Source organism: Pseudoalteromonas xiamenensis (assembly GCF_030994125.1).
GTDB classification, from domain to species: Bacteria; Pseudomonadota; Gammaproteobacteria; order Enterobacterales; family Alteromonadaceae; genus Pseudoalteromonas; species Pseudoalteromonas xiamenensis_B.
This window is the reverse complement of the sequence record NZ_CP099917.1, coordinates 1,901,512-2,007,500: the sequence shown is the minus strand read 5'-3', so window position 1 is coordinate 2,007,500 and position 105,989 is coordinate 1,901,512. Positions and strand designations below refer to the sequence as shown.

Annotated in this window: 108 protein-coding genes, 1 tRNA gene, 2 rRNA genes and 1 riboswitch (2 of these 112 only partly in view); of the genes, 51 read left to right on the top strand and 60 right to left on the bottom strand. The window is 44.4% G+C overall.

Annotated features, from left to right (window positions below; genetic code table 11):
- From NI389_RS09360 to NI389_RS09350, 3 genes are all read left to right on the top strand, one after another.
- Positions 1 to 1,298: ribosomal RNA gene (locus NI389_RS09360) — 23S ribosomal RNA — on the top strand; it begins 1,586 nt to the left of the window's first position.
- 130 nt (positions 1,299 to 1,428) lie between these two features.
- Positions 1,429 to 1,543, top strand: a 5S ribosomal RNA gene (gene rrf, locus NI389_RS09355).
- A gap of 384 nt (positions 1,544 to 1,927) precedes the next feature.
- Positions 1,928 to 2,894, top strand: a protein-coding gene (locus NI389_RS09350) for an IS630 family transposase (RefSeq protein ID WP_372588627.1) whose coding sequence is annotated in 2 segments (ribosomal slippage) — positions 1,928 to 2,326 and positions 2,328 to 2,894 — 966 coding nt in all. Because the reading frame shifts where the segments join, the coding sequence is not laid out codon by codon here.
- A gap of 69 nt (positions 2,895 to 2,963) precedes the next feature.
- On the opposite strand, the gene NI389_RS09345 is transcribed toward NI389_RS09350, so the two are convergent.
- The 3 genes from NI389_RS09345 to NI389_RS09335 form a co-directional block, all read right to left on the bottom strand.
- Positions 2,964 to 3,269 carry a hypothetical protein gene (locus tag NI389_RS09345; protein ID WP_308359494.1) on the bottom strand — a complete coding sequence of 102 codons (306 nt, stop codon included), beginning with the start codon at positions 3,267 to 3,269 and terminating at the stop codon, positions 2,964 to 2,966.
- Between the two features lie 50 nt (positions 3,270 to 3,319).
- Positions 3,320 to 3,634, bottom strand: a complete 315-nt coding sequence (locus NI389_RS09340) for a hypothetical protein (protein WP_308359493.1) — start codon at positions 3,632 to 3,634, stop codon at positions 3,320 to 3,322.
- Positions 3,635 to 3,920: 286 nt separating this feature from the next.
- On the bottom strand, positions 3,921 to 4,709 hold the full coding sequence (locus tag NI389_RS09335) for a YggN family protein (RefSeq protein ID WP_308359491.1): 789 nt from the start codon (positions 4,707 to 4,709) through the stop codon (positions 3,921 to 3,923).
- Positions 4,710 to 5,024: 315 nt separating this feature from the next.
- Here NI389_RS09335 and NI389_RS09330 point away from each other — a divergent pair, with 315 nt between their 5' ends.
- A complete protein-coding gene (locus tag NI389_RS09330) occupies positions 5,025 to 5,219 on the top strand; it encodes a PA3496 family putative envelope integrity protein (protein WP_208841803.1) in 195 nt (64 codons plus the stop codon).
- Positions 5,220 to 5,260: 41 nt separating this feature from the next.
- On the opposite strand, the gene NI389_RS09325 is transcribed toward NI389_RS09330, so the two are convergent.
- From NI389_RS09325 to NI389_RS09310, 4 genes are all read right to left on the bottom strand, one after another.
- A complete protein-coding gene (locus tag NI389_RS09325) occupies positions 5,261 to 5,701 on the bottom strand; it encodes a MarR family winged helix-turn-helix transcriptional regulator (protein ID WP_308359489.1) in 441 nt (146 codons plus the stop codon).
- Positions 5,698 to 6,180 carry a glutathione peroxidase gene (locus NI389_RS09320; protein ID WP_308359487.1) on the bottom strand — a complete coding sequence of 161 codons (483 nt, stop codon included), beginning with the start codon at positions 6,178 to 6,180 and terminating at the stop codon, positions 5,698 to 5,700. The genes NI389_RS09325 and NI389_RS09320 overlap by 4 nt, the downstream gene beginning before the upstream one ends.
- A 76-nt stretch (positions 6,181 to 6,256) precedes the next feature.
- Positions 6,257 to 7,120 carry a hypothetical protein gene (locus tag NI389_RS09315; RefSeq protein ID WP_308359485.1) on the bottom strand — a complete coding sequence of 288 codons (864 nt, stop codon included), beginning with the start codon at positions 7,118 to 7,120 and terminating at the stop codon, positions 6,257 to 6,259.
- Between the two features lie 47 nt (positions 7,121 to 7,167).
- Positions 7,168 to 8,037 carry a LysR family transcriptional regulator gene (locus NI389_RS09310; protein ID WP_308359483.1) on the bottom strand — a complete coding sequence of 290 codons (870 nt, stop codon included), beginning with the start codon at positions 8,035 to 8,037 and terminating at the stop codon, positions 7,168 to 7,170.
- A gap of 151 nt (positions 8,038 to 8,188) precedes the next feature.
- Here NI389_RS09310 and NI389_RS09305 point away from each other — a divergent pair, with 151 nt between their 5' ends.
- The gene (locus NI389_RS09305) at positions 8,189 to 9,343 is read left to right on the top strand and encodes an iron-containing alcohol dehydrogenase (RefSeq protein WP_308359481.1); all 1,155 of its coding nucleotides are present in this window, start codon (positions 8,189 to 8,191) and stop codon (positions 9,341 to 9,343) included.
- Position 9,344: 1 nt separating this feature from the next.
- Here the strand turns inward: NI389_RS09305 and NI389_RS09300 are convergent, their stop codons facing one another.
- Positions 9,345 to 9,644 (bottom strand): AzlD domain-containing protein, encoded by a 300-nt coding sequence (locus tag NI389_RS09300; RefSeq protein ID WP_208841797.1) that lies wholly within the window; start codon positions 9,642 to 9,644, stop codon positions 9,345 to 9,347.
- Positions 9,641 to 10,387, bottom strand: coding sequence for an AzlC family ABC transporter permease (locus NI389_RS09295; RefSeq protein WP_308359479.1), 747 nt, complete (start codon positions 10,385 to 10,387; stop codon positions 9,641 to 9,643). The genes NI389_RS09300 and NI389_RS09295 overlap by 4 nt, the downstream gene beginning before the upstream one ends.
- Before the next feature lie 86 nt (positions 10,388 to 10,473).
- Between NI389_RS09295 and NI389_RS09290 the strand changes: the two genes are divergently transcribed.
- A complete protein-coding gene (locus tag NI389_RS09290; protein ID WP_308359477.1) occupies positions 10,474 to 11,124 on the top strand; it encodes a cytochrome b/b6 domain-containing protein in 651 nt (216 codons plus the stop codon).
- 69 nt (positions 11,125 to 11,193) lie between these two features.
- Here the strand turns inward: NI389_RS09290 and hemB are convergent, their stop codons facing one another.
- The 10 genes from hemB to NI389_RS09240 all read right to left on the bottom strand — a co-directional run bounded on the left by hemB (position 11,194) and on the right by NI389_RS09240 (position 20,362).
- Positions 11,194 to 12,204 carry a porphobilinogen synthase gene (gene hemB / locus NI389_RS09285; protein ID WP_308362536.1) on the bottom strand — a complete coding sequence of 337 codons (1,011 nt, stop codon included), beginning with the start codon at positions 12,202 to 12,204 and terminating at the stop codon, positions 11,194 to 11,196.
- Positions 12,204 to 14,054 (bottom strand): sensor domain-containing diguanylate cyclase, encoded by a 1,851-nt coding sequence (locus tag NI389_RS09280; protein WP_308359476.1) that lies wholly within the window; start codon positions 14,052 to 14,054, stop codon positions 12,204 to 12,206. Before NI389_RS09280 ends, hemB begins: the two co-directional genes overlap by 1 nt.
- 1 nt (position 14,055) lies before the next feature.
- A complete protein-coding gene (locus NI389_RS09275) occupies positions 14,056 to 14,835 on the bottom strand; it encodes a TatD family hydrolase (RefSeq protein ID WP_308359475.1) in 780 nt (259 codons plus the stop codon).
- Positions 14,836 to 14,889: 54 nt separating this feature from the next.
- Positions 14,890 to 15,624, bottom strand: coding sequence for a twin-arginine translocase subunit TatC (gene tatC, locus NI389_RS09270; protein WP_308359474.1), 735 nt, complete (start codon positions 15,622 to 15,624; stop codon positions 14,890 to 14,892).
- A 17-nt stretch (positions 15,625 to 15,641) separates the two neighbouring features.
- A complete protein-coding gene (gene tatB, locus NI389_RS09265; RefSeq protein ID WP_308359473.1) occupies positions 15,642 to 15,950 on the bottom strand; it encodes a Sec-independent protein translocase protein TatB in 309 nt (102 codons plus the stop codon).
- 6 nt (positions 15,951 to 15,956) lie between these two features.
- Positions 15,957 to 16,193, bottom strand: coding sequence for a Sec-independent protein translocase subunit TatA (gene tatA / locus NI389_RS09260; RefSeq protein WP_308359472.1), 237 nt, complete (start codon positions 16,191 to 16,193; stop codon positions 15,957 to 15,959).
- 76 nt (positions 16,194 to 16,269) lie between these two features.
- Positions 16,270 to 17,874, bottom strand: coding sequence for a ubiquinone biosynthesis regulatory protein kinase UbiB (ubiB, locus tag NI389_RS09255; protein WP_308359470.1), 1,605 nt, complete (start codon positions 17,872 to 17,874; stop codon positions 16,270 to 16,272).
- A gap of 3 nt (positions 17,875 to 17,877) precedes the next feature.
- The gene (locus NI389_RS09250; protein ID WP_308359468.1) at positions 17,878 to 18,486 is read right to left on the bottom strand and encodes a ubiquinone biosynthesis accessory factor UbiJ; all 609 of its coding nucleotides are present in this window, start codon (positions 18,484 to 18,486) and stop codon (positions 17,878 to 17,880) included.
- A gap of 7 nt (positions 18,487 to 18,493) precedes the next feature.
- Positions 18,494 to 19,249 (bottom strand): bifunctional demethylmenaquinone methyltransferase/2-methoxy-6-polyprenyl-1,4-benzoquinol methylase UbiE, encoded by a 756-nt coding sequence (gene ubiE, locus NI389_RS09245; protein WP_308359466.1) that lies wholly within the window; start codon positions 19,247 to 19,249, stop codon positions 18,494 to 18,496.
- 111 nt (positions 19,250 to 19,360) lie between these two features.
- The gene (locus NI389_RS09240; protein WP_308359465.1) at positions 19,361 to 20,362 is read right to left on the bottom strand and encodes a GGDEF domain-containing protein; all 1,002 of its coding nucleotides are present in this window, start codon (positions 20,360 to 20,362) and stop codon (positions 19,361 to 19,363) included.
- Between the two features lie 347 nt (positions 20,363 to 20,709).
- Between NI389_RS09240 and NI389_RS09235 the strand changes: the two genes are divergently transcribed.
- On the top strand, positions 20,710 to 22,482 hold the full coding sequence (locus NI389_RS09235) for a DUF885 domain-containing protein (RefSeq protein WP_308359464.1): 1,773 nt from the start codon (positions 20,710 to 20,712) through the stop codon (positions 22,480 to 22,482).
- Positions 22,483 to 22,551: 69 nt separating this feature from the next.
- On the opposite strand, the gene mtnK is transcribed toward NI389_RS09235, so the two are convergent.
- Positions 22,552 to 23,754 (bottom strand): S-methyl-5-thioribose kinase, encoded by a 1,203-nt coding sequence (gene mtnK, locus NI389_RS09230; protein WP_308359462.1) that lies wholly within the window; start codon positions 23,752 to 23,754, stop codon positions 22,552 to 22,554.
- Between the two features lie 121 nt (positions 23,755 to 23,875).
- Between mtnK and mtnA the strand changes: the two genes are divergently transcribed.
- Positions 23,876 to 24,901, top strand: coding sequence for an S-methyl-5-thioribose-1-phosphate isomerase (gene mtnA / locus NI389_RS09225; protein WP_308359461.1), 1,026 nt, complete (start codon positions 23,876 to 23,878; stop codon positions 24,899 to 24,901).
- Positions 24,902 to 24,958: 57 nt separating this feature from the next.
- Here mtnA and NI389_RS09220 read toward each other — a convergent pair whose 3' ends face one another.
- The 3 genes from NI389_RS09220 to NI389_RS09210 are packed head-to-tail and all read right to left on the bottom strand — an operon-like array spanning position 24,959 to position 26,795.
- Entirely contained in the window at positions 24,959 to 25,501 is a 543-nt protein-coding gene (locus NI389_RS09220; RefSeq protein ID WP_308359459.1) for a 1,2-dihydroxy-3-keto-5-methylthiopentene dioxygenase, read from the bottom strand.
- Complete coding sequence (gene mtnC / locus NI389_RS09215) at positions 25,498 to 26,184, bottom strand: acireductone synthase (RefSeq protein WP_308359457.1); 687 nt, start codon at positions 26,182 to 26,184, stop codon at positions 25,498 to 25,500. The genes NI389_RS09220 and mtnC overlap by 4 nt, the downstream gene beginning before the upstream one ends.
- On the bottom strand, positions 26,181 to 26,795 hold the full coding sequence (locus tag NI389_RS09210) for a methylthioribulose 1-phosphate dehydratase (RefSeq protein WP_308359455.1): 615 nt from the start codon (positions 26,793 to 26,795) through the stop codon (positions 26,181 to 26,183). The genes mtnC and NI389_RS09210 overlap by 4 nt, the downstream gene beginning before the upstream one ends.
- Positions 26,796 to 26,952: 157 nt before the next feature.
- Here NI389_RS09210 and NI389_RS09205 point away from each other — a divergent pair, with 157 nt between their 5' ends.
- Both NI389_RS09205 and NI389_RS09200 read left to right on the top strand, forming a co-directional pair.
- The gene (locus tag NI389_RS09205) at positions 26,953 to 28,047 is read left to right on the top strand and encodes a methionine aminotransferase (protein WP_308362535.1); all 1,095 of its coding nucleotides are present in this window, start codon (positions 26,953 to 26,955) and stop codon (positions 28,045 to 28,047) included.
- Entirely contained in the window at positions 28,035 to 28,820 is a 786-nt protein-coding gene (locus NI389_RS09200; RefSeq protein WP_308359453.1) for an amidohydrolase, read from the top strand. The genes NI389_RS09205 and NI389_RS09200 overlap by 13 nt, the downstream gene beginning before the upstream one ends.
- Here the strand turns inward: NI389_RS09200 and NI389_RS09195 are convergent.
- The 4 genes from NI389_RS09195 to NI389_RS09180 form a co-directional block, all read right to left on the bottom strand.
- Complete coding sequence (locus NI389_RS09195) at positions 28,797 to 29,474, bottom strand: 4'-phosphopantetheinyl transferase family protein (RefSeq protein WP_308359452.1); 678 nt, start codon at positions 29,472 to 29,474, stop codon at positions 28,797 to 28,799. The genes NI389_RS09200 and NI389_RS09195 overlap by 24 nt on opposite strands.
- Before the next feature lie 57 nt (positions 29,475 to 29,531).
- On the bottom strand, positions 29,532 to 30,425 hold the full coding sequence (locus tag NI389_RS09190; RefSeq protein ID WP_308359450.1) for a S41 family peptidase: 894 nt from the start codon (positions 30,423 to 30,425) through the stop codon (positions 29,532 to 29,534).
- 752 nt (positions 30,426 to 31,177) lie between these two features.
- Positions 31,178 to 31,813: an endonuclease gene (locus NI389_RS09185; RefSeq protein ID WP_308359448.1), complete on the bottom strand. Its 636-nt coding sequence runs from the start codon at positions 31,811 to 31,813 to the stop codon at positions 31,178 to 31,180.
- A gap of 70 nt (positions 31,814 to 31,883) precedes the next feature.
- Positions 31,884 to 32,594: a hypothetical protein gene (locus tag NI389_RS09180; protein WP_308359446.1), complete on the bottom strand. Its 711-nt coding sequence runs from the start codon at positions 32,592 to 32,594 to the stop codon at positions 31,884 to 31,886.
- 160 nt (positions 32,595 to 32,754) lie between these two features.
- Between NI389_RS09180 and NI389_RS09175 the strand changes: the two genes are divergently transcribed.
- From NI389_RS09175 to NI389_RS09165, 3 genes are all read left to right on the top strand, one after another.
- Complete coding sequence (locus NI389_RS09175) at positions 32,755 to 33,153, top strand: hypothetical protein (RefSeq protein WP_308362534.1); 399 nt, start codon at positions 32,755 to 32,757, stop codon at positions 33,151 to 33,153.
- Positions 33,154 to 33,581: 428 nt separating this feature from the next.
- Positions 33,582 to 34,721 (top strand): DUF3103 family protein, encoded by a 1,140-nt coding sequence (locus NI389_RS09170; protein ID WP_308359444.1) that lies wholly within the window; start codon positions 33,582 to 33,584, stop codon positions 34,719 to 34,721.
- Between the two features lie 516 nt (positions 34,722 to 35,237).
- Positions 35,238 to 36,269: a GGDEF domain-containing protein gene (locus tag NI389_RS09165; protein WP_308359443.1), complete on the top strand. Its 1,032-nt coding sequence runs from the start codon at positions 35,238 to 35,240 to the stop codon at positions 36,267 to 36,269.
- Between the two features lie 66 nt (positions 36,270 to 36,335).
- Here the strand turns inward: NI389_RS09165 and NI389_RS09160 are convergent, their stop codons facing one another.
- Positions 36,336 to 37,973 carry an endonuclease gene (locus tag NI389_RS09160; protein ID WP_308359440.1) on the bottom strand — a complete coding sequence of 546 codons (1,638 nt, stop codon included), beginning with the start codon at positions 37,971 to 37,973 and terminating at the stop codon, positions 36,336 to 36,338.
- Positions 37,974 to 38,238: 265 nt separating this feature from the next.
- Between NI389_RS09160 and NI389_RS09155 the strand changes: the two genes are divergently transcribed.
- From NI389_RS09155 to NI389_RS09135, 5 genes are all read left to right on the top strand, one after another.
- Positions 38,239 to 40,044, top strand: a complete 1,806-nt coding sequence (locus NI389_RS09155; protein WP_308359438.1) for an assimilatory sulfite reductase (NADPH) flavoprotein subunit — start codon at positions 38,239 to 38,241, stop codon at positions 40,042 to 40,044.
- Between the two features lie 90 nt (positions 40,045 to 40,134).
- The gene (gene cysI, locus NI389_RS09150) at positions 40,135 to 41,856 is read left to right on the top strand and encodes an assimilatory sulfite reductase (NADPH) hemoprotein subunit (protein ID WP_308359436.1); all 1,722 of its coding nucleotides are present in this window, start codon (positions 40,135 to 40,137) and stop codon (positions 41,854 to 41,856) included.
- 38 nt (positions 41,857 to 41,894) lie between these two features.
- Positions 41,895 to 42,635, top strand: coding sequence for a phosphoadenylyl-sulfate reductase (locus NI389_RS09145; protein WP_308359434.1), 741 nt, complete (start codon positions 41,895 to 41,897; stop codon positions 42,633 to 42,635).
- A 138-nt stretch (positions 42,636 to 42,773) separates the two neighbouring features.
- Positions 42,774 to 43,520, top strand: a complete 747-nt coding sequence (locus NI389_RS09140) for a transporter substrate-binding domain-containing protein (RefSeq protein ID WP_308359432.1) — start codon at positions 42,774 to 42,776, stop codon at positions 43,518 to 43,520.
- 10 nt (positions 43,521 to 43,530) lie between these two features.
- Positions 43,531 to 44,052, top strand: a complete 522-nt coding sequence (locus tag NI389_RS09135; RefSeq protein ID WP_308359430.1) for a DUF4124 domain-containing protein — start codon at positions 43,531 to 43,533, stop codon at positions 44,050 to 44,052.
- 71 nt (positions 44,053 to 44,123) lie between these two features.
- On the opposite strand, the gene NI389_RS09130 is transcribed toward NI389_RS09135, so the two are convergent.
- The 3 genes from NI389_RS09130 to NI389_RS09120 all read right to left on the bottom strand — a co-directional run bounded on the left by NI389_RS09130 (position 44,124) and on the right by NI389_RS09120 (position 46,106).
- The gene (locus NI389_RS09130) at positions 44,124 to 45,221 is read right to left on the bottom strand and encodes an NAD(P)/FAD-dependent oxidoreductase (protein ID WP_308359428.1); all 1,098 of its coding nucleotides are present in this window, start codon (positions 45,219 to 45,221) and stop codon (positions 44,124 to 44,126) included.
- Positions 45,222 to 45,303: 82 nt separating this feature from the next.
- Positions 45,304 to 45,546, bottom strand: coding sequence for a hypothetical protein (locus tag NI389_RS09125; protein ID WP_308359426.1), 243 nt, complete (start codon positions 45,544 to 45,546; stop codon positions 45,304 to 45,306).
- Between the two features lie 107 nt (positions 45,547 to 45,653).
- A complete protein-coding gene (locus NI389_RS09120) occupies positions 45,654 to 46,106 on the bottom strand; it encodes a PaaI family thioesterase (RefSeq protein ID WP_308359424.1) in 453 nt (150 codons plus the stop codon).
- Positions 46,107 to 46,284: 178 nt separating this feature from the next.
- Here NI389_RS09120 and NI389_RS09115 point away from each other — a divergent pair, with 178 nt between their 5' ends.
- A complete protein-coding gene (locus NI389_RS09115; protein ID WP_308359423.1) occupies positions 46,285 to 46,947 on the top strand; it encodes a hypothetical protein in 663 nt (220 codons plus the stop codon).
- Here NI389_RS09115 and NI389_RS09110 read toward each other — a convergent pair.
- The gene (locus NI389_RS09110; RefSeq protein WP_308362533.1) at positions 46,944 to 47,315 is read right to left on the bottom strand and encodes an RNA-binding S4 domain-containing protein; all 372 of its coding nucleotides are present in this window, start codon (positions 47,313 to 47,315) and stop codon (positions 46,944 to 46,946) included. The two genes, NI389_RS09115 and NI389_RS09110, sit on opposite strands and share 4 nt — an antisense overlap.
- A gap of 171 nt (positions 47,316 to 47,486) precedes the next feature.
- On the opposite strand from NI389_RS09110, the gene NI389_RS09105 reads away from it, so the two are divergent.
- Positions 47,487 to 47,768, top strand: a complete 282-nt coding sequence (locus tag NI389_RS09105) for a hypothetical protein (RefSeq protein ID WP_308359421.1) — start codon at positions 47,487 to 47,489, stop codon at positions 47,766 to 47,768.
- 48 nt (positions 47,769 to 47,816) lie between these two features.
- On the opposite strand, the gene NI389_RS09100 is transcribed toward NI389_RS09105, so the two are convergent.
- The 9 genes from NI389_RS09100 to cutA all read right to left on the bottom strand — a co-directional run bounded on the left by NI389_RS09100 (position 47,817) and on the right by cutA (position 57,066).
- The gene (locus tag NI389_RS09100; protein WP_308359420.1) at positions 47,817 to 48,914 is read right to left on the bottom strand and encodes an ABC transporter substrate-binding protein; all 1,098 of its coding nucleotides are present in this window, start codon (positions 48,912 to 48,914) and stop codon (positions 47,817 to 47,819) included.
- A gap of 208 nt (positions 48,915 to 49,122) precedes the next feature.
- Positions 49,123 to 50,739 carry an FMN-binding glutamate synthase family protein gene (locus NI389_RS09095; RefSeq protein ID WP_372588594.1) on the bottom strand — a complete coding sequence of 539 codons (1,617 nt, stop codon included), beginning with the start codon at positions 50,737 to 50,739 and terminating at the stop codon, positions 49,123 to 49,125.
- Positions 50,740 to 50,868: 129 nt separating this feature from the next.
- Positions 50,869 to 51,987 carry a substrate-binding domain-containing protein gene (locus NI389_RS09090; protein WP_308359417.1) on the bottom strand — a complete coding sequence of 373 codons (1,119 nt, stop codon included), beginning with the start codon at positions 51,985 to 51,987 and terminating at the stop codon, positions 50,869 to 50,871.
- A gap of 106 nt (positions 51,988 to 52,093) precedes the next feature.
- Positions 52,094 to 52,170: transfer RNA gene (locus NI389_RS09085), tRNA-Ile, on the bottom strand.
- A 177-nt stretch (positions 52,171 to 52,347) separates the two neighbouring features.
- The gene (gene accC, locus NI389_RS09080) at positions 52,348 to 53,688 is read right to left on the bottom strand and encodes an acetyl-CoA carboxylase biotin carboxylase subunit (protein WP_308359416.1); all 1,341 of its coding nucleotides are present in this window, start codon (positions 53,686 to 53,688) and stop codon (positions 52,348 to 52,350) included.
- A gap of 20 nt (positions 53,689 to 53,708) precedes the next feature.
- Positions 53,709 to 54,164 carry an acetyl-CoA carboxylase biotin carboxyl carrier protein gene (accB, locus tag NI389_RS09075; RefSeq protein WP_308359415.1) on the bottom strand — a complete coding sequence of 152 codons (456 nt, stop codon included), beginning with the start codon at positions 54,162 to 54,164 and terminating at the stop codon, positions 53,709 to 53,711.
- A gap of 30 nt (positions 54,165 to 54,194) precedes the next feature.
- Positions 54,195 to 54,647 (bottom strand): type II 3-dehydroquinate dehydratase, encoded by a 453-nt coding sequence (gene aroQ, locus NI389_RS09070; RefSeq protein ID WP_308359413.1) that lies wholly within the window; start codon positions 54,645 to 54,647, stop codon positions 54,195 to 54,197.
- Positions 54,648 to 54,835: 188 nt separating this feature from the next.
- The gene (locus NI389_RS09065) at positions 54,836 to 56,680 is read right to left on the bottom strand and encodes a protein-disulfide reductase DsbD (protein ID WP_308359411.1); all 1,845 of its coding nucleotides are present in this window, start codon (positions 56,678 to 56,680) and stop codon (positions 54,836 to 54,838) included.
- Entirely contained in the window at positions 56,680 to 57,066 is a 387-nt protein-coding gene (cutA, locus tag NI389_RS09060; RefSeq protein ID WP_308359409.1) for a divalent-cation tolerance protein CutA, read from the bottom strand. Before cutA ends, NI389_RS09065 begins: the two co-directional genes overlap by 1 nt.
- 91 nt (positions 57,067 to 57,157) lie before the next feature.
- Here cutA and NI389_RS09055 point away from each other — a divergent pair, with 91 nt between their 5' ends.
- From NI389_RS09055 to NI389_RS09040, 4 genes are all read left to right on the top strand, one after another.
- Entirely contained in the window at positions 57,158 to 57,637 is a 480-nt protein-coding gene (locus NI389_RS09055) for an FxsA family protein (protein ID WP_308359407.1), read from the top strand.
- 114 nt (positions 57,638 to 57,751) lie between these two features.
- On the top strand, positions 57,752 to 58,039 hold the full coding sequence (locus tag NI389_RS09050) for a co-chaperone GroES (protein WP_308359405.1): 288 nt from the start codon (positions 57,752 to 57,754) through the stop codon (positions 58,037 to 58,039).
- 46 nt (positions 58,040 to 58,085) lie between these two features.
- On the top strand, positions 58,086 to 59,729 hold the full coding sequence (gene groL / locus NI389_RS09045) for a chaperonin GroEL (RefSeq protein ID WP_308359403.1): 1,644 nt from the start codon (positions 58,086 to 58,088) through the stop codon (positions 59,727 to 59,729).
- A 283-nt stretch (positions 59,730 to 60,012) separates the two neighbouring features.
- Positions 60,013 to 60,513, top strand: coding sequence for a DUF3016 domain-containing protein (locus tag NI389_RS09040; protein WP_308359402.1), 501 nt, complete (start codon positions 60,013 to 60,015; stop codon positions 60,511 to 60,513).
- A gap of 58 nt (positions 60,514 to 60,571) precedes the next feature.
- On the opposite strand, the gene NI389_RS09035 is transcribed toward NI389_RS09040, so the two are convergent.
- Positions 60,572 to 60,865 (bottom strand): prephenate dehydrogenase, encoded by a 294-nt coding sequence (locus NI389_RS09035; protein WP_308359401.1) that lies wholly within the window; start codon positions 60,863 to 60,865, stop codon positions 60,572 to 60,574.
- Between the two features lie 72 nt (positions 60,866 to 60,937).
- Here NI389_RS09035 and NI389_RS09030 point away from each other — a divergent pair, with 72 nt between their 5' ends.
- Positions 60,938 to 61,147, top strand: a complete 210-nt coding sequence (locus NI389_RS09030) for a hypothetical protein (RefSeq protein ID WP_308359400.1) — start codon at positions 60,938 to 60,940, stop codon at positions 61,145 to 61,147.
- Between the two features lie 7 nt (positions 61,148 to 61,154).
- Here the strand turns inward: NI389_RS09030 and epmB are convergent, their stop codons facing one another.
- Entirely contained in the window at positions 61,155 to 62,168 is a 1,014-nt protein-coding gene (epmB, locus tag NI389_RS09025) for an EF-P beta-lysylation protein EpmB (RefSeq protein ID WP_308359398.1), read from the bottom strand.
- Between the two features lie 43 nt (positions 62,169 to 62,211).
- On the opposite strand from epmB, the gene efp reads away from it, so the two are divergent.
- Both efp and epmA read left to right on the top strand, forming a co-directional pair.
- A complete protein-coding gene (gene efp / locus NI389_RS09020) occupies positions 62,212 to 62,781 on the top strand; it encodes an elongation factor P (protein WP_308359396.1) in 570 nt (189 codons plus the stop codon).
- A 68-nt stretch (positions 62,782 to 62,849) separates the two neighbouring features.
- Entirely contained in the window at positions 62,850 to 63,812 is a 963-nt protein-coding gene (gene epmA, locus NI389_RS09015) for an elongation factor P--(R)-beta-lysine ligase (protein WP_308359394.1), read from the top strand.
- A gap of 7 nt (positions 63,813 to 63,819) precedes the next feature.
- On the opposite strand, the gene NI389_RS09010 is transcribed toward epmA, so the two are convergent.
- The 3 genes from NI389_RS09010 to NI389_RS09000 all read right to left on the bottom strand — a co-directional run bounded on the left by NI389_RS09010 (position 63,820) and on the right by NI389_RS09000 (position 66,658).
- Positions 63,820 to 65,028 (bottom strand): methyl-accepting chemotaxis protein, encoded by a 1,209-nt coding sequence (locus tag NI389_RS09010; protein WP_308359392.1) that lies wholly within the window; start codon positions 65,026 to 65,028, stop codon positions 63,820 to 63,822.
- Between the two features lie 68 nt (positions 65,029 to 65,096).
- Positions 65,097 to 65,789: a glycerophosphodiester phosphodiesterase gene (locus NI389_RS09005; protein ID WP_308359390.1), complete on the bottom strand. Its 693-nt coding sequence runs from the start codon at positions 65,787 to 65,789 to the stop codon at positions 65,097 to 65,099.
- The gene (locus NI389_RS09000) at positions 65,786 to 66,658 is read right to left on the bottom strand and encodes a DMT family transporter (protein WP_308359388.1); all 873 of its coding nucleotides are present in this window, start codon (positions 66,656 to 66,658) and stop codon (positions 65,786 to 65,788) included. Before NI389_RS09000 ends, NI389_RS09005 begins: the two co-directional genes overlap by 4 nt.
- Positions 66,659 to 66,868: 210 nt before the next feature.
- Here NI389_RS09000 and NI389_RS08995 point away from each other — a divergent pair, with 210 nt between their 5' ends.
- From NI389_RS08995 to rlmB, 6 genes are all read left to right on the top strand, one after another.
- Positions 66,869 to 67,960, top strand: coding sequence for a sensor histidine kinase (locus NI389_RS08995; RefSeq protein WP_308359386.1), 1,092 nt, complete (start codon positions 66,869 to 66,871; stop codon positions 67,958 to 67,960).
- Between the two features lie 277 nt (positions 67,961 to 68,237).
- Positions 68,238 to 68,420 (top strand): hypothetical protein, encoded by a 183-nt coding sequence (locus NI389_RS08990; protein ID WP_308359384.1) that lies wholly within the window; start codon positions 68,238 to 68,240, stop codon positions 68,418 to 68,420.
- Positions 68,421 to 68,661: 241 nt separating this feature from the next.
- On the top strand, positions 68,662 to 69,264 hold the full coding sequence (locus NI389_RS08985; protein WP_308359382.1) for a response regulator transcription factor: 603 nt from the start codon (positions 68,662 to 68,664) through the stop codon (positions 69,262 to 69,264).
- Between the two features lie 119 nt (positions 69,265 to 69,383).
- Complete coding sequence (locus NI389_RS08980; RefSeq protein ID WP_308359381.1) at positions 69,384 to 71,555, top strand: ATP-binding protein; 2,172 nt, start codon at positions 69,384 to 69,386, stop codon at positions 71,553 to 71,555.
- 140 nt (positions 71,556 to 71,695) lie between these two features.
- Positions 71,696 to 74,110 (top strand): ribonuclease R, encoded by a 2,415-nt coding sequence (gene rnr, locus NI389_RS08975; protein ID WP_308359380.1) that lies wholly within the window; start codon positions 71,696 to 71,698, stop codon positions 74,108 to 74,110.
- 18 nt (positions 74,111 to 74,128) lie between these two features.
- Positions 74,129 to 74,875, top strand: coding sequence for a 23S rRNA (guanosine(2251)-2'-O)-methyltransferase RlmB (gene rlmB, locus NI389_RS08970; RefSeq protein WP_208841744.1), 747 nt, complete (start codon positions 74,129 to 74,131; stop codon positions 74,873 to 74,875).
- 67 nt (positions 74,876 to 74,942) lie between these two features.
- Here the strand turns inward: rlmB and yjjG are convergent, their stop codons facing one another.
- The 3 genes from yjjG to NI389_RS08955 all read right to left on the bottom strand — a co-directional run bounded on the left by yjjG (position 74,943) and on the right by NI389_RS08955 (position 77,171).
- Entirely contained in the window at positions 74,943 to 75,626 is a 684-nt protein-coding gene (gene yjjG / locus NI389_RS08965) for a pyrimidine 5'-nucleotidase (RefSeq protein ID WP_308359377.1), read from the bottom strand.
- A 2-nt stretch (positions 75,627 to 75,628) separates the two neighbouring features.
- On the bottom strand, positions 75,629 to 76,168 hold the full coding sequence (gene yjjX, locus NI389_RS08960) for an inosine/xanthosine triphosphatase (RefSeq protein ID WP_372588593.1): 540 nt from the start codon (positions 76,166 to 76,168) through the stop codon (positions 75,629 to 75,631).
- A 103-nt stretch (positions 76,169 to 76,271) separates the two neighbouring features.
- Positions 76,272 to 77,171, bottom strand: a complete 900-nt coding sequence (locus NI389_RS08955; RefSeq protein ID WP_308359373.1) for a phosphoribulokinase — start codon at positions 77,169 to 77,171, stop codon at positions 76,272 to 76,274.
- A gap of 139 nt (positions 77,172 to 77,310) precedes the next feature.
- On the opposite strand from NI389_RS08955, the gene NI389_RS08950 reads away from it, so the two are divergent.
- Complete coding sequence (locus NI389_RS08950; RefSeq protein WP_308359371.1) at positions 77,311 to 78,165, top strand: hypothetical protein; 855 nt, start codon at positions 77,311 to 77,313, stop codon at positions 78,163 to 78,165.
- Between the two features lie 147 nt (positions 78,166 to 78,312).
- Positions 78,313 to 79,329: a UDP-glucose 4-epimerase GalE gene (gene galE, locus NI389_RS08945; protein WP_308359369.1), complete on the top strand. Its 1,017-nt coding sequence runs from the start codon at positions 78,313 to 78,315 to the stop codon at positions 79,327 to 79,329.
- A 298-nt stretch (positions 79,330 to 79,627) separates the two neighbouring features.
- On the opposite strand, the gene NI389_RS08940 is transcribed toward galE, so the two are convergent.
- Together NI389_RS08940 and NI389_RS08935 are read right to left on the bottom strand one after the other, a co-directional pair.
- Positions 79,628 to 79,759: a hypothetical protein gene (locus NI389_RS08940; RefSeq protein ID WP_280117625.1), complete on the bottom strand. Its 132-nt coding sequence runs from the start codon at positions 79,757 to 79,759 to the stop codon at positions 79,628 to 79,630.
- Between the two features lie 11 nt (positions 79,760 to 79,770).
- On the bottom strand, positions 79,771 to 80,217 hold the full coding sequence (locus tag NI389_RS08935) for a hypothetical protein (protein ID WP_308359367.1): 447 nt from the start codon (positions 80,215 to 80,217) through the stop codon (positions 79,771 to 79,773).
- A gap of 385 nt (positions 80,218 to 80,602) precedes the next feature.
- On the opposite strand from NI389_RS08935, the gene dusA reads away from it, so the two are divergent.
- The 7 genes from dusA to NI389_RS08900 all read left to right on the top strand — a co-directional run bounded on the left by dusA (position 80,603) and on the right by NI389_RS08900 (position 85,616).
- Positions 80,603 to 81,595 (top strand): tRNA dihydrouridine(20/20a) synthase DusA, encoded by a 993-nt coding sequence (gene dusA, locus NI389_RS08930; RefSeq protein WP_308359365.1) that lies wholly within the window; start codon positions 80,603 to 80,605, stop codon positions 81,593 to 81,595.
- A gap of 307 nt (positions 81,596 to 81,902) precedes the next feature.
- Positions 81,903 to 82,574: a PspA/IM30 family protein gene (locus tag NI389_RS08925; protein ID WP_308359364.1), complete on the top strand. Its 672-nt coding sequence runs from the start codon at positions 81,903 to 81,905 to the stop codon at positions 82,572 to 82,574.
- Positions 82,575 to 82,622: 48 nt separating this feature from the next.
- Positions 82,623 to 82,841 carry a PspC domain-containing protein gene (locus tag NI389_RS08920; RefSeq protein WP_308359362.1) on the top strand — a complete coding sequence of 73 codons (219 nt, stop codon included), beginning with the start codon at positions 82,623 to 82,625 and terminating at the stop codon, positions 82,839 to 82,841.
- Positions 82,842 to 82,850: 9 nt separating this feature from the next.
- Positions 82,851 to 83,180: a hypothetical protein gene (locus NI389_RS08915; RefSeq protein WP_308359360.1), complete on the top strand. Its 330-nt coding sequence runs from the start codon at positions 82,851 to 82,853 to the stop codon at positions 83,178 to 83,180.
- A gap of 173 nt (positions 83,181 to 83,353) precedes the next feature.
- Entirely contained in the window at positions 83,354 to 83,848 is a 495-nt protein-coding gene (locus NI389_RS08910; RefSeq protein WP_308359358.1) for a copper chaperone PCu(A)C, read from the top strand.
- Positions 83,849 to 83,856: 8 nt separating this feature from the next.
- Positions 83,857 to 84,843 (top strand): DUF2333 family protein, encoded by a 987-nt coding sequence (locus NI389_RS08905; protein WP_308359356.1) that lies wholly within the window; start codon positions 83,857 to 83,859, stop codon positions 84,841 to 84,843.
- 5 nt (positions 84,844 to 84,848) lie between these two features.
- Positions 84,849 to 85,616: a TIGR04219 family outer membrane beta-barrel protein gene (locus tag NI389_RS08900; RefSeq protein ID WP_208841731.1), complete on the top strand. Its 768-nt coding sequence runs from the start codon at positions 84,849 to 84,851 to the stop codon at positions 85,614 to 85,616.
- 80 nt (positions 85,617 to 85,696) lie between these two features.
- Here NI389_RS08900 and NI389_RS08895 read toward each other — a convergent pair whose 3' ends face one another.
- Positions 85,697 to 86,578, bottom strand: a complete 882-nt coding sequence (locus NI389_RS08895) for a TIGR03899 family protein (RefSeq protein ID WP_308359355.1) — start codon at positions 86,576 to 86,578, stop codon at positions 85,697 to 85,699.
- A 438-nt stretch (positions 86,579 to 87,016) separates the two neighbouring features.
- Here NI389_RS08895 and NI389_RS08890 point away from each other — a divergent pair, with 438 nt between their 5' ends.
- Positions 87,017 to 89,221 (top strand): bifunctional diguanylate cyclase/phosphodiesterase, encoded by a 2,205-nt coding sequence (locus NI389_RS08890; RefSeq protein WP_308359353.1) that lies wholly within the window; start codon positions 87,017 to 87,019, stop codon positions 89,219 to 89,221.
- Positions 89,222 to 89,307: 86 nt separating this feature from the next.
- Entirely contained in the window at positions 89,308 to 91,509 is a 2,202-nt protein-coding gene (locus tag NI389_RS08885; protein WP_308359352.1) for a YgiQ family radical SAM protein, read from the top strand.
- A gap of 41 nt (positions 91,510 to 91,550) precedes the next feature.
- Here the strand turns inward: NI389_RS08885 and NI389_RS08880 are convergent, their stop codons facing one another.
- Positions 91,551 to 92,921, bottom strand: coding sequence for a capsule assembly Wzi family protein (locus NI389_RS08880; RefSeq protein WP_308359350.1), 1,371 nt, complete (start codon positions 92,919 to 92,921; stop codon positions 91,551 to 91,553).
- Positions 92,918 to 93,400, bottom strand: coding sequence for a pantetheine-phosphate adenylyltransferase (gene coaD, locus NI389_RS08875; protein WP_208841726.1), 483 nt, complete (start codon positions 93,398 to 93,400; stop codon positions 92,918 to 92,920). Before coaD ends, NI389_RS08880 begins: the two co-directional genes overlap by 4 nt.
- A gap of 174 nt (positions 93,401 to 93,574) precedes the next feature.
- Here coaD and NI389_RS08870 point away from each other — a divergent pair, with 174 nt between their 5' ends.
- The 3 genes from NI389_RS08870 to thiI all read left to right on the top strand — a co-directional run bounded on the left by NI389_RS08870 (position 93,575) and on the right by thiI (position 96,123).
- Entirely contained in the window at positions 93,575 to 93,784 is a 210-nt protein-coding gene (locus NI389_RS08870; protein ID WP_308359348.1) for a hypothetical protein, read from the top strand.
- A gap of 61 nt (positions 93,785 to 93,845) precedes the next feature.
- The gene (locus NI389_RS08865) at positions 93,846 to 94,502 is read left to right on the top strand and encodes a TetR/AcrR family transcriptional regulator (RefSeq protein ID WP_208841724.1); all 657 of its coding nucleotides are present in this window, start codon (positions 93,846 to 93,848) and stop codon (positions 94,500 to 94,502) included.
- Positions 94,503 to 94,659: 157 nt separating this feature from the next.
- Positions 94,660 to 96,123, top strand: a complete 1,464-nt coding sequence (thiI, locus tag NI389_RS08860; RefSeq protein ID WP_308359345.1) for a tRNA uracil 4-sulfurtransferase ThiI — start codon at positions 94,660 to 94,662, stop codon at positions 96,121 to 96,123.
- 12 nt (positions 96,124 to 96,135) lie between these two features.
- Here thiI and NI389_RS08855 read toward each other — a convergent pair whose 3' ends face one another.
- Genes NI389_RS08855 through NI389_RS08845 form a run of 3 tightly spaced genes read right to left on the bottom strand, consistent with a single transcriptional unit; the run spans position 96,136 to position 97,371 of the window.
- Positions 96,136 to 96,549 (bottom strand): ketopantoate reductase family protein, encoded by a 414-nt coding sequence (locus NI389_RS08855; RefSeq protein WP_308359343.1) that lies wholly within the window; start codon positions 96,547 to 96,549, stop codon positions 96,136 to 96,138.
- Between the two features lie 38 nt (positions 96,550 to 96,587).
- Entirely contained in the window at positions 96,588 to 97,058 is a 471-nt protein-coding gene (locus NI389_RS08850; protein ID WP_308359342.1) for a ketopantoate reductase family protein, read from the bottom strand.
- On the bottom strand, positions 97,024 to 97,371 hold the full coding sequence (locus NI389_RS08845; RefSeq protein ID WP_308359340.1) for a VanZ family protein: 348 nt from the start codon (positions 97,369 to 97,371) through the stop codon (positions 97,024 to 97,026). The genes NI389_RS08850 and NI389_RS08845 overlap by 35 nt, the downstream gene beginning before the upstream one ends.
- A 192-nt stretch (positions 97,372 to 97,563) precedes the next feature.
- On the opposite strand from NI389_RS08845, the gene NI389_RS08840 reads away from it, so the two are divergent.
- On the top strand, positions 97,564 to 98,046 hold the full coding sequence (locus NI389_RS08840) for a YajQ family cyclic di-GMP-binding protein (RefSeq protein ID WP_208841720.1): 483 nt from the start codon (positions 97,564 to 97,566) through the stop codon (positions 98,044 to 98,046).
- 104 nt (positions 98,047 to 98,150) lie between these two features.
- Positions 98,151 to 98,321, top strand: a riboswitch (cobalamin riboswitch).
- A 35-nt stretch (positions 98,322 to 98,356) separates the two neighbouring features.
- Positions 98,357 to 100,177, top strand: coding sequence for a TonB-dependent receptor domain-containing protein (locus NI389_RS08835; RefSeq protein ID WP_308359337.1), 1,821 nt, complete (start codon positions 98,357 to 98,359; stop codon positions 100,175 to 100,177).
- Positions 100,178 to 100,237: 60 nt separating this feature from the next.
- Here NI389_RS08835 and msrA read toward each other — a convergent pair whose 3' ends face one another.
- The 3 genes from msrA to NI389_RS08820 are packed head-to-tail and all read right to left on the bottom strand — an operon-like array spanning position 100,238 to position 104,925.
- Entirely contained in the window at positions 100,238 to 100,762 is a 525-nt protein-coding gene (gene msrA, locus NI389_RS08830) for a peptide-methionine (S)-S-oxide reductase MsrA (RefSeq protein WP_308359335.1), read from the bottom strand.
- 13 nt (positions 100,763 to 100,775) lie between these two features.
- A complete protein-coding gene (locus NI389_RS08825; protein WP_308359334.1) occupies positions 100,776 to 103,868 on the bottom strand; it encodes an efflux RND transporter permease subunit in 3,093 nt (1,030 codons plus the stop codon).
- A gap of 4 nt (positions 103,869 to 103,872) precedes the next feature.
- Entirely contained in the window at positions 103,873 to 104,925 is a 1,053-nt protein-coding gene (locus tag NI389_RS08820) for an efflux RND transporter periplasmic adaptor subunit (RefSeq protein WP_308359333.1), read from the bottom strand.
- A gap of 259 nt (positions 104,926 to 105,184) precedes the next feature.
- Here NI389_RS08820 and NI389_RS08815 point away from each other — a divergent pair, with 259 nt between their 5' ends.
- A complete protein-coding gene (locus NI389_RS08815) occupies positions 105,185 to 105,910 on the top strand; it encodes a DUF2982 domain-containing protein (RefSeq protein WP_308359331.1) in 726 nt (241 codons plus the stop codon).
- Between the two features lie 9 nt (positions 105,911 to 105,919).
- Positions 105,920 to 105,989, top strand: the start of a protein-coding gene (locus NI389_RS08810) for a hypothetical protein (RefSeq protein WP_208844428.1). Its footprint extends 263 nt past the window's final position; the window shows 70 of its 333 coding nt (coding positions 1-70); its start codon is at positions 105,920 to 105,922; the stop codon falls past the right edge of the window.

Genomic DNA, 105,989 nt, shown 5'->3' with positions numbered 1-105,989 from the left:
CGAAACCGACACAGGTGGTCAGGTAGAGAATACTAAGGCGCTTGAGAGAACTCGGGTGAAGGAACTAGGCAAAATGGTACCGTAACTTCGGGAGAAGGTACGCTCTTGTCTGTTAAGCCCTTGCGGTGTAAGCAGACGGGAGTCGCAGAGAATAGGTAGCTGGAACTGTTTATTAAAAACACAGCACTGTGCAAAATCGTAAGATGACGTATACGGTGTGACGCCTGCCCGGTGCCGGAAGGTTAATTGATGGGGTTAGTCTTTGGACGAAGCTCTTGATCGAAGCCCCGGTAAACGGCGGCCGTAACTATAACGGTCCTAAGGTAGCGAAATTCCTTGTCGGGTAAGTTCCGACCTGCACGAATGGCGTAATCATGGCTACGCTGTCTCCACCCGAGACTCAGTGAAATTGAAATCGCAGTGAAGATGCTGTGTACCCGCGGCTAGACGGAAAGACCCCGTGAACCTTTACTATAGCTTGGCACTGAACATTGAACCTACATGTGTAGGATAGGTGGGAGGCTTTGAAGCAAGAACGCTAGTTCTTGTGGAGCCGTCCTTGAAATACCACCCTTGTATGTTTGATGTTCTAACGTTGGCCCCTAATCGGGGTTACGGACAGTGCCTGGTGGGTAGTTTGACTGGGGCGGTCTCCTCCCAAAGAGTAACGGAGGAGCACGAAGGTTTGCTAAGAGCGGTCGGACATCGCTCGGTTAGTGTAATGGTAGAAGCAAGCTTAACTGCGAGACAGACACGTCGAGCAGGTACGAAAGTAGGTCATAGTGATCCGGTGGTTCTGAATGGAAGGGCCATCGCTCAACGGATAAAAGGTACTCCGGGGATAACAGGCTGATACCGCCCAAGAGTTCATATCGACGGCGGTGTTTGGCACCTCGATGTCGGCTCATCACATCCTGGGGCTGAAGTCGGTCCCAAGGGTATGGCTGTTCGCCATTTAAAGTGGTACGCGAGCTGGGTTTAGAACGTCGTGAGACAGTTCGGTCCCTATCTGCCGTGGGCGTTTGAGAATTGAGAGGGGCTGCTCCTAGTACGAGAGGACCGGAGTGGACGAACCGCTGGTGTTCGGGTTGTCATGCCAATGGCATTGCCCGGTAGCTACGTTCGGAATCGATAACCGCTGAAAGCATCTAAGCGGGAAGCGAGCCTCGAGATGAGTTCTCACTTGGAGTTTAACTCCACTAAAGGGCCGTTGGAGACTACAACGTTGATAGGCAGGGTGTGGAAGCGCTGTGAGGCGTGAAGCTAACCTGTACTAATTACCCGTGAGGCTTAACCATACAACGCCAAAGTGGTTTAGTTGTTAGAAGTTAAGTATTGACTAAAGTAGACAACGACGAAGTAAAAGACATTAATATTAGCGTTCCAGATTTAGTTTACTTGCGGTAGCGAGTAGACGACCAGCTTATGCTTGGTGACAATAGCGTTGTGGACCCACCTGACCCCATGCCGAACTCAGAAGTGAAACGCAACAGCGCCGATGATAGTGTGGCAGCTGCCATGTGAAAGTAGGACATCGCCAGGCTCTAATTAAATAAAAAGGCCTCTTCGAAAGAAGAGGCCTTTTTATTTATTACGTGTTTAGGGATGTGCTACGTGAAAGTAGGGTAAAAAGTCGATTAGGGAAGCAAACAGTTTTGCTTCACCGGCTTTGAACGTCGAAGGCCTCTGGCCGCAGACCGGACATCGCGAGGCTGGGCGCCCCCGACTCTTAATTAAAGAAAGCCCGATCCGAAAGAGTCGGGCTTTTTTGTTTTATTTTTTCTAGAAAATTCAGACTAATACCATTCCGCTTAAATATCTGATCTAATATAGACCATAGAAAATCACCGACTCAATAACGTTGAACCCTAACCTATCTAAATAGCTTTTAGCGCTTGCACGGAAAGAACCAAACGCACGAAAACGCATTCGATTACTTGCGGTGTCATTATTTTATGAGGGTAATAGCAGAACCGAAATTGCAAAACGCCTTAATACAGCACGAAGTAGCGTGAATAAATGGGTTTCCAGCTTCTTAGACCATGGGCTCGAAGGCTTAGACAATAAGCCTATTCAAGGACGTCCTCCTAGATTGCAACAGTCACAACTTGAGCAACTGTCTGAATTTATTATGCGCTCAAACACCGAGCTTAAAGGTGGCCGCCTTACCGGTGAAGACATCGTGCATTACATTGACGCTGAATTTGGTGTGCATTACCACTTAAATCATGTCTATAAAATACTAAAGCAGCTTGGTTTTAGTTGGATAACAAGCCGTTCGAGGCATCCTAAACAGTCACAAGAGAACCAAGAAACTTTTAAAAAACTTCCAATTGGAAACGGTCCTTCACACACCAGGACACCTACCTCTTGAGCGTATCGACGTATGGTTTCAGGATGGAGCTCGATTTGGCCAGCAAAATCCGACTACGCGCATTTGGGCTGAAACAGGCACTCGGCCAAGGATTATAAAACAGCAACAGTTTGAGTATGGGTATTTGTTTGGTGCAGTATGTCCAGCCACAGGCCAAACGGAAGCATTAGTAAGTCCATTCGTAAACAAAGAAGCAATGACACAGCACATGCGTCAGATATCGCAAGCGACAGAAGTTGGTAGGCACGCAGTCATGATAATAGATGGTGCAGGCTGGCACACCTATGACACTGCGGCAGAATTTAGCAACCTCACGCTCATAAAGCTTCCACCTTATTCACCCGAGCTCAATCCTGCAGAACAAATATGGAGTTGGATGCGACAACACGGTTTATCCAATAGAGTGTTTTCGGGCTATGACGAGATCGTTGATGAAGTTTCAAAAGCTTGGAATCAATTTATTTCAATACCGGATCGAGTGAAGAACATGTGTAGTCGTGAATGGATAAAGTTGATTTAATCTTTATGCGGAATGGTATAAGTTAAAGCGTTTAAAAGCTGCTCTGAATAATTGTAAATATCATCAATATTATCGATAGCATACATTCAAAAATTGCTTCATAGCTTTTTTGGTAATTTCCAAAAACTGGGCCTTAACCTTTGCGGTTTGAACACCATCATAAACTTTGGATGTTAGTAGTTTAACGATATCTTCTTCAGGATCTTGAAATTGTTCATGAAGAACACGCTTTATTTGGTTTAAATACTTTAGCTCTCCAGCAGCACCGACTATAGATTCTACATCAAATGATGTTTTTGTAAGTTTCTTTACCTCAGGTACTAAATGCTCATCGATATTCTCGAGATCTAGAGTTAGGAACGGTTTTTCATCCATCTTATTGGGGGCATCTAAATCAGTGTAAAACTGGTACTGGATGCCGTTGGTTAAAATAGCAATCCGTGCATTTGTAACAGAAAAATATCTAAACAGTTGAGCAGCATGTTCACCGAGAGACTTTCTTTATATTTTTTACATTCGATAAGAATCTGGATTTCGCTATTCTTCATGAGTGCATAATCAACCTTTTCCCCTTTTTTGGTTCCGACATCAGCTGTAAACTCTGGTATAACTTCATTCGGGTCAAATACGTCATAGCCTAAAACAGTATGGAGAAATGGCATAACAAGAGCATTTTTTGTAGCTTCTTCAGTTTGTAAGCTTGTAGAAACCTGTTTTGCTTTTTGTGATAGTGCGTGCAAACGTTCAATAAAATCCGTTAGTAATCCTTATATAGCAATGTTTATTTTGAGAAAACAGCTTAATTGTTGGTGGATATTCATCCCTAATAACTAACTTATACTAGTAATTTGAATAAATCGAATTAGTCGGAGTTTTAGAAGTCGCATCAAAACTGTAGAAAAAATTCACTATACAGTTGGCTATCGACTTCACAAGCAGGAGGGCATTGACGGGATTTTTTGCAACCTAAAAATAAAAAAGCCAGCGTTAGCTGGCCCAATGGGATAAATAAATTGGTTTGAAGAGTTAGATCTTCGTTTTGTACGTAAATAGTTTATAGTCTGCAAGCGCTGGAACTTCCGCCGTTAACGTGTTTTCCTGCTCTGCTAACGCCGCAAAATTACCACATAACTTATCAGCTCGTGCTTCGATGACTTTGGCCTGTTTCTCCACTTTCTCATCAATGTTTTTGCCCATACGGTCCATTCGTTCACCAAATTCATCCATGTTTCCACCAGAGCTAATCATTTCACTACCAAGCGTAACTAAAAGGCTGCCTACAGATTGGAACATCGTACTTTGAATGGCATCCTCTAAACGTGATTCAAATTTGTCACTAAACTGATCGCCAAATTCATTAAACGTTTTTTCGCCCATAACAAAGTCATTTTGTTGATAAAAAGTGTTTTTTACTTCAACAGATAGCTCGTCCATGATTTCGTGCATGTCTTTAAGTGAATCCATATCTAACGCAGTACCCACTTCTTCCAGTGCAACCCCCGCTATTTTTACAGCATCTAGCGCTATCTCTGCCACTTTAGGTAATTCAGCTCTTAGGTTATCACTATAGCGGCTAGCAGCTTGTCGCTGAGCTGCGGTTAAATCCACTCGTTCACCTTGAACATAAACCTCACCTTTGCGAGAAATAGAGATCTTGTTGTTTGCTTTATTCTCTATCGTAATATTTTGATCTGAAATTCTGACGTCATTTTGAAATTCAACTTCACAGTTATCGCTACTGATGTTGAAGCTGTTCTCATGTGCGACAGTACTAGCGCTGATTAATAATGTTCCGATTAAAGCAATTTTTTTCATTTTTGAGTCTTCCTGTCTTTTCAGTTATGGAAGATTAATCAAATTCAATGCCAATATTTAAATTTCAATAAAAACAAATGGATAGCGTTAAATTTATAAAAGACAAGAGAGAGTTGAATACATAAATTGACTAAAAATTAGTGAAAATGGCGATTTGCTCACCATCAATAAAAATAATTTTTTAAAACGATAAAAAAGACTCACTTTTCAGAATTCAAATTAGCAGCTATTTAGACATCTGTAGACCGTTGATGTGCATGTGTGTGTTTATTGACGGGCTTCGAGCAGATATTTAACACCTATTTGGAGTGGATTGTGGGTAAAACATTTTCTTATGATGCGCTTGAAGATGAAGGTTTTGTCAGTGACGATTTAGGCGATAGTGGCCGTAATCAACAGGACAAACATAAGCGAAAAATCAAGAAAAGACTCGATGATTATCTAGAGCAAAAGCGTTTACGCAAGAACTTAGGCGAAGATGACTTTGACTATTTAGATGACGATTACTAGTTTTTAACGTGAATTTTGAAAAAGAGGCAGAAGCCTCTTTTTCACTCTTGAGATGTAATCTCAAGAAATTCATCGAGCAAGTCTTTCAGCTGTAGAGCCTTTTCGAGTGAAAAGCGGCTTTGCGCCAATAACTGTGTAGGCAAGCACTGACACTGCTCTTTGAGTGCAAATCCTTCGTCCGTTAACTGAATAATACAGCGTCGTTCGTCAGTTTGAAGGCGTTGACGCGTAATCAAACCATTCGCTTCAAGCCGCTTTAGCAGCGGTGTGAGTGTATTTGTGTTTAACTGAGCCGCTTTGCCAATTTCACCTACTAATTGCTGATCTTTTTCCCACAAAATGAGCATCACAATGTATTGTGGGTACGTCAACCCCAACGCGCTGAGAGATGGCTGATATAACCTCGTTACCGCGCGAGACGCTGCATAAAGACTAAAACATAATTGGTTTTTTAACAGCAACTTGTCTTCTTCATTGCTCACGACAATAATTTCTCGATTTCTTTTTCAATTGCATCTGGCTTCGTAGTTGGTGCAAATCGTTTTACCGGATTGCCCGAGCGGTTAACGAGAAATTTAGTAAAGTTCCACTTTATTGCACTACCAAATAGTCCAGATTGTTTTGTTTTTAAATATTGATAGAGCGGGTGTGCATCTTTACCATTTACATCTATTTTCTCCATCATAGGAAAGCTTACGCCGTAATTGATCAAACATCCTTGCTGAATGCTTTCTGGGCTACCTGGTTCTTGCTGTCCAAATTGATTGCAGGGAAAACCTAAAATCACTAAGCCTTTGTCGTGATATTTTTCATGCAGTTGTTGCAAGCCCTCATACTGTGGCGTTAAGCCGCATTTACTCGCCGTGTTGACGATGAGCACGACTTTACCTTCAAGTTGTGACAGCGGATAAGGCTGACCTTGAAGCGTGTTTGTTTGAAATTTATAAATAGATTCTGACATAGAAATAACCAAATAAATCGTGTGCGATATAATCTTGTTCGATTTTATAACTGAGGCTGATGCTTTTTCAACCTGTTTATGCGTTGTTTTGACGATTTAAATAAAGGTCAGAAATCCGGCGGCGAAGTATTTCATGCTCGCTCGGCGGGACGTGGTTGAGGTGAAGATTCAAAAATTCATGGCTTGGATAAAGTTGAAGCAGAGTTTCATTGATTAACTTAATGATTTCTTCAGATTGGGGAGTTTGTGAACAGGCGATATGTCCCGCAATGAAACTAGGGTGATTGGCAATACTGACCGATCGGATGTCCTCGTTTTTTGGCGCATGCGCGTACTGTTTAAATACGGTTGGGTAGGAAACAAGAAAATCAACACGATGTTTTTCAAACATGGCGACCATCGCTGCGTATGCATCCCCGCCTGCTCGCGTGATTAATTGCTCATCACTGAGTAACTGAAACTGGGCGTCTAATATAGGGCCATAGGATTTGCTCGCTTCTTTCGCTATTCGGGCATGAGGAAAGTGATTCATCAATCTTGGCAGGTTAATTAATTCATCTCGATGATTAAACAGTGACTCCGGGAGCACCGTTCGATTCTTAAAATAGTATAAGCGATGACTTGGATAAAGATGTATCGGGTAGCTATAGAGATGATACAAGGCGCGCTCAGTCGTCTTTATACGGTTTATTGCACAGACTGGCTCTGTGCCGCTTAAAATGGCATTAACACGCGCAATTGGCGCTATCTGTAAATCAAAATCAAGCTGTTTAAGGTGATCAAAAAGCAGCCTGTATGAATCGCTCGCGATGTCTTTAGGGCCTTCTTGGACAAATAAGAATTCATCCGCAGGATCGTCACTCAAAATGAGGATCTTGGCTTGCACAATAGAACATAAAAAGACGAATAGACTCAACAGCACGAAACGAAAATAACCCATACGACACACCTCAGCCATTTTGTTCAAGTATAGACAAACTTTCTGATTTAGCTGGGGTTAAAATGCGCGAGTAGAAAGTCAATTAAGCATTTTACCCGATAAGGCATAAAGTCTTTACGTGGATAAACAAGCCAAGAGGCATTGTCTTTAATTTGATACTCTTCAAGTAAGTAGTTGAGTTGTCCATTGGCCACATAACTACCAGCAATGTCTTGTGCCAAATGAGCAATGCCTACACTGTTCAAGCAGGCATGCAGAATAGCTTGTGGATGGTTACTTCGCCAGCGACCCGTGACTTTCACCTCAAAAGGTTCATTGTTTTCCACAAATCGCCATTTGGGGTTAATGGCGACCAAACATTCATGTTCCAACAGATCGTCAGGGTGGTTTAGCTTTGGGTGTGAGGCGATATATTCAGGAGTTGCGACAAGTGTCATCACCCGATCGGATAGCTTGCGTGCAATCAGCGAAGAATCTTGTAAACGCCCGAAGCGAATGGCCAAATCGAAGCCTTCTTCGATTAGGTCAACATTGCGATTATTAAAATCGAGCTCAATACTCACTTCTGGGTGCGCTTTCGCAAAGCGAGCTAAAACAGGACTCACCTGATTTGATACAAATTCGCCCGCTCCGGTGATGCGGATAGGCCCTTTAATTTCTTGTTGTGCACCTTGTAGCAAGGCTGTCGCGTTTTGTAGTTCAAGGGAAATCGCTTTTAATCGTTTGGCATATTCGGCTCCCGCCGCGGTGAGTTTAACGTTGCGCGTAGAGCGTTGGAATAACGCAGTCCCGAGTCTCGATTCCATTTGCTTGAGGTGGCGACTGATAAAGGATGTTGAGCAGTCTAACGCTTCCGCTGCTCGGCTTAATGTACCGTGCTCCACGATTGCGAGGAAGATTTCAATATCTTGCCACATAATACGCCTCCGATATAAAACGCCATTATAGCTGAAAAAAGCAGCCTATTATTGCACTATAGCAAAAGTGATTTATTTTATAGCTAGTGTTTAATTTATTATTGCACAGTAAACTTAATGCATCGTTTAGGATAATTGCTTTGGAGTTCACATGTTAAATTTCAGTTTTGTTAATCCGACTCAAATTCATTTCGGCAAAGATCAAATTGCTCATATCGCAAACGCGATTCCTGCAACTGCAAAAGTACTTGTGACGTACGGTGGGGGCAGTATCAAAAGTAATGGTGTGTACGATCAAGTTGTTGCAGCACTTAAAGACCATGCTTGGGGTGAGTTTTCAGGTATTGAGCCAAACCCTAGTTACCAAACCTGTATGAAAGCTGTTGAGCTTATTAAGCAAGAAGGTTATGACTTTATCTTAGCGGTTGGCGGTGGTTCGGTGATTGATGGCAGTAAGTTTATTGCCGCCGCGGCAAAATTTGCGGGAGAACCGTGGGATATTTTGGCTAAAGGTGCGCAAGTTTCAACTGCGCTGCCGCTTGGTGTTGTATTAACGTTACCAGCGACTGGCTCAGAGTCAAATAGCTTCAGTGTCGTTAGCAATTTAGACACGCACGACAAATTGCCATTTGCATCGCCTTTTGTTCAGCCGTTATTTGCCGTATTGGATCCAACCGTGATGGAATCCCTGCCAACACGCCAGTTAACGAATGGTGTTGTTGATGCGTTTGTGCACGTTATGGAGCAGTACTTAACTTACCCAGTACAAGGAAAAGTACAAGATCGTTTTGCAGAAGGCTTACTGCAAACATTGATTGAAGAAGGTCCAAAGCTGTTTGCCGATGACGTTAGCTATGAAACGCGTGCGAATGTAATGTGGGCCGCAACAATGGCACTGAATGGACTCATAGGCGCTGGAGTTCCACAAGACTGGTCAACACACATGTTGGGACATGAGATCACTGCGCTTTATGGGCTTGACCATGCACAAACGCTGGCTGTTGTACTCCCGCGCATGATGGCTGCACAAAAAGAGGCGAAGCGCGAAAAGCTGTTGCAGTATGCACAGCGTGTACTTGGTTTAGATGTCTCGAATGAAGATGTGGCTATTGAACAAGCCATTGCTGAGACAGAAAGCTTCTTCCATCGCGTACAAATGAAAACGCGCTTCGCTGATTATGGCGTAGGAGCAGAAGCGGTGGAGAAAATTACCGCGCAGCTTGAACGTCACGGCATGACGGCACTGGGTGAGCATCAAACCGTCACGTTAGATGTGAGCCAGGCTGTACTAAGTGCGTCTCTGTAACTTATAAGAAACAGTAAAACGCTGCCATTCCAAGGAGGGTGGTAGCGTAGATATTATGTGTTTTATACGCGACAGCTACCGCGACGATTGCACCGATTAAGTATGGATTCGAGTAGTGCACATTGAGTTCACCCTCAGGCAGCAACACAATAGGAACCCAAATGGCCGTTAATACCGCGGGTGCGCTAAAACTTAAAAAGCGCTGACCTTTCGGACCAATTTCAAAGGGTAAACGTTTGTGGAGAAACAGATAGCGGGTAAGAAAGGTCACCATTGCCATTAAACATAACGTATAAATCATTTCACGCTTCCTCTACTTAATCCATACCCTACACTCATGCTAAGGAGCGCAGCGAAAACCAGCCATAGCTCTAGCCCCAAAGACTTAAACCAGGTAGCACTGATGCCGGCCGTAACGACCGTTGCAAGAGTGGGCAAATTCTTGATACTTGGGATCACCAGCGCAATAAAGGTGGCGGCAATCGCGAAATCGAGGCCTAAATGGGTCAAGTCAGGTAACAGGCTTCCAGCGACAACACCGATAAAGGTCCAAATATTCCAAAAAACATAAAAGCTAAAACCAGCACTTAATGCGTATACTAATCGCGCTTTTGTTTGATACGCTCTCGGATGGTGCGAAAAAGCAAACAGCTCATCGGTGAGCACGAAGCTCCAGCGACAACACCGACAGGCAATCTCACTTTGAGTGGCTGGGCTATCGCGCTTTTGTTTGACCTTGTGGCGCACCGATAAGCCACTTTGAGTGGCTGGGCTATAGAGAAAATGACGCGCACTTATAATAAAGACCGTGATGAGCAGCGTCATAAGTGGCGTATTCTTCGCGATGAGTTCAATGGCAACCAGCTGTGCTGACCCGGCAAAAACAAGCAACGACATAAGCTGTGCTTCCCACGGCGAAAAGCCATTTTGCACTGCCAAAGAACCACATAAAATCCCCCAAGGCACAACCGCCAAATTGAGCGGTAACATATCCAATTGGCCTTTCCAAAAAGCCAAGTAATTTGCTTTACGCTGTCGACTCATTTTATACCCTCTTTATCCCAGTTATGGGAGAATGGCATAGTGCTTGTGATAGGCTCAAGCTGTTTAGGATAAAAATAGAGGTTCTAATGACAAAAGTATGGGATGGATTTATCCGTGGGTTTCATTGGTTGTTAGTCACGGGAATTGTGGTGCTTTACGTGAGCGGCGAACAAGAGTGGATGGATTTGCATTTTGTCACAGGTTATCTGCTTTTAGCATTATTCGTCGCGCGACTCATTTGGGGCGTGGTGGGGAGTGATACAGCAAAAATTGCGAATTTATTTCATGGTCCGAGTGCGGTTAAACAAGCCTTGAAACATGAGGATAAACGTTATGGTCACAATGCGGCGGGCAGTTACATGGTGCTGCTGTTTTTTGCTTTAATCGCTGTTCAGCTAATCACGGGTTTGATGTCGACAGACGACATTATGATGGAAGGGCCGCTGGTTGCAATGGTACCAAGTAGTTGGGTTGAATTCGCAAGTGATGTCCATCACCTTAACATCAATTTGCTTATTGCAGCGATTGCCCTACATGTTTTGGCAATTGTCGTTTATCGCTTGCGCGGCAAAAACTTAGTAAAAACGCTTGTGACAGGTAGAACAACCAAAGAGCAAACCATTGCAGCGGAACCCAAGATGCGAGCGGGCATCGTTGGTTACGTCATTTTTGGTGTGTTAAGTGCTGTGTTGATGGCGACTTGGGGCAGTGCACCACTCAGCGCCCTGTTGAATTAGTTTAATATACGTGAATTAGAAAAGGCACCAATGGGTGCCTTTTCTAAATAGGATAACCACAAAAGCGGTTTATTTCTGCTTCAACCAAACTGCCGCTTGTTTCGCAAAATACGTCAAAATACCATCTGCGCCAGCGCGCTTGAATGCCAATAGAGATTCCATTACACAGGCTTCTTCGGCAAGCCAACCATTGTCGATAGCCGCTTTATGCATGGCGTATTCACCGCTAACTTGATACGCAAATGTTGGTACTCCGAATTCATCTTTAACACGGCGAACAATATCTAAATACGGCATACCCGGTTTGACCATCACCATGTCGGCACCTTCTTGGAGATCTAGCGCGACTTCACGAATGGCTTCATCTGAATTGGCCGGGTCCATTTGGTAGGTCTTTTTATCTGCGCCTTTGAGATTGCCCGCTGAGCCGACCGCATCACGGAATGGACCGTAGTAGCTAGACGCATACTTTGCCGAGTAAGCCATAATACGCGTGTGAATGTGGCCTTCAGCTTCAAGTGCTTCTCGGATTGCGCCAATTCGACCATCCATCATATCCGATGGAGCAACGACATCGGCACCTGCTTCAGCGTGAGAAAGCGCTTGCTTAACTAATATTTCAGTGGTGACGTCGTTGATGACATAACCAGTCTCGTCGATAATGCCGTCTTGTCCATGTACTGTAAATGGGTCAAGTGCCACGTCTGTGATCACCCCTAATGAGGGGCACGCTTGTTTTACAGCACGCACAGCACGCTGTGCTAACCCGTCCGGATTGTACGCTTCTTCCGCTAAAAGTGATTTTTTGTCAGCCGGAGTGACAGGGAAAAGTGCAATAGCGGGAATACCGAGCTCAACTAGTTCCTTCGCTTCTTCAACCAATAAGTCGATTGAAATACGTTCTACGCCAGGCATTGAGGCAACTGCTTCACGTTGATTTTCACCGTCAAGGATGAACATCGGATAAATTAGGTCATTCACGCTAAGTTGATTTTCACGCATTAAACGACGTGAAAAATCATCACGGCGCATACGGCGCATGCGAGTATATGGGAATAAATCTAGGCCTGATTGAGCCATCATCGCTTCTCCTCTTCGTTGCGATAAATAACAACCCGATTGCGACCTTGTTGCTTGGCTGAATACAAGGCTTTGTCTGCGAGGTCGGTAAATAGCGTCGGGTTGTGAATATCAGTTGCAATGGCGCTGTAAATCCCTGCACTGATGGTAAAGTCGATAGTGAGTTCGCCAATAGTTAATGCGAAGTTTGCTACATGAGATCGAATTTGTTCTGCCAGTTCATTTGCACCTTCCTCTGGCGTATTAGGAAGTAGTAACACGAATTCTTCACCGCCATAGCGAAACACTTCATCAAAAGGTCGCTGAAGTGCACCTTTTAGTAAATCGGCAATGGCGCATATTGCTTGGTCGCCAACCAAGTGACCGAATCGGTCGTTGATTGATTTAAAATGATCAATGTCGAGCATTACGACACTTAAAACCGATTGTTCACGTCGAGAGCGACGTACTTCCATCACAAGGCGTTTATCAAAATAACGACGGTTTTTCACTTTAGTGAGCGCATCTTCCATGTTTAATTTTTCGAGCTCTCGATTCTTTTCTTCCAGTTCACGTAGCGTCACTTGGAGCTCAAAGGTACGTTCATCTATGCGAGTCTCAAGTTCTTCACTGGCTTGTTCTTGCAGTTTCAAACGCTCTTTCAAAAGAGCGTCTTCTGCTTGGCTTGCTGCTATTCTTTGTTGTTGGGCTTGGATTGTGCTGTCTCGCATTGCCACGTATTGCTGAGTCAACATATAGCTGACAAACATACTAATAAACAGTGCACAAAGGTACACGATTGGGTGGTCCAGCCAAGCGTGAGTCATCACGCCAAGCGCTTGTAGAAACTGGTAGAGCAATGAGAATAGCAGTAATAAACAACTGCCACTGATTGCCACGCGGTAGCGAAAACCCAGATGGATGCCAACAGCGGTGAGTGCTAGGTAGCCACAGGTCAACACGAGACTGACAATATAGCTGCACATGACGGCAAGGCCAATAGGGAGTGTGCTTAGTAATAACAAGCAGATAGCACCAATAATTCCCATGATCTCTAAAGCACGTTTTGCGACGTGGATCATGTGTTGCTTGCCTATGGTATGCCATATCAAAGGGGTAAACAGTAGGGTGGACAACAAGACCAAATGCGCTTGCCCATACTGTTGTAACCACTGCCATTCAGAGTAGAGGTAGCGATAACTAAAGCCGTAAATATGGATGACCAACATCCAAAACGCGGCAATAAGTGCAGCACCTGTAATGAAATAGGGCTGACGTGAAAAGTAGTACAGCACGCAATTTGTGAAAACCATGGCGAGCATAAATCCTGCAAGCACGCCATACACTAAGTTAAAACGACTTTTGTACTTTAAGTATTCGATTTGAGTCCACAAACTGAGTGAAAACGTCAAGGGGCCATCATGGTCTAATTGAATGTAAATATTTTTATCGACATTGGGATCAAGATGCAGCGGGATTAGTTGCGACTCGTGGCGAATAGGCCTTTTGAACAGTGGGATCTTATCACCCAAAGCGAGGGTCTGTAGCGCGCTATTTTGTTGTTGAATATAAACGGTGATTTTGTCCAATAAGTTGTTGTTAACACTTAACAGTAAATCTTGCGCTGTCATACCGTGATTGGCAATGTTGACCCTCAACCACAAAGGTCTGGAGACGAGTCCAAGGTTAAGCAAGCCGCCCTCGTGACGTTGCCACGCAGCTTTATCCAGCAGGCGAATATCTGAGACGTCATCGAACGTATATTCAAAATCAATGCTTTGCAACTGCGTAAATTGTGTATCTAGGCTAACATCAGCTCGACTAGGTAGAGCACATAAACATAACCAAATCAGCAGTATCCATTTGTTCACGTTACACAACCCCAAACAATTTTATGAAGTTGTCGTAACAGTGCTTTTTGAGGTCATCAAGCGAGATGTTTTTGAGCAAAGCGACCTGTTTTGCGACTTCAATGAGATACGCAGGTTCATTACGACGACTTTTAGGTTTTGGCGTTAATGTGCGAGGTATTAAAAAAGGAGCATCTGTTTCCAGCAACATTCTATCATTTGGGATCAAGGGAACTTGAGCTTGTAGCGCTTGCCCACGACGTTCATCACACACCCAGCCAGTGATCCCGATGTATAAACCTAAATCCAAATAACGTTCCAAAGCGTGCTGATCGCCCGTAAAACAGTGTAAGACGCCACGTACATTGTGCTCTTTCAATATGGCCAATAACGTTTCGGATGCGTCGCGGTCATGCAGATAAACAGGAAGGTCTAGCTTCTCGGCTAACGCTAACTGTTCCGACAAGACCCGTTGTTGTATAGGACGAGGGGAAAAATCTCGATTAAAGTCGAGACCGCACTCGCCAACCGCCAAGCACTGTGGTGCTTTTAGCAAAGATTCAAGGACGTCGAGATAATGCGCTGATACGGATTTAGCATCATGAGGATGCACGCCCGCTGTGCAATGAAGTTGGTACTGCTGTGCAAACTCAAGCGCCGTTCTGCTTGAGTCTTCATCGCAGCCAACCAGTAGCATGTCGTGTACATCCGCCTGTTTTGCTCGGGCGATTACGTCCGCAACGTCATCAGCAAATTGATGGTTGCTAAGATTGACCGCAATATCGACCCAAGTTATTGGCATGGTATGCTCACTTATTCATTGTTGTCTGCAGGCTGATTGAAGCATTTCTCCAGCCTATTCTTCTTGTTGTGTCGGTTTAGTGTAAAACGCCGCCAAGATTAAACCAAGCTCAAAAAGTAATAACATAGGGACTGCGAGCAAGGTTTGTGACAAGACGTCAGGTGGCGTTAAAAACATTGCGACAACAAACGCACCGACGACGATGTACGGACGCTTTTCACGAAGGCTTTGTGCGGTTGTTGCACCAGACCAACACAGCAGCATAATGGCCACAGGGATTTCAAAAGCGAGACCAAACGCAAAAAACATTTTTAACGCGAAATCGAGATAACTGCTAATGTCTGGAGACAGCGTCATCATCTCCGGGCCAACGCTTGTGAAAAACCCAAGAATGATCGGTAAAACCATGAAGTAACAAAAGGCAATGCCACCATAAAATAACAACACACTTGCCGCCAAAATGGGCATCAACATGCGCTTTTCGTGCTGGTACAAGCCTGGCGCGATAAAGCTCCAAAGCTGATGCAAAATAAAGGGGATAGCCAAAAATAGAGAGACGAATAGCGTGAGTTTAAATGGTGCAAAGAATGGCGCGGTCACGTCGGTTGCGATCATCGTTGCATTGCTCGGCAGTTTAGCGACCAAAGGATCTGCCACAAAGGCATAGATATCATTGGCAAAGTAAGCAAGTGCTAAAAACACGACCAAAATACTAAAGAGCGCGCGCATAAGGCGATCGCGCAATTCGACAAGGTGGGCAATAAACCCAGATTGAGTTGTTTCTGACATGCTCACAGCTCGGTTAATTATTCTTTCGGGGCATCGGGGCTTTTTTGGTAGCTGTGTCGAACGGACTCGGCTGCTTTTTGAAGCTCCGCGACCGATTGCTGAATTTCAGGCGCTAGATTTTCCATACCCTGTTGTTCCGCTTTTTTCAGGTTGCTGTGCAATTCGTGAATACGAAGCTCTTCATTCACTTCAGCGGTCACCGCGTTAGCGTATGTCTTAACAGTGCGGACCCATTTCATTACTGTTCGAATGGCCACCGGTAAACGCTCTGGGCCCAGTACAACTAAGCCCACAACAAACACAACCACTAACTCCCAAAAACCCATTTCAGCTTAAGCCTTATCTTTTTCTTTTTGCGCTTCAGCCGATGTGGTCGCTTGGTTATCTTTGAGTTGAGCTGTTGGTTCATCTTTTGTCGGAGTTTCGTCTTCCGAAATGGCCTTTTTGAACCCTTTCACAGCACTACCTAAATCGTTGCCAATACCGCGTAATTTTTTCGTTCCGAACAACAATACAATTATTGCTAAAACGATAAGTAATTGCCAAATGCTGATTCCGCCGATACCCATAAAAACTCCAATTCGGTAAACGTTCTATTGAGGCGAATTATACGCCGCTTGTGTAAAATATCATCTTGTTTGTGGATTAGTGGCTTGATTTTCGCCACGCAACCCAAAAACTGACCATGCCTGCCAGCCCAAACGACCCTGCAAGTAGATTTGCCCCTTGAAAGTAACTCAATAATGACCCCATGAACCCTGTCATTGCTAGTAAACCAAGCAGAAGAGGTTTTACCGGTGTGATGGTGGTCATGTTTGCACTCGCTGGTGGACGTTTTAAGTTTTGATAAACCAGATCAGGCAATTCCGGCATTTTTTCGGCCCAGAATGGCAAATTAGCATATAATTTTTTTATGACAGCTAATGGACCAACTTGCTCTTGCACCCAATTTTCTAGAAATGGTTTCGCTGTTTTCCATAAATCCAATTGAGGATAGAGCTGTCTACCTAATCCTTCCACGTACAACAGCGTTTTTTGCAACAACACGAGTTGAGGTTGCACTTCCATATTGAAACGACGTGCGGTGTTAAACAAATTGACCAGAACGTGTCCAAACGAAATCTCCGCTAAGGGCTTGTTGAAAATTGGCTCACAGACAGTACGAATGGCAAATTCAAACTCTTCCACATTCGTGTCGTGTGGTACCCAGCCCGAGTCCACGTGAAGCTGCGCGACTTGGCGATAATCGCGATTAAAAAAGGCGATAAAGTTTTCCGCGAGATAGCGTTTATCTTCACGGTTCAATGTACCCACAATACCGCAATCAATGCCAATGTATTGGGGATTATGTGGATTCTCACGTGACACGAAAATGTTTCCAGGGTGCATATCTGCATGGAAAAAGCTGTCTCTAAATACCTGAGTAAAAAAGACTTCCACGCCGCGTTCCGCCAGCAATTTCATGTTTGTGCCTTGCTCAAGCAATGCATCGGTATCTGAGACAGGGATACCGTAAATTCGTTCCATGACCAACACATTTTTTCGTGAATAGTCACTGTAGACTTCCGGGATGTAGAGGGCTTCTGATTTTGTGAAATTACGGCGTAATTGCAGGGCATTTGCTGCTTCACGCATCAGGTCCAATTCATCGAGTAACGTTTTGCGGTACTCTTTGACGACTTCAACCGGTCTCAAGCGTTTGCCTTCACTGAACCAGCTAGCCAAATAGCGCGCGAAACGCTCCATAAGCGCCAAGTCAGCAAGGATTTGTGCTTCGATATTCGGGCGGATCACCTTAATGACCACATCCAAGGCTTGTCCATCGTGTTTTAATGTCGCGGTATGAACTTGTGCAATTGAGGCCGATGCCAATGGGGTGCTGTCAAAATTGTCAAATAGTTCGCTGACATCCTCAATCCCAAGCGCGTGTTCAATCAAGGCTTTTGCCGCATCACCCGGAAAGGGCTCGACTTTATCTTGTAAAAAAGCAAGCTCTCTGGCGATGTCGTCTGGCAATAAATCGCGGCGAGTTGACAGCATTTGCCCAAATTTAATCCAAACAGGCCCCAAGGTTTGAAGAGCAAGACGCAGACGCAGACCCAGAGATTTCTCGGTATGACGATTCGTTAGCCAAAATGCACTGCCACGAGCGCACTTTGCTAAAAACGGTTTCTTGTTGTCCGGAACGAATTCATCCAGCCCATATTGCAAAAACGTTTTCGTGATTTGATATAAGCGCGACGCAGACAAAGGTTACTCCTTGGTCGATAGCAGGGTATTAATACGTTGTTCTAAGCTATCTACTTGCTGTTTGAGCTGTCGAGTGTGTTCGGTAAATTGAACGAGTTCGAGAGGATGAATCGCTACTTTTAGTTCATCTTGGCACAGTTGGGTCAGGATTTGACGCAGTGATCCTGCCTGTTTTAGACCCTGATTTTTGGTGCTCACCATGAAATCATAAAGTTGCTGTGCAGGTGCATCACCCAAGTAGTTTGAGAAATGTTCAGCCCAGTCGATGTCCATGCTACCAAACGCTTTACTGAACGCCTGTGCAAGATGGATATCGCCGTCTAAATCTAGTTCATTCTGACGGATTAATTGCGTCAGTAGGCTGGGATCTTGGAGACGGGTTAAGGTGTTGAAGTCCGCACTAACCCAGCAATCACCTTTCTCTTCAATGCCCATAAAGACATGAAATTGAGTCCCGGTATAAACCAACCCAATTTGCTGTTGCCAGTCGCGGATGTGCACAACCAAGACTCGATGTTTCACCGCATTGAGCTGTTCGCCAATGGTCGGCGACAGCTTCAGAATTTGATTGAGGGCGCGTTCGGCAACCGCCCCAAAAAAGGTCGGTAGCATAACGTGATCAGTATTTGAAACCGCGGTGCAGTGCCACAATGCCGCCCGTCATGTTTTGGTAAGTGACTTGTTCAAAACCGGCATCGTTCATCATACTCTTCAGTGTTTCCTGGTCGGGATGCATGCGAATGGACTCTGCAAGATAACGATACGATTCACTGTCATTTGCAACCAATTGGCCCATTGTCGGCAAAATGTTGAAAGAGTAAAAATCGTATGCTTTAGATAATGCTTCGTGCTGTGGTTTTGAAAACTCAAGCACTAGTAAGCGACCGCCTGGTTTCAACACGCGGAACATGGAGCGCAATGCTTTGTCTTTATCTGTCACATTGCGAAGGCCAAAGGCGATAGTAATGACGTCGAAGGTGTTGTCAGGGAATGGCAGGGCTTCTGCATTCATTTGAACGTATTCGATGTTACTGACCAAGCCTCGGTTACGGAGCTTTTCGCGGCCAACTTTAAGCATTGAATCGTTGATGTCACCAAGTACAACTTTACCCGTGTCTCCGACCAGTTCACTAAACTTCGCCGTCAGATCGCCAGTGCCACCCGCTAAATCCAACACGGAATGACCTTGCCGCACTCCTGAGCAAGCAATCGTTTGACGCTTCCAGAGACGATGGATCCCCATCGACATCATGTCGTTCATAATGTCATATTTTGCAGCGACGGAATGGAATACGTTTGCAACCAATCCTGCTTTGTCGTTCGCGGCAACGGTTTGATATCCGAAGTGTGTCGTCTCTGTTTGCTTGTCTGTCATGGCAGTATCTTAACTATGTGACCGAGTTTGGTCATAGTGTACTTGATTGTAAGGCGCTGGTGCAATTGATGTTGTGTCTTGGTTTGATGGGTATCAAACCAAGACTAGGTGTTAGTCACTGATATAACAAGATTGTCCAAGTGAAACAGCTTTGTGTGCAGCGTAAGATGCCTGTTTTGCAAGCCCATTGAAATCTTGAGTTGCTTGGTGTTTGGCAATACCCAGTGACAACTTTATGGTTGGTAGGTTGATGGCATTTTTAGAGCTAACAAACTTGAGCTTTTCAACCCCATTACGGACTTTCTCTGCAATAATATTAGCCGTTTCTGGCTCGAGATCGGCAAGTAATACCGTGAACTCATTATTGCCAGTTCGACCAGGAAGGCCACTGTCTTTCACGTACTTATGTATTTGTTTAGCGACTTTGTTCAAAACCACTTCGCCGACAGTCTCCCCATAATGTTGGGTGAAGTCGTCCAAATTCTCAACGTGAATAGCGATTGCACAAAGCGCTTTTTCTTGGTTTATCCAAAGCTGAGTTTGTTGATTTAAGTAGTGGCGCTTATACAACCCCGTATGCGGGTCAATCATATGTTGCTTACGCAATTCATTGAGTTGACGCAGAGTTTTTTGGTGTAGCGCCTTTGCTTTGCCTAACTCTGTTTTAAACTGACGGTGCTCTTCAAGCAGCGAAGCGGTATGTTGATTGAGCTCAAACAGAGCACGTTTGGTTTTTTGGATATTGTGTTCATCTAAACTGTGCACACATTGACTGATTTGTTCTGCGAATTGTGCAACGTTTCGCTCAGAGCGATCGGCTTGATTGGAAAGAGAAGTAATTACCGAGTCCACGTTTTTTAACATGGCGGTTTCTTGTTTGTGCCCTGGATTCAAATGTTCAAAATAAAGATGCTCTAGATAGACACTATCGATTTTTTCATTTTTCACCAAAGCGCGGTCAATCACTTGATTGAGCTGCGGAATACTTTTACCAACATAGGTATAGGCGACATGATAATTCAATGGCGTAGGGGGCAACTGATGCTGTTCTAAAAACAGACATACCCGAGTCATTTTGTCTTGCGCAACGGCCATGGGATCATGGAACATCATTTGAATTACTGCAACCTATTTACAAAATATCAACAAATAAACATTGAAAACGACTTTGTAGCATCCTGCTTTGGATCAGAAAAAGTTTGTACCTTATTTCTTACACCCTCAGTAACTGTGCATTTCCGAGCACAGTGTTCGATACCATAATCGGTATTTTCGGTATTTAAAAGCAAAATAATTCTATTTGAAATAGAAAATTTACATATTCGCGATTATCCGCTGAAAAACTCAGCAATTTTTCGTAATTTGTCGTAAATTTAATCGCTAAACTAACGCGTCTGGTCGAATTTTCTTGCACCGTGGCTTTGCACTTAGCTATGGTGCATCTATTCCTTTTGAGTGAGATGTTTTCCGTGAAGTATATTCTGAAACCACTGAGTGCGGCGTTTTTCGCCTTATCATTGGGCGCTTGTCAATTAACTGGCTCTGATAATAACCAACAATTTACGCAAATAGCAGAGCAAGTTTTGCAATTTCGCACCCAGATTGATCCTTATCAACGAGATGATAAAAATGCCGAATACCTGCTACCAAATCTCAGTGCAGAGTATCTTGCGTCGGAAAATGCCAAGCGTGAAATGTTCATTGCACAACTTGATGCAATCGATCAGAAGCAGTTAAGTGAAGAGAATCAAATCAACCTGACGATTTTGCGAGATCAAATCCAAAATAATATAGATGAGTACCATTTTCACAGTCATTACATGCCATTGACCTCTGAATATGGCTTCCACTCATCGTTGTCTTTTATGATTAATTCACATGACTTTAGTAAAAAGTCGGGCTATGAGTTATATCTGAAACGATTAGCGCAAATTCCACGTTATTTCGAGCAAAACATAGGTTGGATGCGAGAAGGGATGAAAGTAGGATTAACACAACCTAAAGCGGTGCTAGAAGGTTATGAAGATTCTATTACGGCATATATCGTTGAAGACATAACAAAATCAGAATTTTATAAGCCGTTATTGAAAAATAACACGTCACTTTCGGAAGCGGAATTTGCAGAGTTACAGTCCCAAGCTCAAGCGATTTTGGCTAACCAAGTCATTCCCTCGTATCAGCACTATTTAACCTTTTTTACCGAGGAGTACCGTCCTGCCGCTCGTGACGAGATTGGCTTGTCCTCGACACCTAACGGTGAAGCGTATTACGCGAATCGCGCGCGCTACTACACCACGACAGCTATGACGCCAAAAGAAATTCATGAGTTGGGTCTGCAAGAAGTCGCGCGGATTCGTGCTGAAATGGAAGCCATCATCGATAAAGTGGGTTTTAAAGGCTCCTTTGCCGATTTTGTAACGTTCTTGCGTACAGACCCTCAATTTTACGCCAAGACACCAGAAGCGCTTTTGAAAGAGGCATCGTTTATTGCGAAGAAAATCGATGCTCAGCTGCCAAAGTTATTCCACACATTACCTCGACGCCCTTACGGTGTTGCGCCTGTGCCTGCGAGTATCGCGCCTAAATACACCACGGGACGTTACGCAGGCGCGAGCAAAGATACTGAGGCCGGTTACTATTGGGTTAACACGTATGCGTTGGACAAACGTCCACTTTATGTATTAGAAGCATTGACGTTACACGAAGCGGTGCCAGGCCACCATTTACAGATTTCTCTGAATGAAGAGTTAGACTATCTTCCTGAGTATCGCCGCAATTCTTATATTTCGGCCTTTGGGGAAGGTTGGGGACTCTACTCTGAATATTTAGGAACGGAAGTTGGATTCTATCAAGATCCTTACAGCCAGTTCGGTCGATTGACGTATGAAATGTGGCGTGCAGCACGTTTGGTTGTAGATACCGGAATGCACATGTATGGATGGAGTCGTGAGCGAGCGATGAATTTCATGAAAGACAACACCGCGTTGTCACTGCATAACATTAAAACGGAAACGGATCGTTATATTTCGTGGCCAGCCCAAGCGCTGTCGTACAAGATTGGAGAATTAACCATTAAACGTTTGCGTAAAGAAGCGGAAGAAGCATTAGGCGATTCGTTTGATATTCGTGAATTCCACCACCAGATATTACGCCATGGTTCCGTGCCTTTGTTTGTGCTTGAACAACAAGTGCGCGCATACATTCAAAAAGCGAAGGCAGCATCGAACGCTTAGTCGCGGTGAATGACACAAAATAGAAAGGCAGCGTTCGCTGCCTTTTTCATCTATTTTCTCGTTGCTAACTTACTGAATTAAACTTAACAACAATTGAGAGAAATCATCTTTATTCTGCACACTTGAGGCGTTAAGGATCAGTTGTTGGCCGACGAAGAGTGCTTGTGCTTGCGCAGCAAGACGTTTGTTTTCGTCTTCAATGCCGTCGATGTCCGAAACATGAGCCAGTCCGATGGTACGACGTACCAGCTCGGTACCACAATATCCAACCGCGTCTTGTAAAACCTTGACTAAGAAGCTTTCCACGTAGCCTTCCGTTTGTAAAGCCAGATCGCGCGTCTTTGTGTGAGCCAAATGCGTAAACTGTTGTTCAAAATCAGACAACGTTGTTTGGATTGTGGACAGCAAGTAAGTGTGCACATCGCGTCGTTTTGGCAAGGTGCTGATCCGGCCATTTTGAGCCACAAAATTCAGCAGTAAATTGCCAATAAACGATCCTAAGTCGAAGCCAATAGGACCGAAGAAACCAAATTCAGGATCGATCAGTTTCGTCGTATTTTCATCGACAAAAATGCTACCACTGTGCACGTCACCATGTAATAACGCCTGAGGTGACGAGAAAAACGTTGCTTTGAGTTTTGCTACGGCAAGTTTGAGTGCAAGATTCGCTTGCAGCTTAGTGACGTCGGGTGCAAGCGCTGGAGGGTAGTTATTGCGTTCGCATGGGCGATAGGGGTCATCAAAAAATAAGTCTTCTGTAATTGAGCACAATTCAGGATTGGTAAATTCCATCACCAGCGCTTTTTTTTCTGCGGGTGTTAAATAAAAATCTGAATAATAAAATGCCGTTGTTGCTAAGTAGGTAGCAACATCGTGACCAAGATTTGGAAAGGTTTTTCCTTGATTCAGTTCACCGCGCAAAATGGCCAAGTGGCCTAAATCTTCAAGAATCGTCACGGCTAACGTGTCGTTTTGATGTAGAACTTTAACGGTATGTGCTTCACACACCGCTCCGTGTTTTAACAACACGTTCGCTTCAATGCGCGCTCTATCAAGGGTAAGTGGCCAGCTTTCACCGACGCAGCGAGCGTAAGGAAGTGCTTGCTTCAAAATAATGCTGTTGTTTGAGTTATCAGCAATACGAAAGACAAGATTTAAATTTCCGTCCCCAAACTCATAGCAGTTTAAAACCGCATCATCAGCGAAGAACCCACCTAATTGTTGAACATATTCAAGCGCTTTTGCGCTATCGAAGGCGATGTATTCGTTCATGATTGCCACCTCAAGAAATAAACTGAATATAGCATTCTATATTTTTATACGTTTGGATGTCTACACATCTTGCTATCTTTAGGTAAAATGGCAATAAGCGAAACAGTATTGAGGAATTGTTATGAAAACATTGGTTGCGCGAAGCCTGAAATACCAAGCGGGTGTAGTGAGCGTTTTGGACCAGTATTTACTGCCACATCAAACGACTTGGCACATCTGTCAATCGGTTGAAGACATGGCCGAGCTAATCCTCACGTTAAAGGTGCGCGGTGCGCCACTAATCGGTTTGGCTGCAGCTTTGTTGGTCGCTTATTTGGCTGAGCAAGGTGCTGACAAAGAGACGTTGGCTAAAGCAATTGACGAGTTAGAAGCGACGCGACCTACAGCCGTTAATTTAATGCATTGCATGGCGAAGTTGCGCATTGCCTTACAACAACCCCAGTGGGTTGAAGCGGTTGTGAAAACTTCGGAATCGTTATTCGAAGAAGACATTGCGCTTTGCGAGCGTATGGCAAACTTTGGTGCAGAACTTGTCTCAGCGGGAGATAACCTTCTTACTCATTGCAACACCGGCGCATTGGCAACTGCTGGAATTGGCACGGCACTAGGTGTGATTCATCAAGCGCATGCTGCAGGGAAAAACATTCATGTATGGGTTGATGAAACCCGACCTTTGCTACAAGGAGGCCGGCTAACGGCGTATGAACTCTCTTGTTGGGATATTCCCTACACCCTGATCTGCGACAATATGGCCGCCAGTCTGATGTCCGCAGGTAAAGTCGACAAAATCTTTGTTGGGGCTGACCGTATTGCGGCAAATGGAGACTTTGCTAACAAAGTGGGTACCTATAATCTGGCGGTGCTTGCAAAACATCACAACATTCCATTTTACGTTGTTGCGCCAGTAACGACGCTAGATATTGCTTGCCCAAATGGTCAGGCAATTCCAATCGAAGAACGTAATCCGTTAGAAGTAACAGGAGTGAGTGGCAGTTTTGGTCAATGCCAATGGGCACCAACTAATGCTAAAGTGTTTAATCCGGCTTTTGATGTAACACCGGCTGAGCTGGTGACTGGCTGGGTGTTGGATTCGGGCGTATATGGCAAAGAGGCGGTATCACAAGGGGCTCTTTTGGCATTGAATTGATGTGATGAGTTCGGCAATGTCAGACGGGCGAACTCACCACAAAACGCGGCTTACAGCTTAGTCGAGCAACGGAAATTCACCGGCAATGGTGGACTCCGTTGCCTTCGCGACCCAGCCTTCTGGGTTGTTGAATAGACGAATAGCGGTAAATTCAGGATCAGAACCCATATCAAACCAATGTGGTGTGAGCGCAGGCACGGCAATTAAATCACCTTGTTGACATAAAACTTGAATCACTTCGTCTGCAATGTGCAAACAAAATAGCCCTTGGCCTTTTACAAAAAAGCGGACTTCATCTTCTCCATGGGTATGTTCAAACAAGAACTTTTGACGAAGTTGCGCAGCATCCGGGTTGCCTTTAGCAAGAGAGATCACATCGACCGTTTGGTATCCACCATCGGCCTGAAGACGAGCAATGTCATCGCGATATGCCGCTAAAATCTCAGCCTGCGCCATTTCAGGTGTGATAGCTGTTGTGGCTTGCCACTGTTCAAAACGTACGCCTTTCGTTGCAAGCGTGGTCGTAATGACGTGTGCGTCGTTGCTGCTCAATGTGTTATTTTTTGGGTCGATTGCGTTGAAGATAGTCAGTTTGTTCATGCCAATAACTCGCTATTAAATTGTTCAAAATGCGCTATTTTGGGGTGTGCAGGGCTGGTGGCTTGGTTATCGCGCCACAATTGCACCGTTCTCATGCCCGCTTTCTTGGCTGCGTCCAACTCTTCCACTACGTCGCTTAAAAAGAGAATCTCAGCTGCCTCAACAGGAAGGGCATCGATGATATTGCGGTAAGATTGCGGGTCTTTTTTCCCACCGACGTTTGTATCGAAGTAGTCGTTAAACAGCGGACGAATGTCGCCAAAATCTGAATGGGCAAAGAGCAAGTGTTGCGCTTTCACGGATCCAGACGAATAGACGTAGAGTGCGAGGCCAGCTTGATGTTGGGCGCTTAAAAACGCCATTGCATCGGGATAAAGATGACCTTTAAAGTCGCCTTGTTCGTAACCCGTTTGCCAAATTAGCCCCTGTAATTGCTTTAACGGCGTGATTTTCTTGTCTTCTTTAATCCATGTTAAGAGCGCTTGGATCACTTCATCAATGGATGCTTGAGGTGAGCTAATTTCTTCACGAACGGCACGAATTTGCTCTGCCACGAAGGTATCGTCTTGATGTGCTTCAACGAAAGACGGTAAATGAGCCGCCGCATACGGAAATAGGATGTCTTTGACAAAGGTTATGCGTGTTATCGTACCTTCGATGTCTGTTAAAATTGCTTTTATCATTTAATGCCCTCTAGTTTTAATCGCTCGAGTTCGCAGGCAAACAAAAATTCGAGCCCTTCAATGTGTCGGCGCGTTTCAAACACGCTATCACCCATTGCGTACAAGCCGTGTCCGCGGATCAGTACGCCATGCACAATAGGTGTTGTTTCATGGTGCTGAGCAATAAGCTCGGCCAAACGGGGAATATCTTGGTCATTATCAAAAATGGCAATATTCAGAGGTTCAAGATGAGTTGTTACGCCAGAAAGGGATTTTTGCATTTCATACCCGGAAACGGAAAAAGCATCACCTTGAAAAAATCGAGACAGTACCGTCGCCGCAACAGAATGTGTGTGTAAAATACATTGGGTGCTTGGTCTCAACGCATAAAGTTTCAAATGCAATGCCGTTTCAGCTGAGGGTTTTCCCTCACCGGTGACAATGTTTCCATTGTCGTCTAATTCCAAAAAATGGTGAGTGTCGAGCTTACCTTTATCATGGCCACTGGCGGTGACCACGAAACCGCTTTGTGTACGCATCGAAAAGTTTCCGCCCGTTGCCGGTACCCAACCTTTATCGGCGACCCAATGGCCCGCGTCAATCAGTTCCGCTTTTGCAGCATCGTTGTGCATCTTGTGTTACCTTTGCGTTAGGCCATCCATTAGTTTTAGACGGCTATACATCCAATTGATGCAATGATAGCATTCGACGCAGCGAAGTACCATATTGAAAGAGAGTCCAGCCGTGAACAGTAAATTACCTCAAGTCGGCACCAGTATTTTTAGCACCATGACTGGTTTGGCAAACCAGTATAAGGCCATCAATCTATCACAGGGTTTTCCTGAATTTGATGCACCTCTCAGATTGAAGACTCAACTGGCGTACTACAGTTCAGAGGGTTTTAATCAATATTCGCCTTCGTCAGGGTTACCGGTGTTGCAAACGCAAATTGCTGCGCTTATTGAGCGAAAATATGGCCAGACTATTGATCCGGGCGGCTGCGTGACGCTGACGTCGGGTGCAACAGAAGCCTTGTTTGTTGCAATCACTGCGCTGGTTCGGGAAGGTGACGAAGTCATCGTCTTTGACCCCGCCTATGACTCATACGAACCAGCCATTGAGTTAGCCGGTGGTAAGGCTGTACATATCGCGTTGTCTGCACCGGATTATGCGATTGATTGGGCGGTTGTAGAGCGAGCCATTACAGAAAAAACACGAGCGATTATTGTCAACACACCACACAATCCTACAGCACGTATTTTGTCAGAAACTGATTTTGCCGCTCTTAAACATTTGGTGCTTTGTCATGAATTGTATTTGATTAGTGATGAAGTATATGAACACATTACTTTTGACGGGCAAACCCATCTGAGTGTGCTGCGTGACGCTGAGTTGCTCGAACGCGCGTTTGTGGTATCTAGTTTTGGCAAGACCTTCCACTGCACAGGCTGGAAAATGGGTTATTGTGTTGCACCAAGCACACTGAGCCAAGAGTTTCGAAAAATTCACCAGTTTGTCACGTTCTCCAGTTTTACGCCTGCACAGTTGGCGTTGGCGGATATGCTTGAGCATGAACCGGAACACGTCGATACCTTGAACTCGTTTTATGAACATAAGCGAGACGTATTAATCAATGCGTTACAGAATAGTCGTTTTAAGCTGTTGCCAAGTCAGGGCACGTATTTCCTTTTGCTCGATTACAGTGCAATTTCAGAACTGGATGATTTCGCATTTTGCGAATATTTAGTCAGAGAAATCGGTGTCGCTGCCATACCGCTGAGTGTATTTTATCAAACCCCTACATCAGACAAAGTGATCCGGTTGTGCTTTGCTAAGGAAGATAGCACCTTAATTCGTGCTGCGGAGAAACTATGTCAACTTTAAATGTCGCTCTGGTTCAACATGATATTGAGTGGTTAAACCCAGTTGCAAATCATCAGCGTATTGAATCTCAGCTGGCGGCATTGTCCCGAGTGGATTTGATCTTGCTGTCCGAAACATTTGCTACGGGTTTTGCCATCAATTTGGCGTGTGGTGAAGCGCCGAATGGCCCATCCATGGCTTTTTTAATGTCTTTAGCACGCAAACATAATGCGGTGGTCGCGGGATCCGTGCTTGTCGATGTCGATGGTAAGAAAGCCAATCGCTTTTATTGGTGTTGGCCGGATGGTAACGTGGCTTACTACGACAAACGCCATCTTTTTTGTTTAGGTAAAGAAGGGGATTTTGTTGTGCCAGGTAACACTCGGCCAATATTTGAAATCAATGGGTTTCGAATTTTGCCTCAGGTTTGTTATGACCTTCGCTTTCCTGTGTTCCAGCGCAATCGCAACGATTATGATGTGATGGTGAATGTAGCAAATTGGCCTGCAGCCCGCCGCCGTATTTGGGATACGCTATTGCAAGCTCGAGCGATTGAAAATCAATGTTTCGTGCTTGGTGTTAATCGTGTTGGCGAGGATGGTAATGGTATTGCGCATAGTGGCGGAACGGCAGCATATGATTTTGTTGGTGAAGCGCTCGCCACCGCGAAAAACGAGGTGAGCGACGTGATCACCGTCACGCTCGAAAAAGCGCCACTTAGCGCTTTTAGAAACATTTTCCCAGCGCACCTTGATGCGGATGAGTTTGAGTTAAACGTAACACTCGGTCAGTAACCAATTCTCAAACTGCTGATAGTGAACAGTGACTTGAGTTCCTTTTGGGACTAAGTCACTGAGCGATTTGGTGATTTCAAATCGTAGCTGAGTATCGTTAAACTCGATTAGTGCTGCAGCCTCAAAGCCAAAAAACGCGTTAACCGACGGGTAAAGGGCTTTAAATATGCTCTCTTTGGCGGAGAAAACTAAGGTTAGGGGATGTGAAAATACGTGGCTAAGCAATTTGAATTGCGCTTGCTCCTGATCACACAATAGATGTTTTTGCAAATCATGCTCACGCTTGTCACTCATAAAATGCTCAATGTCCAGCCCAATCCCTTTATGTGCAGAAGCGCCAATGACCACGGCCATGGCAAGCCCTTTACTGTGTGTAATCGCACCGAGCACGTTTTTAGGCCAAATAGGCGCGCGATCTTGGCCTGCATGTACTTGAAAGTCGTTCACTCCGACCATCGAGAGTGCGTGTTGTGCGCAGATCCTTCCGGCTAAATACTCCGCTCTGCGCTTAGGCACAGCTTTGTCTAATTTCGCTGGAAAGCTGAGCCCATGCGTTTCAAAGTCCTGCTGTTCGAACGAATCCATGTCAAAACGTAGAGCAAAAGAGGCGTTAGACAGAGTACTTTGTACAGAGGGAAGTGGACTAAAATACATTAAGATCTCAAAACAAAAAGCGGAAAGTCGAGGAATGCCTCGACTTTCCTTTCATTTCTATTTAACTGGCAAATAAATCGCGTTGCTTTGTAGGATACTGACCGGCGCCCTAATTGGCAAACCATCACTGACAAGCGGTGGTGCTTGTCTTGATGATTTCGGTGCAACAGTTGGGCACTGCCCTGTCGAAATATGTGATAGAGCAGTACTCAATAACGCCTCGTCTTTTGAACCTAATAGGTGTTCAAAGTCATCGGCAACCATACAGCCTTGAACATCGGTAGCCGCAGTTGGCGATTGCGAGGGCGAAAAGCCGTCTGCATAGTCGCCAAACCCTTTTTCATTACTGCTCTTGAATTGGATGGTATAAAACACGTTACCGCAGTTCGGTGTTGGGAAGAAACCATATGGCTTTCCGCATGTTGTTTCGCCGATAAGCACCACATTGACATCAACACCACGTAAGCCATTAATTAAGGACTCGCTCGCAGAACACGTATCGCCTGTTGCCAAAATATAGACGGTATTTAGGTCCAAATTAGGCAGCGTGTTTGCTGTAAATTCATAGGTGCTGTAATTGATTTCACGGTTGTAAAACGGGGAAATGCGTTGATTATCATTTTGGTAGAGATTGCCTTTACCATTATCTATGGCTTGATTGAAGATGCGATTAGATGTGCGACCAGGTCCTGCAACCATATAACCGAGTTGAGACGATAGGGCGAGCGCACCACCGCCGTTGTAGCGCATATCGAGTACCAAAGCATCGATTTGGGCATTTGCAAACGTGTTAATGGCTTCAATCAGCTTTGGCTGAGCAATACTAATAAATTGATTGAATTGGACATAACCTACATTTTTGCCATTGAATGGGATCACCTTGGCATTCTGTACCGGCGTTTGCTGTACTTCTTGGGCAAGTAAGGTTACGTCGCGTTCTTCTCCAAGCATTGTCTTCACACGGAACGTATGAGTTTCATTTAGCTTTGGTGCTAAGCCCGCATTCAACGCTGCAACCCCCTCGTCTGTATCGACATTAATATCAAAGCCATCAACGGCTAAAATAGTATCGCCACGGATAAGTCCCGCGTTTTCACCTACGGAATTAGTCTGTGTATAGGCTACGCGGACTTGGCGCGGCGGTAGGGCGCTGATGATTGCCCAACGAACACCATAACCAGACGCAAGTCCACTTTGTGCTTCTTTCGCGTAGTCTTCGTAAGGTTGAGAAAAATGGAATTGATCTTTTAGTTTGCCAGATTCTGTTGTGGCAAACGTTTTTAATTGGTTAAAGTAATCAATTACCGAGCTATAGGTTCTAGGATCGTTATCACGTAATTCATCAGCCCACAGGTACGTCTCATGGCTATAAGAACGGATCCAGAGTTTTTCTTGTAGTGCGGTACCTTGTTTATCTGGATAAGGCTTGTTCGCGTCAAATGGGTCGTTGCCTACGCGCGGAACTTCACAAAAGTTCTGAACTTTGGTGCTTTCAGCAAAACTGCCCTGTATCCAACTGGTGGTGTTGCCGGCGGTCGGTGGTGTGACAGGGCTTGTCGTTGTTGATGATCCCCCCCACCACAGCCGAATAAGGATAAGCTAAGGCCAAAGCCCACCAAGTATTTCGCGTAATACATTAATTTCTCTCCATGAATGCAGTTGCTGACCAAAATATCATTCTAGTACCCTTTCGGCAAACGCTATTAGTGCGCATCACCTACCCAAGTTTGGTAAAGTTTTCGTTGTTTATCCGAAATCTGCAAGCCGTATTTTTTTTCCATATAAAAATACGCGTCGGCAATTTTCTTACGGGCGCGCACTGGGGGTTCAACCAACTTGTTTTTAAAGTCAATTTTCATGTCACATTGCCCATATCGACCTTTTTCTTTGGGCAGCATCGCAAATTTATAGTTACTACGATCGCCATTCACTTCGCCTATGGCTGGCACGAGATTATGAATATCGGCTTCCATGAGACGAAATTGCTCGCTGACTTTGATGCAATTTTTTCGACCACCATCTTGCCAACATTGCAATTGATGTCCAAATTCCCATGCTGAGACAATGTGTTCCCATTCAATACGATGAACGCGAGGGTTCGGATTACCATTTTTTAAGGTTGGATTGCGCGCCTTGTATCCACAGGATTCGAGTTCCGGCACAAGCTTTTTACCTTTTTTCTTAATATCACAACCACAATAAAATGTTTGTGCATCTTTGGGTAAATGAGTGCGTAAATAGGTTTTTGCCTCTGAAAAGTGATCAATATCGGCAACGTTAGTTGGTTTTGCGAAAGACGCAAAAGATAGCGTCAAAAATAGTAGTGAAATGTAGCGCATACAGTTAATTTTCAGATTGTTATATGCGCTACTATTTTAAGGACTATTGATTACTATGCAATGAATGAGGTTACCTTACCGCACGGCGGCGACGCCATGGTGGCGCTTGGAACAGGAGAATAATACCTGAGAGACAGAATAATACGCTTGTTGCTGAAAAACTGATGAGCAGCGGATTGTTGAAATTCTCTCGCTCACTGTAATCCATGATATGTAACATCCAAAAAAAGTCGAAAATACGCCATAAGGTGCTGCGCACGGTTAATACTTGCCCTGACTTGGCGTCTAAATAGAGAGTCGTTGACCATGCATCGTCCATCTCCACTCGCCACAGATTGGAGCGATAGCCGACTTCTCTGGGACCTTTTTCGAGTTTTTCAATAACGGCGACGTTTGAATTGGCGTCCAGTAAATGGGCTTTTGCTTGCTCGGCTATCTCCGCTTGTGAGGGCGGCACAAATGGTTGACCTGTCAGTCCATTTAAGTAAAGGGTGCGCTTTTCGGTTCTAATTTTTATCAACGGGGTCTGTAAAAAGTGACTAAGTTCGGCAGCTTTGAAAGTGCCATAGCTACGCCAATCCACATGAGACCATCCTGTATAGTCGATAAACGAAAATGGGTTATCGAGTTGGCGTTTGGCTAGGTGTTTACCGTGCACTTTTTCGAGAGGAATAGCACTCATTATAAAGCCGCCAAGCAGCCAAGCGATTAGTTGGGCTGCAAGCAAGTAGCCTAGCCATTTATGAATTTTCCGTGCGGTTTTTAACCAGTGTGATGGCATCGTTAATGCTTCTTTTTATTGTGTCGAATCACACTAACACAGCTTGTAGATGTACCAAAAAAATTGTTTGTTAAACAAATTTTGGTCAAATTGGCTTTTCACATGGCAAGTCGTGCCGTACTTCGATAAACTGAGCGGTGTTATAGACAATTTTTTGTATATGGGGTTGTTTCGCTTGAAACCAGAAATTCAGTTTTTAAATGTCGATCTTGAGCTTGAATCTAAACAAGATATCAGTGTATTGGTTGCCGATTTAAGTAAGCAGGCGATCGTACTGCATTACGATAAAGATGAATTTCGTCAACTAGCTCGAATCGAAGCTGGAGAGGAAATCAGCAGTCCAGATAAAGCGATTAACCATTTGTGTGAGCTCATTGAATCGTGTTCGCGAGAAGGCTTGAAACAATGGTTATCTTGTTCAAAGCGTACGTTTGATCTCGGTTTTAGCTCTGGCGTATCGCCAAAATGCTACTCGCAAGCGCTGCACGTTGACACGCTGCTTCGTATTTCAGCGATTGGCGCCGGTATTGAGATCACACTTTACCCTGTTGAAGAATGATACAGGGTATAGCCGTTCTCAACGCAATCAATTTTCCTTTTATTAACCCTTTAGAATTTTTGCTCTAGTCATTGTTGAGTTAATAGCTGACACGCGTAATTCAATGCGCACCGCAGGAAAAATTCTCCATACAGAATTTCCCTTCTTGATAAATAAATCGCACAAACCAGTGGCTCAGCTTACGTTGAAAGTCACGTTTTCTGCTGTGTCCATTTAACAAAGCGTTGGTGGTTAGTGTCTTCGTGCAAGTTGAAAATCATTTATTTTTAAAGACTAAGCTCAATTCAAGCGGGCTATTTTTCGTTGTGAAATGAGCTCGAGGACAGATTCGTTTGCAGAAAAATTATATTTTACAGGTAAAGTTGTTGATCATTTGTTAAATAAAGTTTAATGTTTGTTTCGCACACGAGGATAGCAAGGAACAAACAATGAACGCATTATCGACCATCTTATTCGCAGGCCTAGCGGTGACCACAGCGGCAAACGTCAGTGCAGAGCCTGTTGAACAAACGTTAACAGTTGAACAACAGAGCATGTCTGTTTTTTCGCAAAAACAAATCATGGCGAAGCAGCTTGCAAAACAGTTACCGCAAAGTGCGGCGCTTTGGCAAAGTGCCTTTTCAAGTTACCAGTTAAATGTATCTGTAGATGAATTACGCGCGCCGAGTGCTCTAAAACAACAGCTTCGTTCGTTTAATTCGCAAACCCGAGCAATGCAGGGGCTTAACGAAGACGGCCAACAGTTATATCAACTACGTTTGGTTGATGGCGAGATGCTTGCACAGTGGCAGCAAGGTGAAACACCGTTGATTGCATACGCACCTCAAGGCGATGAAAAGCAATGGCAATACATTGAAGCATTTGATTCAAAAGGTAATGTGCACCTTCTAGATGTTTACGCACAACCTAACGTACCTGTTTTAGTGTTAGAGGTGAATGCAAAGCAGAGCCTACGTGAAGGTTTAGCCGTTATGCAAGCTGAGTTTGATAAAGCGCGCGGCGTGACGTTTGCAGCAAAAGATCAAAGTATCTCCGGTACGGATGCGCCAATTTCAACAAGTGTGATTAACCGAATTCGCTTAAATGATGACCAAGAACCGTGGATTTTAGGTGACGCGGAAATTTATGCTGTTGTGAATGGTGTGAATCCAAGTCGCGATGAGCCGGTCTTAGATGTGGTTGATATGCCATATCTGGATACGGATGGTCGTGATTATGCACCAAATCAGATTCTGATTTATTGGGATCGTTACCGTTGGCAGGCTGCGGATGTGCTGCTGATGGAACATGATGACAATACAAACTACAAAACGCTGGCAACGACGTTACTCGATATTGTTGCAGCAGCAATGCGTGCCATCCCTGATCCAACAGTGCAAGGGTATGCGCTTATCCCACAATTAACGAACCAACTAATTAAAGCGATGCCAGATCATTGGTTCAGCAATGATGATGACTATGTTGATGTATTTTATACCTTATTCGAAGGCCGTCAGTATGTTGGTCAGATGGGTGCAAGTGGTAACGCGAGAATGTCTTTATCTCCCTTGACCATCAATCCACGTTAACGAATTAAGGATTGACATGTTGGTATTGGCTTAAAGGACTAAGCCAGTTTTTTTCCAAGGATCGAAGAAACGATATCAGCATAAAATAGAGCTAAAGAGAGCTACAGAGTCTTAGCGCGGTAGACCGTGTTCGCAGGGAAGGTCGTGAGTTCTACTGCTTGAGCGTGTAAAGCAAATGCCACCGGTATTCGGTGGCATTTTTTTTGTTTTGGCCTTTTAGGTTGCCAGGGGAAAGGGCATCAATAGGTTGATTTTTGTATCGTTTACTTGCGTAGTTGTCGTTTTTGTTACCCAGAAAGTGAGCTTTATTGATGTTAGGGAAATAAATGGGTGACGGCGATTTGGCTTAAATTCACAAAATTGTTCAGTAAAAATACATTTAATACTGCGTTTTCAATTGATTATTATAAATTAGTGCTTTAGTATTATTTTTGCTGGAAAAGCAAGATTCACATTATTACAAAAACAATTTGGTCATTCTGAAATAAAGAACGGCCCTTTGATGGATCTTTACTGATGGAATTCGAGGCCTCGTTAGCACATTCTGCACAATGCTTAAAAAAAGCAGTACCTTTAATGGTGAAGTATGCGATTCCCGTCACACCAATGAATTACGCGATATGGTATTGCTATGTTTCAGGTACTCAGCCAGCGTTGAATCAAGAGCTTGATGCCACCATTGCTCATTTAGCGACATGCCCTCCTCATGTAGCCAGACGACTTTTTGATAGGTACTTGTCTGAGCGAGATTTAGCGCTTTTCCATGAACTTTCGGGCTCTTTTCATGGCGCCATTTCCACTGTGCAGGGTGATATTGCTAAAACACTTGAGACTGCACAAGATTATTCTGCCGTATTAGCGGAGTGTTACGCGGGTCTTTACAACATCAAACGTAATAATGTGGAATCGTTTGATGGGGTGCTGAACTACGTTGAACGCTTAACCGCAGAATCCATTACTATGCAACAAGAAGCGTTTTCGTTTCAGAAAAAGCTTGAATTTGCGTATCAAGAAATTACTGAATTGCGGGAAGCCTTACTCGATTCTCAGATTCAAGCAAGCATAGATAAACTGACTGGTTTGTACAATCGCGGCAAATTTGATGAGGATGTCGTGTATTTTTGCCAGTCTTTCACGGATCTTAAACAAGCGGCGTTGATATTTATCGATGTCGACCATTTCAAATCGTTAAATGACACGTTTGGGCATCAAACAGGCGATGAAACGCTGAAAAAAATAGCAGCCAAAATCTCTCGTCAGACAGAGGGTAAAGGTGCAGCCTATCGTTATGGTGGTGAAGAGTTTTGCATTCTAGCCTGCTTTAGCAGTGTTGGTGAAGCCGTGAATTTTGTCCAATTACTACGTCAAGACATCAGCAAATTATCCGTAAAAAACAAAGAACAGAATAAAGCGGTGCATCCAATCACTGCCAGCTTTGGCATGGCGTTTGTGAAAGTGGATATGGATAAAAGTGAGTTGATTGCAAAAGCAGATAAAGCACTCTACCTCGCGAAAACCCATGGCCGAGATCGGGTCGAAATCGCTTAGGTCGCGCTTTGAAAGTCGGATAAAAAAGAAGGGCGCAAGGCCCTTCGAAAACTCAGATAAGGTTTATTACCAAATCGCTTCTACATATTCTGGGTGGTCAATGTACGGATTGCGGTTACCTTGATGATTGAATGCTGCATCGTTGCGTGCACGCTCAATGGCATCAACCGGGTCATTTTGATGCCAACGTTTTAGCATATTGATAACCCAAGGCTCGAACACGACATCACTTGTACCGTTCAATACTGCGTCGCTGTACGTGGTGTTCTTTTCCCAAGTTGAGATTACATTCTGGTAGCGTGTTGCCATGTAGAAATACGCACGAGCGAAATCACCTTTAAAGGCGTCAATTGGTTCAAACACGGTTCCAGTATAACCAAGCGATGTTGCCGCGGAACCTAGCTTGCTGCCATTACTTGATACATAGCTTGCACTCGCCACTTCACCATAAGGGTAGTTGCTACGCTTAGAGTTAACGTAACCGTCCGTTGCGAAAATGTGATGAACATCTGAATGCATCGGTTCAACTGTGCCGCCAAACCAGCTTTTCGGGAAAGAATGTTCACGGTTGTAGCAACCACCTTCCGTGCTGTACGTGCCACATTGATCCGTAACCGCCGTGAAATGGATGCTGTCAGCGCCGCTTGGCTTTTCAGAGTAGCGGTCAAGAATTGAGTTATCTTTTTCGAAGTACGTATCACGCTCATATTGGTCGTAGAAGTTCCAAATCGCGCTATAGCCTTGGTTCTGATGGTTGTTAATGATGTTGTATAATGCTGTTTTCAACGCGAAACCATTCAGGCCTTGTGCTGATGCATAGTAGCCCGTGGTATCACCACCATTATTGCCACCTGTATCACCACCTCCGGTATCGCCTGAACCAAGGGTAAAATTGTGGCTTTGTTGAGATGTGAAGCTGCTACCAGAAGCGAGTTCTGTCGAGCCTTCTTTTAGGGCGTAATTGCCATTGCCGTAGCTACAACAGATACCGTCACCGTATGCATCAAAAATAGTGAACGTATAATCACCATCGTTTAAGCAGAAGTTTTCGGTGACAGTTGCATTGTTGTTGTAACCGTTGCCTGATGCAACTTGCGTACTTCCAGCCTTTAACGTCCAGCTCGTTTCGCTTGCATAACTATCTGTGGTCAACGTCAATGCAACGTTATGGGCGCTACAGCTTTGTGGTGGAGGCGTGGTGCTTGTCTCACTTGGCTGGAAATCATCTACATAGACAACTTCGCTACCATCAAAACCACTGACATCATAAAAACGAAGTCCAATTTGAATGGTCTTCGATGCAGATGCAGTGTAATTAAAACTAATTTGTTGCCATTGGTTTAGCGTAAAAGGGTCTGAATAGTTTTGGTAACCATCGGCAATTAAGCGTGCCTTGATACCACCCTCAGTGTGATATACCCAAGTGCTAAAGGTATAGCTTTTTCCAGCTTCGACCGCGATGTCTTGTAAAAAGTCAGTATCGCCTTGCGTACCTGTATTGACTGTTACTTTTGCCGCGGTTTGGCCGGCTTTGACGATTTGTGTCGTCGACGTAACGTTAATACCGCTGTCGATAATAGACCAATTACTCGGTACGCCATTTGACCACGTTTCAAAGCCGCCATTGGCTACATCAGCCGACGCCATAAACGCGCTGCTCAGAGCAGATAGCGCTAATAGTTTAGTTATATTCCCGTGTTTCATTGTTTTCTCTTTATTTAAGTTATAAAAAACAAAGGCTGAGCTTACGTTACCTTTGTTGCAGCAATGTTAACATGCTTTGTCCCGATTTATTAAATAATTCTTTAAAACTGTTTTTTAAGGATAAAAGTGTTTTCAATAACTAAATGGAATAACAAAGGCGATTCTATTCTTTTTTGTTGAGCGCAGATCTCAGTATCCTGCACGTATAGAAATCCATACTCCGGGAATCGGAGTGCCACCATTTCGGGTTACGGGGAATCATCAGATGTTGTTAAACCTACTCAGTGCCGCGGCAAGTCCGCTAACACAAGAGCAAATTCAGAAATTACAAGGGTTAGTGGCTGAGCTAAATCCAATCCAACAAGCGTGGGTGAGTGGTTATTTAGCGGCGAGTGCAAACAGTGCGTCTTTGGGCGGTATTGCACCAGTAGCTGCAGCAGGCGAAAGTGCGTCATTGACGATTTTATATGGTTCGCAAACAGGTAACGCGAAAGGCGTGGCAAACAAGTTAAAAGAACAAGCAGAATCGCGAGGTTTGGCTGTTCAACTTGTGAATATGGCCGATTACAAACCAGCCAACTTGAAGAAAGAAAAGTTTATTGCTATCGCTGTTTCGACATACGGCGAGGGTGAGCCACCTGAGCCTGCGGAGACACTGCATGCCTTTTTAGCGAGTAAAAAAGCACCTAAGCTTGAAGGGGTAAAAATCGCGGTATTGGGGTTGGGCGATACAAGCTATGAATTTTTCTGTCAAACCGCAAAAGATTTTGAAACGCGTCTAAGCGCACTGGGTGCTGAAGTACTGCATCCTCGTGCCGATCTGGATGTTGATTATGACGCGGAAGCCGCAACTTGGATTGCGGGTGCACTCGACGCATTCGAGCCGTTCATTAAAGCACAAGCGAGTGCGCAAACCGTTACCGCAAATCCATTTGCAGTGAGTGCATCAGTTGAATCTCAATACACGAAACAAAACCCATTTGCAGCAGAATTGTCTGTAGTACAAAAAATTACGGGTCGTGATTCAACAAAAGACGTTCGCCACATCGAAATTTCGTTGGAAGGGTCAGGTATCACCTATCAACCAGGTGACTCATTGGGCGTTTATTTCCTCAATGATGAAGCGCGAGTTGATGAGGTCATTGCGTTATTGAAATTGGACGCAGCAGCGCTTGTGAACGTCGGGGACGAACAAATCACGTTACGTGATGCACTAATCGAAAAACTCGAGCTTACGCAGTCTTACCCAGGCTTTGTGGAAAAATACGCACAAGCAATAAACAGTGCTGACTTGCAAGCGATTGCTGCAGATAAAGTCGCGCTTCGTGAATACCTCGCAGCACGTCAAATTTTCGATGTAATCAAACAAAATCAGGCAGCGATTGACGCACAAACGCTGGTGGACTGTTGTCGAAAAGTACAAGCACGCCTTTATTCTATTGCTTCTAGCCAAGCAGAAGTCGACGAAGAAGTTCACTTAACGGTTGGTTTAGTTGAATTTGATGCCTTTGGTGAAACTCACCACGGTGGTTGTTCGGGATACCTTGCTTTACGTGCGGAAGAAGGCGCAAAAGTGAAGGTTTTCTCTGAACACAATGATAATTTCCGTTTGCCGCAAAATGATGCGACGCCAGTCATTATGATTGGTCCGGGTACCGGTATTGCGCCATTCCGTGCGTTCTTACAAGAGCGCGATGCACGTGGTGCGGAAGGTGAGAACTGGTTGTTCTTTGGTAATCCTCACTTTACCCAAGATTTTTTGTACCAAGTTGAAATTCAGGGTTATGTGAAATCAGGTTTACTGACAAACGTCGATCTGGCGTTTAGCCGAGACCAAGCGCAAAAAGTGTATGTGCAAGATCGTATTCGTGAAAAAGGTGCAGACGTTGTTGCTTGGCTTGAAAAAGGCGCGCATGTTTATATCTGTGGTGATGCAAATCGCATGGCAAAAGACGTGCATCAAGCTCTTGTCGATGTACTCGTGTCGCACAGTGGCCGCGATGCAGAACAAGCGGAAGAATATTTAAAAGAGTTGCGCAGTGCGCATCGTTATCAAAAAGACGTGTACTAATTCTTGTGTGGACGTTTGCGGCGAGTAGCGACGCAAACGCCACCAAATTACACGTTTACTACCGTCAAAGAACAGAATTTAGGATTTAAAATGAGCAATTCAGAATTCAAGCCAAACAGTAAGCTCGACCCGAATGCAAAGTTGGCAGATAACGAGCGCTTAAAAACACAAAGCAACTTTTTACGTGGCACGATAGAAGCGGATTTATCGGATCAGCTAACGGGTGGTTTTAACGGCGATAACTTCCAGTTGATCCGTTTCCACGGTATGTATCAGCAAGATGACCGTGACATTCGTCCAGAGCGTACAAAACAGAAATTAGAACCATTGCATAACGTGATGCTTCGAGCACGTATGCCTGGCGGGATCATTACGCCAGCGCAGTGGTTAGCGATTGATACGTTCGCCGATGAAAAGACGATGTACGGCAGTATTCGTTTAACGACACGTCAAACATTTCAGTTCCATGGCGTATTAAAACCGAATATTAAAGACATGCACCAAATGCTCAATAGCGTCGGAATTGACTCCATTGCGACGGCAGGTGACGTGAACCGTAACGTACTGTGTACGACAAACCCGGTTGAGTCTGAGCTTCATCAGGAAGCGTATGAATGGGCGAAGAAAATTTCTGAGCATCTCCTGCCTCACACCAAAGCCTATGCAGAAATTTGGTTGAATGGTGAAAAAACAGAGACCACCGAAGAGCCTATCTTAGGGTCAACGTACTTACCGCGTAAATTTAAAACAACGGTTGTTATTCCGCCGAATAACGAAGTCGACGTGCATGCGAACGACTTAAACTTTGTTGCTATTGCCGACAACGGCAAGTTAGTTGGGTTTAACGTACTCGTTGGTGGTGGTCTTGCGATGACACACGGCGATGTGGAAACGTACCCACGTAAAGCGGATGATCTTGGTTTTATTCCACTTGAACATACGTTGAAGATTGCAGAGCACGTCGTGTCTGTGCAACGTGATTGGGGTAACCGTGTTAACCGTAAGAATGCGAAAACAAAGTACACCTTAGATACTTTCGGTACAGACGCATTCAAAGCGGAAGTGGAAAATCGCGCCGGTGTAAAATTCGAACAGAGCCGTCCTTATGAATTCACTCACCGTGGCGATCGCTTTGGTTGGGTAGAAGGTATTGACGGCAAGCACCACTTAACCGTGTTTATCCAAAACGGTCGTATTCTCGATTTCCCTAACAAGCCGCTTAAAACGGGTTGCCGCAAAATTGCAGAAATTCACCAAGGGGATTTCCGCATGACGGCAAACCAGAACTTGATAGTTGCTGGTGTACCTGCGGACCAAAAAGCAGTGATTGAGCAGCTAGCCCGCGAACATGGATTAATCGACGAGACACACACTGAGCAACGTAAAAACTCAATGGCGTGTGTGGCTTTACCAACGTGTCCTTTAGCCATGGCTGAAGCGGAGCGTTATTTACCAGAGTTAATCGACAAGGTTGAAGTGTTACTTGCGAAGCACAATGTGGCTGAAGACCACATAATTCTGCGTGTAGTGGGCTGTCCGAACGGCTGTGGTCGCGCCATGTTGGCAGAAGTGGGCTTAGTTGGAAAAGGTCCGGGTAAATACAACGTGTATTTAGGTGGTAACCGAGAAGGCACGCGTATTCCGAAACTTTATCTAGAGAACGTAGGTGAAAACGTTTACTTACCAGCCCTCGATGAATTGATTGGTCAATGGGTTGCAGAGCGTCAAAGCGAAGAAGGTTTTGGTGACTTTGTTATTCGTAAAGGCATCGTAGCCGAAGTCAAAGTCTCAAAGACAGACTTTCACGCTTAATTGAATGAGGCTTGGCAGCCAAGCTGCCAAGAAAGCATATGAGCGACTATAAACAGTTATTGCAGTTAGGTCCGGAAGAACAAGCTTCGTTGTTGGCACAAGCAAATACCTTGTTGTCATCAAAAACGGCGGAAGAGCGAGTGGCATGGGCACTTGAAAACTTGCCAGACACGGCATTTTTATCGTCTAGTTTTGGTATTCAAGCTGCCGTGATGCTGCATTTGGTCACGCAAGCACGTCCAGAGATTCCGGTCGTGTTAACTGATACTGGGTATTTGTTTCCAGAAACGTATCAGTTTGTAGATTACTTAACTGAGCGCCTTAAGCTGAATTTAAAAGTGTATCAGGCGCCGGTGAGCCCAGCTTGGCAAGAAGCACGCTTTGGCAAACTCTGGGAGCAGGGCGAAGCAGGGATTAAACAATATAATCAGCTAAATAAAGTTGAACCAATGACTCGTGCATTAAAGGACATTGGCGCAGGTACGTGGTTCAGTGGATTACGTCGTAGCCAATCGTCGACACGTGCGGAAAAGCCAATTCTGGAAATAAGCCGTGGTACAGTCAAAGTGTATCCGATCATTGAGTGGCACAACCGTGATATCTATCAATACCTCACTAAGCATGACCTGCCGTATCACCCTCTCTGGGAGCAAGGTTATGTTTCGATGGGCGATGTGCACACAACACGTAAATTAGAGCCGGGTATGACGGAAGAAGAAACGCGTTTCTTTGGATTAAATCGTGAATGTGGCTTGCATATTGACGGAGATGGTATTTAATTAGAGACGCGTAACGATTTTTTTCATTCTCCTTAAAAAAGGCGCAGCGGATGCGCCTTTTTACTTCGCGACTTACCGATTAAGACGGTGAGTAGAAGTCCCCAAGGAGCGGCATTGTCTCCCCAACACGGAGAGTTTATGCGTTTTTTAATCGTGATAGTGTCTTTTTTTTATGTGTGTCTTTCCTGGGCTGCCTCCGAGCGGCCATTATCTGTCGTATTGCTAAACTCTCCATACCCACCCTATGTATTGGCTCCCGAGCAAGGTACTGGCATTGTACTTGATATTCTTAATGTCTATTCAGCAAAAACCAAGCAGCTACTCAAAATTGAATACGCGCCCGAAGTGCGCACGCTTAAATTAATCGAAACTCAGCAAGTCGATGCACGGATAGAGTCCGAAGCGTGGTTTTTAGGTACTACAACGCATTGCTGGAGTCGGCCTTTAATTCAAGTGGATGATGTTGTTGTGGTCCGAAAAAATAGCGGTATCAGCGAGCATCGAGGATTTAATGGAATGGTGATGTTCGCGCGTTTTGGGTATACCTATCCCAAATTTGAAGATGCCGTTAATCATGGCGAAATAGAACGCCGTGACTTTTATTCCGAACTCGAGATTTTATTGGCGCTTGCAAAAAGTGAGGTCAGTAATGAGCAGTTTGGTGTGGTAGCGAAACCGACACTTGAGTGGTATCAACGGCACTATGCGCTGCTAAATGAGCGTTTGGACAATTTAACCGTAATAGATAGCGCACCATTGCAACTTCAGTTTGCAGCAAACGACGAAGCCACGAAAGCTTGCCTCCATCTAAACCAGTTTTTAGATGAGTTTCTTGGGTCGAAGGAGTACTATCAGATACTCAAGCAGTATCAACCTGAGCGTTAAAGGATTAATCATGAAGTCAGCGAGTTATTTCCTCATAATGATATTACTCATCGGTCTTGGCAGTTTGTTTGTATTGAAGCGTCCCGATGGCAAGCCTTGGTTGAGTTTTGAGCAAATTGAAGAAACCACCTCCCGTAAAGCAAATGCGATGAGTTATGAAGGAAAGCAACTCCTTCAAAAAGCGGCGCAAAAAGTACAAAGCGTGGCAGATAGTCTATCCGATAACAGCGGTAAAATTTACAAGTGGCAAGATGAACAAGGCGTTTGGCACTACTCGGATAGACCTAATGCACGTGGTGGTTCAGAAGAGGTCATCCTCGACCCAAATAAAATCACGGTTATGAGTGCCGAAGATACAAGTGTTCTCGGGGGATTGTCGACGCCAAAAAATGAACCCATGAAATCTCCGCTAGGCCTCACGACAATCAGTCCCGCTTCGGTAAAACAACTTGTGGATGATGCTAACAACGTGCAGAAATTGATGGATGAGCGACAAAAGAAGCTTGATGAGGCGCTCGAGAAAAACAACTAAACTGCATAAGCCGTATCGCTGAACAAAACAAAAAACGATACGGTTTGTGGCGTTACCCAAGCCATGCAGGGCTAATCTTCAAGAGCCCTTTCAACGTATTCAGCAATCGCCAAACTCGCCGTCAATCCCGGCGACTCAATCCCATATAAGCTAACAAGACCAGGTAGACCATGATCTTTTCGGCTTTGTATGACAAAATCTTGAAAGCCAGATTTACTGAGCTTAGGTCTTACTCCGGTATAATCGGGTAGCAGCTTACTGGCATCTAGGTTCGGCCAATATCGTCTAATTGCCTCGACAAAAGCGTACTGCCGAGTCTCGTCTAGTTGATAATCAAGCGCATCAATAAACTCCGTATCTGGGCCGAATTTCAACTGACCCTCGAGATCTAGCGTCGCATGTACTCCTAAACCATGTGCTTCAGGCATCGGGTATATTAAGTGCTTAAATGGGTGTTGACCATGGTATCGAAAATACACGCCTCGACAAAAAAACTGCTCGGGAATAGTGGCGGCGTTTAGCCCTACAATACTATGTGCCAAAGGCTGTGCGCCATGACCTGCGGCATTGATGAGTTGTCGACAGCGAAGCTGCATCGTTTCGGATTGGCTGTTGAGCGTCACAATAAATCCGTCGTTGGTGACGTCAATATGGGTAACTTGTGTTTGGCAGACGAGTGACCCTTGATGTTGTTCCAGTTGTGCAATAAGAGACAGCATGAACTGATGGCTGTCGATAATGCCTGTTGACGGAGATAACACGCCTTGATGTGTTTTTATCTCAGGTGCGTAGTGCGATAATTGTTGCCTGGATAAAAACGCCAAATCTTCCACACCGTTTAACGTTGCCTGCGCTACTAGGGCGTTGAGTGACGACGTTTCCGATGCATTTACGGCGACTAATACTTTACCGAGTTGGGCATAAGGGATTTTTCGACGTCGACAGTACTCATAGAGCAGCGCTTTGCCGCGAATACACAGTGTGGCTTTGAGACTGTCGGTCGGATAATAGATACCCGCATGAATGACTTCACTGTTACGACTACTGGTGTGCATAGCAAACTGTTTTTCGGTTTCGACCAGCAATACTTCGTGTTTTTCAGATAAACGAGCGGCAATAGCAAGCCCGATACAACCTGCACCCACGACTAAGGTGTCAATGTAATCCATCGTAATCTCAAACGTTCAACGAGACGATAGCATAGCAAACTTTGTTGAGTCTCACAGTGGGTAGCTGAGCGAATGGTGTTGTTTAAATACTTGGCTTTTCTTGTGTCGATGGTTTCTCTCGACGCATCAACAGAATCGTCAGATAGATTTTAGTTGGCAGGGACATAATCAGGCCTAAGGCAATACAACTTGCGCCGATAACAAAGCCAAGTGGGCCAAGGTGATTTAAGGTATCCGAAGTCACGAGATAGTGACCTGTAAAGATTAGCAACAGGCCAGACACAATAACTAAATGCAGAATCCGGATGAGTGTTTTTTGCGCCATTTGGAACTTCCAATCTCGTTGTCTATGTCCAGTATAGAGAGTGGTTGCCAGATGGCGAGAGCTAACGGCGCGAGTGTTGCGGCAGATCAAATTATCCGAAATCGCGATTAATCTTGTGCCTTCGCACGTTCAATGACGGCGGCAGTCATCCTTGATACACAGCATAACTCTCCACGTGAGTTTACGATTTTGACTTCCCATACAGAAGTGCGTTTGCCAAGATGTAACGGGCGTGCTGTCGCGGTCAATAAACCATTTCGTGAGGCTTTCAAATGGTTTGCATTAATCTCTTGGCCGACACAATAAAACTTCTCAAAATCAACAACAAAATTGGCAGCGTAGCTTGCGACCGTTTCCGCCAATGCTACATTCGCGCCGCCGTGCACCATACCAATAGGGTTGTGGTGGTCTGGTGTCGCGGGCATCGTTGCCACGATGTAGTCCTCGCCGATTTCGCTTACGGTGATACCCAATGTCTTCATTAAAGAGCCTTTGCCATGCATTCCCTCATCGAGTTGCTGACAGAATTCGAGGGTGATTGGACGAAACCAAATCGACATGTAACTTCCTTAAATTAAAAACCGCTGTTGTTCGCAGCTTACTCGATTGTGTTCAGTTTGCCCATCACCACAAAATGTCAAAAACAGAAAATGCCGTTGAGAAAATGGATTTTTCCACTTGTCAGGTACGGGAATGTTTTGTAGATTACGTTCGTAATCTTTAATAAAAGGACTTGCTATGCGTCATTCTGTACTTTGTGTTATTGCGTTAATTTTATTGGGCTGCCAGAGCCCAAAAGTACATGTATTTATGGAAACACTCTCTGAATCTCGACAAGCTCAGGTTGAGCAATCGCTCAACGAGCATCATATTGCCTATGAGATTGCGTCGAGCCGGACACCCAGCAGCTATTCGGGTGCTCGATTGAATAAATTCCCGGGGAATGAAAATCGTGCGCTCTATGATACGCTCAGGGAGTTAGTTCAACAGCTTGGATTTCAATCCTTGGATATTCAGGATTTCAACCAAGACAAACACTCGTTTAGCAATGGGCACGTGGGTTTATATTTGATTGACGAGTCAAAAGTGCGAACTGTGCCGGATTTAATGGTTGCCCAACACTGTGATCAATCCGAGCGCCCCATCGTGTTCAACGCAAATTACCGATGGAAAACACAAGATGGCCAATGGCGTGGGGACTGGCGATATTACCAACCCTACTTGACGCTTAGGTACGACAGTGATGATGGATATTTTGAAGAGCAATCATTCGAATTGCATGAGGGAATAGAATTAACGCCGTTTGGTGAAAAAGCTAAACTAACGTTTGTTGCAATGGGGCATCGTCGTAAAGCAATGCCCATCTTAAACTGTGACTTTGTCGCGGTGATTATGGATTAACCGAAGGAAATTGGTTTTCGACCGGTTTTCTTGTCACGTGATTTATCCGCACGTGATGTTTTAGCCGGCTTATTTTGTTTTGGTGCGGCTTGAGCTGTGTGACTTGCCGTGTGAGGCATAGGTGTTGACTGTGTGCGTTCAGCAGGGACGACACCTTCTGCTAGTGACACCACAAACTCTTCTTCATTAAAGCTAAACTGATCGCCCGCATAGATTTTTTTGCGCTTTTGCGTGCAAAGCTCACCATTTAGGTGCACATAACCTTCACTTATAAACAGTTTTGCTTGTCCACCCGTATCCGCAAGACCCATGAGTTTTAACAAATTACACAATTCGATGGGTTCTTCTTCTAATTCAATCTCGTACATCATCAAACCTTACAGGCGTTCAATCTGCTTTACGATAGTATACCGTTTTTGTGCGATAACGAACGCAACTTTTTTCGTTTTTGAAGGGTCTTTCATATAAATGCAGTAATTGGTGTGTATCTTGCAATCCGCCAAATGAAGCGTTGTATTTTGCACTAAATTGGAGAAAACATGGGCATTCGTTCTACTCTTAAAAAAGAACTAATGAATTTAGACGCGCAAGGGTTGATGACAGCAGATGATGTCAGAGATTTTTTGAAACGCCGTTTACAACCTAAGTCTCAAGATGATTTTACCCAGATTAGTTTAATTGGGCGATTTAATGAGCACCACAGTTTAGTTCAAGCGGGTTTACCAAGCCGAGAGCGAGAGTTGGCGTTTGAACGTCATCGTTTGTTTAAGGAAATTCTATACCCGAAGAAAGCGGTCGAATCTTGGTTAAGCCGAGTTTAATGGAATCGAGCCATAAACTCACCAAAATGAGACTCGTGCGTGGCGGTGTTATTTCAAGGAGTGGAGTAACTCGTCAAAGCGATGAATAAACTGGTATTCCTTTAACCCACTATGAGTCAGCGTGAGCGCTCGAAAATCGATTTTTTCCCATTCTTTGGGTTGTTGTAGTCCGTTAAATTGATCGATGTTTTCCTTTGTGATTGCTTCTAAATCAAATACCATTTTCTGATGTGTTGACCAATATGGGTTACCGTGGTGGTAGTCATATAACGATAACAGCGCCCATGCACCCATCATAAAATGCCCACCGACAGATGCACTAAGTTTGCCTTTCTTAATATAGATCAGCGCATCATCAAGCCAATCAAAGCCCCCAATCGCCACATTAGCGGTTGAAGCTGATTGTCGTAATGCGGTTTCGCTACCCAGAGCCATGAGGTCCGACGCACACCAAATCAAATTTGTGTCAGGGTAACGTTTCATTAATTTTTCTGTTTTCTCCATGGCTTGGTCTTTTGACCACGCGGCAAAAACGGTTTGGGCAACGTCGATACCTTGTTCTTTAAAGTAGGCTTTAGCACCGTCGCTACGCGCATCTGACTCACTACCGTAATGACCATTAATCAATATAGGCTTAACGTGTTCTTTGGGTTGTTGGAGTGTTTGTGTCAGGGTTTTGGCTAGCAGATAGCCCGCTTTAAAGTTGTCATGGTATATCTCACCTAACCAATTTTCGAAATGCTCCCCAGCATGACCTATTGCGGTTCTCTCTGCGCCTGAAATCGTTTGTTCTAATGTGACAAATTTGATGTTGTATTTGCTAAGCATCGACAAGGATTGCTCAGCACCGCCTGGGTAGTTAATGAGAATGAGGTAGTCAGGGGTTGCACGATATTCTAAGTAGCGCTTGAGCACATCGAGCTGAGCGAAGCGGTTACCTTCACCGTAAATCACTTCAAAATGAACACCCAATTGTGTCGCGGCCTCTTGCGTAAGCTGCTCTACTTTACGCCAAAAAGGGTCATCTTTAACGGATGGATTCACCATGACGACAGACATTGGGTGTTCTTTTTCGGGATTTGGTGCTGCGCTGACGGCACTAATAGATAGCGTGATTAAGAGTAAACACCAAAAATGACGCAGCATGATAGGCAGTACACTAACAGGGAAATTTGTATAAATAATAGCACAGCAATGACAACGCGTTGCTTGAGTAAAATTGAACTAAGTCTTTTTTATGACGAGAAAAGTGGTGAAATATGGACAAAATTACTCACACAAAGAGAATGATTTTGTCCATCTGGCCGATATGAAAAAGTATATTTCATCGGCGATAAATAGATCCGTACCAGTATTATTTTAAAAAGCTGTCGTCATAGACACTGAAACTTTCACTGGATGCCTTGTGCCACCAGTTTGTCCAATGATTGATTTCACTCGACATCAGCAGCTCGTCGGTCGATAAGGGTTTTACGAGACTCCCAATAGACATTTGTAAGCCGTGTGGAGTGCGACGTTTTACCATTTGCGGAAGGAGCTTGTCTGGGTCATCTAGGCCAATACTACCTAACAGCTCATAGAAGGTATGAAGCGTATTTTTGTGGAAGTTTTTAACACGCTCACTCTTATTTTCAACGTCGATGGCTTTAGCTCTTGCTGGATCTTGTGTTGCAATGCCAGTCGGGCAACGGTTGGTATTACAGTGTTTAGATTGGATACAGCCTAATGCGAACATCATAGTGCGGGCAGCATTCACCGTGTCTGCACCAAGGGCGAGCTTGGTGAGTAAATCAAATGCGGAGGCCGTTTTGCCAGACGCAATGACTTTAATGTGTTCACGAAGACCCGTTCCGACGAGGGCATTATGCACAACATAAACTCCTTCGAGGCAGGTCATACCAAGGTAATTGGCAAATTCAACCGGAGCGGCGCCTGTGCCACCCTCTGACCCATCGACGGTGATAAAGTCAGGATAGATTTTCTCTTCGAGCATGGCTTTGCAAATCGATAAAAACTCAGCCGGATTTCCAATACACAATTTGAACCCAACAGGTTTTCCCCCGCTAAGCGAGCGTAGCTTAGCAACAAAATGTAATAACTGTTTCGGGGTTTGGCATTCAGGATGCATTGCTGGTGAAACGCAATCTTGCCCTTGATCTATCAAACGGATCCGGGCAATTTCTTCCGTAATTTTGGCCTTAGGCAACACACCGCCATGGCCAGGTTTAGCGCCTTGACTGAGCTTGATTTCAATCATTTTAACTTGTGGCAGTTGCGCCTTTTCTTTGAAAGTCTCTTCATCGAATTGGCCATCCAAGGTACGGCAACCAAAAAGTCCGGACCCAATTTGCCATACAATGTCACCTCCATGCTTCAGATGATAGGGGCTCAAGCCGCCTTCCCCCGTATTGTGACTGAAATTACCTTTCTTGGCCCCTAAGTTCAGCGCTTCAATCGCAGTGTGACTTAATGCGCCAAAACTCATCGCGGAGATGTTTAAGCGGGAGGCACTGTAGGGTTGAGTACAATCCGGACCACCAAAAGTGATACGTTTTGTTTCATCTTTAACTTCAGTAGGCTTTAAGGAGTGCCACAAACTCAAGTAATTCTCTTCCAGTAAATCATGTTGCGTACCAAACGCGATGGTGTCTCTTACATTCTTCGCACGTTGATAAACCAGCGAACGTTCCTCGCGATTGAAGGGCCGTTCTTCGGTGTCGTTAGCAATAAAATATTGTTGAATTTCGACACGAAAAGATTCTAAAAAGTAACGAAAATACGCAACAACGGGGTAAAGTCGATTGAGGTTTCGTTTGGAGAAAAACAGATCGTGCAAGCCAAGAATGCTGTACAACCCGATAAAACAAACTAGAAAAAAGGTGAAATCGTCGGGGTGGTATTGCCAAAGCGCAATGCTGGTGGCATTACCAAAGAAAAAAATGGTCCAGAAGACCTTTTGCATGAGCGTCACGTCAACATCCGTTTAATCATTCTTGGTTGTTTTTATAGCATATTGTACGACGTGAACCAATTAACTTTGCGTAAAGATAGCGCGCTTAAGCCCCATACCATTTCATGTAACGCATTGACGTGTTTGCTATTAATCTAGCTGGTAGCGACTAGTTTCTTCTGTCGCTGCAAGAAGTGCCTCAAAGTTATCTACCGTACCGAGCAATTCTCGTTTTATGGCACGCCACTGCAAATTATGATGGCCGAATTGTTGATTCCAAACCGCACGCTCACTCTCGTTAGGATGATAAACTTGCACACCTCGTTGAATAAATTGATTTAGACATTGTTCATACGTTTGATGGACGGTTTTTAAATGCATTTTAAAAGTCGCATCAGAGGCTGCAGTTACTGCTTCTCGTAAAGAGCGAGGCAAATTGTTTAGCCATGTTTGGTTGACCACATTTACCCATGCATCTGGCACACTTTGCAAAGTACTGATAGCCCCGACCTGGTCACGCAGTTGATAAGGTCCAGCGTAAAGGCCGACGACTCCGGGGTCGAGTACATCAATGTGTCCAGTTCTGGCCATATCCGCGACTTTAGACCAAGGCACCTCAACCACATTAGCTGGCGTCATCTTGTAAAACTGCGCGAGTACTCGACTGGCTGGCACGCGCACAATGACATTATTTAATTCATTTGGTAGCCGAAAAACTCGACCGCACGATTTGGTCGCTGAAAGCGTTCGCGCGCCGACGACATAATGATAGAGCACTTCAAGTGGACTCTTGGCTTTGATGACATCAAGCACGTTTTGTTGCCAATACTTCGAGGTAATTAAATTTAAATATGCTTGGTCATTAGATGCCCAAAAGGGAATGTTGAGTATATCTAAAATAGGCAGGGCTCGAGATAAATTAGAAACGGAAATTAATGCACAGGCGACTTGCCCTCGAGTAACGGCGGCCATCAATTCAGTGCCGATGCCAACGTGTCCCGCATCGACAATTTCCACGAAAATACGACCTTGGGAAAACTGTTCAATATTCTCCTTAAATTCTCGGTGCATATGGGGAATGTAAAGGGCTTCAGCAGAGGAATACGGTGACGCAAATTGCATGACGTATTTAGCTGCACGTCGTTTGTCAGCTTCTACCTCTTGCGCATTACTCGTGAATAAAGGCACCATTCCACCCACTAACGCACCTACGCTAAGCAACGCGGAAGATTTTAAAAATTGTCGGCGATTGATTTTGACCTGAGTCACACTACAAAAGGCTTAATACGAACAATGGATTAGATAAGCATAGTTGAAAATAGGTGAACTGAACAAAATTGGGTTGATTAAGGAAAATCTAGAAAAGAAGATAAAATGGTGGCCCCACCTGGACTCGAACCAGGGACCTAACGATTATGAGTCGTGTGCTCTAACCAACTGAGCTATAGGGCCATTTGAGATGCAGAATAAATAAATGGTATTTCTTAAAAGCGCTGGCAGTATAAAAACTTTTGCTTGGCTTGTCACTAATGAATTGCCAAAATTTAGCTGTCTTTCAATCGATTGCTTAAAATGCAAGCAAGTTTAGGCGATGAAAAAAGCCGGCGTTGCCGGCTTGGAGAATGGTTTTTACAAACCTAATTTCTTTTCTAAATAGTGGATGTTCGTGCCACCATTTTTGAAGTTTTCATCCGCAAGGATTTTCTTGTGCAGTGGAGTATTGGTTTTGATGCCATCGATAACCAATTCATTCAATGCGTTACGCGCTCGAGCAATCGCGACATCACGGTTTTCACCGTACGTAATCAGCTTACCAATCATTGAATCGTAATGTGGAGGTACTGAATAATCCGCGTAAATGTGGCTATCCCAACGAATACCTAAACCGCCAGCAGGGTGGAATCGAGTGATTTTACCTGGAGATGGAATAAACGTTTCTGGGTCTTCCGCATTGATACGGCACTCAATTGCATGACCACGGATCACGACATCTTCTTGCGTGATAGACAATGGTTGGCCCGCAGCTATCTTCAATTGTTCTTTGATGAGATCGATGCCAGTAACCATTTCTGTTACCGGGTGCTCTACTTGAATACGTGTATTCATTTCGATGAAATAGAACTCACCGTTTTCGTATAAGAATTCAAAAGTACCTGCACCGCGGTAATTCAGTTCAATACACGCGCGTACACAACGATCACCAATGTATTTGCGCATTTCAGCCGTAATGCCTGGCGCAGGCGCTTCTTCCACAACTTTTTGGTGACGACGTTGCATTGAACAGTCGCGCTCACCTAGGTGGATTGCATTGCCTTGGCCATCTGCAAGTACTTGCACTTCAATGTGGCGAGGGTTTTCAAGGAATTTTTCCATGTAAACCATGCTGTTACCAAAGAATTGTTTTGCTTCAGATTGCGTTAACGCGATAGCATTTACCAACTCACCTTCATTGCGTACTACACGCATACCACGACCACCGCCACCGCCAGCCGCTTTGATGATGACTGGATAACCTATGCGTTTTGCAATTTGTAGATTACGATCATTATCGTTTGTCAGAGGACCGTCTGAGCCTGGTACACAAGGTACACCCGCTTTACGCATCGCGTCGATAGCAGAAACTTTATCACCCATCAAACGAATCGTGTCGCCGCGAGGACCGATAAAAATGAAGCCACTTCTTTCTACTTGATCCGCAAAATCGGCATTTTCAGATAGAAAACCATAACCTGGGTGGATAGCAACTGCGTCTGTTACTTCCGCTGCAGCGATGATACGAGGAATATCCAAGTAGCTCTCAGAAGCTGCAGGCTTACCAATACAAATGGTTTCATCAGCCAGAAGTACGTGTTTTAGATCGCGATCTGCTGTTGAATGCACAGCAACCGTTTTGATCCCTAATTCTTTACAAGCTCGCAATACACGTAGCGCAATTTCGCCACGGTTTGCGATGAGCACTTTATCTAACATGGAGTTGACCTCGTGCTCAATTATTCGATGATGAAGAGTGGTTGATCGAACTCTACTGGCTCGCCATTATCAACTAGGATAGCTTTTACAACGCCTGATTTGTCAGATGTGATTTGGTTCATCATCTTCATTGCTTCGATAATACAAAGCGTATCGCCTTCTTTCACGCTAGAACCAACTTGCACGTAGGCAGACGCTTCAGGAGATGGAGACGTGTAGAAAGTACCAACCATAGGTGATTTCACTTGGTGACCTGAAGGTTGTGCCGCTGCTGCTGGTGCTGCTTCTGCAACAGGAGCCGCTACAGGTGCTGCCATTGGAGCTGGTGCTGCTGCATATTGCATAGGCGCTTGCATAACCGGCGCATTGCTGTAACGATTGATGCGGACTGATTCTTCACCTTCAGTGATTTCCAATTCCGCGATACCTGATTCTTCGACTAATTCGATAAGCTTTTTAATCTTGCGAATATCCATTGCTTGACCCGCCTGTTAGTTAATTTTTGTTTAATCTTTATTTTGCAAAAGGTCGATTGCACCAAAAAGTGCGGCTTCATAACCTCTTGCACCTAATCCACAAATGACCGCTTGTGCTACATCCGAAAAATACGAGTGATGGCGAAACGGTTCGCGTGCATGCACATTAGTGAGATGCACTTCAAAAAACGGTATTGCAACACTGAGGAGCGCATCTCGTAACGCCACACTGGTGTGGGTAAAAGCTGCAGGGTTGATAATAATGGCGTCTATTTGCTGCCACGCAGCATGAATCGCATTTATCAATTCGGCTTCGCTGTTACTTTGGATGTCTGTCAGTACTACATTATGTTGTTGTGCGGTTGCGTGCAGCGCAGTCAAAATATCATTCAATGATTGCGTGCCGTAGCGTTCAGGTTCGCGTTTACCCAACATATTTAAGTTTGGGCCATTTACAACTAAAATCTTTAACTTTGCTGTCATAATTCGCGAAATCCCTGAGTTAAGTGAACAAACTAAAATTATTATCAGATTTGTTTGTTAACTTAAGCCGTTCAACAACAAATAGCAAACTTTTCTCACGTTCGTGCACTATTATAGAGCGTTCGAGGTAAATAGCAGCAAAATACTGGTCTAATGAGAGAGGGAGCTTGAAGGCTCCCTTGTTTACGTTAAGGATGGACTGCAGAATAAACACGGTTTAAATGGGCAGAAAATACCTCTTCACGAACAAATCCAGTGACGCGATATTGCGGGAGTTCGTCACCATTGGCATCAAAAAACAAAATGCTCGGGAGACCGAAGACTTGGAAGGTTTCCATGATCTTGATGGTGCGCTCGTCACTTTCGGTTAAGTCGAGTTTAAACAAAGCGTAGTTTTCGAAGGCCTTTTGGACTTTTGGTGTTGGGAATGTGTATTTCTCGAATTCTTTACACGCAACACACCAGTCTGCATACAAATCCACCATAGCTACTTTGCCTTCGGCATTGGCCTGTGCCACGGCTTTATGGAGTTCATCTAAGTTGGCGAGTAGCGTAAACTCGCCTTTTTGCGGCATTTGAGTTTGAGAGTCGGACGTTTGCGTTTTTCCAAAATAAACATGGTGAAGACTCAATCCGCCCCCCATTAACCCCACAACCGCAAGAGCCCAAAGTATGGTTTTACCTTTACTTTGTACAAGACCACTTTGCCAATGATGAAGATACAAAGCAAACGCAATACACCAAAGCGAAAACGCTGTCCATAACCACTGACTGTCAACGATACGTTCGAGCAGTACAAGTGGTACGACTAACATAACGAAACCAAATGCGGTTTTAACCTGTTCCATCCACGCTCCCGCTTTAGGTAGTAGCTTGCCGCCAGACGTACCAAGTAGCAGTAGCGGCACACCCATACCTAAACTGAGAGCATATAACGTAATTCCACCAACGAATAGGTCGCCACTTTGTGCGACATATAATAAAGCAGCAGAGAGAGGCGCAGTGGTGCAAGGTGATGCAATGAGGCCTGATAAAACGCCCATAATAAACACTCCAAGGATGTTGCCACCTTGTTGTTGATTACTGATATTGGTTAGCCTTTCTGTTAATTTGCTCGGTAAACTCAGCTCGTACCAGCCAAACATGGATAATGCGAGCAACACAAAGAGTAAACTAAAACTGATTAATACCACCGGTTGTTGTAAATAACCTTGAACTTGCCCACCAAAATGGGCAATCACTAAGCCCAACAGGGCGTATGTAATGGCCATGCCTTGAACATAGACCAAGGAAAGGCCAAATGCTTTGCGAGTTGATAGGCCTTGTTGCCCGGCGATTAAACTAGACAATATCGGGAACATTGGGAAAACGCAGGGTGTAAAGGCAAGACCGAGACCTGCGATAAAGAACAGCCCGATATTGGCTAAAAGCCCTTGGTTTGCGAGCTTTTCCGTAAACGTTTGGTTGCCAGCATTGGACGTGTTTTCTTTTTGAGTAATGGTTGTCTCTTTTGTCTCTTTTGTCTCTTTTGTCTCTTTTGTCGCTTCAGGCTCTTGACCTATGGCTGACAAAACAGATGCCGCAACAGATTGTGTTTGCGTTGGTGTTAACTGAATGGTGAAAATCTCTGGAGGGTAGCACAATCCTGCCTCAGCACAGCCCTGATAACGTACCTTGATCACGCCATCTTGTACAATATCGCTCAGCTTCGCTACCACGGAAAATTGATTGAAATACACTTCGGTTTTACCAAAAAACTCGTCGTCGATTTCAGTTCCGTGTTCAAATTCTGGTAAAGTGATGGATGCACCTTTGCCGATAAATTCAAGCTTCTTCTTATATAAGTAGTACCCTGGTGCAATGTCCCATCCAACAAACAAGGTATTACCTTGCTGATCAAAATCGAGCTTAAACGCTTCATGTACGGGTAAAAACGTTTGTTGTTTTGGGGCTAATAAATTGTCTAACACTGAAGTGGTTGCTTGTGCAGGGAGAAGCACCAAACTCAGCAATAAAAGCAGCAAAATCCGCATTAACCTAATACCTCGTCCATCCAATGAAAATAATCAGCATGACCATCGACAACCGGAATGACCTGAATTTCTGGTACATCGTAGCTGTGATGTTCAATTAAAAATTGTTTTAGTGCGTCCACTTTATCCGTACGCGTTTTAATAATGAGTTTACACTCAGTGTCTTCAACGACGTTGCCTTGCCATTCGTAAATAGAGTGCACGTTACTTAATAAGTTCACGCAACTCGCTAATTTGTTTTGCACGATTTGTTTTGCAAGCACTTTGGCTTGCTGCTCGTTGCCAGTTGTCGTAAACACGAGCCGATAATTGCATTGCTCCATGGACGTTCTCATGTCGTTGATGTCTATACAGTCTAACGAATGCAAAGTGAAAAGTGTACGCATTGGCGGCAAATCGCCCTAGCGAAAGATACTGACGTTGACTTGATTTAAGACCGCTTTGCCCATAGATCGCTTTCACGACACAGGAGAACTTATGTTTCGATTTTTATTTTTGTTGTTTATTGCAGTGCCCATCATTGAAATAGCATTGCTCATCCAAGTAAGTGAAGTAATCGGCGGTTTTTCAACTATTGCACTTGTGATTATCACCGCGATGTTGGGTGCAAGACTAGTAAAGCAACAAGGCGTTCACGCTCTTCGTTCAGTTCAAGGTGAAATGGCACGAGGACAAATGCCGGCAAAAGAATTATTTGACGGTCTGTGTGTGGTCATCGCTGGCGTATTGTTGTTAACGCCCGGGATCATGACGGATGCATTCGGCTTTTTATTGCTGACACCGATGGTGCGTGTTCACCTAGCAAGCCAAATTATGAAACATGCGACGGTGCACGTTGCAGGGTATTCTGCACAGACTCCTGGCTTTGAAAGTTATTCAGAGCCTAGCGTGACACGTCCTCACTCAAGCTCGTCAGGATCAAACACCATCGAAGGCGAATTTGAGCGAAAAGATTAAAAAATTTTTTAACTTGCCTCTTGGGTTTTTAACGAATACCCCCATAAAAGGAGGCAATTAATTTGAAAAGAATTTTCTGTAGTTGATCAGAAACTGTTAGGAGAACTTAATAAAATGAACATTCGTCCTTTACATGATCGCGTAATCATTAAGCGTCTTGAAGAAGAAACCAAGTCAGCTGGCGGTATTGTTTTAACTGGCTCTGCTGCTGAGAAGTCAACTCGTGGTGAAGTCATCGCTGTTGGCAATGGCCGCGTGCTAGACAATGGTGAAGTGAGAGCGCTTGAAGTTAAGGTAGGCGACACTGTGTTGTTCGGCTCGTACATTGAAAAAGCTGAGAAAATCGAAGGTCAAGAGTACTTGATCATGCGTGAAGACAACATCCTTGGGATTGTTGGTTAATTCATCTCAACCCATTTTCAAACAACCGAATTAGAGGAATTTAAACATGGCAGCAAAAGAAGTTCGTTTCGCAGGTGAAGCACGCAGCAAAATGCTAAATGGCGTGAACATTCTAGCAGATGCAGTAAAAGTAACATTAGGTCCAAAAGGCCGTAACGTTGTACTAGATAAGTCGTTTGGTTCACCAGTGATCACCAAAGACGGTGTGTCTGTTGCAAAAGAAATCGAGCTTGAAGATAAGTTCGAGAACATGGGCGCACAAATGGTAAAAGAAGTGGCGTCTAAAGCAAATGATGCAGCTGGTGACGGTACAACAACAGCGACAGTACTTGCTCAAGCTATCGTGAACGAAGGCTTGAAAGCGGTTGCAGCGGGTATGAATCCGATGGACCTTAAGCGCGGTATCGACAAAGCCGTTGCGGTAGCTGTTCAAGAACTTAAAGCGCTTTCAGTACCTTGTGCTGACGCAAAAGCAATTGCACAAGTCGGTACAATTTCGGCGAACTCGGATAGCGAGATCGGTGACATCATTGCAACTGCAATGGAAAAAGTAGGTCGTGAATCAGGTGTTATTACCGTTGAAGAAGGTCAATCACTAGAGAACGAACTTGATGTAGTTGAAGGTATGCAGTTTGACCGTGGTTACCTTTCTCCATACTTCATCAACAACGCTGAGAAAGGCGCGGTTGAACTGGATAATCCGTACATCCTTTTAGTGGATAAGAAAGTATCGAACATTCGTGAATTACTACCAACACTTGAAGCAGTTGCTAAAGCAAGCAAGCCACTTTTAATCATTGCGGAAGACCTTGAAGGTGAAGCGCTGGCAACACTTGTTGTAAACAACATGCGTGGCATTGTGAAAGTGGCTGCGGTTAAGGCGCCTGGTTTCGGTGACCGTCGTAAAGCGATGCTACAAGATATCGCTATCCTAACGGGCGGTACCGTGATCTCTGAAGAAGTAGGCCTTGAACTAGACAAAGCAACAGCAGAAGACTTAGGTACAGCGAAGCGCGTTGTGATCACGAAAGATGATACAACGATTATCGATGGTGCGGGTGACCAAGGCGCGATCGACGGTCGTGTATCACAAATCAAAGCACAAATCGAAGAAGCAACGTCAGATTACGACAAAGAAAAACTTCAAGAGCGTATGGCTAAATTAGCTGGCGGTGTAGCGGTAATCAAAGTAGGTGCTGCTACTGAAGTCGAAATGAAAGAGAAGAAAGACCGCGTTGAAGACGCGCTACACGCAACGCGTGCAGCGGTAGAAGAAGGCGTAGTCCCTGGTGGTGGTGTTGCGCTAGTGCGTGTCGCTGCAAAGATCACAGACCTAGTTGGTGACAACGAAGATCAAAACCACGGTATTAAAGTTGCTCTTCGTGCGATGGAAGCACCTCTTCGTCAAATCGTGACAAACGCGGGTGATGAAGCATCTGTGGTGGTAAACAACGTTAAAGCTGGCGAAGGTAACTATGGTTACAACGCAGCAACAGGCGTTTACGCTGACATGCTAGAAATGGGTATTCTTGACCCAACTAAAGTAACGCGCTCTGCACTGCAATACGCAGCGTCAGTTGCGGGTCTGATGATCACGACTGAAGCGATGGTTGCAGAAGTTCCGAAGAAAGACGCTCCGGCACCTGATATGGGTGGTATGGGTGGCATGGGCGGCATGGGCATGATGTAAGCCCTTACGTTCGACCGTATCAAAAGACCCGACTTTACGTCGGGTTTTTTGCTTTTAAGCAACCATTAAGTTTGGATAGTCTTTACTCATCGTATAAAGGGAATAGGCCGCTTCGGGCTTTCGATAAATGGATTACATTGTCTTAAAAATCGCCCAAAGTGATGTTACGTGGTATAAGTTGTTATCGAATGTTGTAGGGTGTCGGCGTTTGTCTTAGTTTGTGCCACAGTAAGTCAAATGCAGTCCTATTCTCATCTACTGATTCCTTATTATGGAGGCTCAAATGAAAGGTTCATTATTAACTTTGCTTGTTGCAGTTGGTTTGTGCCACGGTGCAGCACAAGCTGCTGAAGTTACCGTACAGTGGAAAGACTTCAAAGAATATCGCGATGTATATCCTTCAAACGAAGCGCGAGGCGGCTATCATAAGCGCATTGCAACTCAATTCGAAAAGCACTTGAATAAGCTCGCTGAACAGCTGCCAGCTGGCTATAACCTTGCGGTGAGCTTTGATGACATTGATTTAGCGGGTGATGTTCACTACGGACGCAACGATATTCGAGTAATAAAGCCGATTCACTTCCCAAGCCTAACAATCAGCTTTACGCTAAAAGATAACAGCGGCAAAGTGCTGTCTGAAGGGCAAGCCGTTCGCTTAAAAGACATGTCCTTCATGGACCGCTCAAGGCTCGGTGACAATGAGTCATTTCATTACGACAAACGTCTATTAAGTGAATGGTTTGAGCAGACAATATTGCCTGCGGCCACCAAGTCAGTAAGCTAACATAAGACCAATTGTCGCACGCATCTCTGCTGTTAGAGAATTGGTATTGAGATTCGGCTTATTTGAAGCTTGCAAGCAGACTGTGAAGTTGCTGCATTTTAGAGACGGTGTGCTTTAGTTTTTCTTGGTCCAAATTGTCCTCTTCGCTGAGCGCAGAAACGTCGGCAGCCACATCGAGGACGTAAGGTTTAAAGCGCTTTGATTCGACGTTGAATCCGGCGTCTTTTTGAAAAAGCGCGGCGAATTTGCCGTGACCTTGACGCTGGAGTTCATCCAGTTTTTGGTCCGCATCTAAAGCTTGGCGATACAAGACCTTAAGGTTTTCGTTCAAGTGTTCAATGACCGATTGCATAATTAACCTAAAGTTTCCGCTAAAACGGCCGATAGTCTACGTGGATTCAAACAAAATGTCAGGTACATGCTTATGAATATTTCCGGAAGTAACCTTCCTGCAATGTCTGGTATGGGTCAAAGTGGCGAAGTATACAGCGCTTCATTGGCTAAAAAACAGCAGCAAGCAGATGGTCGAGCAGCACTTGCATTGATTGAAGCCGCAGGGTCGACAGCATCAGCTCAAAGCCCCGCTAAATCAACCACTGCAAGTTTAGGGAACAACATTAACGTTTACGTTTAGTCGTTCCTTACTGTAGTTGTAAATCAATCGGTGTCTTACTTCGTTTGCCACCGATTTCTCTTACTAACTTCGGTACTAAAAAGCCCGGTAGCGTCTCGAGCAACTCTGCCATCAGTAGACGCGCCTCTTTTTCTTCCATATCAAAATGACTCGCCCCTTCAACCTTGTCGAGTAGATGCAAATAATAGGGCAGTATATCCGCGTCAAACAACGCCTCGCTAAGTTCAGCCAAACACCCAACGGAATCATTAATTCCTTTAAGTAACACCGCTTGGTTTAGTTGCGTTACCTGTGCTGCCTTCAAACGCTGTGCCGCAGCTTTAAAAATTTCGTCAACTTCGTTAGGGTGGTTGATGTGGTGAACAAACACGACCTTAAGTCGAGAGGTACTAAACCGTGCACAAAGCGTGTCTGTAATACGAGACGGAATCACCACCGGAAGGCGCGAATGAATGCGTAGCCGTTTAACGTGCGCTATTTGCTCTATCTGCGTCATAAACCAATCAATCAAGTCGTCTTTTGCCATAAGCGGATCTCCACCGCTTAAGATCACTTCGTTGATTTTGCTATCCGAATTGATGTACTTAAGCGCATTTTTCAACCCTTGTTTATTAATTTGATTGTCTTGGTATGGAAAATGGCGTCTAAAACAATAACGACAGTTAACTGCACAGCCTGTTTTTAATAACACCAATACGCGTGATTGGTACTTGTGCAAAAGCCCAGGAATGGCACTTTCTTGCTCAGCGAGCGGGTCTTTAACGTATCCCGCTTTTTGCAGAAATTCAACATGAAGGGGTAATACTTGACGGAGCAATGGATCATTTGGGTCACCTTTTCGCATTTTTGCGATAAAAGGCCTCGGTACTCTCATCGGAAATAGTTGTCTAGCAGTTGCATCCTTTTCGCCAAAAAAGCTATCTATTTCTAAGGCTTGCATCAACTCTTTAGGGTCAGTAACCACATTTGTTAATTCTTTTTGCCAGTTATTGTGCAAATGAACTTCATTTCTTTGTATCATTACGGGGATAGCAACTCAATATATAGAAGATTTAGAGGATACGATGGCGAATTATAGCACCAACGAATTCAAGGGCGGTTTAAAAATTATGATCGACGGCGAGCCTTGCTCGATCCTTGAAAACGAAATGGTTAAGCCAGGTAAAGGCCAAGCATTTAACCGCGTAAAAATCCGTAAGCTAATCTCTGGCAAAGTACTAGAAAAGACATTTAAGTCAGGTGACAGTGTTGAAGGCGCAGACGTAATGGATCTGGATTTAGCCTACTTATATACTGATGGTGAATTCTGGCACTTTATGAACAACGACACGTTTGAGCAAATCGCGGCAGATCAAAAAGCGGTTGGCGATAACGTGAAATGGTTAGTTGAAAACAACGTTTGTACTATCACACTTTGGAACGGCAATCCGATTGCGGTAACGCCACCAAACTTCGTAGAGCTTGAAATCACCGAAACAGATCCCGGCCTTAAGGGCGACACAGCTGGTACAGGTGGTAAGCCTGCAACACTCACAACTGGTGCAGTTGTACGTGTTCCATTGTTCGTGCAAATCGGCGAAGTGATCAAAGTTGACACGCGTAGCGGTGAATACGTGAGCCGCGTAAGCAAATAAATGATTTTGACTTACGACAATCCCGGTTTGCCGGGATTTTTTTGGGTGAAAGTTAGGAGTAAATCGTCATGTGGCAACCAAGTGCATCCATCGACACGCTCAAACAGCGCGCAAATATGCTGGCGCACGTGCGCGCCTTTTTTACGGAGCGCGGCGTATGGGAAGTCGAGACACCCATTTTAAGTCAAGCTGGCGTCAGTGATGTGCATTTACGTACGTTTGAGACGACGTTTGTTGGCCCAGGTTACGCAGCCGGTTTACCTTTGTTTCTTCATACATCGCCAGAGTACGCGATGAAGCGTTTGGTGACCGCGGGCAGTGGTGCGATTTTCCAAATTTGCAAAGTGTTCCGCAATGAAGAAGCGAGCAGTCGGCATAACCCTGAATTTACGATGTTGGAATGGTATCGACCGGGTTTTGACGCGTTTGCATTAATGGCAGAGCTTGAAGCGCTTATCATCGAGTTGCTGAAATGTGGCAAAGCAGAATACGTGTCCTATCAGTCTGCATTTAACAAGCACTTAGGGGTGTGTCCTTTGGCTGCGGACGTTGAAACATTAAAGCAACTGGCCTGCGATAGAGGCTATGCAGATATTGCTGAAAATGAAGAAGACAAGGACACGCTATTGCAGTTGCTTTTCTGTATGGAAGTCGAGACCCAAATAGGACAAGAAGTTCCTTGTTTTGTTTATGATTTTCCAGCTTCACAAGCGGCGCTTGCCCGTGTGAACCCTGAAGACACGCGTGTTGCAAGTCGGTTTGAATTGTATTTTCGTGGACTTGAGCTGGCCAATGGTTTCGATGAGTTGACGGATGCGGCTGAGCAAAAAGCACGTTTCGAAAGTGACAATGTGCAAAGACACGCTATGGGATTGCCCTCCGTCGATATCGACACTCGTTTTATTGCCGCTCTGGACGCCGGTATGCCAGATTGTGCCGGTGTTGCGGTTGGTTTGGATAGAGTCATGATGCTGGCGTTTAGCAAACCAACAATAGCAGATGTGCTTTCTTTTGATGTAACCCGAGCATAAGTTCGGGTTATTTAACAAATCGCTGTAGATCTTTTTGGGTATTCTCACTTAATCGCAACGCTTGCTTGCAGGCTGTGACGGCCGTGTCTACGTGCGTTTTGGCATCTTGTCCAAGTTGAACAATTTGCTCGACGGTTTGATGTGTACGAGCCTGTGTGTTTTCGAGCTGATGTACTGCACTGACAATGGCTTCGAGCTGCGATTGATTGTGCGCAAATTCTTTTGTCATTGCATCAAAGCCGTCTGACGTATCCCGAATGGCTTTCTCCGCACTGCTTGAGTGGGCTATCAACTGATCGGATTCTTGATTGGTTTCACTCACTAATACATTCATTTGATTGATAAACTCGCTGATCTGCCTCGTGGCGTTATTCACTTTGACTGACAAGTTACGCACTTCATCTGCCACCACGGCAAAACCTCGTCCTGCTTCACCCGCTCGGGCGGCTTCAATCGCGGCATTTAACGCCAATAGGTTGGTTTGGTCCGAAAACTCTTCCACCATTTTTAGAATACTACGAATGTTTTCACTGTTTTCACGAAGGCCTGACACGGTGGTCGAAAACTTGCCAAGCAACTCAGTGATTTTTTTCACTTCAGCCACAAGAGCACTTAATTCTTTTGCGGAATTACGCACAAATCCTAAGCTTTCTGTGTTGGCTTGATACACACCATCAGTATTGACCACGATGCTTTGCAAGCTCTGTGTGACTTCATCGCTGGCGGCAATGATAGTGTCACCTTCACGGATTTGCTTTGCACCGAGTTGTACGGTGGTTTGCATCGCATCCGTCACACTGTGTGTACTGGTAGCCGCCGCTTTTGCACTTTCATAGCTGTCGGCCAATAATTTACTCAAATTGCTCGTAAACGTGTTGTATTGCTCGGAAAGGTCACGAAACTCATCAAAAGTGAATTGCGGTAATTTGGCGTTAAGATTGCCATTTTGGTGATTGATTTGAATAAGTTGGTCGCGCATTGCTCGCACGGGACGGACGATAAGATAGCACATGTAAAACACGGTAAAAGCAAACGCAGTCAACGTCAGGAATACGAGTCCCCAAAACCAGCCAACGGTTTGATTTGCCTCACTTAGCGCCTGATAGAGCCAGTAAAAACTGACTAATTGGAAGAGCAACACAAAGGCTAAGTTACCAACAATCTTCCGTGTAAGCGTAAAGAAAAAGTGTTCTTCTATTAAGTTATAAATGCGCATGTACCAACTCATTGTAGGGCGGCCTCAATTATCCATTGCTCTAAAGTATTAGTTATTTATTTAAAATATCAAGTACTTAAGAGAATTTTCGCCTGACATGGATAATTACTAAAAATGCCATCAACGCCCAATGTTTTAAGGTGCTCGATGTCTTTTTGCTTATCGACCGTATAAGCGTAGACTTTAAGTCCACGCTGTTTTGCGTCGTTAACAAAATCAGTATTAATAAACTCTCGGTCGACATGCAAACTAAATGCGTTCAAGTCTTGCGCAAATTTTGCGTACTCAAGAGGAATACTTGCCGTTAATGCGCCAATTCGTGCGGCTGGGAGCAATTCTTTTACGCGTTTCAGTAGCGGGTGATTGAATGACGAAATAAGCAACTGTTCAATGCGGATAGTCTGATCATTAAGGTTACGCAAAATGAGATCAACAAAACTTTCGATATTTGGTACCGTTTTGAGTTCAAGATTAATTTCTAATCGCGTACCGACAAGGTCAAAGACTTGTTGGAGATTGGGGATCGCTTCACCTTGGCCCGCATCAAATTGGGCAAGCTCTGCTGCAGTGTAATCTGAGACTTTACCATCACCCGATGTCGTCCTATCCAGCCAAATGTCGTGTAAAACAACGAAATCGTCTTTGCAGCTTTGAATATCGATTTCAATACCGTCAGCTTGGCTTACGAGCGCACCTTGAATTGCACTCAAGGTGTTTTCGGGGAAGTTCCCACTGGCTCCGCGATGGGCAAAAACCTTCATTTTTTACCTCGTGCCTTTTTCGAAATAGACCAAGTTTCATAAAATGCGGCGCTTATTACCAATAAACCACCGATTAACGTGGTTAAGGTCGGACGCTCAGATAACAGCATAAATGCCAGCGCAGTTCCATACAAGGGTTGCAAGCAGGATATTAAACCTGCTGTAGTGGCGGATAAGTGTCGCAAGCTTTGCGCAAACATGGCATGAGGCAAAGCGGTAAAAACAACCCCTGCAAGTAGTAATAGGTATACACTGGGTTCAGTAAGTGCTTGAGGAGGAACTTCAACAAATGCACACAGCATTAGTGCTGCGACAAAGGTTTGATACAACATGGTATGCGGGCCGCTGTAGGCGGAAAAATACTTCTTTTGAAGAATGTTGCGAAGCGCAAAAAACGCGCCAGACACAATACCTGTGAGTATGCCTAGTGTTACGTCATTGCCTAAATTAGCCTCAGGAACTAGCAAATAGATACCAAAGAGAACAACCACCGCTATCAAAATGTCTTTAAGGTGTGGCTTTGTTTTAGCAAAAAGTGGTTCTAAAAAAACGGTCATCACAGGGTAGGTAAAAAACGCAATGATCCCGATGGTCACGCCAGCCAGTTGCATTCCAGCGAAATAGGTCACCCAATGCAGTCCAACTACAATCCCCAACATGATCGCAACAAAATAGTCTCTGTGACTATCGAGCTTAATCGTTTTACGCTGAATAAGTCGTAATGCTAACAACGTAAAGCCTGCGATGGCTGTTCGATAGACCGTAATGTCTAAGGCGCCGAGATCGATTAATTTAGAAAAAAGAGCTGTGCCACCAAAGAGTAAGACTGCTAGGTGTAATAAAAGTAAGCTTTGTTGTTCTACGCGCATGAGTGAGGGGGGATTATTTTTTGGGTCATGATAAAGGCTTTTTGTGTCGGTTTATAGTGCTGACTCAGTAGATGGGTGAGAATGTTGTGACAGTTGTCACTCGGATTCTGATATGGTTTCCCTATAATGGATAAATGTGATTGAAAAACGTTACGTCTTTTTCATTTCGCGAAAATCGAATGGTATTTTTGTTTCCGATGGAGCTTCACTATGCGTTGGCAATCTCATTCAATGCAATTAGCTACCCCAAGTAGACAATTTTGGAACTGGGGTCCTTTAATTTTTTCGGGCTTTTACTTTTTACCGTTGGTAAATACTTGGCATAAAGTTTCTACGTTTAACCTTATTATGCAGGTTCTTATCTACCTTGTGTTTGTTGGGTTATACGCGGTGGCGTTGTATCAGCGAGGGGCGCGAGTTTTCCCAATCCTCGTCTTGATGTTTTCGGTGTGTTCCGTTGGCTCGTTTTTTACTTATGGTACCCATAGTATGTTTGGGTTTATCGCTTACTTCTGTGGGTTCAGTTTTCTTTTTCCTTTCAATTTACTCATGTTGGCTCTGCTGCTGGCGGTGGTTGGGATTAATGCCGTGTTGATCCTACCGGAAATAAGTTACTTTTACTTGGGCCCTGCTGGCTTATTGAGTATAGGCTTGTTTGCATTTGGTTGGATGGAGCAGCGTGAGCGAGTCCATCGTAAGAAAGAAAAGCAATCGCAAGAACAACTTGAACAATTAGCTGCGATCGCTGAGCGAGAGCGCATTGCGCGGGATTTACATGATGTTTTAGGGCACTCATTAGCATCGATCGCACTAAAAGCCGAACTTGCGAACAAACTCTTGTTGTCCAATCAATTGGAACGTGGGCAGTCCGAAAGTGCGCAAGTGGCGCAATTAGCTCGGGAACTATTGAGTGAAGTGCGCGAGGCAGTCAGTGGATTAAAAGCGAAAGGGCTTCGAGCAGAAGTGGATAATACGGAATCGTTGTTAAAAAGTAAGGCGATTGACGTCGACATTGAATTGAAAGAGGTTACTTTAAATGCCAAACAGGAAACCACTTTGGCGATGGTGCTAAGAGAGGCAACGACCAACATAATTAAGCACAGTTGTGCCCAGCATGTGTCGTTAAAATTGTGGCAAGAACAAAGCAACGTGCATTTCCAAATTTCGGACAATGGTGCGTGTCAATTGCTCAAATTTGGTAACGGCTTGAATGGGATTAAGGAGCGCGTTGAAGCGCTAGCTGGAGACCTTAGCTTGTCGACAGGCAAAAATGTGACAATGACAGTGCGCTTACCTGTCTGAAATTAGACGTTAAGGTGGTGATGTTTTTATGCGTCTAAGTATCTCGAATTGGCTTGATTTGAATTTTTTCACTTTTTCAAATGTTTATTGATTCGAATAGCACTCTAGTTCGTTTAAGAAAATAACCTCATGCAAATTATTTTTGCTTGAAATATTGCGACAGAAATATGTCTAAAAATTTAGCTGATTGTTAAATTGTTGTTCTTTATACCTAAAGGTGGTACTTTGAGCTACTCTTTTGAAAAAGGGTACAAACGAACAATAAGGAAAATAAAAAGTGAAATTGAAATTACAAAAAAAACTACTTAAATCCCTATCTAATAACGCAGCACTAAACGCACAAGCAACTCCTCACGTTGCTGGTGGCGTTAAACAAACTGAATGGTGTAGCATGGGTCCAAAATGTCTAGTTACTAATACCTGCTACCCAACGGACAAAGTTGGCTGTACGGAAATGTAATATTGGTTCGTGATGCGAACCTAGTTCGTATCACGTTTGATCTTCAACCGCGGTTCATCCGATTCCATCTTTTAACAAATGCCAATCGCGCTATTTATTATGTAGCCTTAAATTAAGATAAATCTTTAAATCCTTGTTTATAAATGATAACTAGGCATTATCTCGAGATCTAATCGAGCTTTTCTGGGGCTAGCGCTACTGCGAGTGTTGGCGAGAGACGAATTTTGCGTAAGGGACGTGTATGATTAAAGTACTAGTGGTTGAAGACCAAGCGTTGGTTCGAGGGGCGATCAGTGCCTTGTTGGGCCTTGATCCACATATTGATGTGATTGCGGAAGCAAGCAACGGCAAAGAAGCACTGCAATCACTACAAGAACATACTCCAGATATCGTTTTGACCGACATTGAAATGCCGGAAGTCACCGGACTTGAATTGGCTGAACATCTAAAAAAAAGTGGCCATAAGGCAAAAGTCGTGATCATGACCACCTTCTCTAGAGCGGGTTATATTCGTCGAGCACTTAATCACGGAGTGCGGGGTTTTGTGCTAAAAGAAGCGCCAAGTGAGTACCTCGTTGATACCCTAAAAAAAGTCATGCAAGGCCAAAAAGTCATTGACCCAGAGCTCGCCATAAATGCGTTAGATGATGCCGATCCTTTGACTGAGAAGGAGCGTAAAGCACTGAGACTAGCTGGCGAAGGAATGACAACAGCACAAATTGCTAATAATTTGTATCTTGGGGAAGGGACCGTCAGAAACTACCTTTCCGAAGCAATATCAAAGCTTAATGCGACAAACCGAATTGATGCAGCACGAATTGCTAAGCAAAAAGGATGGCTCTAACGGATTTCTGGGTGCAGAATTTGCTTAAATTAAACGATACGGGTTTATCTGTTCCTCGATTAACGATAAAATTACGTCTTTCGTATTAGTTTTTATTATTGGTTTGTTGAATTTTCATCATGAAAGAACTGTTGCTATTACATGTAGTCATCACGTTATGCTCTTGTGTGAGTACGGTTTTCTTATGGTTAAATTGGCGTATTCATCGCAATCTGCACGGTACGAAAGAGTGGGCGCTTTATGGTGCTAGCCTCACTCTGGCCAATGCCGCGTTAACACTGCAAGACTATTTACCAACTCAGTGGATGGTGTTGCTAGCCAACTTATTCACCTTTGGTTGCAGTTACTTTTTTGCAAAAGGCACAGAAGCATTTTATGACAGGCCAATTTCGGCACGTTTGTGGCTGGGCCTCATGCTGGTTTGTATACCCACATTGTTTTGGTTTGCCCTTATTGACCCGAATATCCAAGTACGTTTATCGATAAATTATCTTGTGTCGTCTGTGAGCTTGTTTATTGCACTTCGAGCACTATTAATGTCGACGACAATTTCAAGACAAACCATCGCTGAGAATGGTTTGATGTTTTCTATCGTGGTGATCTGGTCGGCATTGACGGCTCGCGTGGTCATGCTGGCTGATTTTAAAGCCACAGACAGTGTACTTACCCCTAATCTTGCCAATGAAATCTTTGCGGTTGCCGTTGCGATTGTGCCTTTAGTGGTTGGTTTTTCGATGTGTTTACTGTGTAGTGCGAAACGAGAGCGTACGCTTTCAACACTGCAAGAGCAGGCAAGTTTAGATGCAGATAGAAAGAGTCGTTTTCTTGCGATGTTAAGTCATGAGCTACGCACACCTCTAAACGCGATTGTCGGCCATGCACACATGCTTAAGCGTATACCACATGAGCCAGCGAAGCACGCGCAACTTTGCGATACGATTGAACACGCCGCTTTATCGCTGGCTGATTTAGCGAATCAAGTCTTGTTGCAAGCTAAAGGCGAGGTGACTCCTGGTCAGCATCAATCCACGACCCTTAAAGCGATGGTGGAACCGTTGTTTAAATTGTTACGCCCTTTGTCTATTCAGAAAGAGCTAAATTTCCACTATGCCATCACGCCAGGTTTTCAAGATTTACATTACACCTTGGTCAAAGAACCCGTTCAACTAGTGCTGAAAAATCTTCTATCCAATGCGATTAAGTACACGGATAAAGGCGAAGTTATGCTATCGATCAGTGTTGAGCAGCAAATCGGCAATAATGTGCGCCTGACCTTTGCGGTATCCGATACTGGACCAGGGATTTCGGACGAGCTGCTTGAGAAGATTTTTGATCCATTTGTGACTGGACAACTTGTTGAAAATATTGCGGATGGGGCTGGTTTGGGGCTGGCACTTTGTCAGCAGTTGCTCAGCAATGTGGGAAGCAGTCTCGATGCAGAGTCCGTACTCGATGAGGGCAGTTGTTTCCGTTTTTCCATTGAGTGTGAATTGAGTGAAAGAACCCCAATTGCGATGGAATCTGAACTCAGCCCAATGCCATCCAGTAGGATGATGTGCAATGTACTTGTGGTTGAAGATGTTGAGTTAAATCAGAAAGTGATTGAACATTATCTAGAGCTTGCACATTGTAACTATCGAATTGCAGGCGATTTGCGACAAGCGAGCCAATTCTTGACTGAATACGCCTTTGACGTTGTGTTATTAGACATGCGTTTACCGGATGGCTATGGGTTAGATTGGTTGACTGAGATTGTGCCCAATCTCGCTGTAAAGCAAAAGCCCTGTTTTATCGCGTTAACAGGTGATGTTTCGCAAATGGACCGAATTGCGTATCAACGTGCTGGGATCTTTGGCTGTTTAGACAAACCCATTGAACCTCAAGTCTTGTTTAGTCTTTTGCGTCAAGCGCTGGGTGAGCCTCTCGAAAAACAAAGTGGGCTACTCGATTTAACGGCAGTTGACCATCTGTTGTCTGTGGTAGAAGAGCACTATTTGCAGACCAAGTTAATGTATCTTTCGGATACGTATGACTATGAAATTGCGCAGTTACAAGGTTTGGCGGACATTGGAGCTGAAGAGGCGTTGACAGAGAAGCTAGATAAGTTAGTCAGTGAAAGTGCTGCGTTGGGCATGCAGTCGCTTACAGAAAAATTGAAGTCATTAGCGGAAATTGAAAATGCGGTTGAAAATTACAACTGGTCTGAACTTCGCATGTGCATCAAACAAAGTTTAGAAGAACTGAAACAGTATTGCCGAGAGTTTCGAGCGAAAGAAGCAAGTCCTGATTAAGCATCAAATCGGCTTGCTAATTAGCGCGTTAATTTGGGCATCTTTCCTCTGTTTATACAACGTAAAAGCATTGTTCGATCTGTCGCGGTTGGTGGTTTTACGTTACACTAGCTAGCATAATGCAGTGAAAAAGAACGCGCATGTCAAAACAAGACCCATATCTAAGTCGTGAGCAAGAAAAATACGATAACCCCGTTCCAAGTCGTGAGTTTATTTTAGAGCATATAGCCAAAGCTGGTAAGGCAACCTCGTTTGCCGATCTGTGTAAAGCAATGAATGTGCTTGATACGGAGCGCCAAGACAATTTTAAACGCCGACTACGTGCAATGGAACGTGATGGTCAATTGCATTTTAATAAATTCAAACGGTATGTGATCCCAACGGATGATGGCTTAGTGAAAGGTCGAGTCATCGGTCATCGTGATGGATTTGGATTTCTTGAGGTTGAAGGTGAACCAAAAGATTGGTTTATTGCAAAACATCAGATGCAATCGGTCATGCATGGTGATTGGGTGCTTGCCAAAGCGGCCAGTCGGGGCTCGGGCGGTAAAGTCGAAGCGCGTATTGTGCGTGTGTTAGATGGCGAACGTTCACCGATCATTGGTCGATTTTTCAAAGAGAAAGGCTCCTCTATTGTCGTGCCTGAAGACCCGCGCATCACGCAAGAAATTATCGTGTTACCGGGTGGTGAAGGCGGTGCACGGCACAATCAAATGGTGCAAGTGCAAATCACTCAACCCCCTTCACGGAATATGAATGCGGTAGGCAAAATAATTGATGTACTCGGTGAGCATATGGCTCCGGGTATGGAAATCGAAGTGGCATTGCGAAACCATGACATCCCTCACGTGTGGCCGGAAGCCGTACTTGCGCAAGTTGCACCGTTAGGTGAAGAAGTAGACGAAGCTGCGAAAATTGAGCGCGTTGACTTGCGTTCACTGCCTCTGGTTACCATTGATGGTGAAGATGCTCGAGACTTCGATGACGCGGTGTTTTGTGAGCGCAAAAAGTCTGGCGGTTGGCGCCTTTGGGTTGCAATCGCTGATGTGTCGCACTATGTGACGAAAGGCAGCCCACTTGATCTCGAAGCGATAGAGCGTGGTAACTCAGTGTATTTCCCTGAGCAAGTCATCCCAATGTTGCCAAAAGTGCTATCAAATGGACTTTGTTCGTTGAATCCGCAAGTAGACCGTTTATGCATGGTCGCAGAAATGACGATAGCAGATTCGGGTAAGTTATCAGGCTATAAATTTTATCAAGCGGTGATGAATTCCCATGCTCGTTTGACCTACACCCAAGTACATCAAATACTCCAAGGTGATGAAGTACTCCGTGAGAAATATCAAACGCTAGTGCCACATTTGGTTGACTTACACCAGCTCTATATGACGTTGAAAGCAACGCGCTTAGAGCGAGGCGCCATGGAGTTTGAAACGTTAGAAACCCGTTTTGTGTTCAATGCTCAGCGTAAGATTGAAGCCATTGTTCCTCTTGTGCGTAATGATGCTCATAAACTAATTGAAGAATGCATGATTTTGGCCAACGTAGCGGCGGCGAAACTGTTGGAAAAGCATGAAGCCCCAGCGTTATATCGTGTACATGATGAACCAGACCAAGAAAAGCTCAGTCATTTTAGACAATTTTTACATGATCTTGGGGTAGAAAACAGCCTACCACTAGATCCATCACCGATTGAGCTGAGCAATGCGATTAGTTCTCTGGGTCCACGTCCTGAATTGGAATTAATTCAGACCATGTTGCTTCGCTCAATGAAGCAAGCGGTGTATCAAGCGGAAAACATTGGACACTATGGTTTAGCGTTACCTGCTTATGCGCACTTTACATCTCCTATTCGTCGTTACCCAGATTTAGTGGTCCATCGCGCCATCAAAGCAATTTTAGCGGCTCAAGGACAAGTGGTTTCAGGCGCATTTGCCTATGAAACAGAAGAAGTAAATCAGCTCGGTGAGCAATGTTCGACAACAGAACGTCGAGCTGATGACGCGACGCGTGAAGTTGCGGATTGGTTGAAATGTGAGTTCATGCAAGACCATGTTGGCAGTGAATTCACGGGGGTTGTCTCTTCGGTGACGAATTTTGGCTTGTTTGTGCGTCTCGACGATTTCCAGATTGACGGCATGATCCATGTCAGTACGCTTGGTCAGGAATATTTCCATTACGATGGTGCTAAACAAGTGTTGGTGGGTGAGCACAGCAAAACGGTGTTCCGTTTGGGTGATAAACTCACGGTTCAGGTTGCTTCTGTAAGCTTAGATGACAGGCGTATAAATTTGGTGTTAGCGGGAGAGGCAATTCCTGACCGCTACGCGCGTCGCAGCCGTACCAAGGGCGATAGTAACAAGTCGTCTGCTGCCAAGAGCGTCCGAGAGCAATTACGTGTTGGCGACGTGCCAGGTAAAAAAGGCAAGAAACCAAGCAAAAAAGGCAAAGTAGCAAAGTCGACCGGAAAAGCAGGCAAAGACACTAAAAAGTCTGTGAAAAAGACAAAAGCAAAACGCCCGGGTAAAAATGCCCGAAAACGCAATAAAGCTTAATTCAGGAGAGACATTGCTGTGAGCAGTGAATTGATTTTTGGCTTCCATTCGATTGAAGCTATTTTAGCAAAAGAGCCTGAGCGCTTTTTAGAAATTTACGCACTAAAAGGACGTGAAGATAAGCGTCTAAATCCGGTACTAGAGCAAGCCCGTCGTTTTGGCATTTCTGTGCAATTTATGCAGCGTGCAGCTTTAGATAGAAAAGCGGATGGTGAGCAGCATCAAGGGATCATCGCAAACATTAAGCCGGGTAAAACGTACAATGAGCGCGATTTAGATACCATCTTACAAACCAATACTTCACCGTTCTTTTTGGTGTTGGATGGTGTTACCGATCCGCATAACTTAGGCGCTTGTTTACGTAGCGCAGATGCGGCAGGTGTGCATGGGTTAATCGTACCGAAGGACAAATCGGCAAAGCTGAATGCAACGGCGCGGAAAGTGGCTTGTGGTGCAGCGGAAACGGTTCCGCTCATTCAAGTGACGAATTTAGCGCGTACCCTTCGTGATTTGAAAGAAGCGGGTGTTTGGATTGTGGGTACTGCCGGCGAGACGGACACCGAGTTGTTTGACGCAAGTTTAACTGGGCCTATTGCAATAGTAATGGGGGCCGAGGGCGATGGTATGCGTCGTTTAACGCGTGAGCACTGCGATGTTTTAGTCAAAATCCCAATGGTCGGCAGTGTATCGAGTTTAAACGTATCGGTTGCGACGGGCGTATGTTTGTTTGAAGTCCTACGTCAACGTAAAGCGGTCGCAGTTTAACGACAAGAAGTTTGAAAAATGCCTTTTGAGGTCTCTCAAAAGGCGTTTTTTCGTTTAGTTATCGTGATTAGTAACCAAATCCAAGCAATAAATCTTCTAACTCCACCAATGAGTTTACGGTGTAGGTTGGCTGGATTGTTTCAGGGCAAACCGCACCGGGATGTTGAAGCCAGCATGAATCTATGCCAAATTGGTTTGCACCTAAAATGTCAGATGCCGCAGTGTCACCAACCATAAGCACTTTCGCTTTATCGGGATTGCCAAATAGATTGAGAGTGTGTGCGAAGATACGTGGATCCGGTTTTGCACAACCAATCAGTTCCGAAATGACAATATGTTCAAAGCAATCTCTTAAGCCCGTATGTGCGAGACGTCTTTCTTGCAGCGCAGCAAAGCCATTGGTGATAATGCCAAGCGATGCTTTGCCTTTTAGGCGTAGGAGCATTGAGCGTGCCCCTGGTAAAGGCTCACATATGCTGGCCATAGCATTCAAAAAACCTTCATTCAGTTCTTCAGGCGAAACACCCAAGCGTTCTCCCCAGGCTTTAAAGCGAGTAACTTGTAACGTGCGGGCATTGATTTTGCCATTCTGGTATTCCACCCAGAGCGGCGCGTTGACGGCTTGATAGGCTTTGTTATCGTTTTCAGTGAATTCAACGCCGTACTCTGCAAACAACGTTTTAAGGCCGAGGAAGGCATTGAAACTAAATAAGGTTTCGTCCGCATCGAATAAAATGTGCGTGTACTTCAAGATCACACTCCTATATACAGCTCAGGAAAGTTAAAAGGCGCCATCGCGAGGGTTAAGGCTTGCGTATAGGTACTTTCTCGTGTCGCATGATGATGTGTAAGCAGGCCAATTGCGCCGCCTTTTTGCTTCACGTTGGTGGTATTAAACGCGTTGTCCAACACATTACCAAGCTCTTCACCACTCAGCAGTGCCTGATAGAAAATTGGCGGCAAAGGCAGATTCGAGCTACGTCCAATACTGGTGTGGTCACGATTGGCGATAACGACATACGCAAAGGTTGCCGGACCAAAAGAAAAGTCAGCGGCACCACCTTCCATTGCACAGTAGAAATCAGCGTCATGATTGGCTTTTAAAAAGAGCACACGATTTTCTGCGCCAATACGGGTTTCATCTTCACCAATGGGTTGATCCGGTACTTCACTTGGCGCATGAAGGCCTTGGCAATCAATTTCATGTTCTGGATAATACAATTCGAAAACTGTTTTTGCCGCAGCGATTTTGACTGGATTTTTTGAACCCACAAGAATTTTTAATTTTTTCACGACGCATCCCATGCAAGTAAAACAAGCTCGTAGTTTACGAGCTTGTATGCAATGGCACAACAGCGGAGCGGGTGAGAATGTTCGAAGAAAAGGTTGGGTGTATTTAGATAGGTAAATCAACTGGCGCCATGTTTTCAAGAGCGCGTTTTTTCACAAGTAAATCGCGAATAAGCGGTGTAAGGACTAACTCCATTGCCAAGCCCATTTTCCCACCAGGTACAACGAGAGTGTTGATACGAGACATAAAACTGCCATCGATCATTTGTAAATAGTAAGGGAAATTTACGTCTTCAATGCCTCGAAACCGGATCACCACAAAGCTTTCGTCAAGCGAAGGAATATCTTTGGCACTAAATGGATTCGACGTATCGACAGTTGGTACGCGCTGAAAGTTAATGTGGGTGCGAGAGAACTGTGGTGTGATGTGCTGAATATAGTCATCCATACTGTTGACGATGGAACTCATCACAGCCTCACGAGAGTGACCCCGCTCATTGGTATCACGGATCAGTTTTTGGATCCATTCGAGGTTAATAATTGGCACCATGCCAATGAGCAAATCGACGTGCATTGCGACATCATGTTGCTCCGTTACCACACCACCATGTAGCCCTTCATAAAACAAAATATCTGAGTTTGTTTCTAATTCTTGATAAGGGGTAAAGGTACCGGGAAGTTGATTATAAGGAACCGCTTCATCGAAGGTGTGAAGGTAACGTCTTACTTTCCCTGCACCCGTTGCGCCATATTCTTCAAAAAGAGACTCTAACGCGCCAAAGTCATTGGCTTGTTCGCCAAAATAACTAATGTGTTTACCCGTCTGGACAGCTTCTCGTTTGAGTTTATCCATTTCAGGGCGAGTAAAACGATGGAAGCTATCGCCCTCAACGTAAGCCGCTTTGGCATTAAGACTTCGGAAAATGTGTTTAATAGCACTGGTTGTCGTTGTTGTCCCTGCACCTGAACTACCTGTAATCGCGATGATGGGATGCTTGTCTGACATAATTTCCTCGGAACGTGTAAGTTTAAAGCAGGGCAAATTGCCAGCCTTTTGGATGACGTCGCACATCAACATATCCTAAGTTTTGTGATTTGTCACCCAAGCCGTTATGATGGAAAAAATGGACAAGTGAGATGGATATATGAACTACCTAACCTGCTGCATAATGGCGTTGTTGCTGCCTTTTAGTGTTAATGCGAGTCAAATTTTTCTAGCGAAAGCGAAAGATAACGTACTGCAAGTAACGGCCATTACAAGCGACATTGGTTACCATAACCAACCGCTTATCGCTGCGAATGGTGTGTATTTTACAGGTGAAGCGGGACTTGGAAAAAATATGCAAACGGACCTATTTTTCTATGATTTCCAGTCTCAACAAACCCGTAATCTAACGAACTCGTCGGTAAGTGAGTTTTCCCCTACATTGTACCCTTATGATGCAGGACTTTCGTCGGTTGTTGTTGAATCCGATGGCACACAACGTCTTTGGTTTTACCCGTTCGACACGTCTAAAAAACCGAAGCGACTATATGATGATTTAAAACCTGTGGGTTATCACGCATGGGGTGCACAAGACGATATGATTTTGTTTATGCTCGGTGAGCCTCATTATCTTTATTACAGCGACAGAGCATCAACGCACCGACAAAAAATGGCCGATGATATAGGCCGAAGCCTTTCGTACAACGCAGCAGCACGCACATTTTCTTTCACGGTTAATGCGGATTCCCAGCAATGGTTTACAACGCTTGATGACGAAAACAAACAAGTACATCGCCGCTTTGTTTTGCCGGAACAAGTACAGGACTACACGTGGGTGGATGAGAATCATATCGCCTATGCCATAGGTGCGAAGGTTTTTCGTCGCAATATTAGTAACCCAACAGAAATTCAACCTTGGTACGATTTTGCAGAATATTGCGGTCAGATCAGTAGAATGAATTATCTTAACGAAACACTGGCGTTTGTGTGTGAACAGCGCTCAAACGAGCAATAAAGCGCCAACGGAACGTCAATATTGTTGAGCTAGCCTCAAAGGGTTTTAGGCAGTTGCCCACATAAATTTTCGGTAGGCAAACTCCAATATTACCTTCGATTGTGGTTAAATAGCGCTAATTTATTGGAATTTAGACTGAGGCAATTGATGGCCATATTAGTGACAGGCGGAGCTGGGTACATCGGTTCACACACTGTTTTAGAATTACTGAATGCAGGGCAAGACGTTATTGTCGTCGATAACTTAAGCAACGCATCTTCAGTGTCACTTGAGCGTGTAAGCCAACTGACAGGAAAGACGGTAACGTTTTATGAAGGGGATATTTTGGATAAACCCTTTTTGGACACCGTGTTTGCGCAACACGCTATTGAGCAAGTAATTCATTTTGCTGGATTAAAAGCAGTCGGCGAGTCAGTGCGAAAGCCGATTGAGTACTATCAAACAAATGTACAAGGCACATTGTCATTGCTTGATGCGATGCGTGATGCGGGGGTGTTCAAACTGGTCTTTAGTTCTTCAGCAACCGTGTACGGCGATCCTACATCACTGCCTATTCGTGAACATTTCCCTGTTGGCGGCACCACCAATCCTTATGGCACATCGAAACTCATGGTGGAAATGATGCTGCAGGATGTGGCGAAATCGGATACGCGTTGGTCGTTTGCGATTTTACGCTACTTCAATCCGGTTGGTGCGCACGAAAGTGGCTTGATTGGTGAAGATCCTAACGGAATACCAAATAATTTATTGCCGTATATTGCGCAAGTAGCAGTTGGAAAGTTGTCGCAACTTGGTGTATTTGGCGATGATTATGATACGCCTGACGGAACGGGGGTTCGTGATTATATTCATGTCGTTGACCTTGCGATTGGACATCTAAAAGCAATGCACAAAATTGAAAACGTTTCGGGTGTACATATCTACAATCTTGGTACAGGGAACGGATATTCCGTATTAGACATGGTAAAGGCATTCGAAAAAGCAGCTGGGAAAGCAATTCCATATGAGGTCAAACCTCGTCGTGCTGGTGATATCGCTGCAACGTACGCCGCACCAGAAAAAGCTCTTAATGAACTGGGTTGGAAAGCTGAGCGGGGTATTGATGACATGATGATGGATACGTGGCGTTGGCAAAGTAATAACCCAAATGGTTATCGAGCTTAATATCCGTTAGGAGGGTGTGCGCACACCCTCCAATGCTTTACCTGTTTCTGTGGTGAAGAAAACGAATCTAGCAGTTTCTGTCGTTTCAACCGTCAAGACGTATGCAATTAATGGCCACTTAATTGGGTTTCCTAGCCAGCCTTCATTAACCAATTCAACGCTAAATCACCTATCAACACACAGATTGGCTTGCTCGCATTTTTAACGTGATTAGCAAGATAGACGATGTGCTTTCGATTACGCCCCTAACGCGCAAATATAACCTCATCGCTATTCTGCCATCGAGTTTAGTAAGACGTTAAAACACCAAACAAAGCCCAAATCCGCCCCAGCCAAAACAAATAGCCCAGTCAGTAAACATTTCTCCTGTTGAAGCCAGCGTGGCACTTGAAAAGGCAAGTAGTGCAACCGTGCTCATTGCTTTAATCATATCAATATTCCTTATTTAATATATACGTTGAGTAATTTGGAGTGACTGTCTAAGACGTAGTCTTGCATCGACTCCTTTTGCATTGTGCAGGCCGTACAGTCAAACCAGTCAGGTGAAGCAGAAAGTAAAACTATTTTCTGCTCCTTACCTGATTGCTCCAACAAACCTGCCATTCCTGGCAAACGTTTTAGTTTTTGCCATGAAGACTGGGTATAACTAGCATCTTCTGAATGCTCACCTGATTGGATAAGTTCATTCAAGGCATCGCTAGAACCGCCGATTTGATAATAGATAGGTGCTCCTTCATGATTTAGCACAAAAAGATGTGGAAGACGTTTTTTGAGTCCTGATTGTTTGAATACCGCCTTATCAATATAGATCGATTGAGATTCTAATTCTGAGGCGACACTTGAAAATGCAATACATGTAGTGGCAAGTGCCACTGCGAGTCCTTTCATTTTTCATCCTTGCTGATTTGTGTGAAAACAAGTGTAGTTAGATATCCTTGGGTTGTAATAAAAATGCAATGAAACTTATTCAGTTTGACAGCTCAAATTGTTTCTTCAGCTGCGTATTGTGTCTAAATACACGCCAATTGGTTATTTAACTTATTGTATTTTAATTATTTTGCTGGTTTAGTTTTTTTCAATTGTGGAAGGTCGTTAATAACAGAATCAAGCCTTTACTGTATAAAATTCCTTTTCCCAAAGTTTAGTTGAGATGACGTTGTTGGGGTGATGCTTTAATTGGATTAATGTATAATGGTGCATTGAGATTGTACTTGTCTTGCATGCTCATTTTCCTGAGCAGAGCGACGCCGATTAGCCGTATGAGCGATTTTTCATGACTGACTTATCCCCAAAAAACACAACGAGTGACTTCCGTCGTTTTTCCGTGGCCCCCATGCTCGATTGGACGGACCGTCATTGCCGTACTTTTCACCGTAAGCTGACAAAACACGCTGTGCTGTATACCGAGATGGTTACGACAGGGGCAATTATTTTCGGTAAAGGCGATTACCTCAGTTTTGGTGAACATGAAATGCCCGTGGCATTGCAACTTGGTGGTTCAGATCCAAAAGCGTTGGCGGAATGTGCGAAACGAGCTGCAGAGCATGGTTACAGTGAAATTAATTTAAACGTAGGTTGTCCATCCGATCGTGTTCAGAATGGTCGTTTTGGCGCTTGTTTAATGGCTGAACCGAAATTAGTGGCTGAATGTGTGGCGGCGATGCAGGCGGAAGTATCAATTCCTGTAACGGTTAAAACACGGATAGGCATTGATGAACAAGATTCGTATGAGTTTCTAACTCAGTTGATTGAAGATTGTCATGATGTTGGCTGTGATGATGTCATTATCCATGCACGTAAAGCGTGGCTAAAAGGCCTAAGTCCAAAAGAGAACCGTGAAATTCCACCACTCGATTACCCACGTGTTTATCAGCTGAAAAAAGATTACCCACAACTACACGTAAGCATTAATGGTGGCATTAAAACCATCGAAGAATGCCAACATCACTTGCAATTTGTCGACGGTGTGATGGTAGGCCGCGAAGCGTACGCAAACCCGTTTATGCTAAGCCAGGTGGATGAACTGATTTACGGAGAGGCGCCGTTTACAATGACGAAGCATGAAGTCGTTCGCAGTATGTACGACTACATCGAAACGCAAATGACGCAGGGCTCCAACTTCTGGCATATTGCGCGCCATATGTTAGGCATTTTCCAAAACCAGCAAGGTGCACGTTTATTCAGACGCCATTTGTCAGAAAACGGGCATAAGAAAACGGCCGATCTTAGTGTGTTAGAAGCTGCTCTCGCCCTCGTACCAGAATAAATTAATTTTCAAAGATCGCGGAAGCCACGTTTTGTCGAAAACAAAACGTGGCTTTTTTATTGTCGTTACAATGTTGTTTAGATTCTGTCTCGCCCTAAATTGGGCCAACACACGGCTTATCTCTGCCTTCGTGTACTCTTTTAAAAACTCACTAAAAAATAGTCAAATTGACCAGTTTTGAATCATGCTGAGTTTGGTTTTAGTGATGTGAATTTCTCTAATCTATTGATTTTTAAGTTTTTAACTAAGTTGGCACAGAGCTTGGAATAGCTTTAGTAACAATAAGTTGAAATCTGAGGAAAATACCATGGCGCTAATCGAACGAATCGAAAATGTCATTAAAGCAGAACTAAATGCACTTTTAGACAAAGCGGAAGACCCCAAAAAAATGGCGAGTGTCACGCTTAACGAATTGCAAGAATGCCTTGCTGAGTGTCGTGCTACGGCGGCAGGTTTGATCTGTGAGCAAAAAGCAATTTTAAGACATCGTGAGCAAAGCGAAAAACAAATCGGACAGTGGCAAGACAAGGCTGAACATGCGTTAACGAAGGGCCGTGACGATTTAGCGAAAGCGGCACTATTAGAGAAACAAAAAATTACTCAAACGATGGACAGCAAAACATCAGAACTCGTACGTATCGACGAAGCGCTTGCCAAACTTAATGAAGACGCGGGTACGTTGCAAGCAAAGATAGAACAATTGAAAACGTTACAATCTCAGTTGCAGCGTCGTGAAAACACGGCGAGCGTCCGTTTGAAAGCAAAACAAGTGCAAAGCACTGAGCAAGCACATGCCGCGATGGAAAAATTCGAATTTTTAGTGTCTAAGGTGGAACGTTTGGAATCGGAAGTCGAAAGTTATGACTTGGGTGCGCAATCCACACAAGCACAATTTGCGAAATTAGAACAAGACGAAAAAATGGAGCAAGAACTCGCTGCATTAAAAGAAAAAGTTTCTAAGAAAAAGGCGAGCGCGTAATTACACGCGCTGAACTTGCACAAAATAGGCTGAATTGGAGGGCATGACATGTCTCAATTTTATCAAAAAAAATATCAACGGATGACGCGTAACCTAAGCAACAAAAAGTTAGCGGGTGTGTGTAGTGGATTTGCTGAGCGTTTTGATATGCCGGTTTGGCTTGTACGCCTACTGACTTTATTGGTTTTCTTTAAATTCCCAGTGTTGATCGTGATTGCGTATGGTTTAGCGGCATGTTGTTTACCAACTAAAACCATTGAGTCGTAAGGACTTAAAATGATGAAAACGGTATTTATAGCCTTACTTTTATTGATGTTATTTATGGCATTGCCGTTGACGCAATCTCCTATTGTATGGTTTTCAATGGGAGATTGGCTTGCGGATTGCGATTGGGTTGGACTTGAGTTATTAAGTTCTATCGCCGTTATAATTGCCATATTTGTTGTTATTACACTGATTAGCTTAGGTATTTTTGCCGCCGTTTTGATGGCCTTGTTTGCTGGGCTTTTAGCGCTACTCTTTAATTCAGCGTTTATTTTGTTGCCGCTGGGACTTATCTTACTCGTGTATTGGCTTATAACCGATAAAAAAACAGCTCAACCCTAAGGGACTGTAAGGCTGCGGTGTAAAACGAAGTTGGCGTTTAGAGACCATATGCGTATCGCGATGCACATGTGCGATGTAAACGCGACAAAACGTTGTAACTTTAGCCGATACCAGTACGCGAGGTGCGTAAAATATGCTAGGTTATTCCTCATCTTATCTATAGAGGAATCGCCATGTTTACGCGTTTATTCAGCCTTATTTCGTTGGGCTTTTTTACTTGCACATCTTTTGCGCATCAAGGTCACGAACATGAACATCACACTGACAAGGTAGAAGCTATATCGGTTTCTCACGCGTGGGTACGTGAATGGCTGCCGGGAACACCCTCTACTTCGGCCTATTTTATGGTTTCGAATCAAGATCATCACGCCGCGAAGTTAGTCAAGGCGACGGTGGAGGGTGTAGGACGAGTTGAAATGCATGAACACATTCATGCAGATGGTATGATGAAAATGCAGCAAGTGGAATCCGTTGAAGTCGCACCAGAAAGCACATTGGCGTTTCAACCAGGCGGTTTCCATCTCATGTTATTTGAGCCAGCAAAACCAATCAAAAAAGGCGATAGCCTGAAGTTAACGCTATATTTTGCTGATGGCGATCGTGTCTTTACGATGGCGGACGTGAAAAGCGTAATGGAACAAGAGTCTTCTCATCAACATCATCATTAGGAGATACGATGGCTGAACATAAAGGAAAAATAGCGGCGGTATTTGGCGCTATCTTACTGCTTTTTTACCTTATTGCAGTTTATTGGAGTATTGAACCCGCGCGCTTTAACGTCGTAGAAACCGCAAAGGCGGATGCGAGGGCACGCAATGAGAAAATGGTTGTTGGTTATACTACAACCACTACTTTGATAAAGGTCGCTGAAACGCTATTGGACAAAAATGGGGGCTATCTATCAAATGATGTGATTCCACCCAGTGTCATGATGGACAATATGCCCGCATGGGAATACGGTGCGCTGGAAATGGTGCGTGACTTAGCTTTGTCAATGCGTAAAGATTTTAGCCGCTCTCAGTCTCAATCTACGGAACACCCAAGTTTGAAAAAAGCACAACCGCAATTTAACATCAGCTCTACAGCTTGGATGTGGCCAAGTGCTGAGGGTGAATATCGTAAGGGCATCGATTACCTATACGAATATCGCGCACAAATCGCCAATCAACAAGACGCGAATAGTCAGTTTTACGCTCGGGCAGATAATCTCCGTGGCTGGCTAAAAGAATCGGAAAAGCGTCTTGGTAGTTTGAGTCAACGCTTGAGTGCAAGTGTCGGTCAAGAGCGAGTAAATACGGATCTTGCAGGTGACAGCGCAGCACATCAAGCCACCAATGCACCTCTTCGTCATGAAATTAAAACATCTTGGTGGCAAATTGATGATGTTTTCTACGAGGCTCGAGGTGCAACTTGGGCGTTATTGCATTTCTTAAAAGCGGTCGAGCATGACTTTGGTGACGTTTTAGATAAAAAGAACGCACGCATTAGTTTGCTGCAAATTGTACGAGAACTTGAAGCGACACAAGATACAGTTTGGAGTCCTATGATCTTGAACGGCAGTGGTTTTGGTTTAGTTGCGAATCATTCCTTGGTCATGGCAAACTATATCTCACGCGCCAATGCGGCATTAATCGAACTAAGTGAACTCTTAGCGCAAGGATAATTTGAATGAAAAAACTTTGTTTAGCGTTAGCTCTAGCGACAGCGGGATTAGCACCCGTTGCTCACGCAGATACCTTATTAGGGTTATACGTCGGCGGTGAAGGATGGAAAACTTCAAACGAGGGTAGTTTCGCAAATAAAGGCAACCTGCAAAAATTTAATTTCGAGGATGAAACGTTCACGAGCTACTACGCAGCGCTTGAACACCCGATCCCATTAGTGCCAAACATCAAGTTAAAGCATACAGAACTTGAGATTACCGGTTCAACTACGTTATCAGAAACGTTTGAATTTGGTGGCACCGAATACCGTACGAATACGGCAGCGACAACCGTTTCAGACCTCACACACAACGACATTATTTTATATTATGAGCTGTTTGATAACGATCTTGTCTCGATTGATTTTGGTGTCAATGTGAAACAGTTCGACGGTGAAATAACGGTAAAAGGTGAAGATCAAGCAACTGGCAATATGACGACAGAACGCGTGGATTTCTCAGGCTACGTCCCTATGGGTTACCTGCGTGGTGAAGTGGGCATGCCGTTTACAGGCTTAAGTCTTTTTGCTGAAGGAAGTGTGCTCAGCATTTCAGGTAGCAGCATCCAAGACTACCAAGTTGGTGTCGCTTGGGCTTTTGTTGAGAATATGGCGGTAGACGTTGCGGTTCGAGCAGGTTACAGAAGCTTGCAATTAGAACTAGACGACATTGACGATATTGATACTGATTTAGATTTTTCAGGTCCATTCTTGGGACTAGAACTTCACTTCTAATCATTCTTAATATTAGACAAAAAGGGGCTTAAGCCCCTTTTTGATTGGAACCGAACAATCCTACTGTTAAGTCAGGGGGATTATTCACTCCATTGTAATTGAAAGTCTTCTTCAAAGGCTTGTTGCAACGCCTGCTTGTAAAGCTTGTTGATGGGCGAATTGATGAGCTTTTTAAGTTCATCCCCCGTCTGGGTCAATTTGTAATAGCACAACACCAAATCACTGTGCTTGGCACTGAGAGCTAACTTTTGGCGTTGAAAACGAAATTGCAAAGCTTGATCCGATTTAAGTTCAGCAGATTCAATTTCTTGTCGATAAATTAAGCCAATATCCATCAGGGTAAGAATGTGTGGAAAACTTAAACCTGCTTTACTCAAATTCAAACTCTCACGGTTACTTTTACGTAATAAATCGAAGAACGAAGGTTTACGATAGAACCCGAGAATGATGATATGACTGTCGTCTTTTTCTGAGTAACCACACAAGCCAGCAGCGCGATGTAAGGCATCGGCCTCTCGTTGCGTCATTTGCTTTAATGTCTGCAAACTTTTAATCGAAAACGTACCCGGTGAGATTGTTTCTCCAACCAAAATTTTTGCCCATAGCAACTGCATTTGCGTGTTGGAGGTGTCTTCAGCGAGGTGAATAAAACGGTCAACCCAATCTGCATCTGGCAAGCCTTGACTGGTCACTTCGGGGCAGACACGCATCGCTTCGCACATGATGGCTTCAATATTTTTCTGACGCTGGATTTTGGTGAGTTGATTTCGCTTCAACGCACGTTTAAGTAAGCCGACATTGCTTTTTATCGCAAAGTTTTCACCTTGTTTTCCACCCACCGTATAGCTGTTTTCATCCGCAGAGCTGAGTCGTCGAGAATCTGCCTTGATAACTGGAAAACCCAATTTGTCCTCAATGATGTAGGCCAAACTCAGCTTGGCTTGGGCATTTTTTACCGTCATGCGTGTCACTTTCTGGTGTTGATTGTTTATTTCTACAGGAGTCTGCAATATTTGGCTAGTCCCTTGTTAAAGCTCGGCATTGTAGGACGCCTTTTCGTCTAGGATAAATACGAGTGTGTCTGATATCACGCCCGCTAAGTGAATATCGGCAATGCGCGATGTCATCTGAAAATACAAAGTTGAGGAGAGAATGTGTGCATCAACTGGGCAACGTCTTAGCTCAAGTCATTGGAATTAATTTATTTTCAGCCAGGTAGCAGCAATGCTGCGAACTTAGTCTATACTAATTGGTGTCAGAAAATTTATGCTACGTCTTTTCTTTTATGCACATATGTTTAAAGCCGATTTATCAAAACAATTCGAATATTATCAATGGCTCGGCATCAATGCGGGCTTTTCTCGTGTAATACCCGCTTGTATTGGACTGAAGGAAGTAGAATGACACCAGAAGAGACCGATTTCCTATTTGCCGATCATGAAGATGAGGCTACCCCTGTTGCTGAAATTCGGGATTTTTGGGACGTGCTTATTGTGGATGATGACCCAGAAATTCACTCAGTGACAAAGCTCGCGTTATCAGGTGTTACTTTTTGGGAAAAAGGCATTCGCTTCCATGATGCGTTTTCAGGCAAAGAAGCCATCGAGATCCTTTCGCAACCGAATTCGATTTGCGTTGTTTTACTCGACGTTGTGATGGAAACGGACGATGCGGGGTTTCATGTCGTTCGGTTAGTCCGCGAACAATTAAACAATCGGTTTATTCGTATTATTCTGCGAACGGGTCAGCCAGGTTTTGCACCTGAAGAAAATGTGATCCGTGAGTACGACATCAACGACTACAAAACGAAAACAGAGTTAACCCGCAGCAAACTCGTTACGTCGTTAATGACAGCGATTCGCTCTTTTGAACAGTTACAGCAATTAGAATCTCACAGTGCGTCACTGGCGAGTATTTTGGAAGCGTCAAAAGCGATTCTTGGCCACACGGATATTCAAGTGTTTGGTGAAGCGGTGATCCATCAATTGGCGAATATTCTGGATGTTGAAGCCAAAGGTATTATGTGTGGCATGATCGGTGACGATAAACGAATTCTAGTCATTGGGGGGAGTGAAGATTATCAGCAGTATGTGGGTTCCGGACTTGAACAGCTCGATAATGGCCGCATTATTTTGCAGATGCAAAATGCCTTTGATTGTTTGTGCCATCAACGTACCGACCATGATTTAACCTTTATTTTGAAAACAAAATCGCGTTCAGCGGCAATTTACCTGGAATTAGAGGCGCGTCCCAATGATGCGCAGTTGCAATTTGCCGAGTTATTTTTAACGAATGTGAGCGTAGGTTTAGACAACATTCGACTGTTCAACAAATTACGAGATGTAGCTTACAAAGATCCACTGACCAAATTGCCAAATCGTTCCAACTTTGTTGAGATGATTGAAAAAGAGTACGAACCGGACCATAACGAGTTTATTTTCGCGATTGTCGATATTGCACAATTCTCCGATATCAATAACGGGCTAGGTCAGGAAGTGGGTAATTTGCTGTTGCTCGCCGTAATGGAACGTCTTCGCGTCGAATTTCCGGAGGCAAAAATGCTGTCGCGTATCGGCGCTGATGTTTTTGCCCTGTTACTACCAAACGCCACGTTTGATGATGAACTGTTTCTTGACGCCTTATTAATCCCATATGCGGTTGGAGAACACGTACTAACAGTGCATTTCCATGTTGGGTTGTGTGAACAGCAAGACTTTCATAAGCAAGGATTAGAGACGTTAAAATTGGCCTATATTGCATTGAACCAAGCAAAAATGGGGAAAGTCACTGTTGGACGCTACTCGGCAGACTTGGAAGAGCGAATGGCTTGGCGACTGGGGATTATTCGTCAACTTCGACAAGATTTTGAACATCGGAAATTGGAAGTTTGGTATCAGCCACAGCTTAATTTCCATTCACTTGAGGTTATTGGCTGTGAAGCGCTCTTGCGCTGGCCTTCTGGTAATGGCAATTACATTTCACCTGCTGTGTTTGTGCCGATGGCTGAAGATTCCGGTCTCATTGTCGATATTGGGCAATGGGTACTAGAGCAGGCTTGCGAGCAACAACGGTTGTTGGCTCAACGCGGTTTCAATATCAGCGTGGCTGTCAACGTATCGGTACCTCAGTTTAAAGTCCCTAATTATGCTCAATCCGTTAAAGATACGCTCGAAGCCTATAAAATCCCATCGAATAAAATTGAATTAGAAGTCACGGAAAGCGTAGTGATGGATGACATCTCAGGCGTTATTGAAACACTTAAAGAACTCAAGAATTACGGTGTGGAAGTCGCTATAGACGACTTTGGTACCGGCTTCTCGTCATTGAGTTATTTACAAAAACTGCCGCTCGCGAGGCTTAAAATTGATCGTGCGTTTGTTAAAGACATTCCAGATAATGACAGTGGTGCAATTGCCTCACTGGTTATCTCTTTAGGCAAAAGCTTAGGCTTAAAAACGATTGCGGAAGGGGTGGAAACCCAAGAGCAGGCAACGGTGCTTAAAACACTCGGATGTGATGAGGTGCAGGGGTTCTTGTATGGTAAACCCATGAAGAGCGATGAGTTATTCGATTTCTTGCAAAATACCAAGAGCGAAAGCCAGTAAACAAGCGGGATTACGCTATTTTTATTGTAGTAAGACGTGTATAATTCGCTCCTTTTTTAGCCACGGCCAAAGATTTCACTACGACTATGAGCGGATTAAAAGCAGAACGTTCGTTATTTTCCTATCCTAAATTTTGGGCAGAATGTTACGGCCCAGCTCCATTCTTGCCTACATCTCGCAAAGAAATGGAACAACTTGGTTGGGATAGTTGCGACATTATAATTGTTACTGGTGACGCGTACGTCGACCATCCAAGTTTTGGTATGGCGGTGATTGGTCGTGTGTTGGAGGCACAAGGTTTTCGTGTTGGTATCCTTGCGCAGCCGGATTGGTCCTCAAAAACGCCTTTCATGGAGCTTGGTAAACCAAACCTATTTTTTGGTGTTACCGCGGGTAACATGGACTCCATGATCAACCGCTACACTGCCGAAAAACGTTTACGTCACGATGATGCCTACACACCAGGCAACGAAGGTGGTAAACGTCCTGATCGCGCCGTTATTGTTTACAGTCAACGTTGTAAAGAAGCTTACAGCGATGTTCCGCTGGTCATTGGGGGTATTGAGGCAAGCTTACGCCGTATTGCACACTATGATTACTGGCAGGAAAAGGTTCGTCGCAGTATTATTTTTGACGCCAAAGCAGACATCTTAATCTACGGAAATGCCGAACGTCCACTTGTTGAAGTGGCGCATCGTCTAGCGGCAGGTGAAACACCAGAGCAAATTCAAGACGTTCGTGGCACTGCCGTGATCCGTAAGACACCGCTACCTGAATGGCGCGGTAGCGACTCCACCGCAATTGATAAAATTGGTAAAATTGACCCCATTCCGAATCCCTATGGTGCAGACGATGTGGGTTGTAGCAAATCCGAATTTGCTGCGGCAGGAATCGATTTACAAGCAGAAGCGGCAAAACCCATCGTAGTACAACCGCCACGCTTAAAACCATATGAAAAAGCTTATGTGAAGTTGCCAGCCTTTGAGCAAGTGAGCGTCAATAAACCACTTTATGCTCATGCTTCTCGGATTTTGCACCAAGAAACAAATCCAGGGTGTGCTCGTGCATTATTTCAGCGTCATGGCGATCGTTATGTGTGGGTAAATCCGCCTGCTTATCCCTTAGAAACGGAAGAAATGGACCATGTTTTTGGTTTGCCATACCAACGTGTTCCTCATCCAAAATACGGTAATGCAAAGATCCCGGCTTATGACATGATCAAAACGTCGGTCAATATTATGCGTGGGTGCTTTGGGGGATGTAGCTTCTGTTCAATCACGGAACATGAAGGTCGTATTATTCAAAGCCGCTCGCAAGAGTCTATTTTGGAAGAGATTAATCAGATCCGAGACAAAGTGCCTGGCTTTACGGGGGTGATTTCGGACTTAGGCGGACCAACGGCCAACATGTATGGGTTGCGTTGTAAGAACAAGCGCGCAGAGAGTACGTGTCGACGTTTATCATGCGTTTATCCAACTATATGTGAGCATATGGATACGGATCACACGCCAACGATTGAACTCTACCAAAACGCACGTCAAGTCAAAGGGATAAAGAAAATCCTGATTGCTTCGGGTGTGCGTTATGACTTGGCAATTGAAGATCCACGCTATGTTAAAGAGTTGGTGACCCATCACGTAGGTGGATATTTGAAAATAGCGCCTGAACATACCGAAAATGGCCCATTGTCAAAGATGATGAAACCAGGCATGGGCGCGTACGATAAGTTTAAGGCGCTGTTTGAGCAATATTCTAAAGAAGCAGGAAAAAAGCAGTACTTAATCCCTTATTTTATTTCGGCTCACCCAGGGACAACGGATGAAGACATGGTGAATTTAGCACTATGGTTGAAATCGCACGACTTTAAATTGGACCAAGTACAAAACTTTTATCCATCACCTATGGCAAATGCGACGACGATTTATCATACCGAAATGAACTCGCTCAGAAACATTAAGAACAACACGGAGACCGTGTCTGTACCGAAAGGAGCGAGACAACGTCGCTTACATAAAGCGATTCTGCGTTATCACGACCCGGCGGGGTGGCCAATGATCCGTGATGCACTACGAGCGATGGGGAAAGCGAATTTAATTGGTAAAGCGCCGCATTGTTTGGTGCCGGAAGAAGGCCGCAATGAACGACCAAAGGTAACATCGAAAGGCAAGCCTGCGTTAACTAAACACACAGGTTTTGCTCAATTCAAAAAAGCGAATACCAAGCCTCGTGTTGGCGATAATAAAAATCGCAAAGAAACGTTTGGTAAGAAGCGTGCAAAAAATGCATAAAAAAGGCGAGCTTAGCTCGCCTTTTTCTTTAATTAAGGGCTTTAAAAGCGATATTCCCAACTGCTACTAAAACGTGTATCGCTCGTTGTGTCCTGCGGATTTTCTTGGCGGATATAGTTGGCAGATACACGCCATAATCCATTGAACAACCCACGTTGGTAACGCAGTTCAAGTTCAGAAAAATCAGTTTCTTCTTTAGTGTGCCTTTTTAGTTTTGCACTATAACCTTGACCCGACGACTCAAAACGTTCGTAACCTAGAGTCCAGCCTGACATTTGCTGTGGCAGCGCACTGCCAAGCCACCAATCGCGGTTGGTAAACTGGTTTTTAGGAACGATTTCTAAATCACAACCCACCAATACGCGACTTTCAGTACAAGTTTGTTCATTGTCCGTGTATTCAATATAGTATTTGCTGCGACTTGACTCGGTTGCAGTGAACGTTTCAATACCTGCCGTAAATGTAGGAGAAATGGGTGTTAAGCCGGATTGGTTGTGGCCCATCCATTCCCCATAAACGCTAAATGGAATTTGGCCTGCTAGCGTTGAATATTTAACATCGAAACTTTGTAGCGTTTGCTTTTTCGGGGTTTCTCGTTCCAACGTTCGGTCATATTCAAAAACGAATTCACTGCTCAATGTGCTGGTGGCGATTTCCAAGCCTGGTAGAGGGGTGGCGGCAAATCGCAAAGCCCACAAGTTAGATGAAGGATTCTTTTTTACGTTAGCTATTGGTTGACTAGGGCGCTGTTTTGCAGCAATCGCCGTCATTTGCCAAGGGCCTAAAAAGGATAAAAATGACGGACCAAGTTGCGAACTAGCGCGAGTTAGGCGAAGTCCTGTCATTGGTGGAGCATGGTTTGACAACAACTGTGCGTTGTCATTGCTTGGGCCCCACCAGTAAGCTAAGCGCTCTGCACTTATCGCCCAGTTATCAAATAAAACCGCTAAATGGCTGCCATCGTAATTCGTTGATTTGCCATCTAGTCCATCACGCTGATAGTTCACTTGCACTTTGGCACTGACTTTTTCACTCGTCATTAAACCGTAAGTGTCCAAACCCGCTTTTGCTTTGTCGCGTGGAGCGAAACCTTGTGTCAATTTTGCATCACTGGAATAGTAGGCTCGAATTCCAGAGTCACGCTTCAACTTTGCGACACGCAGAGAATGTTCAACGTGTTGTAGGGCAAACATCACTTCGTGTGGAAGTGTGGCTTTATCAATATCAACCAGATCAGACGCAATACCTTGCCACATTAAAGGGTATTGATTTACTGGGTGATGAATAACACCGTAGCTGACAAGTAAATCGATAGAGTTTTTTAGTTGAGTATCACCTGCATCAATCCAAGGTGACGCTAGGGAACCTTGGCTTACTAATGCAAGACTCAGACAAAGCAGACGCTTTTTCATCCGTGGAGTTTTTCCTGTAATGCTTTTGAAACGAGTGGGTGGACAAATTGGCTAACGTCACCATGGTGAAGCGCCACTTCTTTAACTAAGGTCGATGAGATGAATGAGTTTTTTTCTGATGGTGTTAAAAACACGCTTTCCAAATCGGGGTTTAAACGTCGATTCATGTTGGCAAGTTGAAATTCATAGTCGAAATCAGACACGGCTCGAATGCCTCTGATCAGCACATTTGCATTTTGTTGTTTCGCTAAATCAACCAATAACCCTGTAAAACCAATGACTTTTACATTCTTCAGATCACGTGTAATTTCGCTTGCTAATGCTACTCTTTCGTCCAACGTGAAACAGGGTTTCTTATTTGGGTTGTGTGCAATCGCCAAAATAACGGTATGAAACATTTTTGCGGCACGTTGTATTAAGTCCATATGCCCATTTGTTAACGGATCAAACGTACCAGGGTAAAGTGCAACTACATTCATTGTCGTATCATCGAAATTCAAATTGTTGATATATTAACAAGCTTTTATTGGAATAACAGCAGTTACTCTGTGTGAAACTGTTTCCGTTAAAAGACCAATCTGTCTCACGTGACTAGGTTGATAGAGAGTAGAAGTGGGGATTGCACGATATCGAATTCCAAACCGTGATTAAGCATGGAATTTTCTATAATCATGGTGTTTGAACAAAATTCATCCCCATTTGGTAAAGTTACCCTAGGTATCACCTTTGGAATTGGCTATACTGCGGCCAAGTTGTTGGTCATTGTAGCGACACTTATTCGTGGATCTCTGTTGCGTGGCAATATATTACCCGCGGTTAGAATTCGCACATGGCTACTGAAAATTGTTGAGTCATTTGATTAAGCGTTCTATGGCGAAACATTTAAAACAGCATTGTTTATTTGCACTTCAATGGGACTAGGAAATGAATACCAAGGAAAAAATTATTCGAACTAGTATTGCCATGTTTAACCTAAATGGTGAGCGTGCCGTGACGACAAATCACATTGCAGCGAATTTAGGAATAAGTCCTGGCAATTTGTATTATCACTTCAAAAACAAAGAAGACATCATTCGTCATATTTTTTCCTTATACAGCGAACACCTTAATACGCATTTTAAACCTCTAAGTCTTGGAGAAAATGCGTTAGAGCAGCTAACGTTATACTTGGATTCCTTATTTGATTTGATGTGGCGATACCATTTCTTTTACGACAATCTGACCGACATTTTGGCAAGAGATAATGAATTGAAAAAAGACTACATCGCTTTTCAATCTCAGTTGTTTGAGCAAGTGAAGGCCGTTGTGATTGCATTGCGAGATGTAGACGTGATCGCCATTGATGATGAGGATGCAAAAGAGTTAGCTCACATGTTGAAAATGACGGTTAGCTTTTGGACGCCTTACGTTAAGGCTAGACGGTTGACAGGGGTGTTAGAGCAGCAAGATATCTACAATGGTATCGTGAAAGTGTTAATGTTGTTCAAGCCTTATTGCACGCAAATGAGTAAGCAAAAAATTGCCCAACTGCAAGCGCATTATCAAACGCTAGCAGACGAATCATTACCGAGCATTGCGTAAAAAATCAGCGTTTCCTACTTGCTGACATTTTTGCTATAATCCCGCGCCTTGTTTTTGGTGCGGGTTGTAGTCGTCACATTTGAACTCACTCAGCACACGCAAGCTTACTTCGTTTTTCGCAAACAAGTAAACTAACCTCTTAATTCGAGTGAGTTTTATGTTGAAATTTATTGTTAAACTACATCCTGAAATCGTCATTAAAAGTAAGTCTGTGCGTAAGCGTTTTACGAGCATTCTTGAGCGCAACGTGAAAATCATTCTGCGCAGGTTTGATGAGAAAGTCGCTGTAAAAAACAATTGGGACAACATCACGATTACTACCCAACTGAGTGATGAACAAACTCGTCTAACGTTTATCGATGAACTTAAGCGCGTACCAGGTATTGAGCAAGTTGTTGAAGTTAAAGAAGTGATCTTCGAAACGTTAGACGACATCTATCAACACGCGTTGGGTTTAGTCGCGCCAGTCATTGCAGGTAAAACGTTCTGTGTGCGCATTAAACGCCAAGGTACTCATGACTTCACGTCGACAGAAGCCGAGCGGTATGTTGGTGGTGGCTTGAATCAAAACGTAGAAGGGGCAAGCGTTAAGCTTACGCGTCCGGACGTTACTGTAAAAATCGAGATTAAAGACAATCGAGCTTACCTTTTGACTGAAATTCACCGTGGTTTGGGTGGTTTCCCATTACCAACGCAAGAAGATGTTCTCAGCTTAATTTCAGGTGGCTTTGACTCTGGTGTGGCAACGTACCACATGATGCGGAAGGGCGCCCGCACGCATTTCTTGTTTTTTAACCTAGGTGGTGCGGCGCATGAAATTGGGGTAAAGCAAGTTAGTTATTTCCTTTGGAAACAGTTTAGCTCAACACACCGCGTAAAGTTTATTGCGGTTGATTTTGAACCTGTAGTGGCCGAGATTTTAGAAAACATCGACAGTGGCGAAATGGGCGTGGTACTTAAACGTATGATGATGCGTGCAGGTAGTAAAATCGCTGAGCGTCTCAATATTCCAGCGCTGGTCACTGGAGAAAGCATTGGCCAAGTTTCGAGCCAGACATTGGCTAACTTGAGCGTAATCGACCGAGTCACTGAAACTCTTATTTTGCGTCCGCTGATTCACTTGGATAAGCAAGAAATCATCAGCACCGCACGTCAAATCGGGACGATAGAAATGGCCGAAGCAATGCCAGAATATTGTGGTGTCATTTCGAAGAAGCCGAACGTCAAAACCCGCATTGGTAAAGTGCAAGCGGAAGAAGAAAAGTTCGATTTTGATGTATTAAACACGGTGGTTGATAACGCGCGCATCATGGATATTCGTGAAATTGAAGAAGCCACGAAAGAAGAAGTGAAAGAAGCGGAATCAGTTAGCGAATTGCCACAAGGTGCGGTAGTCCTTGATATTCGTTCACCTGAAGAAGAAGACGACTCACCACTGGAAATTGAAGGCTTTGAAGTGAAGCACCTGCCATTCTTCCGTTTGGCTACTCAGTTTGGCGATTTGCCTCAAGATAAAGAATACTTCTTATATTGTAAGAAAGGGGTAATGAGTCAGCTTCAAGCCCTGATTTTACATGAAAAAGGGTATCTCAATGTCCGAGTGTACAAGCCGTCTAAGTAGTTAAAAAGCGCCTCAGGCGCTTTTCTTCTGTATCTGGGTAAGTAAACGCGCATTGAAAGGCGTTTGCTTGCCTTTTTGCTGTGCTTGCCGACAAATGAAACCACAAATAGCGTCTATTTCTGTTTCCCTTTTTAAATGAATGTCTTGGCGCATGGACGAACGATTTTGAGCTGTTTGCTGCATCACTTGGTAGGCTAATTCCAGCGCGTCTGAAAGCGAAATAGTTACTCCATTTTGATTTGCTATCCATACGGCTTCATTTAATAGCCCCAGTATTTCACTGGCAAAGAAGGGTTGCCGCAATACGCCATTATCGACATTTTCACGAGCTGATATCGGATTAATGGCGACATTGACCAGTAACTTTTGCCAGCGCAGCAGCTGGATATTTTCATGTATCGCACACTGTGGAAAGTGAGTTTGCATAGCGGTAATCAGAGAAGGAGCGGGTAGACTGCTGTGGCTTAAGTTACCCAACCAAGTTGCTCCAATCCCTTTGTGTACAACCGTGTCAGGGGACGATTTAAACCCCCCATATTCGTGGTTGCAAACCACATTTGTTGCGTTTGAGTTAGCCTTGCAAGCCATGGGGTCAAATCACTCATGCCATTGTGACTGATTACAATCGTTGCATCGTCGCTTAGGTAAGGCCAAAGTTGCTCAAGCGCTGCGGGCAATTGGTAAGCTTTTACACAGATCAGTACTTGTTCAATAGACTGACGCTGTAGGTGCTCAAAGTGAGCATGACTCACACTGAGCGGTGTGGTGACCAATTCATGTTGATAAAAATAGGGGGTACCGGTTTGGGTAGACCGAGTGACCACGGTAACCGGAGCGAAAAGTTGGCAATAGCGCGCAAAAAGCAGCCCAACGGCGCCCGCTCCAACCACATAAACAGGCTTATCGTGTTTTTTTGATTGCTTTTGTCCAGCCATAATATCCTGCGAAATAGACAATAGCGCCGGCCATATCGGCAACAAAATCGGCAAACGAGGCTTGGCGGTAAGGAACAAAGGATTGCAACACTTCAATACTTGCCCCATAAAATGCAAGGAGCACTAAATGCAGCCACACGGGAAGTCTAAAGGCATGGTGAAGGATAAACGCCAAGCCAAGGAAGATAACAAAATGTACAACCTTATCGACATGTGCGAACAGTACGAGATTCGTTTTTACCTCTTTGATGAACAATGCGGTACAAATAATGAGACTCGCTAAGAAAAGAAATTGGTAAACACGCCTTGTCACGTTAATTCCTACTACGACTTTATTATTGCCTCGAGTATATCATCGAAAGGTGGACGTAACATGAATATTCTGGTCTATTCTTTGAGTTTCCATGTGCTTATTTTGAGTTTTGTTTGTGCACAATCATGCTGAAATTTTCCTTCTGATAACGAGGGCTGGTATACTAATCGTAATCAATTTTAGGAGAAAATTATGCCATCATTTGACATCGTGTCAGAAATTGAAATGACAGAAGCAAAGAACGCTGTCGATAATGCTGCTCGTGAATTAGAAACGCGTTGGGATTTTCGTGGTGTAAATGCGTCGATTGAATTAGATGACAAACTGGTCGTGTTAAAGGGTGAAGCGGAACACCAATTAATGCAACTGTTTGATATTTTAGTTAGCAAAGCGGCTAAGCGCGGCTTAGATGTTTCATGCCTTGAGTTGCAAGACGTTGTGCATTCAGGCAAAACGTTTTCTCGCAAAGTAGGCTTAAAACAAGGTATTGATAAGGATATGGCGAAGAAAATTACCAAACTTATCAAAGAATCAAAAATTAAAGTGCAGTCGAGTGTTCAGGGCGAAGAAGTACGTGTAACGGGTAAAAACCGTGACGATCTTCAAGAAGTGATGCAACTCATCCGTGGTGCAGAACTCGGCCAACCATTCCAGTTCAAAAACTTCCGCGATTAATTCTGTCCATCGGAAGCAGTGTCCGCTGCTTCCTGCATCACTTTATGTTTCTTCTCTTCTTGGCTTTCTAGACGTCCATTGACATTTGACTGCCAAATTTGGACAATAGCGCCTCTTTTCAAGGTGCTTGATAGTCGTTGTTTTGGACAACAGACTGGCAAGATAATCGGGAAGCTTGGTGCGGTTCGCAAGATGCAAGCCTAATCCAACACTGCCCCCGCAACGGTAAACACAGTTGTGTAAGTCCGGAGACCGGCCTTGGAGCTTTCTTACTTACAACTTGTGCGGTGGGCGCAGGTCAGGGGACATCATGTACAAACTATCATTGCTTGGCGTTGCAATTGCTGCGTCTTCGTCACTTTATTCCACATCGTCTCTAGCAAACAATGTTGAGCGCATAACGGTTACAGCAAATAAATTAGAGCAAAAAGTCGCGGATGTAGCGGCTTCTGTGATTGTTATCGAGCGCGCTGATATTGAAAAAAGCGGTGTGAATGATGTTGCAGCATTGCTGTCACAACAAGCTGGTTTCCAAATTAATCGTAATGGTGGACTTGGTCAAAATACTGGGTTGTCACTTCGCGGCTCGAACACACGTCACACACTCGTACTTATCGACGGTGTGCGCGTCGGTTCCGCAACGCTCGGTTACAAATCAATAGCCAATATTGCGCTTAGTAGCATCGAAAGAATTGAGGTGGTCAAAGGCTCTCGTGCCGCTGTGTATGGCTCGGATGCATTAGCGGGTGTGATTAATATCATTACACGCCAAACAACCGCGACAGAAATTACAGTCGGAGTTGGCTCGGACAGTTATCACGTTGCTGAACTGGCTGCTGGTACACAAAAAGGTGGCTGGGATCTTAACCTTAATGCGAGTTTTGAGAAAACCGACGGTTTTGATGTAATGCAGACGCTCCAATTTGATAATGATGGCTACCACAATGTCAATGTTGGGCTTGCAGCGTCATACCAAGACGAAGGCTTAGGTCAGGTATCGGCGAAAATTCAACATAACCAAGGTGAAGTCGATTATGACAGTGCGTGGGGTGGTATTAACGCAACCGATTACCGTAGTGAATTCAAAAATGATTTGCTGTCATTGGGTTGGAATAAACGCATTGATAATGTCAGCCTCGCGTTGGATATCAGTCGCGCATCAGATGAATCGGACGATATAAGCGAAGGGTTTGTTAGCACTTTTGATACCACACGAACCACGAAAGAAGCGAAAGTAACGTGGTTTGCACTGGATTCTGTGACCGCATTAGCAGGCTTTACGCACAATAAAGAAGATGTTTCGGGCAGTTCTACAATTTATGACTTAAATTCCCGTTCGACATCTGCTTGGTTCATGGGCGCAACATACGCACGGAACGCTATCCAAGCCGAAGGATTTGTGCGTCGTGAATCCGATGATCAGTTTGGCAGTGAAGTAACGTACAGTATTGGGGCGGGCTACGATATTCGTAAAAACTTGACGCTCCATGTATCACAAAGTACCGGCTTCAAAGCGCCAACCTTCAACGATTTGTATTTCCCAAATTCGGGTAATGCAGCACTGGAGCCTGAGAAGTCACGTCACCAAGAACTTGGTATAAAAGGCTTTACGCAAAACGTGAGCTTTGAGACGGCTATTTTCAAAACCGTATTCGACAACAAAATTGCTTGGGCTCCAAATGCTCAAGGTAAATGGCAGCCTGCAAATATTAATGAAGCCCGCCATCAGGGTATTGAAGTGAGTGTCACTCATACTCTGTTGGGACTTGATTCATCTTGGAACTACACGTACTTAGATGCAAAAGACGAACAAACAAACAGCGAACTGACCTACGTGTCCAAAAACACATTGAACTGGCGTGTAGCTGAACAATTTGATGCGTTGGAAGTTGCGACAGAAGTGCAATATCGCAGTGACCGTTTAGGTAAGTACACACCGTTACCGTCGTATACGCTTTTTAACTTAGTTGCAAACTACACATTTACGGATGAAGTTTCGTTGATCGCGCGTATCGAAAACGTGTTTGATAGGGACTACAACGCGGTAGATGCGGGTGTTGCTGACAGTAGCGTGTTTTATTACAACACGGCTGAGCGTCGATTCTACCTGAATTTACATGCAAAATTCTAAATCGGTTTTAGCTTGAGAAGAAAAGAAAGAGGCAACCCGAGTGCCTCTTTCTTTATGCAATTAGTCGTTGAGCAACTCTGCAAAATGCTGCGAAAACTTCGCTAGTTTAGGTGCAATAAGCACACTGCAATATCCTTGTTCGGGATTCAAATTGTAATAGTCTTGATGGTAAGTTTCCGCCGAGTAAAAGACGCTTGCTTCGCTCACTTCAGTAACAATGAGTTCTGAGAAATGCGGCACAACTCGTTCAATGAATTGTTGGGTTTGTGATTTCTGTTCATTGGTGTGATAAAACACCACACTTCGATATTGTGTACCAACATCGTTGCCCTGACGATTGAGTTGGGTTGGGTCATGCAATACAAACAGCATCTCCAACAGTGTTTCGAATGACACAACACGTTCATCAAACGTGATTTGTACCACTTCGGCATGGCCCGTTAAACCAGAACAAACTGCGCGATAGGTCGGGTTGTCGATGTGCCCGCCCATGTAGCCGGATTCAACGTGTGAAACCCCATTGACACGGCGAAAGGCCGCGTCAATACACCAAAAACAACCACCGCCAAACGTTGCAACTTGCATCTTAACTTTCTCCTTACTTCAGAGGATGTTGGGTATTTTGCTCGTCGAGTCGTTTTGCAAGGAACTCAGGCGATTGTGTTCTTCGCGCGAGCGCAAGATAAGCGGTTGGGACGACAAATAGCGTAAGTAATGTCGCAACGCTGACCCCTGCGAAAACCACGACCCCGATAACCGCACGACTCTCTGCACCAGGACCTGTTGCCAATACCAGCGGAATTGCACTCATAACCGTCGTTAACGAGGTCATGATTATTGGACGTAAACGTTGCTTTGAGGCACGGATCACCGCTTCTTTAAATTCTACACCACGGTCACGCAATTGGTTGGAGAATTCAACGATAAGAATGCCATTTTTGGCGCTTAAACCTATCAACATTACAATACCGATTTGGCTATAAATATTGATGGTATTGTCGGTGATAAATAGTCCAAACATCGCGCCAACCAAACCAAGGGGTACGGTCAACATGATCACAAACGGATGCACAAAACTTTCAAACTGTGCCGCTAATACTAAGAAAGTGACCGTGAGGGCGAGAATAAAGACATATGTCATTGCTGAGGCACCCTCGTAAAACAATTGAGATTCGCCTTTGTAGTCGATTGCACCGTCGTTTTTGTTTTCTTCAGCAGCGACTTGGTTAAGGAAGTTAAGTGCTTCTTCGAGCGTGTAATTATCAGCCAAGTTGGCGGAGATAGTGATGGCGCGCATGCGGTTGTAACGGTTTAGTCGGGCAGCGGTCGCTTGCTCCGTTAACGTTACTAAACTGTCCAGCGGAACAAGTGTACCAGTACGCGACTTCACGTAGATATTGGCGATATCCGACGGCGATGAAAAATCGGCTTTTTCCCCTTTTAGAATAACGTCATATTCTTCACCGCGATCAATAAAGGTCGTTACTCGGCGTTGCCCTAACATGGTTTCAAGTGTTTTGCCCACATCGTTTACGGAAACACCGAGATCGGCCGCTTTAGCTTTATCGATACTGACTAAAAATTGTGGGAAGGTTTCTTTGTAATCGTGGTCGATACGCACCAAGCCCGGATTTTTCTGTGCTTTAGCGATAATGCGATCGCGCCATTGCGCCAGTTCGCTGTAGTCGTTTCCTTGGAGCACAAATTCAACGGGGCGAGAATTGCCGCCACCACCAATGCCTCGGCGCATAATCGCAAAAGCACGAACGTCGGTGACTTCGGTCATTTTGCCACTGATTTCATCCATGACTTGCCAAGTTGAGCGCTTACGTTCATCCCAATCCGGCATGCCGACAATTGCAACGCCGCCTTGTCCACCCCAGCCCGGCACTCGCACTAACACTCGACTAAGCTCACCTTGTTCTAGGTAAGGCATTAAGCGCTGTTCGATTTCCGCCATGTTCGCCGCATTGTTTTCATAAGACGCACCTTCAGGACCGTTCATCATAATGAAAAAAGTGCCACGATCTTCTTTCGGTGTAAGTTCGGATGGTGTGAGTTTAAACAATTGATAACTTGCGAGCGCGGCTAACGCCAAGACACCAAAAAGCCCCAGTTTGCTCTGAATGTTATTGTGTAAAATGCGCTCATAGCCTTGCTCGATTCGACCAAATTGTCTGTCCATCCAACGGCTAAACGCGCTGTCGTTCTGATGGTTTTTCAGGATTTTAGAGCAAAGAGCAGGGGAAAGCGTCAGCGCCGTGACACTCGAGAAAATCACCGCAGCACTGACCGCCATCGCGAATTCAGTAAAGAGAGCACCAATTCGACCTTCCATGAAAACAAGGGGAACGAATACGGCCACTAACACCAACGTCGTTGCAATAACCGCAAAGCCAACCTCACGGGCACCACGGTACGAGGCAAGCAGCGGAGGCTCGCCCATTTCAATGCGGCGATGGATGTTTTCCAGCATAACTATTGCATCGTCTACCACCAAGCCAATGGCTAAAACGAGCGCGAGCAAGGTCAGCAAGTTGATTGAGTATCCCATGGCTAACAAGAACATAAACGTTGCTACCAAGGCAACTGGAACGGTGACCGCAGGAATGAGCGTTGCGCGAACACTTCCTAAAAAGAGATAAATAACCATGACGACAAGTGCCATTGCAATGGCGAGCGTACGATAAACTTCATGGATAGATTCACGTATGAAAATAGACGAATCGTAGCTGTCTTCGATAGTTGTACCTTCAGGCAGGTTACGCTTAATTTTGGCCAGTTCTGCGCGGGCGTTATCGACCACCTCTAAGGTGTTTGCTTTGGCCTGTTTTACAATGCCAAGACCTATCATATTTCGGCCATTACCACGGAAAAGGCTCTCGTCGTCAGCGGCTTCTAAGCTGACTTTTGCAACTTCACCTAATCGCACTAAATAGCCTTGGTCACCCCGTTTGATAACCAAGTTATGGAAATCAGTTTGTGATTTATAGCTTCTCGAAATACGAACAGCAAAATCTCGGTCGAGCGATTCAATTTCGCCAGCTGGAAGTTCAACGTTCTCATTACGTAACACTTGTTCAATGTCGTTACTCGTAATACCACGTGCGGCCATTGCTTTTCTATCCAGCCAGATTTTCATGGCATATTGGCGTTCACCACCGATGCGAACGTTAGAGACACCATCGACCACGGCTAAGCGATCAACGATGTAGCGCTGTGCGTAGTCCGACAGTTGCAGAGAGTCCATGGTTTGGCTGTTTAGCACAAACCACGCAATGGGACTTTCATCGCTGTTTGATTTTGAAACTTCTGGTGGTCTGACTTGATCCGGCAATCTGTCTTGAGCGCGAGAGACACGTTCGCGCACATCGTTGGCGGCGGCATCGATATCACGGTCAATTGTAAACTCAATCGTAATGTTCGAACTGCCATTGCGACTTGATGAGGTGATGCTTTTAATGCCTTCAATACCGGAAATACGGTTTTCAAGAATTTGGGTGATTTTGGTTTCAACCACTTCAGCACTGGCACCTGGGTAGTCGGTACTCACACTGACAATAGGGGTATCAATATCTGGATATTCTCGAAGTGGTAACATGGTAAAGGCAACTAAACCAAATGTGAGCAACAAGAGATTGATTACAATGGCGAAGACGGGGCGTTTGACGGCGGTATCTGTTATTTTCACGCAATTACCCCTTTACCGACACAGCACTGCCTTCTCGCAGTTTCAAGGTCCCTTCCGTGATCACTTGTTGTCCTTCTTCAAGACCCGAAGCAATAGCTACCCAACCACTGAAGCGAGTTTGGATTTTCACTTGGGTTCGGTGTGCCTTTCCGTCGTCGCCAATTGCGAAAACAAAGTGTTTGTCTTGGATAGGGATAATGGCCTTTTCTGGCACCATCAGTGCCGAGACTTCAGCTAACTGAAGTTTGGTAAAGAGCAACATTCCCGGACGTAAATAGTGTTTTGGGTTGTTGAATTTCGCGGTGACAGAGACAGAGCGAGTCTTGTCATCAATGCGTGTATCGACGTGGGATAATACCCCCTCAAAAGGGGCATTTGGGTAGGCATCACTTAAGGCGGTGACACGCATGCCGATTTGTAACTGCGCGAGATATTTTTCCGGGACTTGGAAATCCACTTTAATTACGCTTAAATCATCCAATGTGGTGATCACGGTATTGGTTGTAACATACGCACCGACAGAGATTGAACGACGTCCTAATGTGCCTGCAAACGGCGCGCTAATGGTCATTTCTGCGAGCTTCGTTTTTGCAGCATCAAGTTGAGCAGTAAGTGCATCCACTTTCGATCGTTGTTCTTCTAATTGTGATTTGGCGGCGCTTTGACTTTTAGCTAATTCGGCTAATCGTTCGAGCTGACGTGTTTGTTCTTTCAAATTAATGGTGAGCTCACTTACTTGAAGGCGTTCTTGTTGGTCTTGGAGTTGGACCAGCTTTTGCCCTTTTAATACGGTATCGCCATCTTTGAAATAAATGCTGGTTACATAATCGTTTTGTGCACTGGTGATGTCGATTGCTTGATTAGCTCTTGCGCTACCTACGCCATCAACAGTGACGGGTTGATTGTCCATCATGACTTTGTGAGCAGACACTTCGACTTGTTGTGCGCCCATTTGAGTTTGCCCATCGGCTTTTGGCAAATAAAGATAAACACAAAGCCCTAATAGCACGAGCATGATGAAGGGGAACAGCGCTTTTCCTGATTGATGTGAATGCATGTTTTGTAACCGCTAAATAGATTATTATTAAGTGTACTTAAAAACACCCATGGCTAGCGTACGGGATGTCTCATTATTTTGTGTATTAACCGTAAAAAAGCCTAAATTATTTCACAAGTACCCAAAAAAAGAACTAAATTAAATTCAAATGAGAGGTAAAAGTGGCAGAAAAGGAGCCTTGTCAGCGATGTCGAACCATCCGCCTATTGGTGATTTGGGCAATCCTAATGTATGGTTTTTACTACTGGATTAATTTGGTATGACAAAAAGTGTAAACAACGAATCAGTTAAGTTGCGCGCGACCGCGAACCGACACGCCGTTGAGTTCTTGTTGGTGGGGGCGATTGCAATCATTGTTGTGATGTTGTTTGTGTTATTACGTCCTACCCCTATCTCCAAGGTAGAGATTTTCATCGCCAGTGGTGGCATCGTGGCGATAATTATCGGTTTTTTTAAAAGCCAAGAACCGTATTTTAGTGTAGAGATAAATTATAATAGTTTGATCTATTTGCATAAATTTGGTTTCTGGCAATTGCCTAGGAATAATTTAGTCGAAGCAGGTATTCCAAAATCGATTCAGGGTGAATTTGAGCTTGAGTTAAATGCTGTTGGTATTAAAATTAAAGACATAGATGATTTTTTACTGTCGTTATCACCTCGATTAGCAGCAAAATTATTGATTGAACAGCGGCATATTTTTTTACAAGCTGTTAAAATGCATTGCGAAAATGGCAACTGCCCAGAGGATTGGTTGATCGAAGACTCTGCATATTGTTCGCCTAGCGGTAAGAAGTATAGTGGTTTACTCGCGATGTTCGGCAACAGAATGGCACACTTTAAGCTGGCGACTGGCTATGACTTAATGTTGACGGAAACGGTGCTTGACCGAGACATTTGGCGATTTGCAAATCTGCTAAATCATTGGAAAAGAGACCCAGAGCGGGTGCTTAACCAATTACAGCAGAGTTTGCCGAGAAGTAAATAGGGTAAAGTGATGAGCATAGAAAGAGCGTTTCTAAAAAGTGGTCGAAACACTATCATTCACAAAGAAAAAAAATTAGATT

What these genes read in the sequence shown, in the direction of transcription:
- NI389_RS09050 (WP_308359405.1), top strand. Translation starts at nt 57,752, where the DNA reads ATGAACATTCGTCCTTTACATGATCGCGTAATCATTAAGCGTCTTGAA.
- NI389_RS08950 (WP_308359371.1), top strand. Translation starts at nt 77,311, where the DNA reads ATGAACTACCTAACCTGCTGCATAATGGCGTTGTTGCTGCCTTTTAGT.
- NI389_RS08855 (WP_308359343.1), bottom strand. Translation starts at nt 96,549, where the DNA reads ATGCAAACTCACTTTCCACAGTGTGCGATACATGAAAATATCCAGCTG.
- NI389_RS09035 (WP_308359401.1), bottom strand. Translation starts at nt 60,865, where the DNA reads ATGCAATCGGTCATTGAACACTTGAACGAAAACCTTAAGGTCTTGTAT.
- aroQ (WP_308359413.1), bottom strand. Translation starts at nt 54,647, where the DNA reads ATGACAGCAAAGTTAAAGATTTTAGTTGTAAATGGCCCAAACTTAAAT.
- efp (WP_308359396.1), top strand. Translation starts at nt 62,212, where the DNA reads ATGGCGAATTATAGCACCAACGAATTCAAGGGCGGTTTAAAAATTATG.
- NI389_RS09315 (WP_308359485.1), bottom strand. Translation starts at nt 7,120, where the DNA reads ATGGGTTATTTTCGTTTCGTGCTGTTGAGTCTATTCGTCTTTTTATGT.
- NI389_RS09320 (WP_308359487.1), bottom strand. Translation starts at nt 6,180, where the DNA reads ATGTCAGAATCTATTTATAAATTTCAAACAAACACGCTTCAAGGTCAG.
- accB (WP_308359415.1), bottom strand. Translation starts at nt 54,164, where the DNA reads ATGGATATTCGCAAGATTAAAAAGCTTATCGAATTAGTCGAAGAATCA.
- NI389_RS09190 (WP_308359450.1), bottom strand. Translation starts at nt 30,425, where the DNA reads ATGCTTGGAGAAGAACGCGACGTAACCTTACTTGCCCAAGAAGTACAG.
- msrA (WP_308359335.1), bottom strand. Translation starts at nt 100,762, where the DNA reads ATGCAAGTTGCAACGTTTGGCGGTGGTTGTTTTTGGTGTATTGACGCG.
- NI389_RS09345 (WP_308359494.1), bottom strand. Translation starts at nt 3,269, where the DNA reads ATGGATGAAAAACCGTTCCTAACTCTAGATCTCGAGAATATCGATGAG.
- NI389_RS09000 (WP_308359388.1), bottom strand. Translation starts at nt 66,658, where the DNA reads ATGCGCGTAGAACAACAAAGCTTACTTTTATTACACCTAGCAGTCTTA.
- NI389_RS09335 (WP_308359491.1), bottom strand. Translation starts at nt 4,709, where the DNA reads ATGAAAAAAATTGCTTTAATCGGAACATTATTAATCAGCGCTAGTACT.
- NI389_RS09305 (WP_308359481.1), top strand. Translation starts at nt 8,189, where the DNA reads ATGTTAAATTTCAGTTTTGTTAATCCGACTCAAATTCATTTCGGCAAA.
- NI389_RS09290 (WP_308359477.1), top strand. Translation starts at nt 10,474, where the DNA reads ATGACAAAAGTATGGGATGGATTTATCCGTGGGTTTCATTGGTTGTTA.
- NI389_RS09010 (WP_308359392.1), bottom strand. Translation starts at nt 65,028, where the DNA reads ATGCGCATTTATAACTTAATAGAAGAACACTTTTTCTTTACGCTTACA.
- NI389_RS08885 (WP_308359352.1), top strand. Translation starts at nt 89,308, where the DNA reads ATGAGCGGATTAAAAGCAGAACGTTCGTTATTTTCCTATCCTAAATTT.
- NI389_RS09220 (WP_308359459.1), bottom strand. Translation starts at nt 25,501, where the DNA reads ATGAACAAACTGACTATCTTCAACGCAATCGACCCAAAAAATAACACA.
- NI389_RS09065 (WP_308359411.1), bottom strand. Translation starts at nt 56,680, where the DNA reads ATGCGGATTTTGCTGCTTTTATTGCTGAGTTTGGTGCTTCTCCCTGCA.
- NI389_RS08820 (WP_308359333.1), bottom strand. Translation starts at nt 104,925, where the DNA reads ATGCATTCACATCAATCAGGAAAAGCGCTGTTCCCCTTCATCATGCTC.
- NI389_RS09055 (WP_308359407.1), top strand. Translation starts at nt 57,158, where the DNA reads ATGTTTCGATTTTTATTTTTGTTGTTTATTGCAGTGCCCATCATTGAA.
- NI389_RS08870 (WP_308359348.1), top strand. Translation starts at nt 93,575, where the DNA reads ATGGAATTTTCTATAATCATGGTGTTTGAACAAAATTCATCCCCATTT.
- NI389_RS09250 (WP_308359468.1), bottom strand. Translation starts at nt 18,486, where the DNA reads ATGCTACCGACCTTTTTTGGGGCGGTTGCCGAACGCGCCCTCAATCAA.
- tatA (WP_308359472.1), bottom strand. Translation starts at nt 16,193, where the DNA reads ATGGGTATCGGCGGAATCAGCATTTGGCAATTACTTATCGTTTTAGCA.
- coaD (WP_208841726.1), bottom strand. Translation starts at nt 93,400, where the DNA reads ATGAATGTAGTTGCACTTTACCCTGGTACGTTTGATCCGTTAACAAAT.
- NI389_RS08905 (WP_308359356.1), top strand. Translation starts at nt 83,857, where the DNA reads ATGGCTGAACATAAAGGAAAAATAGCGGCGGTATTTGGCGCTATCTTA.
- NI389_RS09110 (WP_308362533.1), bottom strand. Translation starts at nt 47,315, where the DNA reads ATGTACGAGATTGAATTAGAAGAAGAACCCATCGAATTGTGTAATTTG.
- mtnK (WP_308359462.1), bottom strand. Translation starts at nt 23,754, where the DNA reads ATGAACGAATACATCGCCTTCGATAGCGCAAAAGCGCTTGAATATGTT.
- NI389_RS08935 (WP_308359367.1), bottom strand. Translation starts at nt 80,217, where the DNA reads ATGAAAGGACTCGCAGTGGCACTTGCCACTACATGTATTGCATTTTCA.
- NI389_RS08840 (WP_208841720.1), top strand. Translation starts at nt 97,564, where the DNA reads ATGCCATCATTTGACATCGTGTCAGAAATTGAAATGACAGAAGCAAAG.
- accC (WP_308359416.1), bottom strand. Translation starts at nt 53,688, where the DNA reads ATGTTAGATAAAGTGCTCATCGCAAACCGTGGCGAAATTGCGCTACGT.
- NI389_RS08940 (WP_280117625.1), bottom strand. Translation starts at nt 79,759, where the DNA reads ATGATTAAAGCAATGAGCACGGTTGCACTACTTGCCTTTTCAAGTGCC.
- NI389_RS09115 (WP_308359423.1), top strand. Translation starts at nt 46,285, where the DNA reads ATGCGTCATTCTGTACTTTGTGTTATTGCGTTAATTTTATTGGGCTGC.
- NI389_RS09235 (WP_308359464.1), top strand. Translation starts at nt 20,710, where the DNA reads ATGTTTTCCGTGAAGTATATTCTGAAACCACTGAGTGCGGCGTTTTTC.
- NI389_RS08915 (WP_308359360.1), top strand. Translation starts at nt 82,851, where the DNA reads ATGATGAAAACGGTATTTATAGCCTTACTTTTATTGATGTTATTTATG.
- groL (WP_308359403.1), top strand. Translation starts at nt 58,086, where the DNA reads ATGGCAGCAAAAGAAGTTCGTTTCGCAGGTGAAGCACGCAGCAAAATG.
- tatC (WP_308359474.1), bottom strand. Translation starts at nt 15,624, where the DNA reads ATGTCAGAAACAACTCAATCTGGGTTTATTGCCCACCTTGTCGAATTG.
- NI389_RS08895 (WP_308359355.1), bottom strand. Translation starts at nt 86,578, where the DNA reads ATGACGGTAAAAAATGCCCAAGCCAAGCTGAGTTTGGCCTACATCATT.
- thiI (WP_308359345.1), top strand. Translation starts at nt 94,660, where the DNA reads ATGTTGAAATTTATTGTTAAACTACATCCTGAAATCGTCATTAAAAGT.
- NI389_RS09155 (WP_308359438.1), top strand. Translation starts at nt 38,239, where the DNA reads ATGTTGTTAAACCTACTCAGTGCCGCGGCAAGTCCGCTAACACAAGAG.
- NI389_RS09205 (WP_308362535.1), top strand. Translation starts at nt 26,953, where the DNA reads ATGACTGGTTTGGCAAACCAGTATAAGGCCATCAATCTATCACAGGGT.
- NI389_RS08980 (WP_308359381.1), top strand. Translation starts at nt 69,384, where the DNA reads ATGAAAGAACTGTTGCTATTACATGTAGTCATCACGTTATGCTCTTGT.
- NI389_RS08995 (WP_308359386.1), top strand. Translation starts at nt 66,869, where the DNA reads ATGCGTTGGCAATCTCATTCAATGCAATTAGCTACCCCAAGTAGACAA.
- NI389_RS08925 (WP_308359364.1), top strand. Translation starts at nt 81,903, where the DNA reads ATGGCGCTAATCGAACGAATCGAAAATGTCATTAAAGCAGAACTAAAT.
- NI389_RS08900 (WP_208841731.1), top strand. Translation starts at nt 84,849, where the DNA reads ATGAAAAAACTTTGTTTAGCGTTAGCTCTAGCGACAGCGGGATTAGCA.
- rnr (WP_308359380.1), top strand. Translation starts at nt 71,696, where the DNA reads ATGTCAAAACAAGACCCATATCTAAGTCGTGAGCAAGAAAAATACGAT.
- NI389_RS09160 (WP_308359440.1), bottom strand. Translation starts at nt 37,973, where the DNA reads ATGAAACACGGGAATATAACTAAACTATTAGCGCTATCTGCTCTGAGC.
- NI389_RS09175 (WP_308362534.1), top strand. Translation starts at nt 32,755, where the DNA reads ATGGGGTTGTTTCGCTTGAAACCAGAAATTCAGTTTTTAAATGTCGAT.
- NI389_RS08985 (WP_308359382.1), top strand. Translation starts at nt 68,662, where the DNA reads ATGATTAAAGTACTAGTGGTTGAAGACCAAGCGTTGGTTCGAGGGGCG.
- NI389_RS08815 (WP_308359331.1), top strand. Translation starts at nt 105,185, where the DNA reads ATGACAAAAAGTGTAAACAACGAATCAGTTAAGTTGCGCGCGACCGCG.
- NI389_RS08850 (WP_308359342.1), bottom strand. Translation starts at nt 97,058, where the DNA reads ATGGCTGGACAAAAGCAATCAAAAAAACACGATAAGCCTGTTTATGTG.
- NI389_RS09165 (WP_308359443.1), top strand. Translation starts at nt 35,238, where the DNA reads ATGGAATTCGAGGCCTCGTTAGCACATTCTGCACAATGCTTAAAAAAA.
- NI389_RS09210 (WP_308359455.1), bottom strand. Translation starts at nt 26,795, where the DNA reads ATGCACAACGATGCTGCAAAAGCGGAACTGATTGACGCGGGCCATTGG.
- mtnC (WP_308359457.1), bottom strand. Translation starts at nt 26,184, where the DNA reads ATGATAAAAGCAATTTTAACAGACATCGAAGGTACGATAACACGCATA.
- hemB (WP_308362536.1), bottom strand. Translation starts at nt 12,204, where the DNA reads ATGGCTCAATCAGGCCTAGATTTATTCCCATATACTCGCATGCGCCGT.
- ubiE (WP_308359466.1), bottom strand. Translation starts at nt 19,249, where the DNA reads ATGACAGACAAGCAAACAGAGACGACACACTTCGGATATCAAACCGTT.
- NI389_RS08835 (WP_308359337.1), top strand. Translation starts at nt 98,357, where the DNA reads ATGTACAAACTATCATTGCTTGGCGTTGCAATTGCTGCGTCTTCGTCA.
- NI389_RS09040 (WP_308359402.1), top strand. Translation starts at nt 60,013, where the DNA reads ATGAAAGGTTCATTATTAACTTTGCTTGTTGCAGTTGGTTTGTGCCAC.
- cysI (WP_308359436.1), top strand. Translation starts at nt 40,135, where the DNA reads ATGAGCAATTCAGAATTCAAGCCAAACAGTAAGCTCGACCCGAATGCA.
- NI389_RS08880 (WP_308359350.1), bottom strand. Translation starts at nt 92,921, where the DNA reads ATGAAAAAGCGTCTGCTTTGTCTGAGTCTTGCATTAGTAAGCCAAGGT.
- NI389_RS09180 (WP_308359446.1), bottom strand. Translation starts at nt 32,594, where the DNA reads ATGCCATCACACTGGTTAAAAACCGCACGGAAAATTCATAAATGGCTA.
- NI389_RS09130 (WP_308359428.1), bottom strand. Translation starts at nt 45,221, where the DNA reads ATGGATTACATTGACACCTTAGTCGTGGGTGCAGGTTGTATCGGGCTT.
- dusA (WP_308359365.1), top strand. Translation starts at nt 80,603, where the DNA reads ATGACTGACTTATCCCCAAAAAACACAACGAGTGACTTCCGTCGTTTT.
- NI389_RS09310 (WP_308359483.1), bottom strand. Translation starts at nt 8,037, where the DNA reads ATGTGGCAAGATATTGAAATCTTCCTCGCAATCGTGGAGCACGGTACA.
- NI389_RS09170 (WP_308359444.1), top strand. Translation starts at nt 33,582, where the DNA reads ATGAACGCATTATCGACCATCTTATTCGCAGGCCTAGCGGTGACCACA.
- NI389_RS09195 (WP_308359452.1), bottom strand. Translation starts at nt 29,474, where the DNA reads ATGTATTTTAGTCCACTTCCCTCTGTACAAAGTACTCTGTCTAACGCC.
- NI389_RS09100 (WP_308359420.1), bottom strand. Translation starts at nt 48,914, where the DNA reads ATGCTGCGTCATTTTTGGTGTTTACTCTTAATCACGCTATCTATTAGT.
- NI389_RS09240 (WP_308359465.1), bottom strand. Translation starts at nt 20,362, where the DNA reads ATGATGTTCCATGATCCCATGGCCGTTGCGCAAGACAAAATGACTCGG.
- NI389_RS09275 (WP_308359475.1), bottom strand. Translation starts at nt 14,835, where the DNA reads ATGCCAATAACTTGGGTCGATATTGCGGTCAATCTTAGCAACCATCAA.
- NI389_RS09005 (WP_308359390.1), bottom strand. Translation starts at nt 65,789, where the DNA reads ATGAAGGTTTTTGCCCATCGCGGAGCCAGTGGGAACTTCCCCGAAAAC.
- NI389_RS08920 (WP_308359362.1), top strand. Translation starts at nt 82,623, where the DNA reads ATGTCTCAATTTTATCAAAAAAAATATCAACGGATGACGCGTAACCTA.
- NI389_RS09200 (WP_308359453.1), top strand. Translation starts at nt 28,035, where the DNA reads ATGTCAACTTTAAATGTCGCTCTGGTTCAACATGATATTGAGTGGTTA.
- NI389_RS09300 (WP_208841797.1), bottom strand. Translation starts at nt 9,644, where the DNA reads ATGATTTATACGTTATGTTTAATGGCAATGGTGACCTTTCTTACCCGC.
- tatB (WP_308359473.1), bottom strand. Translation starts at nt 15,950, where the DNA reads ATGGGTTTTTGGGAGTTAGTGGTTGTGTTTGTTGTGGGCTTAGTTGTA.
- NI389_RS09185 (WP_308359448.1), bottom strand. Translation starts at nt 31,813, where the DNA reads ATGCGCTACATTTCACTACTATTTTTGACGCTATCTTTTGCGTCTTTC.
- NI389_RS09140 (WP_308359432.1), top strand. Translation starts at nt 42,774, where the DNA reads ATGCGTTTTTTAATCGTGATAGTGTCTTTTTTTTATGTGTGTCTTTCC.
- NI389_RS09120 (WP_308359424.1), bottom strand. Translation starts at nt 46,106, where the DNA reads ATGTCGATTTGGTTTCGTCCAATCACCCTCGAATTCTGTCAGCAACTC.
- NI389_RS09295 (WP_308359479.1), bottom strand. Translation starts at nt 10,387, where the DNA reads ATGAGTCGACAGCGTAAAGCAAATTACTTGGCTTTTTGGAAAGGCCAA.
- NI389_RS08890 (WP_308359353.1), top strand. Translation starts at nt 87,017, where the DNA reads ATGACACCAGAAGAGACCGATTTCCTATTTGCCGATCATGAAGATGAG.
- NI389_RS09145 (WP_308359434.1), top strand. Translation starts at nt 41,895, where the DNA reads ATGAGCGACTATAAACAGTTATTGCAGTTAGGTCCGGAAGAACAAGCT.
- NI389_RS08865 (WP_208841724.1), top strand. Translation starts at nt 93,846, where the DNA reads ATGAATACCAAGGAAAAAATTATTCGAACTAGTATTGCCATGTTTAAC.
- mtnA (WP_308359461.1), top strand. Translation starts at nt 23,876, where the DNA reads ATGAAAACATTGGTTGCGCGAAGCCTGAAATACCAAGCGGGTGTAGTG.
- cutA (WP_308359409.1), bottom strand. Translation starts at nt 57,066, where the DNA reads ATGCGTACACTTTTCACTTTGCATTCGTTAGACTGTATAGACATCAAC.
- NI389_RS09135 (WP_308359430.1), top strand. Translation starts at nt 43,531, where the DNA reads ATGAAGTCAGCGAGTTATTTCCTCATAATGATATTACTCATCGGTCTT.
- NI389_RS08910 (WP_308359358.1), top strand. Translation starts at nt 83,354, where the DNA reads ATGTTTACGCGTTTATTCAGCCTTATTTCGTTGGGCTTTTTTACTTGC.
- NI389_RS09030 (WP_308359400.1), top strand. Translation starts at nt 60,938, where the DNA reads ATGAATATTTCCGGAAGTAACCTTCCTGCAATGTCTGGTATGGGTCAA.
- epmA (WP_308359394.1), top strand. Translation starts at nt 62,850, where the DNA reads ATGTGGCAACCAAGTGCATCCATCGACACGCTCAAACAGCGCGCAAAT.
- NI389_RS09105 (WP_308359421.1), top strand. Translation starts at nt 47,487, where the DNA reads ATGGGCATTCGTTCTACTCTTAAAAAAGAACTAATGAATTTAGACGCG.
- galE (WP_308359369.1), top strand. Translation starts at nt 78,313, where the DNA reads ATGGCCATATTAGTGACAGGCGGAGCTGGGTACATCGGTTCACACACT.
- NI389_RS09125 (WP_308359426.1), bottom strand. Translation starts at nt 45,546, where the DNA reads ATGGCGCAAAAAACACTCATCCGGATTCTGCATTTAGTTATTGTGTCT.
- epmB (WP_308359398.1), bottom strand. Translation starts at nt 62,168, where the DNA reads ATGATACAAAGAAATGAAGTTCATTTGCACAATAACTGGCAAAAAGAA.
- NI389_RS08955 (WP_308359373.1), bottom strand. Translation starts at nt 77,171, where the DNA reads ATGTCAGACAAGCATCCCATCATCGCGATTACAGGTAGTTCAGGTGCA.